This is a genomic window from Actinomadura meridiana (assembly GCF_039537545.1).
Taxonomy (GTDB): domain Bacteria; phylum Actinomycetota; class Actinomycetes; order Streptosporangiales; family Streptosporangiaceae; genus Spirillospora; species Spirillospora meridiana.
Map to the genome: position 1 here is coordinate 285,896 of NZ_BAABAS010000026.1, position 108,330 is coordinate 394,225.

The 108,330-nt window shown below is 70.7% G+C and carries 116 protein-coding genes, 1 tRNA gene and 2 pseudogenes (2 of these 119 only partly in view); 39 read left to right on the top strand and 80 right to left on the bottom strand.

The features are described 5' to 3' along the window. The 3 genes from ABD808_RS33220 to ABD808_RS33225 all read left to right on the top strand — a co-directional run. Positions 1 to 1,641, top strand: the 3' portion of a protein-coding gene (locus tag ABD808_RS33220; protein ID WP_344905576.1) for a hypothetical protein. The gene continues 93 nt to the left of window position 1, outside the view; the window shows 1,641 of its 1,734 coding nt (coding positions 94-1,734); its start codon lies beyond the left edge, outside the window; it ends in the stop codon at positions 1,639 to 1,641. A gap of 31 nt (positions 1,642 to 1,672) precedes the next feature. Next, complete coding sequence (locus ABD808_RS38715) at positions 1,673 to 2,278, top strand: tetratricopeptide repeat protein (protein ID WP_425549009.1); 606 nt, start codon at positions 1,673 to 1,675, stop codon at positions 2,276 to 2,278. A 62-nt stretch (positions 2,279 to 2,340) separates the two neighbouring features. Further along, positions 2,341 to 3,063, top strand: a complete 723-nt coding sequence (locus ABD808_RS33225) for a sensor histidine kinase (RefSeq protein ID WP_344905579.1) — start codon at positions 2,341 to 2,343, stop codon at positions 3,061 to 3,063. Here the strand turns inward: ABD808_RS33225 and ABD808_RS33230 are convergent. Both ABD808_RS33230 and ABD808_RS33235 read right to left on the bottom strand, forming a co-directional pair. Continuing rightward, entirely contained in the window at positions 3,045 to 3,563 is a 519-nt protein-coding gene (locus ABD808_RS33230) for an ATP-binding protein (protein WP_344905582.1), read from the bottom strand. The two genes, ABD808_RS33225 and ABD808_RS33230, sit on opposite strands and share 19 nt — an antisense overlap. Then, positions 3,560 to 3,838 carry a hypothetical protein gene (locus ABD808_RS33235; protein WP_344905585.1) on the bottom strand — a complete coding sequence of 93 codons (279 nt, stop codon included), beginning with the start codon at positions 3,836 to 3,838 and terminating at the stop codon, positions 3,560 to 3,562. The genes ABD808_RS33230 and ABD808_RS33235 overlap by 4 nt, the downstream gene beginning before the upstream one ends. 191 nt (positions 3,839 to 4,029) lie before the next feature. On the opposite strand from ABD808_RS33235, the gene ABD808_RS33240 reads away from it, so the two are divergent. Together ABD808_RS33240 and ABD808_RS33245 are read left to right on the top strand one after the other, a co-directional pair. Continuing rightward, positions 4,030 to 4,878, top strand: coding sequence for a helix-turn-helix domain-containing protein (locus ABD808_RS33240; protein WP_344905587.1), 849 nt, complete (start codon positions 4,030 to 4,032; stop codon positions 4,876 to 4,878). A gap of 23 nt (positions 4,879 to 4,901) precedes the next feature. After that, positions 4,902 to 5,156, top strand: a complete 255-nt coding sequence (locus ABD808_RS33245; protein WP_344905590.1) for a DUF397 domain-containing protein — start codon at positions 4,902 to 4,904, stop codon at positions 5,154 to 5,156. Positions 5,157 to 5,253: 97 nt separating this feature from the next. Here the strand turns inward: ABD808_RS33245 and ABD808_RS33250 are convergent, their stop codons facing one another. Together ABD808_RS33250 and ABD808_RS33255 are read right to left on the bottom strand one after the other, a co-directional pair. After that, positions 5,254 to 5,745, bottom strand: a complete 492-nt coding sequence (locus tag ABD808_RS33250) for a DinB family protein (protein WP_344905593.1) — start codon at positions 5,743 to 5,745, stop codon at positions 5,254 to 5,256. Positions 5,746 to 5,938: 193 nt separating this feature from the next. Further along, positions 5,939 to 6,799 (bottom strand): alpha/beta fold hydrolase, encoded by an 861-nt coding sequence (locus ABD808_RS33255; protein WP_344905596.1) that lies wholly within the window; start codon positions 6,797 to 6,799, stop codon positions 5,939 to 5,941. Between the two features lie 98 nt (positions 6,800 to 6,897). Here ABD808_RS33255 and ABD808_RS33260 point away from each other — a divergent pair, with 98 nt between their 5' ends. Further along, positions 6,898 to 7,485: a TetR-like C-terminal domain-containing protein gene (locus ABD808_RS33260; RefSeq protein WP_344905599.1), complete on the top strand. Its 588-nt coding sequence runs from the start codon at positions 6,898 to 6,900 to the stop codon at positions 7,483 to 7,485. Continuing rightward, entirely contained in the window at positions 7,482 to 9,044 is a 1,563-nt protein-coding gene (locus ABD808_RS33265) for an FAD-dependent monooxygenase (protein WP_344905601.1), read from the top strand. The genes ABD808_RS33260 and ABD808_RS33265 overlap by 4 nt, the downstream gene beginning before the upstream one ends. Before the next feature lie 254 nt (positions 9,045 to 9,298). Here the strand turns inward: ABD808_RS33265 and ABD808_RS33270 are convergent, their stop codons facing one another. Further along, entirely contained in the window at positions 9,299 to 9,802 is a 504-nt protein-coding gene (locus tag ABD808_RS33270) for a DinB family protein (protein ID WP_344905604.1), read from the bottom strand. A 37-nt stretch (positions 9,803 to 9,839) separates the two neighbouring features. On the opposite strand from ABD808_RS33270, the gene ABD808_RS33275 reads away from it, so the two are divergent. Next, positions 9,840 to 10,499 carry a class I SAM-dependent methyltransferase gene (locus ABD808_RS33275; protein WP_344905607.1) on the top strand — a complete coding sequence of 220 codons (660 nt, stop codon included), beginning with the start codon at positions 9,840 to 9,842 and terminating at the stop codon, positions 10,497 to 10,499. On the opposite strand, the gene ABD808_RS33280 is transcribed toward ABD808_RS33275, so the two are convergent. Continuing rightward, complete coding sequence (locus ABD808_RS33280) at positions 10,496 to 10,978, bottom strand: Imm21 family immunity protein (protein ID WP_344905610.1); 483 nt, start codon at positions 10,976 to 10,978, stop codon at positions 10,496 to 10,498. The genes ABD808_RS33275 and ABD808_RS33280 overlap by 4 nt on opposite strands. A gap of 162 nt (positions 10,979 to 11,140) precedes the next feature. On the opposite strand from ABD808_RS33280, the gene ABD808_RS33285 reads away from it, so the two are divergent. The 4 genes from ABD808_RS33285 (at position 11,141) to ABD808_RS33300 (ending at position 13,284) form a co-directional block, all read left to right on the top strand. Further along, positions 11,141 to 11,332, top strand: a complete 192-nt coding sequence (locus ABD808_RS33285; RefSeq protein ID WP_344905612.1) for a DUF1059 domain-containing protein — start codon at positions 11,141 to 11,143, stop codon at positions 11,330 to 11,332. Between the two features lie 70 nt (positions 11,333 to 11,402). Further along, positions 11,403 to 12,221 (top strand): alpha/beta fold hydrolase, encoded by an 819-nt coding sequence (locus tag ABD808_RS33290; protein ID WP_344905615.1) that lies wholly within the window; start codon positions 11,403 to 11,405, stop codon positions 12,219 to 12,221. A 109-nt stretch (positions 12,222 to 12,330) separates the two neighbouring features. After that, complete coding sequence (locus tag ABD808_RS33295; protein ID WP_344905618.1) at positions 12,331 to 13,071, top strand: sporulation protein; 741 nt, start codon at positions 12,331 to 12,333, stop codon at positions 13,069 to 13,071. Between the two features lie 24 nt (positions 13,072 to 13,095). Further along, positions 13,096 to 13,284: a hypothetical protein gene (locus tag ABD808_RS33300; protein WP_344905621.1), complete on the top strand. Its 189-nt coding sequence runs from the start codon at positions 13,096 to 13,098 to the stop codon at positions 13,282 to 13,284. Here the strand turns inward: ABD808_RS33300 and ABD808_RS33305 are convergent. Genes ABD808_RS33305 through ABD808_RS33320 form a run of 4 tightly spaced genes read right to left on the bottom strand, consistent with a single transcriptional unit; the run spans position 13,281 to position 16,405 of the window. Then, complete coding sequence (locus tag ABD808_RS33305; RefSeq protein ID WP_344905624.1) at positions 13,281 to 14,174, bottom strand: RecB family exonuclease; 894 nt, start codon at positions 14,172 to 14,174, stop codon at positions 13,281 to 13,283. The genes ABD808_RS33300 and ABD808_RS33305 overlap by 4 nt on opposite strands. A 2-nt stretch (positions 14,175 to 14,176) precedes the next feature. Next, positions 14,177 to 14,881 (bottom strand): MBL fold metallo-hydrolase, encoded by a 705-nt coding sequence (locus ABD808_RS33310; RefSeq protein WP_344905627.1) that lies wholly within the window; start codon positions 14,879 to 14,881, stop codon positions 14,177 to 14,179. Between the two features lie 46 nt (positions 14,882 to 14,927). After that, on the bottom strand, positions 14,928 to 15,758 hold the full coding sequence (locus tag ABD808_RS33315) for a PHP domain-containing protein (protein WP_344905630.1): 831 nt from the start codon (positions 15,756 to 15,758) through the stop codon (positions 14,928 to 14,930). Further along, on the bottom strand, positions 15,758 to 16,405 hold the full coding sequence (locus ABD808_RS33320; protein ID WP_344905633.1) for a DUF6758 family protein: 648 nt from the start codon (positions 16,403 to 16,405) through the stop codon (positions 15,758 to 15,760). Before ABD808_RS33320 ends, ABD808_RS33315 begins: the two co-directional genes overlap by 1 nt. Positions 16,406 to 16,488: 83 nt before the next feature. Here ABD808_RS33320 and ABD808_RS33325 point away from each other — a divergent pair, with 83 nt between their 5' ends. Further along, positions 16,489 to 16,881 (top strand): NUDIX hydrolase, encoded by a 393-nt coding sequence (locus ABD808_RS33325; RefSeq protein ID WP_344905636.1) that lies wholly within the window; start codon positions 16,489 to 16,491, stop codon positions 16,879 to 16,881. Here the strand turns inward: ABD808_RS33325 and ABD808_RS33330 are convergent. Then, the gene (locus ABD808_RS33330; protein ID WP_344905638.1) at positions 16,876 to 18,150 is read right to left on the bottom strand and encodes a CPBP family intramembrane glutamic endopeptidase; all 1,275 of its coding nucleotides are present in this window, start codon (positions 18,148 to 18,150) and stop codon (positions 16,876 to 16,878) included. The genes ABD808_RS33325 and ABD808_RS33330 overlap by 6 nt on opposite strands. Before the next feature lie 43 nt (positions 18,151 to 18,193). Beyond that, positions 18,194 to 19,135, bottom strand: a complete 942-nt coding sequence (locus ABD808_RS33335) for an HpcH/HpaI aldolase/citrate lyase family protein (protein WP_344905641.1) — start codon at positions 19,133 to 19,135, stop codon at positions 18,194 to 18,196. Positions 19,136 to 19,174: 39 nt separating this feature from the next. Between ABD808_RS33335 and ABD808_RS33340 the strand changes: the two genes are divergently transcribed. After that, on the top strand, positions 19,175 to 19,678 hold the full coding sequence (locus ABD808_RS33340) for a hypothetical protein (protein ID WP_344905643.1): 504 nt from the start codon (positions 19,175 to 19,177) through the stop codon (positions 19,676 to 19,678). Between the two features lie 61 nt (positions 19,679 to 19,739). Here ABD808_RS33340 and ABD808_RS33345 read toward each other — a convergent pair whose 3' ends face one another. Beyond that, complete coding sequence (locus ABD808_RS33345; protein ID WP_344905646.1) at positions 19,740 to 21,560, bottom strand: B12-binding domain-containing radical SAM protein; 1,821 nt, start codon at positions 21,558 to 21,560, stop codon at positions 19,740 to 19,742. A gap of 376 nt (positions 21,561 to 21,936) precedes the next feature. On the opposite strand from ABD808_RS33345, the gene ABD808_RS33350 reads away from it, so the two are divergent. Beyond that, positions 21,937 to 22,031: transfer RNA gene (locus ABD808_RS33350), tRNA-OTHER, on the top strand. A 9-nt stretch (positions 22,032 to 22,040) separates the two neighbouring features. On the opposite strand, the gene ABD808_RS33355 is transcribed toward ABD808_RS33350, so the two are convergent. Continuing rightward, positions 22,041 to 23,390, bottom strand: a complete 1,350-nt coding sequence (locus tag ABD808_RS33355; RefSeq protein ID WP_344905649.1) for a glutamate-cysteine ligase family protein — start codon at positions 23,388 to 23,390, stop codon at positions 22,041 to 22,043. Between the two features lie 118 nt (positions 23,391 to 23,508). Beyond that, entirely contained in the window at positions 23,509 to 24,408 is a 900-nt protein-coding gene (locus ABD808_RS33360) for an RNA polymerase sigma-70 factor (protein WP_344905652.1), read from the bottom strand. A gap of 86 nt (positions 24,409 to 24,494) precedes the next feature. Here ABD808_RS33360 and ABD808_RS33365 point away from each other — a divergent pair, with 86 nt between their 5' ends. Together ABD808_RS33365 and ABD808_RS33370 are read left to right on the top strand one after the other, a co-directional pair. Continuing rightward, on the top strand, positions 24,495 to 25,796 hold the full coding sequence (locus ABD808_RS33365; RefSeq protein ID WP_344905655.1) for a magnesium transporter MgtE N-terminal domain-containing protein: 1,302 nt from the start codon (positions 24,495 to 24,497) through the stop codon (positions 25,794 to 25,796). After that, positions 25,796 to 26,281, top strand: coding sequence for a DUF1003 domain-containing protein (locus tag ABD808_RS33370; protein ID WP_344905658.1), 486 nt, complete (start codon positions 25,796 to 25,798; stop codon positions 26,279 to 26,281). Before ABD808_RS33365 ends, ABD808_RS33370 begins: the two co-directional genes overlap by 1 nt. Here the strand turns inward: ABD808_RS33370 and ABD808_RS33375 are convergent. After that, positions 26,278 to 26,733: a MarR family winged helix-turn-helix transcriptional regulator gene (locus ABD808_RS33375; protein WP_344905660.1), complete on the bottom strand. Its 456-nt coding sequence runs from the start codon at positions 26,731 to 26,733 to the stop codon at positions 26,278 to 26,280. The genes ABD808_RS33370 and ABD808_RS33375 overlap by 4 nt on opposite strands. Positions 26,734 to 26,834: 101 nt before the next feature. On the opposite strand from ABD808_RS33375, the gene ABD808_RS33380 reads away from it, so the two are divergent. After that, positions 26,835 to 27,974 carry an Mrp/NBP35 family ATP-binding protein gene (locus ABD808_RS33380; RefSeq protein WP_344905663.1) on the top strand — a complete coding sequence of 380 codons (1,140 nt, stop codon included), beginning with the start codon at positions 26,835 to 26,837 and terminating at the stop codon, positions 27,972 to 27,974. 202 nt (positions 27,975 to 28,176) lie between these two features. Here ABD808_RS33380 and ABD808_RS33385 read toward each other — a convergent pair whose 3' ends face one another. The 5 genes and pseudogenes from ABD808_RS33385 to sigE form a co-directional block, all read right to left on the bottom strand. Next, positions 28,177 to 28,533 (bottom strand): sec-independent translocase, encoded by a 357-nt coding sequence (locus tag ABD808_RS33385; protein ID WP_344905668.1) that lies wholly within the window; start codon positions 28,531 to 28,533, stop codon positions 28,177 to 28,179. A gap of 107 nt (positions 28,534 to 28,640) precedes the next feature. Next, entirely contained in the window at positions 28,641 to 30,413 is a 1,773-nt protein-coding gene (locus ABD808_RS33390) for a S1C family serine protease (RefSeq protein WP_344905670.1), read from the bottom strand. A gap of 91 nt (positions 30,414 to 30,504) precedes the next feature. Then, the gene (locus ABD808_RS33395) at positions 30,505 to 31,611 is read right to left on the bottom strand and encodes a hypothetical protein (RefSeq protein WP_344905673.1); all 1,107 of its coding nucleotides are present in this window, start codon (positions 31,609 to 31,611) and stop codon (positions 30,505 to 30,507) included. Beyond that, the gene (locus ABD808_RS33400) at positions 31,608 to 32,264 is read right to left on the bottom strand and encodes an anti-sigma factor family protein (protein ID WP_344905676.1); all 657 of its coding nucleotides are present in this window, start codon (positions 32,262 to 32,264) and stop codon (positions 31,608 to 31,610) included. The genes ABD808_RS33395 and ABD808_RS33400 overlap by 4 nt, the downstream gene beginning before the upstream one ends. Before the next feature lie 239 nt (positions 32,265 to 32,503). Continuing rightward, positions 32,504 to 33,115: pseudogene (sigE, locus tag ABD808_RS33405) on the bottom strand (RNA polymerase sigma factor SigE); the annotation flags it as partial. 252 nt (positions 33,116 to 33,367) lie between these two features. Here sigE and ABD808_RS33410 point away from each other — a divergent pair. Then, on the top strand, positions 33,368 to 33,970 hold the full coding sequence (locus ABD808_RS33410; protein WP_344905679.1) for an O-methyltransferase: 603 nt from the start codon (positions 33,368 to 33,370) through the stop codon (positions 33,968 to 33,970). 42 nt (positions 33,971 to 34,012) lie between these two features. On the opposite strand, the gene ABD808_RS33415 is transcribed toward ABD808_RS33410, so the two are convergent. Together ABD808_RS33415 and ABD808_RS33420 are read right to left on the bottom strand one after the other, a co-directional pair. Next, positions 34,013 to 35,518, bottom strand: coding sequence for a leucyl aminopeptidase (locus ABD808_RS33415; RefSeq protein ID WP_344905682.1), 1,506 nt, complete (start codon positions 35,516 to 35,518; stop codon positions 34,013 to 34,015). A gap of 113 nt (positions 35,519 to 35,631) precedes the next feature. Next, on the bottom strand, positions 35,632 to 35,799 hold the full coding sequence (locus tag ABD808_RS33420; RefSeq protein WP_083946426.1) for a DUF3117 domain-containing protein: 168 nt from the start codon (positions 35,797 to 35,799) through the stop codon (positions 35,632 to 35,634). Positions 35,800 to 35,999: 200 nt separating this feature from the next. Between ABD808_RS33420 and ABD808_RS33425 the strand changes: the two genes are divergently transcribed. The 3 genes and pseudogenes from ABD808_RS33425 (at position 36,000) to ABD808_RS33435 (ending at position 39,403) form a co-directional block, all read left to right on the top strand. Next, positions 36,000 to 36,785 (top strand): enoyl-CoA hydratase-related protein, encoded by a 786-nt coding sequence (locus ABD808_RS33425; protein ID WP_344905687.1) that lies wholly within the window; start codon positions 36,000 to 36,002, stop codon positions 36,783 to 36,785. 100 nt (positions 36,786 to 36,885) lie between these two features. Further along, positions 36,886 to 37,398: pseudogene (locus tag ABD808_RS38720) on the top strand (ABC transporter ATP-binding protein); the annotation flags it as partial. A gap of 160 nt (positions 37,399 to 37,558) precedes the next feature. After that, entirely contained in the window at positions 37,559 to 39,403 is a 1,845-nt protein-coding gene (locus tag ABD808_RS33435) for an FtsX-like permease family protein (RefSeq protein WP_344905689.1), read from the top strand. Positions 39,404 to 39,429: 26 nt separating this feature from the next. Here the strand turns inward: ABD808_RS33435 and ABD808_RS33440 are convergent, their stop codons facing one another. The 9 genes from ABD808_RS33440 to ABD808_RS33480 all read right to left on the bottom strand — a co-directional run bounded on the left by ABD808_RS33440 (position 39,430) and on the right by ABD808_RS33480 (position 48,017). Next, positions 39,430 to 40,005 (bottom strand): DNA-3-methyladenine glycosylase I, encoded by a 576-nt coding sequence (locus ABD808_RS33440; RefSeq protein ID WP_344905691.1) that lies wholly within the window; start codon positions 40,003 to 40,005, stop codon positions 39,430 to 39,432. 30 nt (positions 40,006 to 40,035) lie between these two features. Further along, complete coding sequence (locus ABD808_RS33445) at positions 40,036 to 40,464, bottom strand: SRPBCC family protein (RefSeq protein WP_344905694.1); 429 nt, start codon at positions 40,462 to 40,464, stop codon at positions 40,036 to 40,038. Beyond that, complete coding sequence (locus tag ABD808_RS33450) at positions 40,461 to 40,874, bottom strand: hypothetical protein (protein ID WP_344905697.1); 414 nt, start codon at positions 40,872 to 40,874, stop codon at positions 40,461 to 40,463. Before ABD808_RS33450 ends, ABD808_RS33445 begins: the two co-directional genes overlap by 4 nt. Before the next feature lie 184 nt (positions 40,875 to 41,058). Continuing rightward, complete coding sequence (locus tag ABD808_RS33455; RefSeq protein WP_344905699.1) at positions 41,059 to 42,465, bottom strand: alkaline phosphatase PhoX; 1,407 nt, start codon at positions 42,463 to 42,465, stop codon at positions 41,059 to 41,061. A gap of 126 nt (positions 42,466 to 42,591) precedes the next feature. After that, complete coding sequence (gene iolD, locus ABD808_RS33460; protein ID WP_344905702.1) at positions 42,592 to 44,451, bottom strand: 3D-(3,5/4)-trihydroxycyclohexane-1,2-dione acylhydrolase (decyclizing); 1,860 nt, start codon at positions 44,449 to 44,451, stop codon at positions 42,592 to 42,594. Then, positions 44,448 to 45,296, bottom strand: a complete 849-nt coding sequence (gene iolB / locus ABD808_RS33465; protein ID WP_344905705.1) for a 5-deoxy-glucuronate isomerase — start codon at positions 45,294 to 45,296, stop codon at positions 44,448 to 44,450. The genes iolD and iolB overlap by 4 nt, the downstream gene beginning before the upstream one ends. Further along, the gene (iolC, locus tag ABD808_RS33470) at positions 45,293 to 46,279 is read right to left on the bottom strand and encodes a 5-dehydro-2-deoxygluconokinase (RefSeq protein WP_425549004.1); all 987 of its coding nucleotides are present in this window, start codon (positions 46,277 to 46,279) and stop codon (positions 45,293 to 45,295) included. Before iolC ends, iolB begins: the two co-directional genes overlap by 4 nt. Further along, the gene (locus ABD808_RS33475; protein WP_344905711.1) at positions 46,267 to 47,148 is read right to left on the bottom strand and encodes a TIM barrel protein; all 882 of its coding nucleotides are present in this window, start codon (positions 47,146 to 47,148) and stop codon (positions 46,267 to 46,269) included. The genes iolC and ABD808_RS33475 overlap by 13 nt, the downstream gene beginning before the upstream one ends. An 11-nt stretch (positions 47,149 to 47,159) precedes the next feature. Beyond that, complete coding sequence (locus ABD808_RS33480; protein WP_344905714.1) at positions 47,160 to 48,017, bottom strand: inositol monophosphatase family protein; 858 nt, start codon at positions 48,015 to 48,017, stop codon at positions 47,160 to 47,162. A gap of 226 nt (positions 48,018 to 48,243) precedes the next feature. Here ABD808_RS33480 and ABD808_RS33485 point away from each other — a divergent pair, with 226 nt between their 5' ends. Continuing rightward, entirely contained in the window at positions 48,244 to 50,046 is a 1,803-nt protein-coding gene (locus tag ABD808_RS33485) for a thiamine pyrophosphate-requiring protein (RefSeq protein WP_344905717.1), read from the top strand. A 4-nt stretch (positions 50,047 to 50,050) separates the two neighbouring features. Here the strand turns inward: ABD808_RS33485 and ABD808_RS33490 are convergent, their stop codons facing one another. The 11 genes from ABD808_RS33490 to kdpF form a co-directional block, all read right to left on the bottom strand. Further along, positions 50,051 to 50,653, bottom strand: coding sequence for an LOG family protein (locus ABD808_RS33490; protein WP_344905720.1), 603 nt, complete (start codon positions 50,651 to 50,653; stop codon positions 50,051 to 50,053). Positions 50,654 to 50,674: 21 nt separating this feature from the next. Further along, positions 50,675 to 52,333, bottom strand: coding sequence for an ABC transporter permease (locus ABD808_RS33495; protein ID WP_344905723.1), 1,659 nt, complete (start codon positions 52,331 to 52,333; stop codon positions 50,675 to 50,677). Beyond that, positions 52,330 to 53,238 carry an ABC transporter ATP-binding protein gene (locus ABD808_RS33500; RefSeq protein ID WP_344905726.1) on the bottom strand — a complete coding sequence of 303 codons (909 nt, stop codon included), beginning with the start codon at positions 53,236 to 53,238 and terminating at the stop codon, positions 52,330 to 52,332. The genes ABD808_RS33495 and ABD808_RS33500 overlap by 4 nt, the downstream gene beginning before the upstream one ends. Continuing rightward, on the bottom strand, positions 53,235 to 53,915 hold the full coding sequence (locus tag ABD808_RS33505) for a TetR/AcrR family transcriptional regulator (protein ID WP_344905728.1): 681 nt from the start codon (positions 53,913 to 53,915) through the stop codon (positions 53,235 to 53,237). The genes ABD808_RS33500 and ABD808_RS33505 overlap by 4 nt, the downstream gene beginning before the upstream one ends. Positions 53,916 to 53,995: 80 nt before the next feature. Next, on the bottom strand, positions 53,996 to 55,069 hold the full coding sequence (locus ABD808_RS33510; RefSeq protein WP_344905731.1) for a S1C family serine protease: 1,074 nt from the start codon (positions 55,067 to 55,069) through the stop codon (positions 53,996 to 53,998). A gap of 54 nt (positions 55,070 to 55,123) precedes the next feature. Next, on the bottom strand, positions 55,124 to 55,789 hold the full coding sequence (locus ABD808_RS33515; protein ID WP_344905733.1) for a response regulator: 666 nt from the start codon (positions 55,787 to 55,789) through the stop codon (positions 55,124 to 55,126). Further along, the gene (locus ABD808_RS33520) at positions 55,786 to 58,299 is read right to left on the bottom strand and encodes a DUF4118 domain-containing protein (protein WP_344905736.1); all 2,514 of its coding nucleotides are present in this window, start codon (positions 58,297 to 58,299) and stop codon (positions 55,786 to 55,788) included. The genes ABD808_RS33515 and ABD808_RS33520 overlap by 4 nt, the downstream gene beginning before the upstream one ends. Before the next feature lie 13 nt (positions 58,300 to 58,312). Next, complete coding sequence (locus tag ABD808_RS33525; protein ID WP_344905738.1) at positions 58,313 to 59,152, bottom strand: potassium-transporting ATPase subunit C; 840 nt, start codon at positions 59,150 to 59,152, stop codon at positions 58,313 to 58,315. After that, positions 59,152 to 61,203, bottom strand: a complete 2,052-nt coding sequence (gene kdpB / locus ABD808_RS33530; RefSeq protein WP_344905741.1) for a potassium-transporting ATPase subunit KdpB — start codon at positions 61,201 to 61,203, stop codon at positions 59,152 to 59,154. Before kdpB ends, ABD808_RS33525 begins: the two co-directional genes overlap by 1 nt. Then, a complete protein-coding gene (gene kdpA, locus ABD808_RS33535) occupies positions 61,203 to 62,864 on the bottom strand; it encodes a potassium-transporting ATPase subunit KdpA (protein WP_344905744.1) in 1,662 nt (553 codons plus the stop codon). The genes kdpB and kdpA overlap by 1 nt, the downstream gene beginning before the upstream one ends. Next, on the bottom strand, positions 62,864 to 62,953 hold the full coding sequence (gene kdpF, locus ABD808_RS33540) for a K(+)-transporting ATPase subunit F (protein ID WP_344905746.1): 90 nt from the start codon (positions 62,951 to 62,953) through the stop codon (positions 62,864 to 62,866). Before kdpF ends, kdpA begins: the two co-directional genes overlap by 1 nt. A gap of 222 nt (positions 62,954 to 63,175) precedes the next feature. Here kdpF and ABD808_RS33545 point away from each other — a divergent pair, with 222 nt between their 5' ends. From ABD808_RS33545 to ABD808_RS33555, 3 genes are all read left to right on the top strand, one after another. Next, positions 63,176 to 63,574: a helix-turn-helix transcriptional regulator gene (locus tag ABD808_RS33545; RefSeq protein ID WP_344905749.1), complete on the top strand. Its 399-nt coding sequence runs from the start codon at positions 63,176 to 63,178 to the stop codon at positions 63,572 to 63,574. 8 nt (positions 63,575 to 63,582) lie between these two features. Beyond that, positions 63,583 to 64,368: an SIS domain-containing protein gene (locus tag ABD808_RS33550; protein ID WP_344905752.1), complete on the top strand. Its 786-nt coding sequence runs from the start codon at positions 63,583 to 63,585 to the stop codon at positions 64,366 to 64,368. Positions 64,369 to 64,440: 72 nt separating this feature from the next. After that, positions 64,441 to 65,094, top strand: a complete 654-nt coding sequence (locus tag ABD808_RS33555) for a D-sedoheptulose-7-phosphate isomerase (protein WP_344905755.1) — start codon at positions 64,441 to 64,443, stop codon at positions 65,092 to 65,094. A 4-nt stretch (positions 65,095 to 65,098) separates the two neighbouring features. Here ABD808_RS33555 and hypE read toward each other — a convergent pair whose 3' ends face one another. The 15 genes from hypE to ABD808_RS33625 form a co-directional block, all read right to left on the bottom strand. Further along, entirely contained in the window at positions 65,099 to 66,184 is a 1,086-nt protein-coding gene (hypE, locus tag ABD808_RS33560; RefSeq protein WP_344905758.1) for a hydrogenase expression/formation protein HypE, read from the bottom strand. Beyond that, positions 66,181 to 67,308, bottom strand: a complete 1,128-nt coding sequence (gene hypD / locus ABD808_RS33565; protein ID WP_344905761.1) for a hydrogenase formation protein HypD — start codon at positions 67,306 to 67,308, stop codon at positions 66,181 to 66,183. Before hypD ends, hypE begins: the two co-directional genes overlap by 4 nt. Before the next feature lie 18 nt (positions 67,309 to 67,326). Then, the gene (locus ABD808_RS33570; protein WP_344905950.1) at positions 67,327 to 67,599 is read right to left on the bottom strand and encodes a HypC/HybG/HupF family hydrogenase formation chaperone; all 273 of its coding nucleotides are present in this window, start codon (positions 67,597 to 67,599) and stop codon (positions 67,327 to 67,329) included. A gap of 36 nt (positions 67,600 to 67,635) precedes the next feature. After that, positions 67,636 to 67,746 carry a DUF6893 family small protein gene (locus tag ABD808_RS38725; RefSeq protein ID WP_425549005.1) on the bottom strand — a complete coding sequence of 37 codons (111 nt, stop codon included), beginning with the start codon at positions 67,744 to 67,746 and terminating at the stop codon, positions 67,636 to 67,638. Between the two features lie 14 nt (positions 67,747 to 67,760). Next, positions 67,761 to 67,970: a hypothetical protein gene (locus ABD808_RS33575; RefSeq protein WP_344905764.1), complete on the bottom strand. Its 210-nt coding sequence runs from the start codon at positions 67,968 to 67,970 to the stop codon at positions 67,761 to 67,763. Continuing rightward, complete coding sequence (locus ABD808_RS33580; RefSeq protein WP_344905767.1) at positions 67,970 to 68,566, bottom strand: DUF5947 family protein; 597 nt, start codon at positions 68,564 to 68,566, stop codon at positions 67,970 to 67,972. Before ABD808_RS33580 ends, ABD808_RS33575 begins: the two co-directional genes overlap by 1 nt. Beyond that, positions 68,563 to 69,123: a NifU family protein gene (locus ABD808_RS33585; RefSeq protein ID WP_344905770.1), complete on the bottom strand. Its 561-nt coding sequence runs from the start codon at positions 69,121 to 69,123 to the stop codon at positions 68,563 to 68,565. The genes ABD808_RS33580 and ABD808_RS33585 overlap by 4 nt, the downstream gene beginning before the upstream one ends. Continuing rightward, positions 69,116 to 69,310 carry a nickel-dependent hydrogenase large subunit gene (locus tag ABD808_RS33590; RefSeq protein ID WP_344905773.1) on the bottom strand — a complete coding sequence of 65 codons (195 nt, stop codon included), beginning with the start codon at positions 69,308 to 69,310 and terminating at the stop codon, positions 69,116 to 69,118. The genes ABD808_RS33585 and ABD808_RS33590 overlap by 8 nt, the downstream gene beginning before the upstream one ends. Positions 69,311 to 69,353: 43 nt before the next feature. Next, positions 69,354 to 70,562 carry an RNA-guided endonuclease InsQ/TnpB family protein gene (locus ABD808_RS33595; RefSeq protein WP_344905775.1) on the bottom strand — a complete coding sequence of 403 codons (1,209 nt, stop codon included), beginning with the start codon at positions 70,560 to 70,562 and terminating at the stop codon, positions 69,354 to 69,356. 32 nt (positions 70,563 to 70,594) lie between these two features. Beyond that, the gene (locus ABD808_RS33600; RefSeq protein WP_344905778.1) at positions 70,595 to 70,741 is read right to left on the bottom strand and encodes a hypothetical protein; all 147 of its coding nucleotides are present in this window, start codon (positions 70,739 to 70,741) and stop codon (positions 70,595 to 70,597) included. 51 nt (positions 70,742 to 70,792) lie between these two features. Then, positions 70,793 to 71,830, bottom strand: coding sequence for an NADH-quinone oxidoreductase subunit B family protein (locus ABD808_RS33605; RefSeq protein ID WP_344905781.1), 1,038 nt, complete (start codon positions 71,828 to 71,830; stop codon positions 70,793 to 70,795). Between the two features lie 3 nt (positions 71,831 to 71,833). Beyond that, entirely contained in the window at positions 71,834 to 72,262 is a 429-nt protein-coding gene (locus ABD808_RS33610) for a hydrogenase maturation nickel metallochaperone HypA/HybF (protein WP_344905784.1), read from the bottom strand. After that, positions 72,255 to 72,746: a hydrogenase maturation protease gene (locus ABD808_RS33615; RefSeq protein WP_344905786.1), complete on the bottom strand. Its 492-nt coding sequence runs from the start codon at positions 72,744 to 72,746 to the stop codon at positions 72,255 to 72,257. Before ABD808_RS33615 ends, ABD808_RS33610 begins: the two co-directional genes overlap by 8 nt. Next, positions 72,743 to 74,044, bottom strand: a complete 1,302-nt coding sequence (locus ABD808_RS33620; RefSeq protein ID WP_344905788.1) for a hypothetical protein — start codon at positions 74,042 to 74,044, stop codon at positions 72,743 to 72,745. The genes ABD808_RS33615 and ABD808_RS33620 overlap by 4 nt, the downstream gene beginning before the upstream one ends. 127 nt (positions 74,045 to 74,171) lie before the next feature. Beyond that, on the bottom strand, positions 74,172 to 74,756 hold the full coding sequence (locus tag ABD808_RS33625; protein ID WP_344905789.1) for a TetR/AcrR family transcriptional regulator: 585 nt from the start codon (positions 74,754 to 74,756) through the stop codon (positions 74,172 to 74,174). Positions 74,757 to 74,836: 80 nt separating this feature from the next. Here ABD808_RS33625 and ABD808_RS33630 point away from each other — a divergent pair, with 80 nt between their 5' ends. Continuing rightward, a complete protein-coding gene (locus tag ABD808_RS33630) occupies positions 74,837 to 75,787 on the top strand; it encodes an NAD(P)-dependent oxidoreductase (RefSeq protein ID WP_344905791.1) in 951 nt (316 codons plus the stop codon). A 2-nt stretch (positions 75,788 to 75,789) separates the two neighbouring features. Here the strand turns inward: ABD808_RS33630 and ABD808_RS33635 are convergent, their stop codons facing one another. The 3 genes from ABD808_RS33635 to dapE all read right to left on the bottom strand — a co-directional run bounded on the left by ABD808_RS33635 (position 75,790) and on the right by dapE (position 78,993). Continuing rightward, positions 75,790 to 76,920: an enolase C-terminal domain-like protein gene (locus ABD808_RS33635; RefSeq protein WP_344905793.1), complete on the bottom strand. Its 1,131-nt coding sequence runs from the start codon at positions 76,918 to 76,920 to the stop codon at positions 75,790 to 75,792. Positions 76,921 to 76,994: 74 nt separating this feature from the next. Beyond that, positions 76,995 to 77,795 carry an LOG family protein gene (locus ABD808_RS33640; RefSeq protein WP_344905796.1) on the bottom strand — a complete coding sequence of 267 codons (801 nt, stop codon included), beginning with the start codon at positions 77,793 to 77,795 and terminating at the stop codon, positions 76,995 to 76,997. 133 nt (positions 77,796 to 77,928) lie between these two features. After that, positions 77,929 to 78,993, bottom strand: coding sequence for a succinyl-diaminopimelate desuccinylase (gene dapE, locus ABD808_RS33645; protein ID WP_344905799.1), 1,065 nt, complete (start codon positions 78,991 to 78,993; stop codon positions 77,929 to 77,931). A gap of 23 nt (positions 78,994 to 79,016) precedes the next feature. Here dapE and ABD808_RS33650 point away from each other — a divergent pair, with 23 nt between their 5' ends. Further along, positions 79,017 to 79,700: a 4'-phosphopantetheinyl transferase family protein gene (locus ABD808_RS33650; protein WP_344905802.1), complete on the top strand. Its 684-nt coding sequence runs from the start codon at positions 79,017 to 79,019 to the stop codon at positions 79,698 to 79,700. On the opposite strand, the gene ABD808_RS33655 is transcribed toward ABD808_RS33650, so the two are convergent. Beyond that, positions 79,690 to 80,526 carry a 2,3,4,5-tetrahydropyridine-2,6-dicarboxylate N-succinyltransferase gene (locus tag ABD808_RS33655; protein WP_344905805.1) on the bottom strand — a complete coding sequence of 279 codons (837 nt, stop codon included), beginning with the start codon at positions 80,524 to 80,526 and terminating at the stop codon, positions 79,690 to 79,692. The genes ABD808_RS33650 and ABD808_RS33655 overlap by 11 nt on opposite strands. Before the next feature lie 44 nt (positions 80,527 to 80,570). On the opposite strand from ABD808_RS33655, the gene ABD808_RS33660 reads away from it, so the two are divergent. Continuing rightward, a complete protein-coding gene (locus ABD808_RS33660; protein WP_344905808.1) occupies positions 80,571 to 81,485 on the top strand; it encodes a hypothetical protein in 915 nt (304 codons plus the stop codon). 49 nt (positions 81,486 to 81,534) lie between these two features. Here the strand turns inward: ABD808_RS33660 and ABD808_RS33665 are convergent, their stop codons facing one another. Genes ABD808_RS33665 through ABD808_RS33675 form a run of 3 tightly spaced genes read right to left on the bottom strand, consistent with a single transcriptional unit; the run spans position 81,535 to position 82,762 of the window. Next, positions 81,535 to 81,729, bottom strand: coding sequence for a DUF397 domain-containing protein (locus tag ABD808_RS33665; RefSeq protein ID WP_344905810.1), 195 nt, complete (start codon positions 81,727 to 81,729; stop codon positions 81,535 to 81,537). A gap of 2 nt (positions 81,730 to 81,731) precedes the next feature. Continuing rightward, positions 81,732 to 81,905, bottom strand: coding sequence for a DUF397 domain-containing protein (locus ABD808_RS33670; RefSeq protein ID WP_344905953.1), 174 nt, complete (start codon positions 81,903 to 81,905; stop codon positions 81,732 to 81,734). 17 nt (positions 81,906 to 81,922) lie between these two features. Beyond that, the gene (locus ABD808_RS33675) at positions 81,923 to 82,762 is read right to left on the bottom strand and encodes a helix-turn-helix domain-containing protein (protein WP_344905812.1); all 840 of its coding nucleotides are present in this window, start codon (positions 82,760 to 82,762) and stop codon (positions 81,923 to 81,925) included. A 155-nt stretch (positions 82,763 to 82,917) separates the two neighbouring features. Here ABD808_RS33675 and ABD808_RS33680 point away from each other — a divergent pair, with 155 nt between their 5' ends. Further along, positions 82,918 to 83,115, top strand: coding sequence for a hypothetical protein (locus tag ABD808_RS33680; protein ID WP_344905814.1), 198 nt, complete (start codon positions 82,918 to 82,920; stop codon positions 83,113 to 83,115). Positions 83,116 to 83,219: 104 nt separating this feature from the next. Here the strand turns inward: ABD808_RS33680 and ABD808_RS33685 are convergent, their stop codons facing one another. Next, the gene (locus tag ABD808_RS33685) at positions 83,220 to 84,686 is read right to left on the bottom strand and encodes an MFS transporter (protein WP_344905816.1); all 1,467 of its coding nucleotides are present in this window, start codon (positions 84,684 to 84,686) and stop codon (positions 83,220 to 83,222) included. A gap of 162 nt (positions 84,687 to 84,848) precedes the next feature. Between ABD808_RS33685 and sigJ the strand changes: the two genes are divergently transcribed. Further along, positions 84,849 to 85,736: an RNA polymerase sigma factor SigJ gene (gene sigJ, locus ABD808_RS33690; RefSeq protein ID WP_344905818.1), complete on the top strand. Its 888-nt coding sequence runs from the start codon at positions 84,849 to 84,851 to the stop codon at positions 85,734 to 85,736. Here sigJ and ABD808_RS33695 read toward each other — a convergent pair. Genes ABD808_RS33695 through ABD808_RS33710 form a run of 4 tightly spaced genes read right to left on the bottom strand, consistent with a single transcriptional unit; the run spans position 85,688 to position 89,757 of the window. Then, positions 85,688 to 86,425, bottom strand: a complete 738-nt coding sequence (locus ABD808_RS33695; protein WP_344905820.1) for a DUF3800 domain-containing protein — start codon at positions 86,423 to 86,425, stop codon at positions 85,688 to 85,690. The two genes, sigJ and ABD808_RS33695, sit on opposite strands and share 49 nt — an antisense overlap. Before the next feature lie 55 nt (positions 86,426 to 86,480). Then, the gene (locus tag ABD808_RS33700) at positions 86,481 to 87,485 is read right to left on the bottom strand and encodes an ROK family glucokinase (protein WP_344905821.1); all 1,005 of its coding nucleotides are present in this window, start codon (positions 87,483 to 87,485) and stop codon (positions 86,481 to 86,483) included. A gap of 44 nt (positions 87,486 to 87,529) precedes the next feature. Continuing rightward, on the bottom strand, positions 87,530 to 88,864 hold the full coding sequence (locus ABD808_RS33705; protein ID WP_344905823.1) for an ROK family protein: 1,335 nt from the start codon (positions 88,862 to 88,864) through the stop codon (positions 87,530 to 87,532). Then, the gene (locus ABD808_RS33710) at positions 88,864 to 89,757 is read right to left on the bottom strand and encodes a hypothetical protein (RefSeq protein ID WP_344905826.1); all 894 of its coding nucleotides are present in this window, start codon (positions 89,755 to 89,757) and stop codon (positions 88,864 to 88,866) included. Before ABD808_RS33710 ends, ABD808_RS33705 begins: the two co-directional genes overlap by 1 nt. 413 nt (positions 89,758 to 90,170) lie before the next feature. Here ABD808_RS33710 and ABD808_RS33715 point away from each other — a divergent pair, with 413 nt between their 5' ends. From ABD808_RS33715 to ABD808_RS33725, 3 genes are read left to right on the top strand one after another with little or no spacing between them, the layout of a single operon-like run. Further along, the gene (locus ABD808_RS33715; RefSeq protein ID WP_344905828.1) at positions 90,171 to 91,388 is read left to right on the top strand and encodes a glycosyltransferase family 4 protein; all 1,218 of its coding nucleotides are present in this window, start codon (positions 90,171 to 90,173) and stop codon (positions 91,386 to 91,388) included. Continuing rightward, positions 91,367 to 92,662, top strand: a complete 1,296-nt coding sequence (locus tag ABD808_RS33720) for an MFS transporter (protein WP_344905830.1) — start codon at positions 91,367 to 91,369, stop codon at positions 92,660 to 92,662. Before ABD808_RS33715 ends, ABD808_RS33720 begins: the two co-directional genes overlap by 22 nt. A 30-nt stretch (positions 92,663 to 92,692) precedes the next feature. Beyond that, positions 92,693 to 93,067: a VOC family protein gene (locus ABD808_RS33725; protein WP_344905833.1), complete on the top strand. Its 375-nt coding sequence runs from the start codon at positions 92,693 to 92,695 to the stop codon at positions 93,065 to 93,067. Positions 93,068 to 93,143: 76 nt separating this feature from the next. On the opposite strand, the gene ABD808_RS33730 is transcribed toward ABD808_RS33725, so the two are convergent. From ABD808_RS33730 to thyA, 3 genes are read right to left on the bottom strand one after another with little or no spacing between them, the layout of a single operon-like run. Beyond that, positions 93,144 to 93,593, bottom strand: a complete 450-nt coding sequence (locus ABD808_RS33730; RefSeq protein WP_344905836.1) for an HIT family protein — start codon at positions 93,591 to 93,593, stop codon at positions 93,144 to 93,146. Then, positions 93,590 to 94,120 (bottom strand): dihydrofolate reductase, encoded by a 531-nt coding sequence (locus ABD808_RS33735; RefSeq protein WP_344905839.1) that lies wholly within the window; start codon positions 94,118 to 94,120, stop codon positions 93,590 to 93,592. Before ABD808_RS33735 ends, ABD808_RS33730 begins: the two co-directional genes overlap by 4 nt. Continuing rightward, complete coding sequence (gene thyA / locus ABD808_RS33740) at positions 94,117 to 95,013, bottom strand: thymidylate synthase (protein WP_344905842.1); 897 nt, start codon at positions 95,011 to 95,013, stop codon at positions 94,117 to 94,119. Before thyA ends, ABD808_RS33735 begins: the two co-directional genes overlap by 4 nt. 192 nt (positions 95,014 to 95,205) lie before the next feature. On the opposite strand from thyA, the gene ABD808_RS33745 reads away from it, so the two are divergent. Next, the gene (locus ABD808_RS33745; protein ID WP_344905845.1) at positions 95,206 to 96,618 is read left to right on the top strand and encodes an adenylyltransferase/cytidyltransferase family protein; all 1,413 of its coding nucleotides are present in this window, start codon (positions 95,206 to 95,208) and stop codon (positions 96,616 to 96,618) included. Here ABD808_RS33745 and ABD808_RS33750 read toward each other — a convergent pair. Continuing rightward, positions 96,602 to 98,035, bottom strand: coding sequence for a WGR domain-containing protein (locus ABD808_RS33750; RefSeq protein ID WP_344905848.1), 1,434 nt, complete (start codon positions 98,033 to 98,035; stop codon positions 96,602 to 96,604). The genes ABD808_RS33745 and ABD808_RS33750 overlap by 17 nt on opposite strands. Positions 98,036 to 98,078: 43 nt before the next feature. Beyond that, positions 98,079 to 98,273, bottom strand: a complete 195-nt coding sequence (locus ABD808_RS33755; protein ID WP_344905851.1) for a hypothetical protein — start codon at positions 98,271 to 98,273, stop codon at positions 98,079 to 98,081. 146 nt (positions 98,274 to 98,419) lie between these two features. Here ABD808_RS33755 and ABD808_RS33760 point away from each other — a divergent pair, with 146 nt between their 5' ends. Then, positions 98,420 to 98,707: a deaminase gene (locus tag ABD808_RS33760; protein ID WP_344905854.1), complete on the top strand. Its 288-nt coding sequence runs from the start codon at positions 98,420 to 98,422 to the stop codon at positions 98,705 to 98,707. Positions 98,708 to 98,956: 249 nt separating this feature from the next. Then, on the top strand, positions 98,957 to 99,166 hold the full coding sequence (locus ABD808_RS33765; protein ID WP_344905857.1) for a hypothetical protein: 210 nt from the start codon (positions 98,957 to 98,959) through the stop codon (positions 99,164 to 99,166). Between the two features lie 83 nt (positions 99,167 to 99,249). On the opposite strand, the gene ABD808_RS33770 is transcribed toward ABD808_RS33765, so the two are convergent. Beyond that, positions 99,250 to 100,839 (bottom strand): protein kinase domain-containing protein, encoded by a 1,590-nt coding sequence (locus ABD808_RS33770; RefSeq protein ID WP_344905860.1) that lies wholly within the window; start codon positions 100,837 to 100,839, stop codon positions 99,250 to 99,252. Positions 100,840 to 100,850: 11 nt separating this feature from the next. Then, entirely contained in the window at positions 100,851 to 103,976 is a 3,126-nt protein-coding gene (locus ABD808_RS33775) for a type I restriction endonuclease subunit R (RefSeq protein ID WP_344905863.1), read from the bottom strand. 226 nt (positions 103,977 to 104,202) lie between these two features. Between ABD808_RS33775 and ABD808_RS33780 the strand changes: the two genes are divergently transcribed. Then, on the top strand, positions 104,203 to 104,412 hold the full coding sequence (locus ABD808_RS33780) for a hypothetical protein (protein ID WP_344905866.1): 210 nt from the start codon (positions 104,203 to 104,205) through the stop codon (positions 104,410 to 104,412). Further along, positions 104,340 to 106,658, top strand: coding sequence for an ATP-binding protein (locus tag ABD808_RS33785; protein ID WP_344905869.1), 2,319 nt, complete (start codon positions 104,340 to 104,342; stop codon positions 106,656 to 106,658). Before ABD808_RS33780 ends, ABD808_RS33785 begins: the two co-directional genes overlap by 73 nt. A gap of 70 nt (positions 106,659 to 106,728) precedes the next feature. Here the strand turns inward: ABD808_RS33785 and ABD808_RS33790 are convergent, their stop codons facing one another. The 3 genes from ABD808_RS33790 to ABD808_RS33800 all read right to left on the bottom strand — a co-directional run. Then, on the bottom strand, positions 106,729 to 107,562 hold the full coding sequence (locus ABD808_RS33790; protein ID WP_344905871.1) for a phytanoyl-CoA dioxygenase family protein: 834 nt from the start codon (positions 107,560 to 107,562) through the stop codon (positions 106,729 to 106,731). Further along, positions 107,535 to 108,131 carry a DUF6879 family protein gene (locus ABD808_RS33795; RefSeq protein WP_344905873.1) on the bottom strand — a complete coding sequence of 199 codons (597 nt, stop codon included), beginning with the start codon at positions 108,129 to 108,131 and terminating at the stop codon, positions 107,535 to 107,537. The genes ABD808_RS33790 and ABD808_RS33795 overlap by 28 nt, the downstream gene beginning before the upstream one ends. Positions 108,132 to 108,244: 113 nt before the next feature. Beyond that, positions 108,245 to 108,330, bottom strand: the end of a protein-coding gene (locus ABD808_RS33800; protein ID WP_344905876.1) for a hypothetical protein. It continues 109 nt past the right edge of the window; 86 of the gene's 195 nt are visible here — the last part of the coding sequence; the start codon falls outside the window, past its right edge; its stop codon occupies positions 108,245 to 108,247.

Consider the following 108,330-nt stretch of genomic DNA (forward strand, 5'->3'; position numbering starts at 1 on the left):
CCCTACCGCCTAGCAACCTGGCCCACTCACGGCACCGAGACGCAGCCGAACGCGAAGGTGTGGGAGCAGCCAAGCGTCCTGCTGCGCGCGTCCAACGCCCTGGTCCACTTCGCAGGCCGCACGGACGAACAGGAGCGCCTGAAAGAATGGCGGGACGCCCCCGCGCCATTGGCGGTTCGGGTCATGCACGGCCCGGGTGGTCAGGGCAAGACCCGGCTGGCCGGGCATCTGGCCCACGAGTGGGCGGCCGAGGGATGGGTGGTGATCGGCGCCTACCATCACCGCGACCGCCAAGGCCCCGACCTTTTCGCAGCCCCAAACCTGGAAGGCGCGGCTGGTGTGCTGGTGGTCGTGGACTACGCCGAACGGTGGGACACCGCCGACCTGCTGGCCCTGTTGAGCGACACGACCACCGGCGCCGGGGCGAGGCTCTCGGTCCGTGTGCTTCTGCTGTCCAGACCGGCCGGTACCTGGTGGCAGACCTTGAGCCACCGCATCAAACGCGACCTCGACCTGACCGCGACCCGGGTCGAACTGGGCCCGTTGGAGAACGACTCGGCGGTGACCCGGGCCGGCCTGTTCAGCACGGCTCGCGACCGGTTCGCCGACCTCTTGGAAGTACCGTCCGCCAGGGAGATCGCGCCGCCGGAGACACTGACCGACCACGCCGACTTCCGGCTGGTGCTGGCCGTGCACATGGCCGCGTTGGCCGCTGTTCTGGGCCACGGCCGTTCCGAAGGCCCACCCTCTGATCCGGTCGAGGTGTCGGCATACCTACTGGGCCGCGAACGCGCCCACTGGCAGGACCTGCACACCCGCGGCGAGGCCCCGCTGGCGACCACTCCCGACGCAATGGGCCAGGTCGTGTACACGGCCACCCTGACCGGAGCACTCGGCCGCGCCGACGCGACCGAGGCCCTGGAACACGCCGCCGTGGAATCCCGCGAACACCCCGGTCAACTCCTTAAGGACCACGCGGTGTGCTACCCGCCCGCGCCCGTCGACGGAACCGCCCAGCACACCTCCACTGTCTTGGAACCGCTGTACCCGGACCGGCTCGGGGAGGACTACCTCGCCCTGCTCACCGCTGGCCACGCCCACGACTTCCCCTGCGACGAGTGGGCCGACGACGCTCCCGCACGGCTCCTGGCCTCCAGAGACGCACCGCCACCGGCATGGGCGCGACACGTCCTCACCACCCTGATCGAGGCTGCGGCTCGCTGGCCGCACGTGGCCGAGCGGCAGCTCTATCCACTGCTGAGGGCTCGTCCAGCCCTGGCCCTGGAAGCCGGAGGCGTCGCCCTGGCCGCTCTGGCGACCTTGGAGGACGTCGACCCGGCGCTGCTCGAGACCATCGACAGCCTGCTGCCCAAACGGCACATCGACCTGGACATCGCCGCCGCCGCCCTGGCCACCCGGCTCGTCGAGCATCGCCTGGACGCAGCCACCACCCCCGCCGAACGCGCTCGCATCCACGACAGGGCCGCCACGCGCCTGTACTACGCAGGCCAACGCGACCACGCCTTGACCCAAAACCATGAGGCCCTGCTCATCTGGCGGGAGCTGACGGACGAACCGGAGGGCGCGGCCCATCTTCCATACCTGGCCGCCCTCCCTAAGCAACTACGCGAGTCTGCTTAGCGAAGTAGGACGACCCGACGAAGCCATCCCCATCTCCGAACAAGCCCTCGACCTGCGCCGCGACCTCGCCGCCGGCTCCCCCATCGCCTTTCTCTCCCACCTGGCCGTCTCACTGAACAACCACGCGAGCCGACTGGCAGAGCTGGGACGACCCGACGAAGCATTTCCGATCTCCCAACAGGCCGTCGCCGCCTACCGCGACCTGGCGGCGGCCGACCCCGCCGTCCATCTCCCCAACCTGGCCGGCTCACTGAACAACCACGCCAAACGACTGATCCAGTTGAGGCGACTTCCCGAAGCTCTTCCCCTCACTCGACAGGCCCTCGACATCTTCCGCGACCTGGAAGTCGCCAGGCCCACCGCTTACACAGCTGCCTACACGCAGACTGCCGCCACACTGGGATACGGGCTAGTGCAGGCTGGCCTGTGGGAAGACGCGACCGCTGCTCTGGCAGAAGCCTGGACCGTCGGACGGGAACTACCGGAACATAACCGGAACATCCTCGGTCTGATCACGAGAATGCTGCGCCGCTGCCATGCGGAGGACGCTGCCGGGACGGCCTCGGCGTTCCGTGCGGTCACGGGTCTCGACGTCCCGGGCTGGATGAAGGAGCCGCCGTCGGGCCCTCCCGGCTGAGCGGCGGCCGCCCATGACCGGGCGGGGCGGGTCAGGGTCTGGTTGGGAGGGCGGCGCGTGCGGTGGACGCGCGTTCGGCGGCCTCGCGTTCGGCGGTGGAGGCGCAACGCCAGACCATGGTCAACGACATCGCCCACGAGCTGCGAACCCCGCTGAGCAACATCCGGGTGTGGCTGGAGGCGGCCGAGGACGGTGTCGCGATCCCGGACGGCGCGTTCGTGTCGTCCCTGCTGGAGGAGGCCCTACAGCTGCAACACCTCGTCGACGACCTCCAGGATCTCGCGGCTGCGGAGGCCGGGACCCTGCGGCTGCACTTCGAGCCCATGGACGTGCGCGAACTGCTGACCCGTGTGGCGGACGCCCACCGCGCGAAGGCGACCTCGGCGGGCAGCCGCCTGACCGTTTACCTGGACGGCGACCCGCCGCTCACGGCTGACGCCGTCCGGATCCGGCAGGCGGTCGCGAACCTGCTGACCAATGCGATCCGCCACACCCCCAACGGGCACATCACACTCACCGCCCGGGACGACGACGGTTGGACGGTCATCGAAGTGGCCGACACCGGCACGGGCATCCCGCCCGAGGACCTCCCACAGATCTTCGACCGCTTCTGGCGGGCGGACAAGTCCCGCAACCGCCAGACCGGCGGCAGCGGCCTGGGCCTCGCCATCGTCCGCCAACTCGTCCAAGCCCACGGCGGCACCGCCGAGGCCCACAGCCAACTCGGCGAAGGCTCAACCTTCACCCTCCGACTCCCGCGGCAACCTCAACCGGCCCCATCGTGAGCGGACGTGTTGACCGCGAGTGGTAGAGATTCGTGAGTCCCGTCCCGCCGCGCTCGGGTGGGATTGCCACCGGGGCATTTCTCGTAGCCGCCATTGGAGTGATCGGCGGCGGCATGCGGGATCTCGAACCAGACGCGCAGGCGCCCATCGTCGAGTTGCTCGAAGCCCCAGGACTTGGTGAGCATCGCCAGAATCGGCAGGCCACGCCCGTGCACACCGTCCGGGTCATCCCGACGATGCGGGACGGTGCTCCCACCCTCGTCGGTGACCTCGACACGAACAACGGCGGCGTCCACGTATGCGTCCACCTCCACCCGATCCCCATTGCCGTGGACGATCGCATTGGTGAGGGTCTCGGACAGAAGCAGAACGCTGTCCTCGCACGCACTGTGCCTCTCGCCCAGGAGCGGTTTGAGACGGGTCAGCAGCCAGCGACGGCCGTTCGCCACGTTCTGCGGCTTGGACGGGATGACGCACGTCCCCAAGTGATGCCGCTTCATCGGACACCCGCCGTCCACGCCACCCGCGCGGCCGTCTCCGTCGCGTCCCCGGCCATGCTCCACTGCCCACCGAAGGTGTAGAGCCACCGACCCCTGTGATCGACCGCCGCCACCCCGAGCCACCGCGACGGCCACGCCCGCACCCACAGGACGGACTCCCCCGCTCTCGGGTGGACGAGCATGGACGTGCACCGCTGCCGCTCCCCCAGCATGAAACACAGATCAGCCAGGAGACCGAACCGCACCTCGTGCGGCCCCTGATCTGTAGACCCCATCGGTCGCCCCTTCCAGGCACGCGGGCGTCACGAACCGATGACTTTCTTCCGTGATCACCCATCTACCGTGCGTAATCCTCGCTACGGTCAGAGCATGGAGCGGACGACCTGAGTTTGTAAACCCAAAAGAGTGAACTCGCTCAAAGAATCATGGTACGCGCAATGGACATATCTCAACAGGAGGTGCAAAGGTGGCAAGTCGGACGAGCCCCACAGTCCGCAGGAGGCGTCTAGCGTCCGAAATGCGACGACTGCGCAAGGAATCGGGAAAGACCCGAGAAGAGGCAGCCAGGTACGCGGACATCGCCCCCGCCACGGTCAGCCGCATCGAGGCGGCCATGCACGCGCCGAAGGTCGCCGACATCATGGCTCTCTGCAAATTCTACGACCTGGACGACGACCGCGCCGAGGTCCTCATCACCCTCGCCCGTCAGAGCCGCCAACGCGGCTGGTGGCAAAAATACGGCGACGCGATCCCAGCCTGGTTCGAGGTCTACGTCGGTCTCGAAGAAGAGGTCTCCGAGATACGCTCCTACCAATCAGAGGCGATCTTCGGCCTCCTACAGACGGAGGCCTACGCTCGCGCCGTGATCTTTGCGGACGACGATGTTTCGCCCGACAGCGGCGAGCGAACGCTCGAAGTCCGCATGCGACGGCAGAAGGTATTCGAAGGCCCGGACCGCCCAAAGCTGTGGATCATCCAGAACGAAGCAGCTCTACACAGGCAAGTTGGCAGCCAAGCCGTCATGTGTGAGCAGCTCGATCACCTCGTCGTCCTCTCACGCATGCCGGGCGTGACCATCCAGGTGCTTCCGCTGGTCAGCGGCGCGCACCCGTCCATGCACGGCGCCTTCGAGATCCTCGGCTTCCCTGACCGCCGTGACCCGGACGTTGTATACGTTGATTACCGAAACGGCTGCATTTACCTTGAAGAACAGGAAGAGGTCGACGACTACGTTCAGCTCTTCAACCAGCTTCGAGCGAGGGCGCTCGGCCCTGACGAAACACGCGCGTTGATTGCTCAAGTGGCTCGAAAGTAGGTGTGGCACAGGAGGTGGACTCCATGATGGATCTCTCTCAGATCACATGGCGCAAGGCCCGCAGCAGCGCCAACAACGGATCATGCGTGGAGGTCGGTACGTGGCGGAAGAGCAGCCACAGCGCTGATGAAGGCAACTGCGTGGAGGTGGCGGCGGACGAGGCGGTGGTGTTGGCGCGGGACTCCAAGGATCCGGACGGGCCGGTGCTCGGCTTCGGAGCCGAGGCATGGGCGACGTTCCTCACCACCGTGAAGACCGGCCGCCTCGACCGACCCTAGACGGCTTCCTGTCCGGGCAGATGGAGGATCACGCCCTGCCCCAGTCTCGGCTGGACGAGGCCCTGACCACCCTCCCCTAGGTGGTCGCCCCGTGGGGTCAGCGGCCGGTTGTGCCGTCTATCAGTTCGCGGAGGATGTCGGCGTGGCCCGCGTGGCGGCCGGTCTCCTCGATCATGTGGGTGAGGGCCCAGCGGACGCTGGGAGCAGGGCGTCCGGGGCGCGGACGAGGGACGGGTTCGCCGAGGTCGGTGCACCCGTCCAGCACCTTGTTGGCCTGCTCGACCACCGCGCGGTAGCGGGCGACGACGTCGGGCACGGTGTCGTCTGATGCGGCCTGGAACGTCGCCTGCCAGTCGGTGACGTCGTCCCCCAGAAACATCGCGCGTTCGACGAAGGTCAGGTGGTTGATCAGGCCGAGCAGGTTCGTGCCCGACTGCACCGCGGCTGTGCGGACCTGCGGTTCAGGGGCGCCGTCGACCTTCGCGGCAACCGATGCCCTGAGGTAGTCGAGGAATCCGCGCAGGGTCTCGGTCTCGCTGGATCTGGTCCGGGGCGGCGGGGTGTCAGTGCGGCGGGTCGTCCTGGGCATGGTGGTCTCCCTCGTTTGGGAAGGACAGTGTTGCCAGGCCGTACACCACCCGACACGAAATCTTGCGGTTCTGGCAAAGATGGCCTCGCCTGACCCCGTCCCATTTCCCCGGCTTGGCGTGCCTAGAGCTACCGGCCGGGTGTTTCGTAGCTGGGGGACCTGGCCGCACCGGTGGCGCAACGGGTTGTCCTCGCTACTGGGGTCGCTCTTCGGGGAGCCGTGCCTGGGTGAAGGCTCGGATCTGCTCGGCGACCCTGTCGGGGGCGTTCAGGTCGGGCGCGTTGTGGTCCAGCCCATCCAAGATCGCGTGCCGGGCGTCGGGCATCACTCCTGCCAGACGGGATAGCACGCCGGTCAGGTAGGCGGGCGACTTTTCGCCGCCGATCAGCAGCGTCGGGGGGGCGACGCCCGCGTACCTGGTGCCCTCGGAGTCCAGACGGACGATCTCGGCGATCTCGGCTGGGGTCGTCGCCATCAGCGCCCGCGTGTCGGGCCCGTCGGTCCCGCGCAGCAGCAGGAACGCCAGCGCGCGGAACACCAGCATCGGCGCGTCTCCGATGGGGGCCAGGCGGGTGCCCTTGAGGAAGGTCGCCATCGCCGCGACGTGCCTGCCCTCCCGCAGCAGATGGGTGAAGGACGGCAGCCAGCCGGCGGGGAACGACCCCCCGATGCTCACGCCGGGCTCGTACACGACCAGTGCGGCGACCTTTTTCCGCAGCCCGAGGTGCAGAGCGACCAGACCGCCGTAGCTGTGCCCGAAGACCAGGCTTGAGCCGGTGTGCTCCATGACGGCGATGGCGTCGTCGACTTCGGCCTCGACACTGTAGCCAGGGCCCTGCGGTCCGCTGCGGCCACGTCCCCGTCGCTCGATCACGTGCACCGTGTACGTATCCGACAGGCTCCGCGCCAGGGCCCCGTAGTGGTGGGCGCGCCGGTTGTTCCCGGGGATCACCATCAGCCCGGGCCCGCGCCCATGGCTGAGGAAGGCGATCACCGTCCCGTCTCCTGAGGTCACCGCACCGTTCTGCCACTCGATCGCCTGCTTGCCGCCCATTCGCCCTGCCCTTCGTGAAACGAGTCCACCTTGCCGTCCGCGAGCCCGTGCGGCTAAGTTCTGAAGTGTACGGTACCGTCTCGTTCGGTTGGGTGGACATGGTCAGAGGCATTGCGCGTGAGCGGGCGATTCTGACGGCGACGATCGAGTTGCTCGGGGAGATCGGCTACCCGGCGCTGACCATGGACGCGGTGGCCCAGCGGGCGCGCGCCAGCAAGCAGACCATCTACCGCCGATGGTCGGGCAAACCGGCACTCGTCAAGGCCGCACTGGACGCGCACGACGCCGGGTACGTCACCGACATCCCGAACACCGGAACACTGCGAGGCGACCTGCTGGCCGGGCTGACCGTGATGTGCGCACAGGTCGACGACCGGTACGTCACCATGATCACCGGGTTGATCCACGCGATGCGGACCGACGCCGAACTGGCCGCGGCCCTACGGGCACACGTCGCGGACGAGGATCTCGGACCGTTCCAGACGATCGTGGAGAGGGCGAAGGCCCGCGGTGAGGTGGCTGCGGGCACCTCACCCGAGCGCGTGCATCAGGTGGCCGAAGGCCAGATCATCCGCCGCATGTTCCTCGGTGAGCCGCTCGACCACGACTTCCTCGCCGACCTGGTGGACAACCTGCTCACGCCCCTGCTGACCCTGACCTCCCCCACCGACGAAGGACAGCGATGAACGACAGAGCGGATGTGCCGGTGCTGATCGCCGGAGCCGGGCCGACCGGGCTTACGCTGGCCTGCGAGCTGGCCCGCCGGGGGATCGACTGCCGGATCGTCGACCGGGCGGACCAGTTGTTCGCCGGCTCCCGCGCTAAGGGCCTCCAGCCCCGCACCCTGGAGGTGTTCGACGACCTCGGTGTGATCGACTCCGTGCTGGACCAGGGCGCTCCGTTCCCGGCCTTCCGTTTGTACGCGGGCAAGGACGTCCGGTGGACTCGTACGGTCACCGACATGCTCGGCATCGAGCCGGTCCTCCCCGGATCCGGTGTGCCGTACCCCGGCGTGTGGCTGATCCCCCAGTGGCGGACCGACCGCATCCTGCACGATCGGTTCGTCGAACTGGGCGGTCGCGTCGAGTTGGGCACCGAGGTGACCGAGTTCAGCCAGGACGATGACGGGGTGACCGTGACCCTGGTCTCCGGCGGAGCCACCGAACGAGTACGGGCGGGGTATCTGGTCGGCGCGGACGGAGGCCGCAGCCTGGTACGCAAGGCACTCGGGGTGGGCTTCGAGGGTGAGACCTTCGAGACCGAGCGCACCCTGATCGGCGACGTCGGGGCCGAGGGGCTGGAGGGCGACTACTGCCACATCCTGACCAGCGGCGGCGACGCCACCCAGCGGTTCTCCCTGTGGTCGATGCCTGGCACCGACCTCTACCAGTTCGTCGCCGCGGTGGATGCCGACAGCGCGCCGGAACCGACGCTCGAATCGGTGCAGAAGCTGCTGGAGCAACGGTCCGGCCGCACCGACGTCATGCTGTACGACCTGAATTGGATCTCCCTTTACCGGATTAACGTCCGCATGGTGGACCGGTACCGGGACGGCCGGGTGTTCCTGGCCGGCGACGCCGCGCATGTGCATTCCTCCGCGAGCGGGCAGGGCCTGAACACCAGCGTTCAGGACGCTTACAACCTCGGTTGGAAGCTCGCCGCCGCACTGTCCGGCGCTCCAGGGGCTCTGCTCGATACGTACGAGGCCGAGCGGCTGCCGGTCGCCGCGAACGTGCTCGGCGTCTCGACCCGACTGCACCGCAGGAACTTCCGCGCGCCGGCCTCCGACGAGGAGGAGGACGGCGGCCCGGACATCTTCCAACTCCGGCTGAACTATCGTGCGGGCCCGCTGGCAGAGCACGGCCGCGCCACCCCGAGCGGCCTTCGGGCGGGAGACCGCGCGCCGGACGCCCGCTGCCAGGACTCCACCGGCCGTCCCGTACGACTGTTCGACCTGTTCCGCGGCCCGCACTTCACGCTGCTCGTCCTCGGCCCGGGTGACACCGCAACGGGTCCTGGATTCGCTGAGCGATACGGCGCCTCCGTACACGCACACCTGATCAGCCGCCCGGACGGGGCGTCGCGCGGGGACGACATCGTGGACCACGGCGGGCAGGTGGAGCGGCTCTATGGATTCGACCCGACCGCCGAACTGCTCGTCCTGGTCCGCCCGGACGGCTACCTGGGCATCGTCACGGAACGACCCGAGCAGGTACACGACTACCTCCGGCAGGTCCGGGGCTGACGCAGGCGAAAGAAGTCCCGCTGAGGAGCCCTCGAGTGAGACGGCCTGGCGGGACTCGGGGTCCGGTCACGCGCGGATCGGCTCCGCCCGCGCCTCCACCGTCCGCCAGACCTTGAACACCGGTTCGTCGGGCTGAGCACGGCGGCGGGTCGGGGCGGCCAGGAAAGACGTGGGCAGGTCGAGGGGCTGCTCGACCTGCTGGTGGGTGGCGTCATCCGCTCGGGTGGACGGGCCGGGGCCCTGAGCGGGGGTGGCTATTCGCCGGTCGCGCCGTCGATGCGTTCGCGGAGGAGGTCGGCGTGGCCGTTGTGGCGGGCGTATTCCTCGATCATGTGGACGAGGATCCAGCGGAGCGAGAAGTTTTCGCCGCGGTGGCGCATGGTGAGGTCGAGGGAGTCGGCGGCGTCGACGATCTCGCGGGAGCGGGCGCATTCCTCGTGCCAGATCGCGAACGCCTCGTCGGGATCGGCCTCGTCGGCCTCGAACTCGGAGTCGTCGTTGGGGCCCTTGATCCAGTGGGCGGAGATGTCCTCGCCGTTGAACCTGATGCGAAACCAGGACCGTTCGACCTCGGCCATATGCCGGACGAGGCCCAGCAACGACAGGGTCGACGGCGGGACGGCCCTCTCCCTGAGCTGCTCGGTTGTCAGGCCCTCGCATTTCATGGCGAGTGTGTCGCGGTGGTACTGGAGAAAGCTGGCCAGGGTCGCACGTTCGTCGGCCGTGAGAGGAGGGTCGGTTCTTCCTTGATCTGCCATCGGATAATCGTGTCACGGCGGGGTTACCGTGGCGGGCATGGAACGGGACGATGAGGCCGCGGTGCGGGAGCAGATCGCCTACTACCGGGCCAGGGCACCGGAGTACGACCAGGAGTACGTCGCGCGCGACGACATGCGGGCGCTGCGGCCCGTGCTCGATGAGCTTCCAGTTGTCGGTGACGTGCTGGAACTCGCCTGCGGCACCGGGCAGTGGACCGGGCCGCTGGCCGCCCGGGCACGGTCGTTGACGGCCGTCGACGCGGCGCCCGAGACGTTGGCCATCGCGCGGGAGCGGGTGGCGCCCGCGCCGGTCGAGTTCGTGTGCGCCGATCTGTTCTCGTGGCGTCCGGCGCGGCGGTACGACACGGTCTTCTTCGGATTCTGGCTCTCGCATGTGCCGCCGGGCCGCCTGCCCGGCTTCTGGCAGATGGTGGCGGACGCCCTCGCCCCCGGCGGCAAGGCCGTCTTCATGGACAACGGGCCGGGAGAGGCCGCGTCCGAGGAGGTCCTTCCGGACGGGTCCGTGCCCGCCGTCCGGCGTCGGCTTGAAGACGGCAGCGAACACCGCGTGGTGAAGGTGTTCCACGATGCCGAACAGCTCGTCCGGGACCTGGCCGGGTGGGGGTGGACGGGCCAGGTCCGACCGGTCGGCACCAACTTCATCGTGGGCACCGCCCAACCACGTCCAGGGGCCTAGAGCTGGAGTTGGACGAGCACCGTCCACGTTCGTTCGTCTTGGACGAAGGCCGCGCGGACCTGGTAGCGGGCCGGGGCCAGGTCGATGGTGAGGTGGTTGCCGGGTTCGGGCGCTGAGCCGGGCCAGGCGGAGTCGATGAGGACGACCGGGCCGTCCACCTGCCAGGTGAGCGTCTCGTCCCATGGGGCGTCGTGGACGAGCCGTTTCGCGGCCGTCAGGAGGCCCGCCTCGGAGTCGGCCGCCTCCCAGCGGACGAAGAGCCGTTCGTCCGGCAGGAACGTGGTGGTCGCGGGGCCGCTGAGGACGAGGCCGTCCAGGCTCCCGACGGTGACGAGGCCGATCTCGCCCTCGACCGAGCAGGCGCGGCCGTAGTCGCCCGTCGTCTCCACCGCGTCGTCGTCGGTGGCGCCCGTCCAGTGGGCGAGCTGGGACGCGGGCGCGACCAGCAGCGGCCCCCCGCCGGACTCGATCCAGTCCATGGCTCTCCCTCCACCGGCCGCGCCACCCTACGCCCCCACCCGGACATTCCCGCCCATCTTCCTTCTGACCTGGGGCTATGTCACGATGAAAGGGAGATGCGACAGCGGTCGGCGCCGCGGAGTCGCTTCCCCGCGGGCCGACCGGCCAGGAGGGGAGGCATCATGCGGAAGGTGGCCGACTGCCGGGACATGCCCAGCGAATCCGGCTGCACGCTTACGATCAGCGGCGAGGAGGACGAGGTCGTCCGCGCCGCCGCCGAGCACGCGGCATCGGTGCATGAGCACACCGACACCCCGGAGCTGCGGGAGCAGATCCGGGGCATGCTGAAGGACGAACAACCGGTCATGCACTGACCGCCGATGAGTTCGGCCCGGCCCGGAGGTCTCTTCTTCGGACAGGGCCGTTCTCATGCCTGGAGGTTCGATGACCACAATCTCGTCCACGCTGCGGGTTCCCGACGGGGAGCTGTACTTCGAGGTGCGGGGGCAGGGGCGGCTGATCGCGCTCGTCGCCGCCCCCATGGACGCGGCGGAGTTCGCGCCGATGGCCGACCTGCTCTCCTCCGGGTTCACCGTCCTCACGACGGATCCGCGGGGCATCAACCGGAGCCGCCTCGACGACCCCGAGCAGGACTCGACGCCGGTGCTGCGCGCCGACGACGTGGCCCGGCTCATCGAGCACGTGGACGCGGGGCCCGCCGTCGCGCTGGGTTCGAGCGGCGGGGCGTGCACCGTGCTGGCGTTGGCGCAGGACCACCCTGAGCGCGTGGCGGCGGTCCTCGCGCATGAGCCGCCGCTGATCGAGCTGCTGGACGACCGCGACGAGTTCCTCAAGGGGACCGAGGAGATGATCGCCGCCTACCGCGACGGTGACGTGATCGGCGCGTGGCGGAAGTTCATGGCGCAGGCGGGCTTCCAGTTTCCCGAGGGGGCGCTGGAGCAGATGTTCGGCGGGGAGCGTCCCGCCCAGCAGGTCGCCGACGAGCGGCGCTGGTTCGAGCACGAGCTGCGCGAGACCGCGCGGTGGAGGCCCGATGTCGACGCGCTCAAGGCCGGGGACGTGCGCGTCGTCATCGGGATCGGCGCGGAGTCGCGCGGGCAGTTCTGCGACCGGACGTCCAGGGCGCTCGCCGCGGCGCTCGGGGTCGAGCCCGCGATCTTCCCGGGCGGCCATGTCGCCTTTACCGAGGACCCCGTCGCTTTCACCGTCCGATTCGGTGAGGTTATAGATGAAATCAACTGAAATCCACAGAGATTGCCGAAAATGCCGGGTTTGCCGTAGATGACGGGCGGCGCGGGCGGCCAGAGCCTAGTCTGGTCGTCCGCTTGGGACCGTTCCGGAGGTAGCCCACATGGCGTTTCGCACGTTCCTCAGCTCGCTTGGCGTCAACGCGCCCGAGGTGACGGCGGTCCTGGAGTCGGACGAGATCAGGCCCGGCGGCACCCTGCGCGCCCGAGTGATCGTCAAGGGCGGCGGCGCCGACGTCCGGATCGAGCGGATCTCCGTCCAGCTCGTCACCCGGGTGGAGGCTGCGGAGCCCACCGAGAAGAGCTGGGACAACCCGGGAGTCGTCGCCTACCAGGCCATTTCCGCCTTCGACCTGGCCGCCGGTGCGGAGCGGGAGCACGGGCTCGCGATCGAGGTCCCGTGGGAGACGCCGATCACGCACGCGCTGGGACGCCGGATGCGCGGGCCCCGGGCCGCCGTCCGGACCATCCTGGAGATCGACAACGCGGTCGACCGGGGCGACTTCGACGAGATCGCCGTCCACGCGCTGCCCGCCCATGACCTGTTCTTCGACGCCTACGAGACGCTCGGGTTCCGGTTCGACGAGGCCGCGGTCAAGACGGGCCGGGTCACCGGCGGACGGAACCAGACCTCGAAGTTCTGGCAGGAGCTGGAGTTCTTCTTCCCCGCCGACTACCGGCTCGGGCCCCTCGCCCAGTTGGAGACGGTGTTCATCGCCCGGCCCGACTCGCTTGACCTGATCACCGGTCCGCACGGCCCCTACCCGTTCGACTACGCGGGCCTGACGCTCGACCGGTGCGTCGCGTGGCTGGACGACCACTGCCGTACCCGCTGGCAGAACTGACGCCACGGGGGTGGTGCCGCCGTGGTGACGGCGGGGCCGCGGTCCTTCCGGCTGGCGATGAACTCGCTGCCGGAACGGCTGCACGACCACGCCTTCGCCAGGAACACACGGGAGATGTTGGAACGATCCAGGAAGCGGCTCGCGGCGCAGGGATACGACGTGCGCCGGGGGCTTTACGGGCTGCGTGACCCGCGCCGCTGGCCGTCCGCCTAGACGACGTCGACGGGGAGCGCCGCCCACGGGTCCTTGCGTGGAGCGGCCGCCAAGCCCTCCGGGCAGTGGCTGGCGAAATCGCACCACGAGCACAACGTGCCGGGACGGGGCGGGAACGCGTCGTCATGGGCCGCGTGGTCTATCTCGGCCGCGCGGGGTTGCTGCTCGGAGCGGCGCGGGCGCGGCACGCGGGAGCGATACGTCTCGTCGGCCTCGGCGGCCTCGGCCGCGATCGACTCGGCGCGGCGGATGTGGCGGTCCAGGGACTCGTCGGTGTGGTCCCACGCGGCGGCCTCGCCGGACGGCAGATGGTGCAGCTCGACCCGGTGGCACGGGCGGCGCAGCACGCGGGACGCGGCCACCGCGTAGATCGCGAGGGCGAGGGAGCCACGGGCGTCGTCGGACGTCGAGGCGCGCCGACCCGTCTTGTAGTCGACGATGGCGAGTTCGTCGCCCCGGGCGTCCAGCCGGTCGATACGGCCCGACACGGCGATGCGGTCGGTGCGCGTCGCGACCGTGCGTTCGACGCCGAGCGGCTCGTCGTGCGGATCGAGGGTCTCGACGTACCGTTCGGTCATGTCGCGGGCGCGGTCACGCCACTGCGCGGACTGGGCCCCGTCGCGGAAACCGTCCGTCAGCCAGCCACGGTTGAGGAGCCGTCCGGCGGCCTCGGGGGTGCGGTCGTGCACGGGCAGCCGCCACCACGCCGCGAGGGCGTTGTGCACGCTGGAGCCCACACTGTTGTGCGCCCACCGTGGGCCCTTCTGCGGCATCGGACGGTCGAGATACGTCATCCGGTACCGCCGGGGGCAGTCCAGCCAGGCGTTGAGCCGCGACGGCGTGCACGTGTAGAGCCGCCGTGGCATGCCCGCTAAACCGAGCTGCTCCACCCTCAGTCGTCTTCTTGGGCGAGCGCGCCCCACGACTCCCAGCGGGAGTCCTCGTCGCCGACCGTCGTCTCCTCGCCCTGCGCGGGCAGGACCTGGAGGTCCTTCGGCAGCGGGGTCAGCAGCGCGCCGATCGAGTTGAGCTGCTTGCGCAGGTCCTCGTAGACGCCGCCGATGGAGCCGGGACGGCCGCGGTGCAGCGTGTCGCCGGAGAACAGCGTGCCGAGCTGCTCGCTGATCACGCACACGCTGCCGGGGGTGTTGCCCGGCGTGTGCACGATCTCCAACTGGGCGTCGGCGATCTCGAAGATGCCGCCGTCCTCAAGCCAGATGTCGGGTTCGAGGGCCCGGAGCGCCTTGGCGTCGTCCTCGTCGTCCTCCTCCTTGGCGAGACGGCCGAAGTAATCGCGCCACAGCAGCCGGTCGGCGCGGTGCAACGCGATCGGGGCCCAGTTCTCCTCGTCCTCCTCGCCACCGGCGGCGACTTCGAGCACCACGTTCAGATGGTGTTCGTTGCCGTCGGTGAGCAGGACGGCCATGACCTCGCGGTCGCCGACCTCCTTGAGGATGGCCTCGGCGTCGTAGGCCGGGTCGATCACGATGACCTCGTCGTCGTCGCCGACGATGTAGGTGTTGCTCTCGACGTCGTACTCGGTGTCGTCCAGGGTCAGCGTCCCTGACGTCACCACCTGTTCGATGCGCGCGTCCACGCTTCGCACCCTACCGTGATTCGCGCCACTGGACGGCATGCGGTGATCACTTCCCGGAGGCTCCGTCCGCGAGCGCGGCGTAGGCGTCCGGATCGGTGGTCTCCGCGCCGAGCCGATCACCGGTCATCGCGCCGTGATCGTCGCTGGACCCGGTGGCGACGAGGCCCAGCCCGGCGGCCAGGTCGCGCAGGTGGGCGCGGTCCTCGGGCGCGTGGTCAGGGTGATCGACCTCGATCCCGGCGAGCCCGGCGGCGGCGAGGCCCTCGATCACGGCGTCGTCGAACACGTAGCCGCCGCGCCGCGCCCGCGGGTGCGCGAGGACGCACACTCCCCCGGCCGCGCGGACGAGCCGGACGGCGCGTACCGGGTCCAGCGCGTAGCGTTCGACGTAGGCGCGGCCGCCCTGCGCGATCCACTGCGCGGTGAACGCCTCGTCGGTCGTGCCGATCACGCCCGCCTCGACCATGGCGCGGGCGATGTGGGGACGTCCGACCGCCTCGCCCTTGGCCAGCGCGCGGACCATGCCCCAGGTGACGTCCAGGCCGAGGTCGCGGAGCCGGTCCACCATGCCCTGCGCCCTGACCACGCGGTCGTCGCAGATCCGGGCCAGCTCGGCGGACAGGGAGGGGTCCTCCGGGTCGAAGAGGTAGCCGAGCATGTGGAGGCTGCGGCCGTCCTGGGCGCAGGACAGCTCGATGCCGGGGACGAGCGTCAGGCCGTCCGGGAGGGCGGCGGTGGCCTCGTCCCAGCCGGAGACGGTGTCGTGGTCGGTGAGGGCGAGGACGTCCAGGCCCCGGTCCCGGGCCCGCCGGACGACGTCGGCGGGCGGCCGGGTGCCGTCGGAGGCGTCGCTGTGGCTGTGCAGGTCGATACGCATCAGTCGTCGAGCCTGGGGCTCGGGGCTCCGTACGGCAAATCGAGGTCCATTCCTGGTTCGCGGAGGTCGAGAAGGTTCTGGCGTTCCAGCATGAGGACGCCCGCGTCGGCGGGCCACAGCACCGCCCACAGCCAGTCGCCCATGGCCTCGCCGACGTAGACGGCGCGGTCGGGTTCGTCGCCGACCGCCCACATCGGGACCGTCCGGCCGCAGGTCGCCGACGGGCCGCTGACGTCGAGCCTCACGTGCGGGGGGCTGCCCTCGAACACCTCGCCAGGGTCGGCGCCCTCCAGGCCCGCGTAGTACGCGCCGAGCCCGACGCCGGGTTCCTCGGCGATCAGGATCATGTCGGCGGGGCCGCCCAGCAGCCCGGGCCCGGACACGGCGACCGCGGTCGCGCGGGCACCGGTGCGCTCGTCCCCGACCGTGGTGAAACCCGTGACGAGCCAGGCCTGCGGAAGGGGCCAGGGCGTCCAGACGGGGACGCGCGCGTCGAGCAGCACGGCGGTCAGCGCCTCCGGGCCGGGCCGCTTGGACGGCTGTCTCGGCAGGACGGCGCCGTGCACGTCGCATGACCAGTCGCTCGACCACGGGCCCGGCTCGTGCAGCGGGCCCGCGCACCGCGGGCAGGTCGGCTCCGCCCTCATGGTTACCCACCCTGCGCGGCAACATCCGGGCGCGTCAAGGTCGGGACGGTACCCGCGCGGGAAAGGGGGGACAAAATGGGGTCATGCGCGTGCGTTGCGTCGGTGGGATCGTCCGGGACGGGAGCGGACGGCTGCTCCTGGTGAGGCGGGGACGGCCACCCGGCGAGGGCCTGTGGTCCATCCCCGGCGGCCGGGTCGAGCCCGGCGAGCACGACCGGGCCGCCGTCGCGCGGGAGCTGCGCGAGGAGACCGGTCTGGACGTCTCCGTGGCGGACACGGAGGTCGGAACGGTCGACCGGCCGGGCCTCGGCGGCGCCGTCTACGAGATCCACGACTACGCGGCGACCGTGACGGGCGGGACGCTCCGTGCCGGTGACGACGCGGCGGAGGCTCGGTGGGTGTCGCCGGAGGAGCTTCGGGGGCTGCCGCTGACGCCCGGGTTGCTGGACGCGCTCACCTTGTGGGGGCTGCTATGACACGCGCGCCGGATGCTCGGGCGGCGAGACGGGGACGTCGTCCTTGGCGCCGGTGACCGTCTCGACGCGCATCCGCCGCGCCAGCCACGTCACGGCCGCCGCGTACAAGAGCATCGGGACGACGTCGGCCACGACGACCTGCCACGCCACGCCGCCCTGCTCGATGTCCAGTTCACCGACGGCCGCCGGGAGCAGGAACGCCATCAGGTTGTTGAACACGTGCAGCGCGATGCCCGACTCCAGACCGCCCGTCCGGACCGCCAGCCACGCCGCGACCGCCCCGAACGTGAAGATGTCGAGGATGCCCCAGCCGGTGTAGCCGTGCCCGGACGTGAACAGCGCCGATCCGATGACGATGCCGGGCCACGGGGTGCGGAACACGACGCTGAGCGCCTGCCCGATCCGGCGCCGGGAGTTCTCCAGCGTGTGGGCGCCCACGGCCTGGAGCAGCCAGCCGCGGAACATGTACTCCTCGGCGGCCGACTGGACCGGCACCAGAAAGACGATCACGACGGCGGGCAGGAGGAAGTCGCCCCAGCCGACCCAGTGCTCGTCGCCGGTCGACGTGTCGTCCACGAAGGCGCCCGCGATCGCCGACGTCCCGAACGACACGAGGCAGAACAGGAACGCCAGGCCGCAGCAGGCCAGCAGCCAGCGCCAGCGCAGCCGTCCCGCGACCGACGACAGGGTGCCGGGCCGCCGCCGCTGGACGCCCCACGCCGCGAACAGCACGACCGGCAGGAACAGCCCGAGGGCCGCCAGGTTGTACGCCAGGTCGGCCGTCTGGTCGCCGAAGATGGTGTCGGACGTGCCGGAGGTGTCGGTGTGGCCGGTGGCCGCCACCTGGATGATCATCCCGGCGAGCATCAGCGCCAGGGCCAGCACCATGCCCACGCCCGCGATCGCGAGCGTCCCGACCAGCGGCCGCCACCAGCGGTGCGCCTCGGTGCGCGCGAGCCGGTGGAACGGGGCGCCCTTCGGGGCCTCGACCGTCCAGGGCCGCTTCACCGGCGGCGGACCGTACCCGTGGGGCGGGTAACCGGGATAGCCCGGATAGCCCGAGTAGCCGGGCTGACTGGGATAGCCGGGGTAACCGCCGCCGTACGCCTGCCAGTGAGGGCCCGGCCGTTCGGGCGGACCCAGCGGTTGGACGGGCGGCTGGGCAGGCGGCCCGACGGGCGCCCCGGCTGGCGGCACGGTTGGCGGATCGGTGGGCCGCTGAACAGGGTCGAGCGGAGCCCAGCCGTCGTCGTCCCCTGGTTCTGACACGTGCGTCCCCCTCCGAGTTAGGTGGGACGAATCGTATTCAAGGTCAGTTCCCGGGAGGGTCGAAGCGCTTGATCCGCGTCATTCCGGCGGCGCGGCCCTTGGCGGCGACGGCGAGCGCCATCTTGCGGGACGCCTCGTCGATCATCTCGTCGCCGAGCCGGACGGCGCCGCGTCCCTGCACGCTGACGGCGTGGTCGTAGGCGTCCAGGATCAGTTCGGCGTGGTCGTAGTCGTCCTGGGACGGGGCGAACACCGCGTTGCCCGCCTCGACCTGCGACGGGTGCAGCACCCACTTCCCGTCGAACCCGAGGGCGGCGGCGCGGCGGGCGACCCGTGTGAACCCGTCCACGTCCTTGATGTTGAAGTACGGGCCGTCGATGGCCTGGAGGTCGTTGGCGCGGGCGGCCATCAGGATGTGCATGAGGATGTAGTGGTAGGCGTCGCCCTCGGTGTAGCCGGGCGGCTGGTCGCCGACGACGAGCGTCTTCATGTTCAGCGACGCCATCAGGTCGCCCGGCCCGAGGACGAGGCTCTCCAGCCGGGGCGAGGACGCGGCGATCTCGTTGATGTTGACCATGCTGCGGGCGTCCTCGATCTGCGCCTCGATGCCGATGCGTCCGACCGGCAGGCCCGTCGCCCCCTCGATCTGGGTGAGGAGCCGGTCGAGCCACTGGACGTGCGTGGCGTCCCGCACCTTGGGCAGCATGATCGCGTCGAGTTGGGCGCCCGCGCCCTCCACCACGTCGATCACGTCCCGGTAGGCCAGGGGCGTGTCCAGGTCGTTGACGCGGACCACGCGGACCTTGCCGGTCCAGTCGCCCTCGTTGAGCGCGGCGACGACGGACTTGCGGGCCTCCTCCTTGGCGGACGGCGCGACGGCGTCCTCCAGGTCGAGAAGGACCTCGTCGACGGGGAGGCCCTGCGCCTTCTCGACGAAACGGGGGTTGCTGGCAGGGACGGAGAGTGTGGTTCGTCGAGCGCGCATGGACCGGATGCTATCCAGGCGATGTGAGACCCTCGGAAGATGGGTGAGCTGAACGCGGCGCTGGTGGAGGAGGCGGCCAGGAAGTCGGGGCTGCTGTGGCTGGATCTGCCCGACCTGCCGCAGCCGCGAGCCGCCTGGCACGTGTGGCACGAGGGCTCGGCGTACGTCCTGACCGGCGGGGAGGGCGAGCAACCGCTGCCCGGCCTGCCGGACGCCGCGCGGGTGACGGTGATCCTGCGCAGCAAGGACAAGGGCGGGCGGCTCGTGTCGTTCGCCGCCGACGTCGAACCGGTCGAGCCGGGCTCCGAGCTGTGGGACGCCGTGACGCCGCTGCTCGCCAAGGACCGTCTCAACGCCGGTGACCACGAGGCCCAGGTGGAGCGATGGGCGACCGAGTCGTGGATCGTCCGGCTCACCCCGGCCGAGGAGGTCGTGGAGGAGGCGGAGGCGTACGCGACCGTCCGTCCGGTGCCGACGCCCGCGACGACCGCGGGCCCGCCGCCGCGCATGTTCGGCGGCAGGCGCCGCGCCGTCGACCGCTAGCCCGTCAGGCCGGGCCACGACCGTCAGGCCAGGGCACGACCATCAGGCAGGGGCGTGTCCGTCAGGCCGGGGCCGTGGCGTCGTCGTGGGCGCGCAGGCTGGTCGACACGTCGTTGGCGTCCTCGTAGGACGCGAGGTGGGCGGACAGGCCCAGTTCCTCGCGCAGGGCGGTGGTGACCTTAGCCAGCCCGCGCTTGAGGTGGCTCGGGTCGATGGACGGTTCCGGCGGACGGTGAGCGCGCAACTCCCCGGCGGCGGCACGCAGTTGCGGAAGGGTGTAGGCGCCACGGTTGGTCCACCAGGGGATCGTGGAGGTGACCTGGTAGGCCCAGTGGCGGCGGCAGGCCTCTTCGAGAAGGTCGCGGATCGCCTCCACCCGCTTGCGGCTGAGACCGCCGACCGTGTAGCGGAACTGGTCGCGGTTGAGGTTGAGGACCTGGTCGTCGGTGCCGGTGACCTGGAGGCCGCCCAGCAGCCCGGAGGACGCCGCCGACTCGTCCGGAGCGCGGCGGGTGAGCCGGTAGCGGCCCGACTTGATCGTCAGGATGTCGTCGCCGCACTCCTCCAGGAACGACAGCCAGCGCAGCGAACGGTTGATCGGCTCGCCGGGCACGCCGACGATGATGAAGACGTGGACCTGGATGCCCGCCTCGCTCAGGTTGCGCAGGATGCGGCCGTAGTTGGCCGGGTGGTTCCAGGGCTTGGCCTCCTGCTTGAGCACGGCGGGGTCGAGTGACTCCAGGCCGAGCTGTACCCCGCTGCACCCCGCCGCCGCGAGCCGGTGGCAGGTGTCGGGGTTCAGCAGCTGGTCGCTCGCGGTCAGGTAGCACTGCCAGGTGGCGCGGTGCCCGATCCGGGCGAGCTCGCGGCCGATCTTCAGCTGCCGGGGAATGGTGAGGTACTCGTCGACGAAGTCGACGCGATCGACGCCGAGCGCCGCGATGTGCTCGGCCACGCGCCGTTCCGACATCACCCGGGGCTTGTGCAGGAACGTGTCGCTTCCGGCGGCGATGGCGCAGAACCCACAGCGCATCGGGCAGTTGGACATCGTGTACAGGGGCGGGACGAAGTCGGGGCCCCACTGCCGGATCCCCCGGTCGAACCGGGGCGTGGGCAGCGCCTCGTAGTCGCTGGGCTCGGGAGCCAGGGGGTTGAGACGGACGACATCACGGTCACGCCAGACGACTCCCGGGACCAGCGCGGGGGGCGTGCCGTCGGCCAGCGCGACCATCGGCTGGAACCCCTCGGCGTAGACGATGGCGTCCCAGTGGTCGAAGAAGCCCGCGAACTCGGGGTGGTGATAGCCGTCCAGGACGCGCGCCCAGTAGTTTCCGCCCATCACGATCGTGACGCCGGGGATGTGGTCCCTGATGAGTGAGGCCAGCACGCACGCCGACACCAGCTGACGTTCGTCGGCCACGCTGATCCCGACCAGGTCCGGGTCGGCGGCGCGGACGCGGCCCAGCTCGACCTCGGCGAAGTAGTCGTAAAAGACGTGCCGTTCGCGGTCGTCGAGCACGCGGCGCAGCTCGTCGACGCGGCCCTTGAAGACGCGGGAGTCGAACCGCACGTTGTTGCGCTCGACCGCGAACGTCTCGGTGTCGGAGGCGACGCCCGAGGACACGTGCTCGAACAGCCGCCGGGCGTCGTGGCGGCGCAGGATCGGCGCGTTCGGGTCGCGGATGTCGCGCAGGGCGTGCGCGACGGGCTCGCCCCCATGCGCGCGCAACACGTGCTCGACGGCGTCGATGTACCCGTAGTGCTGGACGACATGGTGACCGCGCTCGTGCAGGATGCCCGCGAGATAGGCGATTCCCATCGGCAGGTGCCAGACGCTGGACGCTGGAGGATAGGTCAGATAAATCGACTTCGGCTGGCCCATGGATGATCCTCGGGATGGAGGCGAAGGTGCCCCCGACAGTACCCGATGTATTTTCCGATAAAAAGGACGAACAATGATCATACTGAAGCATCAGGTAAGGGACGCACCTATTGGGAGGCGACCCGGCCGCGGCGAACCTGTCGGCGGCGGAAACGCGCCCACGATTTGATTCGATTCAGAATCTTCCACACGTTCGTTAGAGGATTGTTCGGCTCTCGATACGCTGGTGATCAGCGGCGGGCCGGGAGCGGATCGCCGTTGACCATGGCCGATTTGGAGGCACCTTTCGGTCCCGCTATTACTGCCGTCGACCTCGATCGGGCCTTCACGTGACCACCGCGAACCGCTATGTTCGAGGACAGGAGTGGACGGGGTTGCCGGAGTGGCGAAATTGGTAGACGCGCCCGTTCGTTACGGACGGGTGCCCCCTTGACCGGGGGCGTGAAGGTTCGATTCCTTCCTCCGGCACCATTGTGCCGATCATTCCGTCGGCACCCGATAGGCGTCCACATAACGCATCGGGTCGCACCTGAATTCGTGCTGCCAACGGTGCGCGCACCGTTCGGCGAACGTTTCACCGGTGGCCAGGATCTCGTCCAGCGGATCGAGGTGGCCCGGCACGTCCGGCGGTTCGACACCGTCGTCCACCCGGGCCTGGAGGCCCTGCCGGGCGAGGCGGACCAGTTCGGCGGCCAGATCGCTCACCCGGTCGTCGCCGAGCATCGTCCGCAGACCCTTGTGCGGCAGTTCGGCCGTGGCGGTCTCGTAGTCCTCCGGAGGGCGTCCGCCTAGCAGCTGCCACGCGGCCTCCCGCGACGGGGCGTGGTAGGTGAGCCCCACCCACAGCGCGACGAAGGCCGGGACATACGGGTGGGGAGGGCCGTCGGCGGCTCGCAGCTCCAGGGTGTGGCGGACGCGGATGTGCGTCCAGATCTGCGACAGGTGGTAGTTCCAGTCGTCCAGGGTCGGCGCCGTCCCGTCGTCGAAGCCGTCCCGGATCAGCGAGCCGAACGGCCGGTCGGGCACGCACCGGAACCGGCCCGCCTCGTCGACGCGGTAGACCATCGGCAGCGTCAGCGCCCATTCGACGAGGTCGTCGAGACTGACGTCCGGGCGCAGCGCGGGCCGCAGGACCCCGCAGCGCGCCGGGTCCGTGCGCAGCCAGGCCAGCGACCGGTGCGACAGGACGCCGTCCAGCCGCCTGCCCGCCAGCGGCGAGTTGACGAACAGCGCGGCGACCACCGGTGACGCGACCGCCAGCATCCGCAGCTTCCGCGTGAAGTCGGCCTCGGAGACGAAGTCCAGGTGCACCTGTGTACTGGTCGAGAGCCCGAGGATCTTCGGCCCGTCGCTCCCCGCCTCACCGAGCCCGGTGAAGTACGACCGCATGACGTCGCCCCTGCCGATCGGCACCCAGGAGATCGTGTCCACGCCGTCGAACGGAACGAACCCGCCCGGGACGAGCCCCAGCCCGAAACGGTCGAGAACGCCCGCCAGATCGCGCATGGCGAGCCGCAGCCGATCGACCGCCTCCCCCACGGAGGCGACCGGGTTGGACGAGTACTCCAGCTGGCCCCCGTGCTCCAGGGAGAGGCACGCGCCGTCCGGCAGTTCGACGCCGGTCAGATGGGGCCCTTCGCACAGTGGGCGTCCACCCGTCTCGGCCAGGGCGATCTCCAGGATCGCCTTGACGCCTCTCGGGCCCTCGTAGGGGGCGGCACGGCCCGTCGCCAGGTCCAGGACGGCGCTCTCGACCTCAAGGCCGACCAGCTCCCGCCGACCGGGGGCGAACGCCGAACGCAGCCGCCGACCCGTGATCGTCGCCCCCACCGTTCCCCCTGGTCATCACCCGGCTGTTCTCACCGCGACGCCCGCGCGTCGGTCCGGCGGCGATGAACAGAGTCCAGGAAGACGTTCCCCGGGCGGCCCGCCCAAACCGGCGGGACGATCACATGGTGAGCCGGCGACCGGCCACCACGGCGGCCAGCTTGTCCGGATTGACCACGAAGTGCACCGCCCGCACGCGGCCCGCGCCGTCGACGTCCACGGTGATCGTGGTGAGGGGCCCCTCCGGGCCGTCCACGATGAGCGCGAGGCCGCCGTTGAGGTCGACGTGCCGGGCGCTGAGGTCGGCCGGGTCCATGCCGCCGTAGGGCTTCTCGACGACCGCGGCGAGCCAGCGGGCCACCTTCTCGTCGCCCTCGATGACGCGGCGGGCCGCCCTGACCTTGCCGCCGCCGTCCGTCCACAGCGTCACGTCGGGGGCGAGGACCTCCATCAGCCGGTTGATGTCGCCGCCGAGCACCGCGTCCAGGAACCGCTCGGTCGCGGCGCGCCGCTCCGCGCCCTGCGCCTCGAAGCGCGGACGCCGCGCCTCCACATGCTTGCGGGCGCGGGCGCCGAGCTGCCGCACCGACGCCTCCGACCGGTCCAGCGCCGCCGCGATCTCCGCGTACGGGAAGCCGAACGCCTCCTTCAGGACGAACACGGCACGTTCCAGCGGGCTCAGCGTCTCCAGCACGACGAGCATCGCCATCGACACCGACTCCGACAGTTCGGCGTCCTCGGCGACGTCCGGCGAGGTCAGGATCGGCTCCGGCAACCACGGGCCGACATACGTCTCGCGCCGGGACCGCAGCGTCCGCAGCCGGTCGAGCGCGACGTTCGCGGTGATCCGGACGAGATACGACTTCGGGTCGGCGATCCCCGACCGGTCGACCGCCGACCAGCGCAGCCAGGCGTCCTGGACGGCGTCCTCCGCGTCCGCCGCCGTGCCCAGCATCCGGTACGCGACCGCGAACAGCAGGCCGCGGTGCTCCTCGAACGGGTCCGTCACGGCGTCGCTCACGGGCTCAGCCTCTCACGGGGGTTCGGCGTGTCCGGATGGCCCCCCGTGTCCGGATCACCGGGTCGATCATGGGTAGTGTCCGGTCCATGAGCGGAGCTCCGACACGGGTGTTCATCGCCCGGCTCGCGGGCATCGCGGTGTTCGACCCCGCGGGCGACCAGGTCGGCAGGGTCCGCGATGTCGTGGTCGCCCTGCGCCTGGCGCCGCGGCCGCCGCGGGTGCTCGGGCTGGTCGTGGAGGTCGCGTCCCGCCGCGCCGTGTTCCTGCCGATCACCCGGGTGACGGTGATCGAGGCGGACGCCGTCATCTTCGACGGCCGCCTGAACATGCGCCGGTTCCAGAAACGCGAGTCGGAGACCCTCGTGATCGCCGAGATGCTGGACCGGACGATCCGGCTCGGCGACGGCGAGCCCGTCGCCGTCCTCGACGTGGCGATGGAACCGACCCGCACCCGCGACTGGCTGGTCGGCAAGGTCGCCGTCCGCCGCCGCACCGGGCGTGGATTCCGCAAGCGCGGGGAGAGCCTCGTCGTGGACTGGGACGACGTCGACGGGTTCTCCGCCGTCGAGCACGGGCAGGGCGCGGCGGGCCTGATCGCCGCGTTCGAGCAGATGAAGGCCGCCGACCTCGCCAACATCGTCCACGAACTGCCGGAGAAGCGGCGCGCGGAGGTCGCGGTCGCGCTCGACGACGAGCGGCTCGCCGACATCCTGGAGGAACTGCCCGAGGACGACCAGATCGAGATCCTCGGCAAGCTCGGCGTGGAACGGGCCGCCGACGTGCTGGAGGCCATGGGCCCCGACGACGCCGCCGACCTGCTCGGCGAACTGCCCACCGAGCAGCGCGAACAGCTGCTGATGCTGATGGAGCCGCAGGAGGCGGCGCCAGTGCGGCGGCTGCTGACCTACCCCGACCAGTCCGCGGGCGGCCTGATGACGACCGAACCGGTGATCGTCGCGCCGGACGTCACGGTCGCCGAGGCGCTCGCGCTGATCCGCCGTCCCGACCTGAACCCGGCCCTCGCCGCCCAGGTCTACGTCTGCCGCCCGCCGACCGCCACGCCGACCGGCCGCTACCTCGGCACCGTGCACTTCCAGAAGCTGCTGCGCGAACCGCCGCCAACGCTGGTCAGCGGCATCGTGGACGCCGAACTCGACCCGCTGCGACCCACCATGTCGCTGGAGGCCGTCGCGATGTTCCTGGCCACCTACAACCTCGTCGCGGGCGCCGTCGTCGACGAGAACGGCCACCTGCTGGGCGCCGTGACCATCGACGACGTCCTCGACCACCTGCTCCCCGAGGACTGGCGGGAGGCCGTGATGGACGCCACCGCCGCGGAGACCATGGACCGCGATCCCGAGGAAGAGGCCCTCCGGGGGGACACCTGATGACGACACGCCAGATGGGCGCCCGCCTCGACCAGCCGAGGGAGATCCGCCGGACGCTGCTGCCGCGCGTCCACTACGACCCGGACTCCTTCGGACGGCTGTCGGAGCGGATCGCGCGGTTCCTCGGCACCGCCAGGTTCCTCGTCTACATGACGGTGTTCGTCGCCGTGTGGATCGTGTGGAACCTGCTGGCGCCGGAGTTCCTGAAGTTCGACCCGTACCCGTTCATCTTCCTGACGCTGATGCTGTCGTTGCAGGCGTCCTACGCCGCGCCGCTGATCCTGCTCGCGCAGAACCGGCAGGACGACCGTGACCGCGTCCAGTACGAGCAGGACCGGTCACGCAACGAACGCAACATCGCCGACACCGAGTACCTGACCCGGGAGATCGCCGGGCTGCGGGTGGCGCTGAGCGAGGTCGTCACCCGCGACTTCCTGCGCTCCGAACTCCAGCAGATCATCAAGGAGCTGGACGCCAAGGACTAGACGGCCACCGGCTCGTCGGCGAGCTTGTCCAGCAGCGCGCCGAGCGCGGCCAGGTCGGGCTCGTCCAGCCTGCCGAGGATGTAGTCGCGGACGCCCTGCCGGTAGGTCGGGGTCGCCTCGTCCAGCCGGGCCCGGCCCGCGGTGGTCAGGACGGCGTACAGCCCCCGCGCGTCGTGCGCGCAGGACTGCCGGACGACCAGGCCCTCCCGCTGGAGCCGGTCGACGAGCCTGGTCAGGCCGCTGCGCGACAGCAGGACACGGTCGGCGAGGTCGTTCATCCGCAGTTGCCCACCCGGGGCCTCACCGAGGTGCATGAGCACGTCGTAGGAGCCGAGCGCGAGCCCGTGGCTCGCCAGCAGGTCGGCCCCGAGGCGGCGGGAGATGCGCGCCTCGGCACGGAGCATGGTGCGCCAGACGATCAGCTCGGCCGCCGAGAGGGTACTGGTGGTCACGGACCGATCGTACGGCCCAACCGCCTCTCGCGCGATGAACGTGCCGCAGAGCACGCCACCCTGATTGGCAGGGAACGGCCTCCGGTTCATACCATGGGGGCATGGCCTCCCTGTTGACGACCGAGCAGGTGACCGCGGCTCTGGCCACGGTGATCGATCCTGAGATCCGCAAGCCCATCACCGAGCTCGACATGGTCAAGGACATCGACATCGCCTCGGACGGCACCGTCCGCGTCGGCGTCTACCTGACCGTGGCGGGGTGTCCGATGAAGGACACCATCACCAAGAACGTCCGGGAGGCCGTGTCGAAGCTGGACGGCGCCTCCACCGTCCAGGTCGAACTGGACGTGATGAGCGAGGAGCAGCGCAAGGACCTCCAGACCAAGCTGCGCGGCGGCGAACCGGCCAAGGAGATCCCCTTCGCCAAGCCGAACTCGCTGACCCGCGTGTACGCGGTGGCCAGCGGCAAGGGCGGCGTCGGCAAGTCGTCGGTGACCGTGAACCTCGCCGCCGCGCTCGCCGCGCAGGGCCGCAAGGTCGGCGTCGTGGACGCCGACATCTACGGCCACTCCGTCCCCCGGATGCTTGGCGTGGACGCCTCGCCCACCAAGGTCCAGGACATGATCATGCCGCCGTCCGCGCATGACGTGAAGGTCATCTCCGTCGGCATGTTCACCGCCGGGAACCAGCCCGTCGTGTGGCGCGGCCCGATGCTGCACCGGGCCCTCCAGCAGTTCCTCGCGGACGTCTACTGGGGCGACCTCGACATCCTCCTCATGGACCTCCCGCCCGGCACCGGCGACATCGCGATCTCCGTGGCGCAACTACTGCCGTCCGCCGAGATCCTCGTGGTCACGACCCCACAACAGGCCGCGGCGGAGGTAGCCGAACGGGCCGGAGCCATCTCCGCCCAAACCCACCAGCAGGTCGTCGGTGTGATCGAGAACATGTCGTACCTGACCTGCCCGCACTGCGGCGAACGCCAGCACATCTTCGGCGAGGGCGGCGGCCAGCGCGTCGCGGACGCCCTCACCAAGACCCTCGGCACCCGCGTCCCCGTCCTCGGCCAGGTCCAGATCGACCCGCGCCTCCGCGAGGGCGGCGACACGGGCGTCCCTCTGGTCCTCTCCGACCCCGACGCCGAGGCCGCCAAGGAACTCCGCACCATCGCCGACACCCTCGCCGGCCGATCCCGAGGCCTCGCAGGAATGTCCCTGGGCATAGCCCCCACACCCAAGTAGCCCAGCCACCGTCCTGGTACAGAACCCCCGCCACCGTCACGGGTTGTGCGGCCGGAGGCGCTTCAGCGCCGTAGGTCGCACGACCCGCCGACGCAGGCGACCGCAGCGACGTAAGCGAACCGCGACAGGCCCCAGAACCGCGACAACGGCGTGAGGATCGCCTGCGTCGCGACGGGGGTTCCAGGGGGTCGCCCCCTGGGAGTTACGTGGCTTCGGGGTCGTACGGGGGGCGTTCGCCGTAGGCGAGTTCGGGCTCTCTTGCTGTTTTGGCGTAGGTGGGGTCGTCGTCGAAGAGGCCGGACTTGCCGTTGAGGAAGTCGTCGCCGTCTTCGAAGAGGTGTTTGCGGACGAACGTCTTCGGGTTGAGGTCGGCGATGTCGAAGTCCTTGAACTCCGGGCCGAGGCCTTCCTGAAGGTCGGCCTTGGCCGAGTTCGCCATCTCGCGGAACTGACGCAGCATCCGGCCCGCCTGACCGGCGACCTGGGGCAGCTTGTCACCGAAGATGACCAGGGCGAGCACGACGAGAACCGCCATCTCACCAAGTCCGACGTCGAACACCCGTCCTCCACAAACCGCCGCAGGGGACCGACCCGAACCAGGGCCGGTCCCCACAGCGTATCCTCAGCTCGGATGACGCCGACATGAACATCCTGCCCAGATCGGTGTCATTGCGAGCCCAGTATGACGTCCACCGTGCTCTCCCTGCCGCCGCGACGGTAGGTGACCTTGATGCGGTCGCCGGGGGCGCGGCTGCGAATCTGCGCGATCAGGTCGGTGGCGTCCTCGATCGGACGGCTGTCCACGGCCGTGATCACGTCGCCGGGCTTGAGGCCCGCCTTGTCGGCGGGGCCGCCCTTGGTGACGGGGTCCTGGCCGTTGACGGCCTGCGGCATGATCCGGGCGCCGCCCTCCTGGTAGCGGGGGTCGGGCAGGACGCCGAGCTTGGCCTGCCGCACGCTGCCCGTCCGGATGATCTCCTCGGCGACCCGCTTGCCCTGGTTGATCGGGATCGCGAAGCCGAGGCCGATGCTGCCGCTCTGCTGTTCGCCGCCGAGGCCCTGCCCGCCGAGGGTGGCGATGGCGGTGTTGATGCCGATCACGCGGCCCTTCGCGTCCACCAGCGGTCCGCCCGAGTTGCCGGGGTTGATCGCGGCGTCGGTCTGGATCGCGTTGAGGTAGGACAGGTCGGAGCCGCCGCCCTCGCCCTGCGTGGGCACGGCGCGGTTCAGGGAGCTGACGATGCCGGTGGTGACCGAGCCCTGGAGGCCGAGCGGCGAGCCGATCGCGATCACCGGGTCGCCGACGGCGATCTTGCTGGAGTCGCCGATGGGGAGGGCGGGCAGCGAGTGCTGGCCCTCGGGCTTGAGGACGGCGACGTCCGAGCTGGCGTCGGTGCCCTTGACGGACGCGGGCAGCGTCTTCTTGTCGTTGAAGACGATCTGGATCCGGCCGCCCTGGGCGCCCGCCACGACGTGGTTGTTGGTGATGACGTAGCCGCCGTTGACGATGAAGCCGGTGCCGCCGACCTCGCCCTGCGAGGACTGCACGCGGATCATCACCACGCTGGGCAGCATGCGCTGCGCGACGCCCGCGACGGAGTCCGGCGGGCGGGCCTGGACGTCGGATCCGCTGCTGTCGCTGCCGCCGAGGCTCACCGAGCCGCCGTCGTCGCTGTCGGTCGCGATGACGCCGACTCCGGCGCCGACCGCGCCCGCCACCAGCGCGATGATCAGGGCGACGACCGCGAAGATGCCGAGGCCGGGGCCGCCGCGCGACGAGGACGGGGGCGCCGGGACGGGCGCCCAGTTCGGACCGCCGCCCATGGGCGGCATCCCGAATCCGCCCATCGGGCGGGGGCCGCCGGGTGGCGGCGGACCCATCGGCGCGGGCGGGGGGCCCATCGGCGGGCCGCCCGGGCCGCCCGGGGCGGGCGGCGGGCCCTGGTGGGACTCGTGCGGCCAGCCGCCGCCGTAGGGCTGCCGCGGGTGCGCGGCCCTCGGGTCCTGGTCGTACGGGACGAACCCGGGCCGTCCGCGGTCGGGTTCCGCGATGGGCTTGTCGAGCGGGACGGGCGGCGGCTGCGGCATGTCGTGGGGCGGCGCGTCCTGCACGGGCACCTCGCGGGGCCCCATGTCGGCCTGGACGTCGCGGGGGAGCACGTCCTCGCTGGTGTCCGGGGGGTCGCCGAGGGTGTCGGGCGGGGCGAAGCCGCCCGCGACCAGGCGGTCGCCATGGTCGGTCTCGCGCGCCTCGGACTCGCGCGCCTCGGCTTCGGGCTCGGCGTCAGGCTCGGGCTCCGGTTCGGGCTCGTCCTGCTCCAGGGGGATCTCCTGGTCCGTCACCGTCTCGGGAGGAGCCGCCTCCTGTCGTTCAGGTTCGGAGACGATCTCGTCGTCCTCCGAGGGAGCCCTGAACGGCCCGCGGTTGTCATCGGTCATCCCAGTCTCTCCTACGAGCAGGTCTCGTTATCCATGCTCATCGTGCCCGGCGGAGCATGTGGAGAGCATAAGACCTCCGACGGCTGAATGATCAGTCGAACGGGTTGACGGTGGAGCCGAGACGGCGGGCCCCGCGCGACACCCGCGCCCAGAACGAGGTGGTGTGGCGGGGCAGGCTGGCGGCGGCCGCGTCGGCCGTGCTCAGGGGCGCGTCGGTCAGCACCGTGTAGACGTAGCCGTCGCCCGCGGACACCGCCCAGCGCCGCAGGGACTCGCGGTGGAACACCGTCCGGCCGTGCCGGGAAATCCGCTGCCAGCCGGACATGGCCTGCTCGTCGAGCCTGCCGCGCTGCACGAAGACGGACACGGACGCGAGGCCGTCGGAGTAGCTGAGGTGGACGGCGCCGCCGCCGGAGTCGCGGCGCACGTCGTGGAGGGCGAGGCGCCCCGGCAGGTCGTTCGGGACGGGCCAGCCGTCGTCGCGGAGGTCGGCGATGCCGGCACGATCCAGCCGCTCGCCCCACGCGGCCGCCACGCCCGGGGAACCGGTGGTCTCGGCGGGGCCGGGGAAGCGGGCGGTGCCGCCCCGGGGCCCGCCGAGGCTGTAGGGGGCGGGCCGCTTCGACGGCACCGTGTAGCTGATCTCGTTGAAACCGCTGGCGACGACGGGATGCCCGGTGGCGTCGATCAGCTCGCGGCGCAGCAGCAGGCCGGTGTCGGCGTCGATCCAGAACCGTCCGGCGGGGGTGCCGTTCTCGCGGCGCGCCTCGACGACGTGGGCGCGGCGGGCGCAGACGGTCGCGTCGGCGGCGCGGCCCACCGAGTAGTTGCTGGTCAGCAGGTCGAGGGTCGCGGTGGTGAGGGCGGTGGCGTCCCGCGCGCCGTAGCGGACGCTCTCGCCGGGCCCGACGTCCTCGGGCGCGTACGACACGTCCCCGGGCGCGTGCGACACGACGGCGCTGGACGTGGCGGACCGGGTGCGGCTCCACGTCGTCAGGAAACGCCTGCCCTCGTAGGGGACGCGGCGGGCGGCGTCGGCGGCGGCGCGCAGCAGGCGGACCGCGCCGGGATCGCTGCGGACGCGGCGCGGCTGGGCCGGGTCACCGGCGAGCGCGGCGGCCAGCGCGAGCGCGCCGGCAAGCCCGCACACCAGGACGGATCGGCGCCGTCCCGGCCGGGTCACGGTCTTCGCGATCACGGCCCTGGGGAGACCTGGACCTGGTTGACCGGGTCGGTGAGCGGATCGGTGACGGGGGCGTCGCCGGACGTCAGCGCGTGCTCGACGGCGAACCTGTCGAACGCGGGGCTGACCGGCGGGGCGTTGTCGGCGCCACCGGCGGCGTACGACGCGGCGCCGAGCCCGATGAACAGGGTCGCGGCGCCGACGACGAGGTAACGGCGCCGGGGATGGACGTGCAGCACGGCGGCGCGCCCGGCCGGACGGGAGTCGCGGGGGCGCGCGGCGGACGCCACGGACACCGGACGGCCCACCGGGCGCATCGGCCGCGACGGGCGCGTGGAACCGGCCGCCGGGACATCGGCGAGCGGAACCAGGTCGGGGACGGTGTCGCCGGGGTCGGTGGAGCCCCCGGCGGCGGAGCCAGCGGCGGCGGGCAGGGCGCGCAGTCTGGTCAGGAAGTCGGGGGACGGAAGGTCGTCGGTGGCCTCGGCCGCGTCGCCGCGGGCCTGGTGGTCCGACAGCCCGCGCAGGCGCCCCTTGAGCTTGCGCAGCGAGGCGACCTCGTCCCTGCACTGGTCGCAGCACGCGAGGTGGGCCAGCGCGCGGTCGCGCTCCTCATGGCCCAGCTCACCGTCGACCAGAGCGGTCAGACGCTCCCCCAGACAACTCACGCGGCCTCCGTCTTTCCGTCCTGTCGTCCGCGCGGTCCCGTACCGCGCGGTGAGCACTGCTCTACCCAAGCACTGCCTTACACGCCCTCCGGCTGCGGGCGGGTGCCGCCTGCCGCGTGCAGGCCCCCGTCCACCGCGCCGGTCACCAGGCTCGTCTCGGAGCCCGTCTCACGGCCGTCCGGCGCCGCGACCTCCGCGGCCTCGGCGGCCTGGAAGTCGTTGCGGGTGCCCGGGCGGCGCCGCGTGGGCGCCCGGTGCTCCAGCGCGGCGCGCAGCTGGGCGCGCCCGCGGTGGATGCGACTGCGCACGGTGCCGAGCTTGACACCGAGTGTGGCGGAGATCTCCTCGTAGGACAGGCCCTCGATGTCGCACAGCACCACGGCCGCGCGGTACTCGGGGGCCAGCGCGTCCAGCGCGGCCTGCACGTCGGCGTCGAAGTTGCTGTCGTCGAACGCCTGCGCCGGGGTCGGCTCGCGGCCCTGGAGACGTTCGGCGGCGTCGTCGGCGAGGCCCTCGAACCGGATGCGCTGGCGGCGCCGCGCCATGTCGAGGAACAGGTTCGTGGTGATTCGGTGCAGCCAGCCTTCGAACGTCCCCGGGGTGTAGTTCGACAGGGACCTGAAGACTCGAACGAAGACCTCCTGCGTGAGATCTTCGGCGTCGTGTTGGTTACCGGTCAGCCGGTACGCGAGCCGGTAGACGCGCCCGGAGTGCTCGCGGACGACCTCGTCCCAGGAGGGCGGCGCCCATTCTGCCTCGGGGGCGTTCTCGCGAGTGCCCGCGGCGCTACCCAACCCCTGCCTGGGGCCGACCCCCACAGCGCTTCTGAAACTGAGTGCTGCGACTCCCATGGTGCCGGGCTGTTCCTCTCTCGTGAGCCAAGGTCTCGCCTTGGAACGGCACGGTCTCGCCTGGGCTGGGGCGGTTCTGGACCGACTCGGTTCTCGTTGCTCGAACCCGCGCATGGCGGGTTCCTACACCGATCACAACGCACTGAAACTCCGGTTGGTTCCCCGTCAACGATATGGTCTCTTCCAGCAGGAGCCAGGCGGGGGGCCCGCGAGGAGGCAGCCATCGACGCAGATCAGGCCACTGTGGCCTATGTGGAGGAGTTCCTCCCCGAGGACGAGCCGCTCCAGGACGCCAGGCGTCGCGGGCGCGAGATCGGCGCGACGCCGATCGGTCCCGCGGGCGGCGCGACGCTGCGTTTCGTCGCGACGCTGATCGGCGCGCGGACGGTCGTGGAGGTCGGTTCCGGCTGCGGCGTCTCCGGCATCTACCTGATGCGCGGGATGGCGAAGGACGCGGTGCTGACGACCGTCGACATCGAGCCCGAGCACCAGCGGCTGGCCAAGCAGGCCTACCAGGAGGCGGGCCTCGGCTCCTTCCGCACCCGGATGATCACCGGGCCCGCGCTGGAGGTGCTGCCGCGGCTCACCGACGGCGCCTACGACATGGTGTTCTGCGACGCGCAGAAGCGCGAGTACCCCGAGTATCTGACGGACGCGCTGCGGCTGCTGCGGCCCGGCGGCGTCGTGGCGTTCGACAACGCGCTGTGGGGTGGGCAGGTCGCCCGTCCCGAACGGCGCGGCCCGGAGACCGACGCGATCCGGGAGGTGCACCGGATGGTCCGCGACGACGACCGGCTCGTCCCGCTGCTGGTCCCGGTCGGCGACGGCCTGCTGTGCGCCGTGAAACGCGACTAGCCGAGGTCAGCGCGACCAGCCGCAGGGCGGGCGGTCAGACGATCAGGCGGTCAGCCAGGTCAGGAGCAGGCGGGCGCCGAACCCGGTCGCGCCGCGGGTGAGCTCGGCGTCCTCGGACAGGGCGCGTCCCGGCCCGGCGATGTCCAGGTGCGCCCACGCGCGGTCGCCGACGAACTCGCGCAGGAACAGCGCGGCGGTGATGGAGCCGCCGCCGTAGCCGCCGCGCCCGATGTTGGCGACGTCGGCGACGCCCGAGTCGATCGCGGCGCGGTAGTCGTCGACGAGCGGCAGCCGCCACACCGGTTCGCCCGCCGCGGCGCCCGCCCCGGTGAGGGCCCCGGCGAGGGCGTCGTCGGTGGCGAACAGCGCCGCGTGCCGCAGGCCGAGCGCGACCTTCGCCGCGCCGGTCAGCGTGGCGACGTCGACGATCACGTCGGGGTCGAGTTCGGCGTCGGCGTAGGCGAGGGCGTCGGCGAGGACGAGCCGCCCCTCGGCGTCGGTGTTCAGGACCTCCGAGGTCGTCCCGCCGTGGTGGGCGATGACGTCGCCGGGCCGCATGGCCGACCCGGACGGCATGTTCTCGGCGGCGGCGACCAGCCCGGTGACGCGGGCGCGGACGCCGAGGCCGCGCAGCGCGCTCATGGCGGCGATTACGGCGGCGCCACCCGCCATGTCGGTCTTCATCGTCTTCATGCCGTCGTTCGGCTTGAGCGACAGGCCGCCGCTGTCGAACGTGATGCCCTTCCCGACCAGCACCACATGCCGTTCGGCGGGCTCGTCCGGGACGTAGGACAGCTGGATCAACCGGGGCGGCCGGGACGACCCGCCGCCGACCGCGAGAAGACCGCCGAAGCCCTCGTCGGCCAACTCCTTCTCGCCCCGGACGCGAACGCTGAGGCCGGAGTCGGCGGCCGCGAGCCGGGCCTGCTCGGCGAGCCAGGACGGGTCCTTCTCGCTGGACGGGGTGTTGGCGAGGTCGCGGGCCAGGGCGGTGGCGCGGGCCCGTGTGGTGCCGAGCGCGATGGCGGGCGCGTCCGACTCGGGCCCGGCCTCGGTGAGGACGGCGAGCGTGCCGAGCGCACGTTTCGCGGGCGGGGCCCCGATCTTGAACTCGTAGGACGCGAGCAGCGCGCCCTCGACGAACGCGGCGAGATCACCGGCGGGGACGCCCGCGACGAGGGCCTTCCGTCCCTTGCCCCGGCGGGCCAACGCGGCACCGGCCCTGCGCAGGTCGGCCGGGGCCGCGGCGCCCACCCCGTACAGCAGCAGTTCCCGCATCCGGTCGCCGACCCGGACCTGGGTCGCGACGATTTCGCCCGGCTCGCCCTTGGCCTGGTGCAGCTCCAGCAGCTCGTCCAGCGTGAACGGCAGCGAGGCGGCCACCTCGGCCACGGGCGCGACCGGCCCCGACCTGTCACCTGTGGAGGGCCGACCCCCCGCACCCGCCGGAACGGCCCGGACCGGAACCGCGACGACCTCGGCCCGAAGCTCGGTCGCGGTCTGGGACACGGTGCCGCCGGCCCCGTGGATGCGAGTCTCGATGGGCATGGCGGCGAATCCCCCAGTAGGTTGGGCGGGCGGTCGTTTCTGGTGCGGGAAATGGCAAGGGCCCCGGCGAAGTCGCCGGGACCGTCACCAACAAGCGGGGAACGGCGATGCCGTCAGCCCACGACGCCCTTGAGGGCCTCGCCGAGCTCCTTAGCCTCGTCGGCGGACAGCTCGACCACGAGGCGGCCACCGCCTTCGAGTGGGACCCGCATGACGATTCCGCGTCCCTCCTTGGTCACTTCGAGCGGACCGTCTCCTGTCCGCGGCTTCATCGCCGCCATGCGTATCCCCTTCCTGCGTAGGGCCGCGGCCTTCGCACACCGTTGGCCGCGTGGCCGCGTGTCGCATCCGCGTCTTCAGTAGTGGTCCATTATCTCGTCTTCCGGGCGCGAAGTGGTAACGATCAGCCTCCAGAACGGAAGCCAGGGGCATGAACGGCAGGTGGGAAGATCTTCCGGGGACCCCGATTGGGAGGACAACGATGGCCGAGACCGTGCTGTACGACGTCACCGACGGCGTGGGGACGATCACACTCAACCGTCCGGACGGAATGAACGCGCTGACGGTCGAGATGAAGGAGCTGCTGCGGGCGACGATCGTGCGGGCGGCCACCGATCCGGCGGCCCGCGCGGTGATCCTCACGGGCGCGGGCCGTGCGTTCTGCGCCGGACAGGACCTGCGGGAGCACGCCGACAACCTCGCCGCCGGGCGGGGCCTGGACGGCACCGTCCGCAAGCACTACAACCCGATCGCGCTGGCGATCGCGGGGATGCGCAAGCCGGTGGTGGCGGCGGTGAACGGCGTCGCGGCCGGGGCGGGCGCCTCGCTGGCGTTCGCGTCCGACCTGATCGTCGCGTCCGACAAGGCCCGGTTCGCGACCGCGTTCACCGGCATCGGCCTCGCGCCCGACAGCGGCATGTCCTGGACGTTGCAGCGGCTCGTCGGCCGCGCGAAGGCGGCCGAGCTGCTGCTGCTCGGCGAGGCGGTGAAGGCGGAGGAGGCGCTGAGACTGGGGCTGGTGAACCGGGTGGTCCCGGCGGACGAGCTGGCCCCGGCGGCGGTGGAGCTGGCCGCGCGCCTCGCGGCGGGCCCGACGGTCGCCTACGGCGCGGTGAAGGCGGCGCTCGACTTCGCCGCGTCGCACGGCCTGGCGTCCGCGCTGGAGCGGGAGGCGGAACTCCAGGACGAGTGCGAGAAGACCGACGACCACCACAACGCGACCGAAGCCTTCCTGAACAAGCGGCAGCCCACCTTCGAGGGCCACTAGCCTCGGGCCCTCCACCCGGAGGGTGGTGGGGGCTTCCCCACCAGGCATTCGGGAGCGCGCGTCAGTGTGCGCGGGCGGCGCGCGGAGTTTGCTTGAGGGCATGTCCCACGCAACCGCCGCGCCCCACGCCGGGCAGCTCCACGACCATGTCGCCGTCGCCCGCGACCTGGTCAAGTCCTATGGGGCGGGCCACGGCGCGGTGACCGCGCTGCGGGGCGTCTCGGCGACGTTCCCGCGCGGCAGGTTCACCGCGATCATGGGCCCCTCCGGGTCGGGCAAGTCGACGTTCCTGCACTGCATGGCCGGGTTGGACGCGGTGTCGTCCGGCTCGGTGCTCATCGGCGACGTCGACATCACGAAGCTGTCGCGGACGGCGCTGACCAAACTGCGCCGCGACCGGCTCGGGTTCGTGTTCCAGTCGTTCAACCTGCTGCCGATGCTGACGGCGGAGGAGAACATCCGGCTCACCGGACGGCTCGGGAACCGGCGGGCCGACCAGCGGTGGTTCGACACGATCGTGGACGCCCTCGGCCTGCGGGACCGGCTGCGGCACCGTCCGAGCGAGCTGTCGGGCGGGCAGCAGCAGCGGGTCGCGGTGGCGCGGGCGCTGCTCGGCACCGGCGGCGGTCGCCGGGACCATCGCGTCCCCCGCCACCGCCGCGACGCCCGGCCGTCCGGCGACGCGGTCGAGCGGCACCTGCCCCGCGAAACTGCGCGCCGACCTCGCCCGCGACCTGCGCGGCCAGGACGTCAACGTCCGCACCGCCGCCGGGGTGCGCGAGGCGCAGTCGGCCACCCTCGACTCGGCGGGCGTCTCGATCGGCGGCTCGCTGGGCATGCTCGCGTCCCTCGCCGTGTTCGTCGGCCTGTTCGTCATCGCCAACACGTTCGGCACGCTGGTCCGGCAGCGGACCCGGCGGCTCGCGCTGCTCAGTGCGATCGGCGCCACTCCCCGCCAGATCAGACGGCTGATCCGGCTGGAGGCGCTGGCGCTCGGCCTCGTCGCGTCCGTCGGCGGCGTCCTGCTCGGCTACCCGGTGGCGGGCCTGCTCACCGACCTGTTCGCCAAGGACGGCTTCGACATCTCGGTCGCCGACATGAACGTCGGCTGGATCGCGCTCACCGGGCCGTCCGCCGCCGGGATCCTCGTCACCCAGCTCGCCGCGTGGCGCGCGGCCCGCAGGGCGTCCCGGATCGCGCCGTTGGAGGCCCTGCGGACCGCGAGCACCGACGCGGTCGGACGACGCTGGCCCCGGATCCTCGGCGCCCTCGCGGTGTTCGCCTGCGCGGGGCTGTTCGTCGGCGGGGTGTTCGGGATCAGGTCCGAGGAGCCGCCGGGCGTCGAGCGCACCGCCGGTGTCACCGTGATGACCCTGATGGGGGCCATGACGGCGGTGGCGGGGCTCGCGGTCCTCGCCCCGTTCTTCGTCGGCCCGCTCGGCGGCCTCGTCGGACGGATCGGCACGGCGTTCAGCGGGGAGGCGGGACGGCTCGCCCGCGCCACCATCACCCGCAGCCCCCGCCGGGTGTCGTCGGCCGCGTCGTCCCTCATGCTCGGCGTCGCGCTCGCCTCCGCGACCGCGCTGATCGTGCTGTCGGTGAACGCCCGCTTCGAGACCACGGGCCACCAGGTGATGGTGGCGGAGCACGCGATCGCCACGTCGCAGAAGACGGCGAACGGCCAGGCGCCGCTGCCCGCCGACACCGCCGCGAAGGCGGCGACCGCGCCCGGGGTGTCCCGCGCGATGGCGTTGACCGGCACCTCGGCCGAACTGGTCTCGCCGCCGCCGCGCCGGATCGACGCCGACGAGGCGCCGGAACCGGTGATCCTCGACGTGGCGGGCGTCGATCCGGCGGCGCTGCCGTCCGTCCTCGACCTCGGCGGGAACCTGCGGCCGCTGCGTCCCGGCGAGATCGGCGTCACCTCCACGGTCATGAAGGCGAACAAGCTGCGGAAGGGGCAGCGGGTCGTGGTGCGCGGCACCCGGGGCAAGGTCGCGTTGACGGTCGCGGGCGCCTACCACGACCCGTCCCACCTGTTCGCCGACCAGGCGATGGTGTCCACGGCCACGATGGAGCGCCTGGACCCGGGCGCGGGGACGCGGGCCGTCCTCGTCCGCGGCGGCACCCGGGACGGCATCGCCCACGCGGTCGCGAACGTGCCGGGCGCGCGGGTGCTCGACAAGTCCGGGTACGTCGAGACGGCGAAGAAGTCAATGACCAGCGGCGTTCGGGTCATCTACGGGTTCATCGGGATGGCGCTGGTCCTCGCGCTGTTCGGGATGGCCACCACGGTGTCGATGAGCGTTTCGGAACGGACCAGGGAGTTCGGGCTGCTCGGGGCGGTCGGCGCGACGGCGGCGCAGGTCCGGTCGATCGTGCGTTGGGAGGCCGCCACGGTCGTGCTGCTCGGCACGCTGCTCGGCCTCGGCGCCGCGCTCGGCACGGGCGTCGCACTGCACTTCGGCACGGGCAGCTCGTTCTTCACGCCGAACCCGCCCTGGTGGCTGGTGCCCACCGTCATCGCGGGCGCGGCGGTGGTCACGCTGGCGACGTCCGTCCTTCCGGCCCGGCGCGCCTCCACCGTGCCCGTTCTGGAGGCGGCGAAAGCAGAATGAGCAGGGCCGAATGAGGCCGCTGGGGATCAGCGGTAGGCGCCGCGGCGGTGGCAGCCGGTGAGGTGGTCGTCGACCAGGCCGCAGGCCTGCATGAGGGCGTAGGCGGTGGTGGGGCCGACGAACGTGAAGCCGTGCTTCTTCAGCTCCTTGGCCAGGGCCTTCGACCCGTCGGTGTAGGCGGGCATGTCGGCCATGTCGGCGTGCTCGGGGGCGCCCGGGTCGGCGTACTTCCAGGCGGTCGCCGCGAGGCCGCCGGGCAGGTCGAGGGCGGCGCGGGCGTTGGCGACCGCGGCCTCGATCTTGGCCCGGTTGCGGACGATCGAGGCGTCGCCCATCAGCCGCTCGACGTCGCCGGGGCCGAACGAGGCGACCTTCTCGGGGTCGAACCCGTGGAAGGCGGCACGGAAGGCGTCGCGTTTGCGGAGGATCGTCAGCCACGACAGCCCCGACTGGAACGCCTCCAGGCACAGCTTCTCGTAGAGGCCCTCGTCGTCGCGGACGGGACGCCCCCACTCCTCGTCGTGGTAGGCGACGTAGTCGGGCGCGGACAGGCCCCAGGGGCAACGGGCGAGACCGTCCTCGCCCACGATCACGGTGCTCATCCCGCCTGTTCTACCTCACGCCTCCGACGGTCACGACTCCGACAGCGCGGCGAGGCGGCGCAGGCCGAGCCGCATGAACGCCTTCACGACGGGCCCGGCGACGAGCCATCCGGCGCGGCCGAGCGGCCCGAGCGGCAGGTCGACGCGCTCGGCCCATACGACGCGGCTGCCCGTCCCTTCGGGGACGACCTTGAACCAGGCCTCGCCGCGCACCACGCGGCCGGTGTGCCGGACGGCGACGCGGCGGCCGGGCCGCCAGTCGGTGATCACCATCGTGTCGAGGAACCCGACCGGGCCGACGCCCGTCCGGGCCCGCAGCTCGGCGCCGACCTCGCGGCCACCCTCCGCGCTGGTGAACGGCATCCAGTCGGCGTGGCTGGGCCAGTCGGTCAGGAGGTCGAAGACCCGTTCGGCGGGTGCGGCGGACACCGCCTCGGCGTGGACGGCGACACGGCTCACGGCCGGTCGTCCTTGGTCAGGGGCGGCGGTGCGGCGGGCGGGTTTCCGTTCGGGGGCGGCTCGTCCAGACCGTCCAGGCCGTGGAGGGCGCCGACCGAGCCGGAGCCGTGCCGCAGGTCGTGCAGCTGCTGTTCGAGCACGGCCACGCGGGCGTCGCGCTCCGACAGGGCGTGCGCGACGCGGCGCAGCGCCTCGTCCATCACATGCGGTTGGTAACCCCAGAACGTGCGCGGAAACCGCATGTGGGCGACCTCGGCCCCGGAGAGGGGACGTCCCTCGGCGCCGAGCGGCAGCCGCGGATAGTCGGGATGGGTCTCGGCCAGCTCCCCTCCCCTGCCCATGGCGAGGACGACGACGGCGCCCAGCACGGCCACGCCCGCCAGGACGAGCACGAGCATCACGACGACCACCAGAACGCTCCGATCTGCCTTCGTTCGTCCATGTGAAGGACGATTCCCGGAACCAGATCGTGCCACGCTTCGCGGATCGGCAGGACGCGAGCGAAGACGGACGCCCGGGGAGCGCGAGCGGAGTCGCTCGCCATGGCGTCCGTCTGTGGGCGGCTCCGTCCCGCCTGACTCGGCCCCCGTCGAGTCAGCCGCGCAGGCGGTGCCAGGGGCCGGTGATGGCGAACGTCACGCCCGGGTCCGACTGCCGGTTGGCGAACAGCACGCGGCCGTCGGTGGAGAACGTCACGCCGGTGAACTCGCTGCCGTTGAGGGCGTTGCGGGCCATCGCGAACGGCTTGTTCTTGCGGGTCGTGCCGACGAGGTACTGCTCGCCGTCACCGTCCTCGGCCAGGATCACGCCGCCGCCGTACGGGGAGACGGTGATGTTGTCCGGGCCGTCGAACCGGCCGCCCGGCTTGAAGATGAGCTGGAGTTCGATCTCGTTGCTGCGCGGGTCGTACGTCCAGACCTGGCCGGCGTGGTCGGCGGCGGCGCCGTCCGACTTCTTGGAGAAGCTGCACACGAAGTACGCCTTGCCGTGGCCCCACCAGAGCCCTTCGAGCTTCTGGCTCCGCGTGATGGTGTCGAACTGCTTGCGGACGGACGTCTGCTTCGCCGACGGGTCGGGGACGGCCACCCAGCGGGCGTGCAGCCGGGTCCCGGGCTCGGTGACGAGCGACAGGTCGGGGACGTCCCGGACGTTCAGCGCCTCCAGCCGCCCTCCCTCCAGGTAGGCGTGGTAGTTGCCGCGATGGGCGCGGGGACGGAACCGGTAGAACAGGCCGAACGGCCCGGCCGCGTCCTCCGTCAGGTAGGCGGTGAGGGTGTGCGGGTCGACGGCGACGGCCTCGTGCGAGAAGCGGCCGAGTCCGGTCAGCGGGACCGGCTTGGTGCGCCTGCCGTACGGGTCGACCTCGAAGACCCAACCGTGGGTCTTGGTCTGGGCGCCGAAGCCCTCGGTCTCCTCGCAGGTCAGCCAGGTTCCCCAGGGGGTGCGGCCGCCCGCGCAGTTGGTGGACGTCCCGGCGAGGCTGACGTACTGCGCCACCAGGTCGCCGTCACGGTCCACGAGCAGGTTGGTGGTGCCGCCGTTGGCGGCCGGGTCGTAGGTCAGTTCGGGCGGCGCGACGGCGCGGGTTCCGTTGTTGCTCTGCTCGTGGTTGCGCACCAGGATCGTGGCGCCGCGCTTGCCGTTGGCGCTCTTGGCCGTGGCGGACCAGCCGGGCCAGTCGGGCGCGCCGGAGAAGTCGGGCCAGTGCGGGAAGTGGTCACGGCCACCGTGCGCGGGGAACGTGGCCGTCCCGTCATGGTGGCCGGGGACGACGACGCCGTCGGAGATGGGGTCGCCCTCCACCGACAGCGTCTTGTACGAGAAGCCCTTGGGCAGGTCCAGGACGCCCTTGGGGTCGGGGATCAGCGGGCCGTAGCCGTACGCCTCGCCGGTGTCGGCGCCGGCGGAGGTCTGGAAGATTCCGTCCAGGCTGCCGGCGAGGGCGATGGACATCGCTCCGGCCGCGCCGCCCTTGACGACTCCGCGACGGGTCACGGACATGGGCACTCCTTCACGTGAGGGGATCACGCGGGAGCCTGGTCGCCGCCCTTGAACCGCCGGTGAACGACCACCGGCCGCACGGCAAACCCCCAGGACAATCTTGTTCCGCCCCGTCCAGAGGCCCCTTTAGAGGTGGTGCCGTTGGGTCTTTTTGTCGGCCTCGTATTGGGCGCGGGCCCGGCGGGTGTCGTCGATTTCAGCCGTTTCGGCGACGGGGACGTCCCACCAAGCGCTGCCGTCCGGGACGGGTGCGAGGGGGTCGGTCTCCACGTGCACGACCGTCGTCCGGGGCGAGGCGACGGCCTGGCGGAGCGCATCGCGGAGCGCCTCGGCGTTCTCGGCGCGCAGGACGTCGGCGCCGAGGCTGGCGGCGTTCGCGGCGAGGTCGACGGGGAGCACTTCGCCGTCGAGCCCGGTGGCGGTGCGGGCGCGGTAGCGGGTGCCGAACCGGCGGGCGCCGACCGACTCCGACAGGTTCCCGATGGAGGCGAACCCGTGGTTCTGGACGAGGACGACGACCAGCTTCACCCCTTCGGCGACGGCGGTGACCAGTTCCTGCGCCATCATCAGGTACGAGCCGTCGCCGACCAGGACGAACACCTCGCGGTCCGGGGCGGCCAGCTTCACTCCGAGCCCGCCCGCGATCTCGTAGCCCATGCAGGAGTAGCCGTACTCCACGTGGTAGCCCTTGGGGTCGGACGCGCGCCACAGCTTGTGCAGGTCGCCCGGCAGGGATCCGGCGGCGCAGACGACGACGTCCCGTGGCCCGGACTCCCGGTTGACGACGCCGATGACCTCGGCCTGGGTGAGCGTCGCGCCGCCCTGGCCAGCGCGGACGGTGCGGGCTGCGTCGACCAGAGCGTTCCATTCGGCCGCCAGGGCTCTGGCCTGGGCGCGGTGGGCCCCGGACACGCTGTGGCCGTCAAGGGCCGCGTCGAGCGCCCTGAGGGCCTCCCTGGCGTCGGCGACGACGGCCACGCCGCCGAGCTTGACCGCGTCCGGACGGGCGACGTTGATGTTCACGAACCGGACGTCCGGGTGGGCGAACAGGCTGCGGGACGCCGTCGTGAAGTCGCTGTACCGGGTTCCGATGCCGATGACCACGTCGGCGGTGCGGGCGAGTGTGTTCGCGGCTGTCGTGCCGGTCGCGCCTATGGCGCCGACCGAGCATTCATGGTCCCAGGGCAGGGAGCCCTTGCCCGCCTGGGTCTCGGCCACGGGGATGCCGGTGCGTTCGGCGAACGCGCGCAGCTCGCTGGTGGCCTGGGAGTAGATGACGCCTCCGCCCGCGACGATCAGCGGGCGCTCTGCGGCTCGTATGGCGAGGGCCGCCTCTTGAAGGACGTCTGGTTCGGGGACGGGACGCGGGATTCGCCACACGCGGTGGGCGAACAGTTCGTCCGGCCAGTCGTACGCCTCGGCCTGCACGTCTTGCGGTAGGGCGAGGGTCACCGCCCCGGTTTCGGCGGGGTCGGTCAGTACGCGCATCGCGGCGAGCAATGCGCTCGGTAGCTGTTCGGGGCGGTTGATTCGGTCCCAGTACTTCGAGACCGGCTTGAAGCAGTCGTTGACCGAGACGTCGTAGGAGCGGGTGTCCTCCAACTCCTGCAACACGGGGTTGGCGACGCGGGTGGCGAAGACATCGCCCGGCAGGAGCAGCACGGGGAGCCGGTTGATGGTGGCCAGCGCCGCGCCCGTCACCATGTTCGTCGCGCCTGGCCCGATGGACGTTGTGCAGGCGAACGTGGCCGTCCGATCGCACATCCGGGCGTATCCGGCGGCGGTGTGCACCATGGCCTGCTCGTTGCGCGCCATGAAGTAGGGCAGGTCGTCGGTGTGCTCTAAGAGGGCCTGTCCGATCCCGGCGACGTTGCCATGCCCGAAGATGCCGAGGCAGCCCGCGAAGAACCGGCGCTGGTGCCCGTCCCGCTCGCTGTCCTGCGCCGCCAGGAACCGGACGACGGCCTGCCCGACCGTGAGCCTCATGATCGTCCCTCCGCGGTGGTGAGCGGCAGCCGGGGATCGACCCGCTGTCCCGTCCAGGTGTCGCGGATCCAAGCGTGCGCCGGATCGTCGCAGATCCGCCACGCCCGTTCGGCGGACGGCCCCGCCATCACGTTCAGGTAGTACAGGTCGTGGCCCGGAACCGCCATCGACGGGCCGTGCCAGCCGCTCGGAACCAGGACCGCGTCGCCCGTCCTGACCTCGGCCAGCACGTCCGGGCCTCCGTAAACGCGCTGGTAGCCCATGCCGGTCTCGCCCGCGACCTCGAAGTAGTAGATCTCCTCCAGCACCGACTCGCCGGGACGGTCCTCGTCGTGCTTGTGCGGCGGGAACGACGACCAGCATCCGCCCGGCGTCAGCACCTCGCAGGCGATCAGCTTCTCCGCGAACGGGAACCCGTCTGGCGTCCCGAAGTTGTTCACCTGGCGGCTCGCGGACCCGGCGCCGCGCAGCTCAACGGGCACGTTTCCGGCCGGGCCGTAGCGCGGTTCGAGCCGCGTCCCGCACCGGGCGCTTGCCAGCGCGAACCTGCCCCTCCCCCGCACCACCACACGCGCGTCGCGCGGCACGTACGCGAAGTCGCCGACCCGGCTGAATACGCTGTCGCGGCCCTCCAACTCGAACGTCGTGCCGTCGCATTCGACCGCGCACGAACCGGACAGGGGCAGCACGATCGTCTCGACCTCGCCCGTCGCGAACTCGTGCGCGCCGCCGTCCGGCAACTCCAGGATCCGGAGCGCGGCGTGCCCCCAGCCCGCCGACTCCGGCGTCACGACCAGCGAATACGGGCCCTCTCCTGCGGTTCCGGCGGGCAGATGGAGTTTCACGCGACCTCCACGGTGGCGAGGAGCGCCTCGACCTCGGCGCCGTCCGGCATGGCGTCGGCGCAGGAGAGGCGGGACGCGACGATCGCCCCGGCGGCGTTGGCGAACGCGATGACGCGCGGCAGGTCCCAGCCTGACAGGAGCCCGTGGCAGAGGGCACCGCCGAAGGCGTCGCCCGCGCCCAGCCCGTTGACGACCTCCACCGGAACGGGCGGCGACTCGACGGTCGTGCCGTCCGCCCGGACGGCGAGGACGCCGTCCGGGCCGCGCTTGACGACGGCGAGGCCGATCCCCCGGTCGAGCAGTGCCCGCGCCGCCCGAATCGGGTCGGCCTCACCGACGGCGACCTCGCATTCGGTGGTGTTCCCGACCGCGACCGTGGCGTGGGCGAGCGCCTCCCCCGCCCAGCGCCGGGCCTCGTCCCGCGACTCCCAGAACATGGGCCGGTGGTCCAGGTCGATGACGGTGACGTCGGCGCGACGGCGCTCGGCGAGGGCGGTGAGCGTCGCCGTCCTGGACGGTTCGGCGCACAGCCCGGTCATCGTCGTCCACAGCACGCGGGCGGCGCCGATCGCGGGACGGTCCAGCTCCGCGGCCCTGATCTCCAGGTCGGGCGCCTTCGGATGGCGGTAGAAGTACAGCGGGAAGTCGTCCGGCGGGAACAGCTCGCAGAACGTGACGGGCGTCGGGAGGCCGGGCACGTCGGTGACGAACCGGTCGTCGACGCCGTACCCGGTGAGCGCGCGGTGGACGAACCGTCCGAACGGATCGGCGCCGGTGCGGGTGATCACGGCGGTGCGGCGGCCGTGCCGGGCGGCTGCGACCGCGACGTTGGTGGCGCTGCCGCCGAGGAACCGGCGGAACGTCTCCACCTCGTCCAGCCCGACGCCGGACTGGAGCGGATACAGGTCGACGCCGACGCGCCCCATGGTGATCACGTCGAAGGGCACCGTGCCGTCGAAGGGCGTGGGGTTCACGGGGTGCATCCGGCGAGGAAGTCGACGCAGGCGCGCACGTCGGTTCGCGGGCCCGCGCCGGGGGCGGGCTCGTGGTCGATGACGGTGTCCTGTTCCAGGACGTACCAGCCGTCGTAGCCCGCGTCCTCCAGGGAGCCGATGATGCCCCGTATGTCGATGTCACCGGTGCCGAGCGGCCGGTACACGCCGGTGCGGACGGCGTCGGTGTAGGGTGTCCTGCCGCGCCGGACGTCGTCGGCCAGCGCGGCGTCGACGTCCTTGAGGTGGACGTGCGCGATGCGGTCGGCGGCGCGGGCAGCCAGCTCGCCGGGGTCGACGCCCGCGATGAGCAGGTGGCCGGTGTCCAGGCACAGCGGGATCACCGAGCCGTCCAGGACGCGCTCCACCTCGGCGGACGACTCGATCATCGTCCCGATGTGCGGGTGCAGCACCGCCCGGACCCCGGACTCGGCGGCGAGCCCTGCGACCCGGTCGAGATTGGTGAGCAGCGCGCACCAGCCCGCGGCGTCTAGCGGCGGACGCTCGTCGTAGCCCTCCAGGCCGTGCACGGCGGCCAGTACCAGGGTCAGCGCGTAGTTGGACCGTTCCATGACAAAGCCGGACAGAATCCGTCGTGCCGCGGGCAGCGGATCCCGTCCCGGATCGTGCAGCACGAGCGGCGCGAAACCGCCGACCGGGCGCAGCCCGTGCTCCGCGAGCAGCGCGGCGCGCTCGGCGGCGCGGGCGGGCAGGAAGCCGTCCGGCCCGAACTCGGTGGCGGCCAGCCCGAGGTCGCGCATCTCCGCGAGCACTCGTCCCGGCGCCATCTGGTGCCCCCAACCCGGCACCTCGCACACTCCCCACGAGATCGGCGCCCCCGCCACCCGGTCCTTGATCACCTGCGACCTCCTCAGTCCCGTCGGGCCGCCGCCACGAGGCCCGCCACCTCGGTCATGACCGAGCCCGCCAGATCGAACCCCCCGACGCAGGCCAGATAGCCGGGAGCCTCCCAGTCGTGGCCGCCGGGGCGCCCGCCGAGCGGCAGGTACGTCCCGCCCGCCTGCCGGACGAGCAGCATCGCGGCGGCGATGTCCCAGGCGTTGATGGACGAGTCGTAGGCGACGTCCGTCCAGCCCGCCGCGACGTGCGCGAGGGTGAGCGCGGCGCTGCCCGGCCTGCGGACGGTCGCGAACGAGTCGACCACCAGGCCGTACTGGCGCAGCGTCTCGTCCCGGTCGCCGACGCGCAGGTCGTGCGCGCTCGGATAGGACGTGGCGACCACGGCCGTCGCGTCGCTCGCCGCACCCCGGCTGCGCAGCGGCTCGCCGTTACAGGTCGCGCCGTCCAGGTCGGCGGCGAACATGTCGTCGCGCACGGGGTCGTACACGACGCCCGCGACCAGCTCGTCGCCCGCGACGGCGGCGACCGACACGCAGAAGAACGGCAGGCCGACCGCGAAGTTGGCGGTCCCGTCGATGGGGTCCACGTACCAGCGGACGCCGTCGCCGGAGGCGCCCGAGCCGTCCGGGCCGCCGCGCGTCCCGCCCTCCTCGCCGACGACGACGCTGCCCGGCGTGTGCTCGGCCAGCACCTCCCGGATGGTCTCCTCGGCGGCGCGGTCGTGCTCGGTGACCGGGTCGTGGATGTCCTTCTTGACATCGACCTGCGGACGGGACCGGAACACCTCGCGCAACCGTCCGCCCGCGGTCCGGGCGGCGAGCTGGGCGATCCCGGCGAGGTCCCGCGAGGCGGGCACGTCGACGTTCATGCGTCTCCTTCGGGTGGTGGGGGCGTGTCAGTCGGGCAGGAGGCGGGCGTCAGTCGCGCCGTCGGATTCACGTACGCACACGCTTCGACGGTATCCGAGGCCCGCGCGGCCGAGCGGGCGGGACCCGGCGCGCCGTCTCGCGGACCCGTGTTACAGGGCCTTCGGCTCGGGCAGTGGGTTTCGTGTGCCGGATCCGGTATGGGCGGTCTACGACCGAGGAGAGATGATGGCTCAACTAGTGGCCGACTACGTTCTTCAACGGTTGACCGAGTGGGGCGTGCGGCGCGTCTTCGGCTATCCGGGCGACGGCATCAACGGGATGCTCGGCGCGTTCGACCGGGCCGAGGGGAAACCGGAGTTCGTCCAGACCCGGCACGAGGAGATGGCCGCGTTCATGGCGGTCGGGCACGCCAAGTTCACCGGCGAGGTCGGGTGCTGTGTGGCGACGTCCGGTCCGGGCGCGATCCACCTACTGAACGGGCTGTACGACGCCAAGCTCGACCACCAGCCGGTCGTCGCGATCATCGGGCAGCAGAAGCGGCTCTCGCAGGGCACCCACTACCAGCAGGAGGTCGCGTTGGAGAACCTGTTCTCCGACGTGTCCGAGTACTGCCAGATCTGCATGCACCCCGGGCAGGTCCGGCATGTGATCGACCGGGCGTTCAAGACGGCGCTGACCGCCCGGGGCGTCGCGACGATCATCATTCCGGAGGACGTCCAGGAGGCGGCGGAGATGCCGTCGCCGCCGAAGGAGCACGGCTCGGTGTACTCCAGCGTCGGGTGGAGCAGGCCGCGCGTCCTGCCGAACACCGAGGAGCTGCGCAAGGCCGCCGACATTCTCAACGAGGGGCAGAAGGTCGCGATGCTCGTCGGGCAGGGCGCGGCGGACGCGCGGGCCGAGGTCGTCGAGGCGGCGGAGCTGCTCGGCGCGGGCATCGCCAAGGCGCTGCTCGGCCGGGAGGTCGTGCCCGACACGCTGCCGTTCGTGACCGGCCCGATCGGGCTGCTCGGCTCCAAGGCCAGCGATGAGATGATCATGAACTGCGACACCCTGTTCATGATCGGCACCAGCTTCCCGTACGCCGAGTGGCTGCCGGACGAGGGCAGTTGCCGGGGCGTCGAGATCGACATCGACGGCCGCATGATCGGCATCCGCTACCCGATGGACGCACACGTCGTCGGCGACGCCAAGGAGACGCTCCGGGAGCTGATCCCGCTCCTGCGCCGCAAGGACGACCGGTCGTGGCGCGAGGAGATCGAGGCGAACGTCCGGTCCTGGAACACGGTCATGGACAAGCGCGCCGGGCAGAGCTTCGACGGCAAGATCAACCCGCAGGCCGTGGCGCACGAGCTGTCCCCGCTGCTGCCGGACGGCGCCATCCTCACCGCCGACTCCGGCTCGGCCACCAACTGGTGGGCCCGGCACCTCAGGCTCCGCGACGGCATGCGCGCGTCGCTGTCCGGGACGCTCGCCACCATGGGGCCCGGCGTCCCGTACGCGATCGCCGCGCGGTTCGCCTACCCGGACCGTCCGGTGATCTGCTTCGTCGGGGACGGCGCGTTCCAGATGAACGGCATGAACGAGATGCTCACCGTCAAGCGGTACGCCGACCGCATGGCGGGCTCCCCGCCGCTGGTCTTCTGCGTGTTCAACAACCAGGACCTCAACCAGGTCACCTGGGAGCAGCGCGCGATGGGCGGCGACCCGAAGTACGCGGGCTCGCAGTCCATCCCCGACTTCCCGTACGCCGAGTACGCGGAGATGTGCGGGCTGAAGGGCGTCTACTGCGACGAGCCGGACCGGGTGACCGACGCCTGGCGCGACGCGCTCGCCAGCGACCGTCCGGTCGTGCTGGAGTTCGTCGTCGACGACGAGATCGCCCCGATCCCGCCGCACATCATGTCCGACCAGGCCAAGAAGACCATCAAGGCCGGTCTCAAGGACCCGCAGAAGTTCGGCATGGCCGCCCGCGGCTTCCGCCAGAAGCTCACCGAAATGTACGAGAACATGCCGGGCCGCAAGCACTGACCCCCTACAACTCGGCCTCGGCGTAGTCGTCGGGCGAGGACTCGATGCGGGGTTGGGCGCGTTCCAGGAGGTCGAACGCCTCGGGGACGGAGGTCGCCCAGCCGACGGCGTCCCAGATCTTGGCGCGGGTGAAACCCTGTTCGGTGAGGCCCACCATCAGCTCGCGGAGCGGCTCGTAGACGCCGGTCGGGTCGAGGATCACGATGGGCTTCTCGTGCATGGCGAGGGTGCGGGCCGTCCACACCTCCAGCAGTTCCTCCAGGGTGCCGATGCCGCCGGGCAGGATGAGGAAGGCGTCGCTGCGGCGGTCCATCTCGCCCTTGCGGGCGCGCATGTCGGGGGTGACGACCAGTTCGTCGTTGTCCTCGTCGGAGATCTCGACGCTGACCAGACCCTCCGGGATCACCCCGACGGTGCGGGCGCCGCCCGCCCGCGCGGCGCGGGCGACGGCGCCCATGCACGACACCTGGGCGCCGCCGCTGACGAGGCTGTGCCCGCGCCGGGCGAGTTCGGCTCCCGCCTGCGCGGCGAGATCGACGTACAGACGGTCGATCGTTCCACTGGAGGAGCAGAAGACACAGACGGCGAGTGGTTTCGTGGTGGTCACCAGTCCGATTTTACGGGTTCGTCAGTGCGCGGACAGGTCCCTGCGGCGGAAACCGATCATGCCGAGCGCGGCCAGCGCGGCGGCGACGACGGCCAGCCAGACCAGCGGCATGGCGCTGAAGTTCTGCCCGATCTTCGGGACGTGGGTGAACGGCGAGACGTCCATGGCCCAGTGCCCGAGGTCGAGCATCGGGCCGAACATCGTGATCAGGGTGACGACGCCGACCACCGCCCAGGCGCCGCCCGCGGTGAACCGGGGCGCCAGGCCGAACAGCACGAGCGCGATCGCCGCGACCAGCCACACGGCGGGCAGCTGCGCCATCGCCGCGCCGAGCACGCGGGGCAGCTGGCCGCCGAGGTCACCGGTGTTCAGGCCGTGCGTGAGCCCGGCGGCGGTGCCGGTGACGGCGAGCGCGGCGGCGGGCCCGAGCGCGGCGAACACCATGTGGCTGGACGCCCACCGGAGCCGTCCCGTCGCGGTGGCGAGCAGGGGTTCGGCGCGTTGGCCGCCCTCCTCGGTGCGCAGCCGCAGCGCGGCCGACACCGCGTAGGCCGCGACGATCGGGCCGACGGTGCTCATCACGGAGACGAAGTAGGCGTCGACGATGGCCGACTGCCCACCGAACTTCGTGAAGATCTCCTTCAGGTCGGGGTTGTCCTTCACCATGTCCTCGACGCTCCCGGCGAGCGCGCCGTAGACGACGCCGAGCGCGGCGAACCCGGCGAGCCACCCGTACAGGGCGCGGCTCTGGAGCCGCCAGCCGAGGCCGAACGACCCCGACAGCCACCGGGGAGCCGAGGGCGAGCCGAGCCGCGGGGGCAGGATCCCGGCGCCGACGTCCCGCCGCGAGGACAGCGCCCCGGCGGCGGCCACCAGGACGACGATGAGCGCCGCGACCAGCGCGAACGTCCACCAGCGTGCACCGCCGAAGGCGCGCGCCCGGTTGATCCATCCGAACGGCGACAGCCAGCCCAGCCACGACAGGGAGTTGCCGTCGCCGCCCACATCGGCGGCCATCCGGACCGCGAACGCGACGCCTACGGCTGCGATCGCGATCCCGCGCGCCGCGCCCGCGCCCTCGCTGAGCTGGGCGGTGACGCCCGCGACCGCCGCGAACAGGCATCCTGCGGCGGCGAACTGCGCACCGAGCGCCAGCGCCCCGGAGAACGGGAGGCCCTGCGCCACCAGCCCGGCGACGAGCAACGCGCTGAGCACGAGGTTCGCCGCCGCCGTCACGACGAGCGCGGCGGCGAGGCCCGCGCCGCGCCCGGTGACGGTGGCGCCGAGCAGCTCGCGGCGGCCCGCCTCCTCCTCGGTCCTGGTGTGCCGGACGACCATCAGCGCGCTGATGATGGCGATCATCACCGGGATGAACCCGCAGCGCTGCGCGACGATGCCGCCGAGGCTCGTGTCGTTCAGCGGACCGTACAGCGCGAGGAACGTCGGGGTCGTCCCCGTCGTCCGCGCGTACTCCAGCCGATCGGCGGCCTCCGGGTAGAGGCCCTCGGTGGCCCCGACGAAGCTCATCGGGATGACGGCGAGCAGGAGCACCCAGGTGGGCAGCAGGAACCGGTCGCGGCGCAGTATCAGCCGGACCAGCCCCCCGGTCCCGGTCAGTGCGGTCAGCCTTGTTTTCTGTGGGGGGGCGACCCCCCACACCCCCCGGTTCGCTTCGCTCATCGTGAGGTCTCCTGGAGTTCGTCCTGGTAGTGGCGTAGGAACATCTCCTCCAGCGTGGGCGGGCGGCTGGTCAGGCTGCGGACGCCGACGCCGGTGAGCTGCTTGAGTGCCTCGTCGAGCCGCGGGGTGTCCACCTCGAACTTGATCGTGTTGCCGTCGATCTGGACGTCATGGGCGCCGGGCAGCGGCAGCCCGTCCGGCGGGGACGCCAGCTCGGCGTGGATCGAGGTCCGGGTCAGGTGGCGCAGCTCGTCCAGCGTCCCCGACTCCACGGCGGTGCCGTTCCGGATGATCGTCACCCGGTCGCACAGCGCCTCCACCTCGGACAGGATGTGGCTGGACAGCAGGACGGTCCGTCCGGCCTCGCGCTCCTCGCGGATGCACTCCTGGAACACCTCCTCCATGAGGGGGTCGAGTCCCGAGGTGGGCTCGTCCAGGAGCAGCAGTTCGGCGTCGGACGCGAGCGCGGCGATCAGCCCGACCTTCTGCCGGTTGCCCTTGGAGTAGGCGCGGCCCTTCTTGCGCGGGTCGAGCTCGAAGCGTTCCAGCAGTTCGGCGCGGCGGCGCGGGTCCGTCCCGCCGCGCATCCGGCCGAGCAGGTCGATGACCTCGCCGCCGGACAGGTTCGGCCACAGCGTCACGTCGCCGGGGACGTAGGCGAGGCGGCGGTGCAGCGTGGTCGCGTCCCGCCACGGGTCGCCGCCGAGCAGCCTGGCCGTGCCCGCGTCCTCGCGCAGCAGGCCGAGCAGCACCCTGATGGTCGTCGACTTGCCCGCCCCGTTCGGGCCCAGGAAGCCGTGCACCTCTCCCTGCCGGACGGTCAGGTCGAGACCGTCCAGCGCGCGCGTCCGGCCGAAGGTCTTGACCAGACCGGAGATCTCGACGGGGGGCGTTTTCTCGGTCACCGGTTCTCCTCGTGATTCTGCTTGCTGGGGGGCCGCTCGCCGGGGGCGAGCGGGGCCGTGAGGGCGGCGCGGGCCTGGGCGACCAGCTCCGGGGACAGCAGCCGGTCGTCGTAGAGGTCGATCATCGCGAGCGCCATCGTGCGGTAGCCCTCGGCCGTCAGGATGTCGACGCCCAGCGCCCTGGACACGTGCTCGTGCAGGACGTAGAGGCCGAGGTTCATCGCGGTCATGACGGTCGCGTAGGCGTGCAGGTCGTCGGTGTTGGGTCTCGCCACCCCTGGCTGACCCCCCTCGAGCGTCTCCTCGCTGTACGCCACGACCTCGTCGAACAGGTTCGCCGCCGCCTCGGAGCCGTCGGCCATCGCGCGGCTGAAGTAGCGCTGGATCGGCAGGGCGGTGCGCATGGCGATCTCGAAGAAGCCGGGGCTGGCCATCCCGCCGCGCAGCGACTCGTCCTTGACCTCGCGGATCGCCTTGACGACGTACCTGTCGCACTCCTCGCGCAGGGCCTCCTTGGTGCCGTAGTGGTGCTGGACGAGCGCGGGCGACACCCCGGCGGCCTTGGCGATGCCCCGGATCGTCGCGCCCTTCACGCCGTGTTCGGCGAACTCCAGCAGCGCGGCGTCCCTGATCCGGGCCTTCGCGGTCAGATCCTCGGCCCGTTCCCCGCTCGACATCCCCACCACCTATACATACGTTCAGCAACCTGTACGAATGTACACTGTACCTCTGTACAGCCGGTGGTGTCCACACGGGGTCAGGCGCCGCCGGGAAGTTCTCCGAGGGTCACCTGGACCTGCTTCTTCGAGCCGTCCGGCTTCTGTGCCTCGACCTTCACGGTGTCGCCCGGCTTGAGGCTCGCGAGCACCGACGACAGCGCCGACTGGTCGGGCGTGGCCGTGCCGTTCACCGACAGGATCAGGTCGCCCGCCTGGATCCCCGCCTTCGCGGCGCCGCTGCCCCGCTGGACCTCCACGACCGCGACGGCGGACCGCCGCCCGCTCTCCGGGTCGACGATCGTCCGCACCGTCACGCCGAGCGCCGCCCGCCCGGAGTTGGACACCTTCCCGGACTGGATGAGCTGCGGGACGATCCGCTTGACCGTGTCGCTCGGCGTCGCGAAGCCGATGCCCGCCGCCGGACCGCCGATCGACGGGTCCGAAGCCCCGGCGGTCGGCACGCCGATGACCTGGCCGTTCAGCGTGACCAGGGCGCCGCCGCTGTTGCCGGGATTGATCGCCGCGCTGGTCTGGATGGCGTCGGCGATCGTGGAGCCTGGGAAGTCGCCCTCGCCCTGGCTCGTCACCGTCCGGTGCAGCGCGGAGACGATCCCGTTCGTCACGCTCCCGGCGAGGCCCAGCGGGTTGCCCATCGCCAGGACGATCTGCCCGACTTCGGCCTTGCCCGACTCGCCCCAGGACGCCGGTTTGAGCGAGCCGCCGTTCACCTTGACGACGGCCAGGTCGTCGGCGGCGAACGCGCCCACGAGCGTGGCGTCCAGCGCGGAGCCGCCGCCGGACGACGTCACCTTGATCTTCGTCGCACCGGCGACGACGTGCGCGTTGGTGACGATGTCGCCGTTGCCGTCGTAGACGACGCCCGACCCCTCCCCCTTGTCGGTCTGGATCTTCACGACCGACGGCAGGACGGCGTCCACGACCTTCTCGTACTGCGCCTGAAGCTCCGACGCCGAGCCCTCCACCGGGGCCGACGTCCGCGCCGTCCCCGCCTGGTGCGCGGCGTTGACGCCGTTGTCGTCGCTGCACCCCGCCAACACCAGGGCCCCGGCCGCCACCACCGCGCCCGCCCTGAGTCTCGCGTTCCTGTTCACGCTCCCCACCTCCCGGACGGACTCCTTCCCTCCTCCCGGAGATCAGGCATGGGATCAGGGTTGGAAGCGGTAGCCCATGCCGGGCTCGGTGAGGAGGTGCCGGGGATGCGCGGGGTCGGCTTCGAGCTTGCGACGGAGCTGCGCCATGTACTGGCGCAGGTAGTGCGTCTCGCGCTGGTAGGACGGGCCCCAGACCGTGGTGAGGAGCTGCTGCTGTCCGATGAGCTTGCCGGGGTTGCGGAGCAGGATCTCCAGCAGGTGCCATTCGGTGGGGGTGAGGTGGACGCCGCCGCTCACCGTCTTGCCGACCAGGTCGACGGTGTGGGTGCCGACGTCGACCCGGTGCACCTCGTCGGCCACGGTGACGCGGCGGGTCACCGCGCGGATGCGGGCCACGAGTTCCTCGATGTCGAACGGCTTGGTGACGTAGTCGTCGGCCCCCGCCTCCAGCGCCTCCACCTTGTCCTGGCTGCCCGCCCGTCCGGACAGGACGATGATGGGGACGCGCGTCCAGCCGCGCAGCCCGTGGATGACGTCCACGCCGGGGATGTCGGGCAGCCCGAGGTCGAGAACGACCAGGTCGGGCGGCGCGACCCCGGCCCGGCGCAGGGCCGTGGTGCCGTCGGCGGCGACGTCCACGTCGTAGTCGCGGGCGCGCAGGTTGATGCGCAGGGCGCGCAGGAGCTGCGGCTCGTCGTCGACCACCAGGACCCGGGTCATGACGCCGCCACCGGCAGCGCGACGATCATGGTGAGGCCGCCGCCGGGGGTGTCCTCGGGGAGCAGCTCGCCGCCCATCGCCTCGGTGAGCCCGCGGGCCAGCGCGAGGCCGAGCCCGACGCCGCCGTGGTTGTCGCGGTCACCGAGCCGCTGGAAGGGCAGGAAGATCCGTTCCCGGTCGGCGGCCGGGACGCCGGGGCCCCGGTCGGCGATCCGCAGCTCGACCCGGTCCTGGATGGCCCCGGCGGTGACGAGGACGGGCTCGCCGGGCGGGCCGTGGCGCAGCGCGTTCGAGATCACGTTGACCAGGACCCGTTCCAGCAGCGCCGGGTCGGCGGACACCTCCGGCAGCCGTGGGTCGAGCCGGACGGTCACGGCGTCGCGGGTGTCGCCGATGTCGTCCCTGCCGATGTCGTCCAAGGCGCGGGGGACGGCCTCGTCCAGCGCGATCGGCCGGGCGGCGATGCCGAGGACGCCCGCCTGGAGGCGGCTCATGTCGAGCAGGTTCGCGACGAGCCGGTCGAGCCGGTCGAGGGACTGGCGGGCGGTGTCGAGCAGTTCGGCGCGCTCGTCCGGCGTCCAGGCGACCGAGGTCGTGGCGAGGCTGTCGACGGCGGCCTTCGCCGAGGCCAGCGGGGTGCGCAGGTCGTGGCTGACCGCGTTGAGGAGCGCGGTGCGCATACGGTCGGCCGCCTCCAGCGGCCGGGCCCGCTCCGCCTCGGCCTCCAGCCGCCGCTGCCGCAGCGCGCCCGCCGCCTGCACGGCGAACGCCTCCAGCACGCGCCGGTCGCCCGCCGGGAGCGGACGCCCCCGGACCACGAGGGTGAGCCCGTCCCCGGCGGGGATCTCGGTGTCGCCCTCGCCGGGCGTGGTGCAGGGGCGGCCGCCGACCGTCGCGACGATCCGCCACCCGTCGTCGGGGTCGCGTTCCAGCAGCGTGACCGAGGTCAGGGCGAACGTCTCGCGCATCCGTCCGAGCAGCGTGTCCAGGGCGCGTTCGCCGCGCAGGACGTTCCCGGCGAGCGTGGCGAGCAGCCCGGCCTCGCCGCCGAGCTTCGCGGCCTCCCGCGACCGCCGCGCGGCGGCGTCGACGACCATGCTGACCCCGACCGCGACCAGCACGAACACCGCGAGCGCGATGAGGTTCTCCTGCTCGGCGACCGTGAACCGGTGCAGCGGGGGCGTGAAGAACCAGTTGAGCAGCAGGAACCCGGCGACGGCGGTGACCAGCGCGGGCCACATCCCGCCCACCAGCGCGACGCCGACGACGGCGCCGAGGAAGAACAGGATGTCGGACGGCAGCGACACCGCCGGACGCGCCGACACCAGCCCGACCGTCAGCAGCGGCAGCCCGCCCGCCGCGACCGCGAACCCGGCGGCGCGCCGCCGCGCCGACAGCCCCCGGTCCCGCACCGGGCCCCGGACGCCCCGTCCGACCTGCTCGTGGGTGACCAGGTGGACGTCGATCGTGCCGGACAGCGCGGTCGTGGTCGCGCCGATCCCGGGTCGCAGCACCTGCGCGAACCTGCCCCGGCGCGACACCCCGAGGACGAGCTGGGTCGCGTTGACGGCGCGGGCGAAGTCCAGCAGGGCGTGGGGCACGTCGTCGCCGACGACCTGGTGGAACGTCCCGCCGAGCCCCTCGACGATCTCGCGCTGCCGGGCGAGGTCGCGGGGCCTGGCGGCGCGCAGCGCGTCACCGCGCGTCACGTGTACGGCGAGCAGGTCGGCGCCCCGGGACCGGGCCGCGATCCGGGTGGCGCGGCGCAGCAGCGTCTCGCCCTCGGGGCCGCCGGTGAGCGCCACGACGATCCGTTCCCGCGCCTCCCAGGTGCCGCCGATGCCATGTTCGGCGCGGTACCGGTCGAGCTGTTCGTCGACCTTGCCCGCGACCCACAGCAGCGCCAGCTCCCGCAGCGCCGTGAGGTTCCCGACGCGGAAGTAGTTGGACAGGGCGGCGTCGACCCGTTCGGGCGTGTAGACGTTGCCGTGCGCCATCCGGCGGCGCAGTGCCTCGGGCGCCATGTCGACCAGCTCGACCTGCGCGGCGCCGCGCACGACCTCGTCGGGGACGGTCTCGCGCTGCGGCACGCCCGTGATGTTCTCCACGACGTCGTTGACCGACTCCAGATGCTGGACGTTCACGGTCGAGACGACGTCGATGCCCGCGTCCAGGATCTCCTCGACGTCCCGCCAGCGCTTGGTGTGCCTGCCGCCGGGCGCGTTGGTGTGGGCCAGCTCGTCCACCAGCACCACGTCGGGGCGGCGGCGCAGCACCGCGGGCACGTCGAGTTCGGTCAGGTCGGCGCCGCGATGCGTGCGCGTCACGCGCGGCAGGACCTCAAGGCCGTCGAGGAGGGCGGCGGTGCGGGGGCGGCCGTGCGTCTCGACGAGGCCGACGACCACGTCGGTGCCGCGCTCGGCCCGCCGCCGCGCCTCCGCCAGCATGGCGTAGGTCTTGCCCACTCCCGGGGCGGCGCCCAGGTAGATGCGGAGCTGCCCCCTGGCCATGGCGTCCATCCTCTCAGCCCCGGTAGGGAACGGCCCTGTCCAGGGCGAGGTTCAACCGCAGCACGTTCACGGCGGGCTGGCCCATGAAGCCGAAGGCGCGGCCGGTGGTCTCCTCCCGGACGAGCTTCCGAACCGTGCCGACCGGGACGCCGCGCGCCTCCGCGACCCGCCGCGCCTGGAGGTCGGCGTAGGCGACGGAGATGTGCGGGTCGAGCCCGGAGCCGCTCGCGGTGACCGCGTCGGCCGGGACGGCGGGCTTGGCCGGAGCGTCTCCCCGCACCGGCACGATCCGTCCGGCGCGCGGGTCGTCGCCGGGCGTCGCGCACTGCACCCCGACGCCCTTGTATTCGGCAATGAACGGCACTGCCGGGCAGGGCTGGTTGACGCTGATCACCCTGTCCGGGCGGACAGAGAGAACCGCGCCCACACCGCCGCTGGTGCAGTAGGGCCGCGCGCCGTCCACCCCGTTCAGCTCCCCCACCTCCTTGCTGCGCGTGCAGACGGCGGTGAGCAGGCTCGGCTCTCCGTCCCGGTCGACGACGTCCTCGGGGCCGAGGTTGCTCGCGGACGTCGCGGTCGGGTCGTAGCCGTCCCCGGCGGCGGACGGCCGACTCTGGAAGTACTGCCGGAGCGGCTTTCCGTCCGCGTCGGTGAACGACTGGCCGATGAGGCCGCTGCCGACGTTCCTGCCGTCCACGCTGACGTAGGAGCCGTCCGCGCGGTCCTTCAGGCCGGGCAGTTGCGCGACGGCGAACACGGCCAGCGGGTATAGGACGCCCAGCAGGGCGGTGAAGACGAGCAGCGCGCGGAGCGCGGCGAGATGCCTGTGCAGCCAGGCGGGAAGTGCGTGCATCACTCGATCCCCGGAACGAACTGGACGACAAGGTCAATGATCTTGATCCCGGCGAACGGGGCGACGAGCCCGCCGAGCCCGTAGACCAGCAGGTTGCGGCTCAGCAGCCGGGACGCCGGGCCGGGCCGGTACCGGACGCCGCGCAGCGCCAGCGGGATCAGCGCCACGATGATCAGCGCGTTGAACACGACGGCCGACAGGATCGCCGACTGCGGGCTGGACAGCCGCATCACGTTCAGGGTGTCCAGGCCCGGGAACAGCGCGACGAACAGGGCCGGGATGATGGCGAAGTACTTCGCGACGTCGTTGGCGATGGAGAACGTCGTCAGCGCGCCCCGGGTGATGAGCAACTGCTTGCCGATCTCGACGATCTCGATGAGTTTGGTCGGGTCGGAGTCCAGGTCGACCATGTTCCCGGCCTCCTTGGCGGCGCTGGTGCCGGTGTTCATGGCGACGCCGACGTCGGCCTGCGCGAGGGCGGGCGCGTCGTTGGTGCCGTCCCCGGTCATCGCGACGAGACGGCCGCCCTCCTGCTCGGTCTTGATCAGGGACATCTTGTCCTCGGGCCTGGCCTCGGCGAGGAAGTCGTCGACCCCGGCCTCGTCCGCGATGGCCTTGGCGGTGAGCGGGTTGTCGCCGGTGACCATGACGGTCCTGATGCCCATGGCGCGCATCCGGTCGAACCGCTCCCGCATGCCCGGCTTGACGACGTCCTTCAGGTGGACGACGCCCAGCACGCGGGCCTCGCCGTCCCGGGCCTCGGCGACGACGAGCGGGGTGCCGCCGGACGCCGAGATGCCGTCGACGACCTCGGCGAGCGCCCGGGGCACCTCGCCGCCCTGGTCGCGGACCCAGCCGGTGACCGCGCCGGACGCGCCCTTGCGCAGCCTGCGACCGTCGACGTCGACGCCCGACATCCGGGTCTTGGCCGTGAACGGCACCCATTCCGCGTGGGTCAGCTCCCCCGCGTGGCGGGCGCGCAGCCCGTACGCCCCCTTGGCGTGGACGACGATCGAGCGGCCCTCGGGGGTCTCGTCGGCCAGCGAGGACAGCTGCGCCGCGTCCGCGAGCCTCGCGCCCGTCGTCCCGCCGACCGGGATGAACTCCGACGCCTGCCGGTCGCCGAGGGTGATCGTGCCGGTCTTGTCGAGCAGCAGCGTGTCGACGTCGCCCGCGGCCTCGACGGCGCGTCCGGACATCGCCAGCACGTTGCGCCGGACGAGCCGGTCCATGCCCGCGATGCCGATCGCCGACAGCAGCGCCCCGATCGTCGTCGGGATGAGGCACACCACCAGCGAGACCAGCACGATCCCGGTCACGCCGTGGGAGTCGAGCGCGAACCCGCCGTGCACGCCCGGGTCGTTCGCCACGGAGTAGATCGCCAGCGGCTGCATGCTCGCGATCGCCACCAGGAAGATGATCGTCAGCGCGGCGAGCAGGATGTTCAGCGCGATCTCGTTCGGGGTCTTACGCCGGGACGCGCCCTCCACCAGCGCGATCATCCGGTCCACGAACGACTCGCCGGGACGCTGCGTGATCCGCACGACGATCCGGTCGGACAGCACCCGGGTGCCGCCGGTCACCGCGCTGCGGTCGCCGCCGGACTCGCGGATGACCGGCGCGGACTCGCCGGTGATCGCCGACTCGTCCACGCTGGCGATGCCCTCGATCACGTCCCCGTCGCCCGGGATCAGTTGCCCCGCCTCGACGACGACGGTGTCGCCGCGACGCAGCTCGGCCGCCGACACGACCTCCTCACCGGCACCGGTGAGACGCCGCGCGGTGGTCTCCTGCTTGGCCTTCCTGAGCGTGGCGGCCTGCGCCTTGCCGCGTCCCTCGGCGACGGCCTCCGCCAGGTTCGCGAACAGCACGGTGAGCCACAGCCACACCGTGATCAGCACGGCGAACGCCGACGGGTCCAGGACGGCCATGACGGTCGTCCACACCGCGCCGATCTCGACGACGAGCATCACCGGGTTGCGCCACATGACCCGGGGGTCGAGCTTGCGCAGCGCGACGGGCGCGGAGGCGAGCAGTGTGCGCGTGAGCATCAGTGGATCCCCTCTGCGAGCGGCCCGAGGGCCAGCGCGGGAAAGAACGTGAGGGCGACGAGGATCAACGTCACGCCCGCGACCATGCCGACGAACTGCGGCCGGTGCGTCGGCAACGTGCCCGCCGACGCCGGGACGGGCGTCTGCCGCGCCAGCGACCCGGCGAGCGCCAGCGCCAGCACGATCGGCAGGAAACGGCCGAACGCCATGGCCAGGCCGAGCGCGACGTCGTAGAACGGGGTGGCGACGCTGAGGCCCGCGAACGCCGAGCCGTTGTTGTTGCCCGCCGAGGTGAACGCGTACAGCACCTCCGACAGGCCGTGCGGGCCCGCGTTCAGCATGCTCTCGCGCGGCCCGTCCAGCGCCATCGCGACACCCGTGCCCACCAGGACGATCATGGGCGTGACCAGGAAGTACATCGAGGCCAGCTTGATCTCGCGGGCACCGATCCGCTTGCCGAGGTAGGCGGGCGTCCGGCCGACCATCAGCCCGGCCGCGAACACCGTGACGATCGCCAGGATCAGCATCCCGTAGAGGCCGGAGCCGACGCCGCCGGGCGCGACCTCCCCGACCATCATGTTCAGCATCGTCAGCGCGCCGCCGAGCGCCGTGTAGGAGTCGTGGAACGAGTCGACGGCCCCGGTGGAGGTCAGCGTGGTCGCGGCGGCGAACGTAGCCGAGTTCGCGACGCCGAACCGCGTCTCGGTGCCCTCCGTCGCCGCCGCCACGGACTGGGGGACGGTCCCGTGGTGCGCCAGCTGGGCGGCGTTCAGCGCGACGACGCTGAGCAGCGCCAGCGTGGCCATCACCGCGACGATCGCGACGCCCTGCCGCCGGTCGCCGACCATCCGGCCGAACGTGCGGGGCAGCGAGAACGGGATCAGCAGGATCAGGAGGATCTCGATCCAGTTCGTCCAGCTCGTCGGGTTCTCGAAGGGGTGCGCCGAGTTGGCGTTGGCGAAGCCGCCGCCGTTGGTGCCGAGTTCCTTGATGACCTCCTGGGACGCCATCGGCCCCCCAGTGATCGTCTGCTTTCCGCCGGTGAGCGTGCCGACGGTGTGCGGGTCGGCGAAGTTCTGGACCACACCACCGGCGACCAGCACGATCGCGGCGACCGCCGCGATGGGCAGCAGGACGCGCAGCACGGCCCGGGTGAGGTCCACCCAGAAGTTGCCCAGCTCGCCCGTCCCGCGCCGGGCCAGGCCGCGCACGAACGCCATCGCCACGGCGATGCCGACGGCGGCCGACACGAAGTTCTGCACCGCGAGCCCGGCCATCTGCGCCAGGTGGCCCATGGTGCTCTCGCCGGAGTACGCCTGCCAGTTGGTGTTGGTGACGAAGCTGATCGCGGTGTTCCAGGCGACGTCGGGGTCGACGCCGCCGAACCCGAGGCTGAGCATCAGATGGCTCTGGAGCCGTTGCAGCCCGTAGAGGGCCAGCACGGACACCACCGAGAACGCCAGCACGCTCCGCGCGTAGCCGCCCCAGGACTGCTCGGCGTCCGGGTCGACGCCGACGGCCCGGTAGACCAGCCGCTCGGCCCGCCAGTGTTTGCTGGACGTGAACGTCCGGTACATGTGGTCGCCGAGCGGCACGTGCACGGCGGCGAGCACCAGGATGAGGGATCCGATGAACAGGATCCCGGCCGTCGTCTCCCCCATCAGAACTTCTCCGGACGGATCAGCGCGATGACGAGGAAGACGACCAGTCCGGCGGCGAGCGCGAGCCCGACCGCGTTCTCGGCGCTCACAGCCGTCCCGCCCCCTTCACGACGAGGCCGAGCAGCGCGAAGACCGCGAGCGTCAGCACGATGAACACGAGGTCTGTCATGCAGGCAGCGAACACCCGTTTTGGCTGGATATGGCCGGTCTTGACGCCATTCCTACGCCGATGCCGGTGATCTTCACGCGATCGCTACGGGGCCGCGAAAGTTCTCCGGGCCGGGGCGTTAGATCGGGGGCGTTCGGGTTAGGTGCGTAACGCGAGCGACATCCCGGCTGGAGGCGACGTGTGCGGCAGCGAGATCCGCAGCATGCTCCAGCCGTTCCTGCTGTTGCTGATCTACCAGCGTCCCGGCCACGGCTACGACCTGATCGACCGACTTGCCGCCATGGGCGTCGCGGACGTCGAGCCGGGGCACGCCTACCGAGTGCTGCGCGGCCTGGAGCGGGAGCGGTTGCTGACGTCGAGTTGGGTGCCCTCCGACGCGGGCCCGGCCCGCCGCCGCTACGAGTTGACGCCGCAGGGCCTCGCCGACCTGCGGACGCGGATGTCGAGCCTGGACCGGTTCGGCCGCGTGCTCGACGCCTTCCTCGGCCTGTGGAAAGAGACCTCGTCCCGGGGCGACGCCCTCGCCGTCCCGCGAACGTGAGGGGAACCATGTCGGTTGACCAGTCGGTATCGGCGGTCCGGAGCGCTTTCGCCCGGCGGGTGGCTCCGGGGCGCGCCCTCGGCGACGACGCGCCCGTCATCGCCGCCGCGTGCCGGGACATGGCCGCGCGGTTCCAGCGCGGCGGGCGTCTGTTCGTGTTCGGCAACGGCGGTGCCGCGACCGACGCCCAGCACGTCGCCGTCGAGTTCGTGCATCCGGTCGTCGTCGGGAAGCGGGCCCTTCCCGCGATCTGCCTGACCGACGACGCGGCGGTCCTGTCGGGGATCGCGGGCGCGCACGGCTTCGACGCGGTGTTCGCCCGTCAGCTACACCTCCTCGCCGGACCGGACGACATCGCCCTCGGCATCTCCGCCGACGGCCGCTGCCCGAACGTCCTGGAAGGGCTGCGCACCGCGAACGAGCTGGGGATGTGCACCGTCGCTCTGGTCGGCGGTGACGGGAACGTCGCCGCCGATCACGTCGTGACGGCCAGGTCCGACGATCCGAGCGTCGTGAAAGAGGTGCACGTCACCGCGTATCACGTCCTGTGGGAGCTGGTGCATGTGTTCTTCGAGCAGCCCGGCGCACTCGAATGCCACGACGGCGTCTGCGTGACGTGCTCGGACACCGCGCTCCCGCTCCGCGTCCGGGAGATCATCGGAGACGGACTCGCCATCGTCGACACCAACTCCGGCCCAGAGGAGATCAGCGTCGCCCTGGTGAACGCCCACCCCGGCGACATCGTCCTCGTCCACGCCAAAGAAGCCATCGCATTGGTGGAGGGAGCGTCATGACCGCAGCGGAGCGAGGATCTTGGCGCCTCCTCCTCGGGGTCTGGGGGGCGCCCCCCAGAAAGGCAGGGCCCCATGACCAGTGAGATGGAAGCGCTCTATCCGTTCCTCTATGCGGGTAAGAGCGAGCCCGACGCGGTGTTGGCGGAGGTGCGGCGGTCTACGGAGGAGAAGGCGGCTGAGATCGTCGCGCTGCGGGAATCGTTGGCCGAGTCGCATGCTGAACGGCTCGTCCGGTGTGCGCGGGAGTTGGCGGCGCGGTTCCTGGACGGCGGTCGACTGTTCGCTTTCGGCAACGGGGGCAGCAGCTCGGACGCGCAGCGGGTCGTAGGGCTGCACGCCTGTCCGCCGCCGCCCGCGCGGCCGCTGCCCGCCATGTCGCTGCCCCATGACGTGGCCTCGGTGACGGCGTTGTCGAACGACGTCGGGTTCGAGGTGGTGTTCGCGCGCAAGCTCGCGGCGCTGGGACGGCGTGGCGATATTGCCGTGGGGTTCTCGACGAGCGGTGGGTCCGCCAATTTGTTGCGCGCGTTCGAGGAGGCCGGTCGGCTCGGCATGGTGACGGTCGGGTTCGCGGGCTACGACGGCGGGAAGATGGCGGAGTCGGGCATGGTGGAGCATCTGTTCGTGGTGCCGTCGTCGTCCGTCCACCGGATCCAGGAGGCGCAGACGACGCTCTACCACGTGCTGTGGGAGCTGACGCAGCGCGCGCTCGCCGGGGAGCTGTAGCCGGTCAGCAGATCCGGGGCAGCGGGTCGCCGACGAGCATGTCCACGATCCGGGTGCCACCGAAGGCCGTCTTCAGCAGGACGATCCCGGGTGGGTCGTCCTTGATCCGGCCGACGAGCGCGGCGTCCGCGCCGAGTGGGTGGGCGCGTAGGGCGTCCAGTGCGGTGTCCGCCTGGTCGCCGTCCACGACGGCGACGAACCGCCCCTCGCACGCCACGTAGAGGGGGTCGATGCCGAGCAGCTCGCAGGCGCCGGTGACCATCGGGCGGACGGGCACGGCGGCCTCGTCGACGACGATCCCGAAGCCGGAGGCGTCCGCGATCTCGTTGAGGACGGTCGCGACCCCGCCGCGCGTCGCGTCCCGCAGCACCCGCACGCCGCCGGGCACGGCGTCCAGCAACGCCGAGACCGGTTCGTGGAGCGGCGCGGTGTCGGAGGTGAGGCTGGCCTCGATGTCCAGCTCGCCGCGCGCCAGCATGATCGTGACGCCGTGCTCCCCGATCGGCCCCGAGACGAGGACGGCGTCGCCCGGCCGCACGGTGGCGGTCCCGAGGCTCACGTCCCGCTCCAGGACGCCGATCCCGGCGGTGATGACGTAGCAGCCGTCGCCCTTGCCGCGCTGGACGACCTTCGTGTCGCCCGTGACGATCGCGACGCCCGCCGCCTCGGCCGCCGCCGCCATCGACGCGACGATCCGGCGCAGGTCGTCGACCGGGAGGCCCTCCTCCAGGACGAACCCGGCCGACAGGTACTTCGGCCGGGCGCCGCAGACGGCGAGGTCGTTGACGGTCCCGTTCACCGCCAGGTCACCGATGTCGCCGCCGGGGAAGAACAGCGGGGACACGACGAACGAATCGGTGGTGAACACCGCCCGGCCGCCCGCGACGTCGAGCGTGGCGCCGTCCTCCATGGCCTCCAGCGCCGGGTTGCGGAAGGCGTCGACGAACACGGCCTCGATGAGGGTGTGCGTCGCCTTGCCCCCGGCGCCGTGGGCGAGCGTGACGCGCTCGTCCTTCACCACGGGCCTGCGGCGGCGTGCCCGTTCGATGCGGTCGAGAACCTGCCGTTCCCGGGTGTCCATTTCCGTCATGCGCGGGTCGCCTCCATCACGCGGTCCCGCGTGAACCTGCCGAAGTTGTAGTACGCGGCACAGGCACCTTCGGACGACACCATGCACGTGCCGATCGGTGTCTCCGGGGTGCAGGCCGTGCCGAACACCTTGCATTCCCAGGGTTTGATGACGCCCTTGAGTACCTCCCCGCACTGACACGCCTTCGGGTCGGCCACGCGGACGCCGGGCAGCTCGAAAATGCGTTCCGCGTCGTGCGCGGCGTAGGCGTCCTGGACGCGCAACGCCGAATGGGAGATGAATCCAAGGCCGCGCCATTCGAAGTAGGGGCGCAGTTGCATCGTCCGGCCGATCGCCTGGAGCGCCCTCGGGTTCCCTGCCCACGGCACGACGCGCGTGTACTGGTTCTCGACCTCCGCCCGCCCCTCGGCGAGCTGCCGGAGCAGCATGTGGACCGACTGGAGGATGTCGAGCGGCTCGAACCCGGAGCACACGAGCGGCTTTCCGTAACGCTCGGGGATGAACTCGTACGGGCGGCAGCCGATGACGGTCGACACGTGGCCGGGCCCGAGGAAGCCGTCGAGCCGCAGGTCCGGCGAGTCCAGGATCGCCTTGATCGCCGGGATGATCGTGACGTGGTTGCAGAAGACCGAGAAGTTGGCGACGCCCTCGTCGGCGGCGCGCAGCAGCGTCATCGCCGTGGACGGCGCCGTCGTCTCGAACCCGATCGCCATGAACACGACCCGGCGGTCGGGGTTGGTGCGGGCGATCTTCAGCGCGTCCAGCGGCGAGTACACCATCCGGATGTCGGCGCCCTCGGCCTTGGCGTCGAAGAACGAGCCGTCCCCACCGGGCACCCGCATCATGTCCCCGAAGGACGTCATGATCACGTCGGGGTGGCGGGCTATCGCGATGGCGTCGTCGACCCGTCCCATGGGGATGACGCAGACCGGGCAGCCGGGGCCGTGCACCAGCGTGACGTTCTCCGGAAGGTAGTCCTCCAGCCCGTGCTTGTAGATGGTGTGCGTGTGCCCGCCGCACACCTCCATGAACTTGTACTCGCGGCCCGGCTCGCACAACGCGGCGATCTCCGCCGCCAGGGCGCGGGCCTGGGCCGCGTCGCGGTACTCGTCGACGAACCGCATGCCTGTCCTTCCGTGGGTTCAGGTGATGTCGGAGTCGGCGAGCGCGACCAGCTCGTCGGTGTAGGCCTGGCCGAGCCCGCGCAGCATCTCCAGCGTCGCCGCCGCCTCCGCCTCGTCGATCTTCGACATGGCGAACCCGACGTGCACCAGCACCCAGTCGCCGGTGCCGATCTCGCCCGGCCCGAGCAGGCCGATGTTCACGACCCGCCGGACGCCCACGACCTCGACCGTGGCCAGGTCCGCGCGCTCCGCCGACAGCTCGACGACCTCACCGGGGATGCCGAGGCACATCCGCCGCACCGCCCTTCCCGGTCACATCCGTCCCGGTCACATCCGCTCGATCCTGAGGTACCGGCGCATGGCCGGGGTCTCCTTCCAGACGAGGGTGAGCAGCCCGGCGGCCGTCACACAGCCCACCGCGATCCACATCTTCCGCATGTCGTCTCCCTTCCTTAACCGGGTGGCACGTTGGGCATGATCGGCAGGATCGGGTCGTGCCGCTTCGGGCGGACGCCCGTCGACCGCCGCGAATCCGCCGTGCCGTCCTTGTGGTGGCCCTTCTCCTGCTCGTAGCCGCCCTTGGCGTTGCCCTGGTGCACGCCCTTGACGTGCGAGGGCGTGTCGGGCTTCACGTGCGGCTTCCCTACGCGGATCTCCGCCATCAGTCCTCCTCCGTCTCGGTGAGCCCATCGAAGAACGCCTCGATCTCGGCTCGTACGCGGTGTCCCCCGGTCAGGCCGGTCCACGCCAGCCGGATCGCGCCGACGAGCCGGTAGCAGTCGTCGATCGGGACGAGCCACTGTTCGTCGGCGTCCCCGGTCGTGTTGACCAACAGCGCCTCGGACGCCGGACGCATCGACGCGAGCGTTGCGCAGTCGCGGGTCGCGGCCGTCCAGGCGCCGGGGTCCACGGTCCAGGCGGTGGCGCCCGCCGGGCTCGGGTAGCGGGCCGTCACCGCGCCGTCCGGCTCCACGACGAAGAACGCGAGGCCGACCGGGACGCCGAGGTCGGCCGCGCGGACGCCGTCGAGCCTGATCCGGCGGCCGGGCACGAGCCGGTAGTGGCCCTTTCCTGCGCCGTCCCGCTCGAACAGCAGCGCGCAGGCCCGGCACGCGCACAGCGGTTCACCGCTGCGCTCGTCCAGGATGTGCTTGTGGTCGTCGCCGAGCGGGAGCGCGCACAGCCCGCACGCGTCGGAGACCTCCGGACCCCCGGTGGACGCCCGCTTCACCAGCCGCTCGAAGGCCCCGGCCGTCACCGCGCACCGTCCCGCCGTATGAGGGCCTCAACCGGAACGAACGCGGGCGGGGGCGGCGGTTCGACGAACTCGACGCGCGTCGCGTCCGGCGCGACCGCGAGGACCGCCTCCCGAACGGCCTCCTTCGCCTTCCCCGCGCCGCAGCCGCACCCGCCGGACGCCAGCCGGACCCGCACGGTGTCGCCCTCGATCCCGTCCAGTTCCGCGCCGGGTCCGATGGCCTGGGCGATCCGCCGCTCGACCGGCTCCGGATGGACGCCGTGCAGGACGAGCAGGTGCCCGACCAACTCGTCGTCCAGCAGCGTTTCGGTGAGCCGCCGGTCACCCGCGACGCGGTCCATGACCCGGGCCAGCGCCTCCCCGTACACCTCGGCGAGCAGCGTGACGGCGGACAGGGCCGACTCGGCGATCGCGCCGGGCGTCCGCTCCAGCCCGCCCAGCGACTCGTCGAGCCGGGCCAGCCGGTCGGCGACCTCCCCGGCGGCGAACCGGACGGGCCCGGTGGGCGCGGCGAGTGCGGCGGGAACGGCGGGTGCGGCGGGTGCGGCCTCAGCCATGGGTCGCACCGAACATCGGTGAGTGCATCTTCTTGAGCGTCCGTCCGCCGCCGACGTACATGTGCACACCGCACGGCAGGCACGGGTCGAAGCTGCGGACGGCGCGCATGATGTCGACGCCCTTGAAGTCGTCCGGCCCGTTCTCCTCGAAGATCGGCATGTCCTGGACGGCATCCTCGTACGGCACCTCGAAGTCCTCGAAAAAGACTGCGGGTCCTTGCCCTTCTTGACTATCTCCCTCGACCAAGGTCGGGGATTCCAGCCTTCACAGGCTGGGGTTCCTGCTTCGTTGGCGGGTGCATCCGATTGTTCGGATGTCTGACCTCGCCTCCACAGGCCGTCACCGCTCGACCAGCGGCCAGGATGTTCTTGGCGGCGTTGACGTCCCGATCATGCCGGGTGCCGCAAAACGGGCATCGCCAGGTCCGGGTGCCAAGCGAGAGCCGCGCGAGCAGGTGACCGCACGCCGAACAGGTTTTGGAGCTAGGGAACCAGCGATCGACCACCACGAGGTCCCGCCCCACCCGCGCGCATTTGTACTCCAGTTGGCGGCGGAACTCGCCCCACCCGCAGTCGGAGATCGCCCGCGCCAGGGTGCGGTTGCGGACCATGTTGGCCACCGCGAGGTCTTCGACGACGATTACGTCGTAGTCACGAACCAGCCGTGTCGAGGTCTTATGCAGGAAATCCCGGCGTGCATCGCGCACTTTTGCGTGTGCACGGGCGACCTTGATCCTGGCTTTCCTGCGGTTGCTAGATGTGTGCTGCTTGCGCGCCATCCGCCGCTGGTAGCGGGCCAGATTGGCAGCCTTACGCTGTAGATGCCGGGGATTCGAGATCCGCTCCCCGTCGGACGTCACCGCGAAGTCGGTGATGCCCAGATCGACACCGACCATCGCGCCGGTGGCTGGGGCCCGAACGAGGCCGGCTCCGTCCACAGACAGGGAGACATACCAGCGTTCGTCAGGGTCACGGGAGACGGTAACCGTGGTTGGGTCGAGCGCGGCGGGATCGATTCCGGGCCAAGACCACACCAACTCCAGTGGCATGCTGGTCTTGGCCAAGGTCAGGCGTCCGTCGCGCCAACGGAACCCACTTCGGGTGTACTCAGCGCTTTGGCGGCCGCGCCGGGACTTGTAGCGCGGATAGCGTGTCCGTCCGGCGAAGAAGTTGGCGAAGGCGCGCTGCTGAGTACGTAACACTTGTTGCAGCGGCACCGAGGACACCTCGTTCAGCCATGCGAATTCCTCAGCCTGTTTGAGGTGCGTGAGGAACGCATTCGCCTGCGGCACGTTGGTGGAGACACGATCTTGGTGCCAGCGGCGATGCCGCCAAGCGAGGGTTTGATTCCACACCACACGCACGCATCCGAACGTGCGGCTCAGCATCGCAGCCTGCTCGGGGGTCGGGTACGCCCGACATTTGTACGCTGTCCGCACAACCGCATCTTAGCAGGATGCCTCAGCTCTGCTTAACGATTCGGCCGCCGGTTCGCGAAGTCGATCTTGGTGTAGATGCCGAGGTTGCCGATGATGCGGGTGATCGGGTCCCACGACATCTCGACGAGTTGCCCCGCCTGTTCCCGGGCCTGCTGCCCGGGGCGCACGGACGTTGCCATGTGCGGTCCTCCCCTTGTCTGTCGGCCGTTGTCTGTCCGGCCCCCGTCCGGCTATGGCCGCCAGCGCGGGTCGTAGCCGCTGGTCAGCAGCTCACGGTTGTGGTGCCACTTCGGCTCCTTGTTCACGGTGGCGTTGGTGATGCCGCGCATCCGGCGGATGAAGGCCCCGTACGGCTTGATCAGCGTCGTGGACAGGCTGCCGCCGGGTGGGGCGTCCATGAACGGCATGAACTTGTCGGGGAAGCCGGGCATGGTGCATCCGATGCAGATGCCGCCGACGTTCGGGCAGCCGCCGATGCCGCCCATCCAGCCGCGCTTCGGCACGTTGCAGTTGACGACCGGCCCCCAGCAGCCGACCTTCACCTGGCACTTCGGCGAGTTGTAGTCCCGGGCGAAGTCGGCCTGCTCGTAGTACGCGGCGCGGTCGCAGCCCTCGTGCACCGTCTTCCCGAAGATCCACTGGGGGCGGAGCATGTCGTCCAGCGGCGGTGGCGGCGCGCTGCCCGCGGCGTGCTGGAGCACCCAGGTCAGGGTCTCCATGAAGTTCTCCGGCTGGATCGGGCAGCCCGGGACGTTCACGATCGGCAGGCCGCCCGCCGACCGGAAGTCCCAGCCGAGGTAGTCGGCGAGGCCCATGCAGCCGGTCGGGTTGCCCGCCATCGCGTGGATGCCGCCGTACGTCGCGCACGTCCCGGCGGCGACGACCGCCCACGCACGGGGCGCCAGCCGGTCGAGCCACCAGTTCAGCGTCAGCGGCTCCCCGGTGTCGGGGTCGTTGCCGAACGACGACCAGAACCCGTCCCCGTTGATCTTCTCGTTGGGGACGGAGCCCTCCAGCACGAAGATGAACGGCTCCAGCTCCCCGATGGCCGCCGCGCGGAACGGGGCGAGGAAGTCCTCGCCGCCCTGCGAGGGCGAGAGCACCTTGTTGTGCAGGCGCACCTTCGGCAGGCCCGGGATCAGGCCGCCAACGACGTCCTCGATGGAGGGCTGCGCCGACGCCGTCATCGACACGGTGTCGCCGTCGCAGCTCATGCCCTCCGAGATCCACAGGATGTGGATCTCGTCGATACCGTTCTCGCCGCTCATCGCCTACCTCCTGGTCGTCTGGTCGGGCAGGGTCGTCTCGTCGGGCAGGGTCGTCTCGTCGGACCGGGTCTCCTTGGGCTGGGGCGTCTCGTCGGGCGCGTCCACGGTGATCGACTCCAGGACGACGTTCTCGGATCCGACGCTCTCCACGTCCAGGGAGCCGCAGCGCGGGCAGGCCGCGAGCGCCACGGCGTTGTCGATCGGCGTCTCGGCGTGGCAGCGTCCGCAGCGCGCGGACAGCGGCTCCAGGACGAGTTCGACGTGGGCGCCCTCCGCCACCGTCCCCGTCGCCGCGACCTGCACGCCCTGCTCGATCACCTGCGGGTCGACCGGATGACCGCCGATGCGGACCCGCATGCCGCGCACCGGCCGTCCGGCGGCCCGGCGGACCGCCGCCTCGACGATCGCGTCGCACATCCCCAGCTCATGCATGCGTCTGCTCCTTCTCCGCCGCCTCACGGGCGAGTTCGGTGACCAGCCGGACGGCCTCGTCCACGGCCGCGCGCACCGGTTTCGACAGCTCCATGCCCTCGGCCACGGTGTCGGGACGGCAGCCGACGACGAGGACACGTCCGACATCGCCGCCGAGATGCCGCAGCAGCCGCAGCACGGCCACCGGGTTCATGCCGTGCCCGTCGACGGCGGGGCCTTCGCCCAGATCGGCGCCCGGGTCGGGTTCGATGACGGCGAGGGTGCCGGGCGGGCCGTCGAGCGGCACCGCGTCCACCATGATCAGCGTGCGGTGGCGGCCGTCCAGCAGCTCGTAGGCCAGGTGGACGCCGCGGATGCCGTAGTCGACGACGTCCACGTTCGGGGGCAGTGCCCCGGCGTCGACGCGGCGGACGACCTCCACCCCGAACCCGTCGTCGCCGAGGAACACGTTGCCGATCCCGGCCACCAGCACCCGGCCGCTCACAGCGGCTCCACCTCGTCGGGCGCGAAGTAGCGGTACCGGCCGTACCACTGGTTCAGTTCGGCGGCCGGGTCGTCCTCGACGGTGACCGCGAAGTGCCTGGCGTCGTCCACGTCGGTCATGACGGCCTCGACGCGGGCGGTCCTGCCGTCCAGGAACCGGTCCTGCGGGTCGGTGCCGCGCGCCCGGGGCCGCAACCGGACCCGGCTTCCCTTCGCGACCCGGACGCCCGCCACCTCAACGCCGTTCGGTTCGCTGTCGGGCGGCCGGATGACGCCGTGCAGGCGCGCGAACGACTCCGGCGGGATCGACTCCGTCCGGTCGAGGATCTCGGCGGCACGCGGGTCGGTGCCGCGCGCCTCGCGCTTCTCGGCGTCGGTCAGCGTCAGCGTCCGCAGCGACAGGATCTCGTCGATCTCCGTGGCATCGTGCAGGTCACCGGGGCTTTCGGGGGCGACGCGCGGGTGGTCGTACAGCAGGATCGGCGAGGACAGGACGAGGCGCGGGTCTCCCGGCGCGCCCGCCAGCACGGGGAAGGTGTGGACGTTCTCGCATTCCTTGGCGGCTTGCTCGGCCCACGGCGGCGGGTCGAGGAGGGAGAGGAAGGCGCCGCCGTCCGTCCTGAGCAGGACGTGACATGCGACGAGAGACCGTCGCAGCGCCTCGTCACGGGAGACGTCCGGCGCGGTCGCAGTGTCGATGTTGTCGATGCGCACCCGAATGCGATGAAGCCTGCGCGGGGCGTCGTACGGGGTCGTCAGCACGGTCACGGAGGCGGCCAGCGGCCATCGCCTGCGCACGACCCGTCCTTCGCCGTCGCCGACGAACTCGACGTCCTCGCCTTCCGGGACGCGCAGGTCGAATTTCTGCTCGCCGTCCATCAGGGAGATCGTGAAGTCGAATTCCTGCGGCACCGCCTCGTCGAATGCGAGTTCCAGCCGCTCCCCTACCGACAGCGAATCGACGGGGCGGAAAGAACCGTCCGGGAGCCGTTCTTCCACTGTTTTGCTCTGGCATTGCAGAAACCTGATTCGGCAATGCAGGACGCCGTCCTCAGGGGCCTCGGCGAGGCATTCGGTCTGCTGCCACGGCGCCTCGGCGGAACCGGCCACGCTCGTGTCGTCCAGGCCCTGCTCCGCAGCCCACGCCGGTGGGACGACCACGCCGAACTGCCAGCGCACCCGGTTCTTCCCCGACGACCTCCGGTACGGATAGAGCAGATATCCCTCATACAGGACGGCGTCGGCAACGGCGCGCGCGTACTCGAATCCGTCGGCGGCCGTGACCGGCTCGCTCCCCATTCGGATCCCACCCTCCCGACCGCCGTTGTCCACGCGCAAGACAGCGCTTCAGATATAGCAACGGAGATCGGACCCGGTAAGTGAAGACGTCCAGTAAGTGACCGCGTCCAGTAAGTGACCGGCGCACCTACACGCAGGAATCCAGATAGGGGCCGAGTTCTCGGGACACGGCCCGAAGCGGGCGGACGTTCCGCTCCGCCCTCGCCATCAGGATCGCGCCCTCCAGTGAGCTGATCATCAGCGTGGCGAGCGCGTCGGCCCGTCCGGCCGGAACGCCCATCACGGTCAGCTCCCGCGCGACCGGACGTCGCCACGCCGCGAACGCGGCGGCAGAAGCGGCCCGCGTGGACTCGACGGACTCCGCGCAGTCGACCGTAGCGGCCGCGACTGGACAGCCCTTCGCGAAGCCCTCCGACTGATATTCGTCGATCCACTGACCCACCATCGCGGCGAACAACCTGCCGGGCGTGGGACGGGACATCCCGGATACGAACCGGGCGACGCGCTTGCTCGCATACCGTCCGGCCCACTCCAGAGCCTCGTTGACGAGCTGTTCCTTGCCACCGGGAAAGTAGTGCTGGAGCGACCCGCGCGGCGCGCCCGCGTGCTCGGCGACCTCCCGCAGGCCGGTCGCGTTGACCCCGTCGCGGCGGATCAGCTGCGCGGCGGCGAACACCATCCGCTCACGCGGACCCCGCTCGGACGCACTCATCAACACTCTCCGCCTATTGCTTCTCCCACCTGCACCATTATCATGACCGTTGTCATAACCCGCAAGATCGGATGGCGACGATGCGTGCGGATCTCGGCTTCATCGGCCTCGGCGTCATGGGCGCCCCCATGGCACTCAACCTGGCCCGCGCCGCTCTCCTCTGTGGGGACGACGACCCACACCCCCCGGAACGGCCCAGGTCTGACCTGGTCGTCTGGAACCGCACCACCGCCAAGAGCGAGCCGCTGCGCGCGGCCGGTGCGACGGTGGCGGCGAGCCCCGCCGAGGTCTGCCGCCGGGCGGGCGTCGTGTTCCTGATGCTGGCGGACGGCCCCGCGATCGACTCCGTGCTCGGACGCGGCACACCCGCCTTCGCCGCCAACGTCGCCGGGCGCGTGCTCGTCCACATGGGCACGACGTCGCCGGACTACTCGCACGGCCTCGAAACGGACATCCGCGCCGCCGGGGGCCGGTACGTCGAGGCCCCGGTCTCCGGCTCCCGGGGGCCCGCCGAGCAGGGCGGCCTCGTCGGGCTGCTGGCGGGCGACCCGGCGGCCGTGGACCTCGTCCGCCCGCTGCTCGGCCCGATGTGCGCCGAGTCGTTCACCTGCGGACCCGTCCCGAACGCGCTGCTGATGAAGCTGTCGGTCAACCTGTTCCTGATCACGATGGTGACGGGCTTGGTGGAGTCGTTCCACTTCGCCGCCCGGCACGGCCTGGACGCGCACCGCCTCCGCGACGTGCTCGACGCGGGCCCGATGGCGAGCACCGTGTCACGGGCGAAGGCGGCCAAGCTCGTCGCCCGCGACTTCTCCGTCCAGGCGTCGATCGCGAACGTCCTGGACAACAACCGCCTGGTCGCGGAGGCCGCCCGCGACTCCGGCACCGCGTCCCCGCTCCTGGACGTCTGCCACGCCCTCTACGGCGAGACGCTCGCGCTGGGCCACGGCGAGGCGGACATGGCGGCCGTCCTCCACGCGATCGAGTCACGAACCGGGCACCGCGCCGAGGCGCCCGCGAACCAGCCCTGACGTCAGGACGGCCGCCGACCGTGCACGCGGTACGGTTCGGCGTCGTCCCACCTGACCTCCAGGCCGAGCCCGGCCCGATCACGCGCCGGACACAACGCCCCGTCCACAGGGCTGAGCGTCCCGTCGAAAAGCAGCCGCTCGACACGCACGTGGTCGTGGAAATACTCCAGATGCCGAAGCCGCCGCACCGCGCAGAAGGAATGGGCCGACACGGCGGGCGCGCAGTGGGCCGACAGATCGATCTGTCGTGCCGAAGCCAGCCCGGCGACCTGGGAAAGGCCGGTGATTCCACCGCAACGGGTGACGTCGGCTTGCAGGCAGTCCACGGCGGGGCCGTCGAGCAGGTCGGCGAAGTCCTTCAGGACGAACCCGTACTCGCCCGCCGCGATCTCCAGACGGCCCGGCCCCCGCTCGCGCAGCAGCCGCAGCCCCGCGACGTCGTCGGAACTGACCGGTTCCTCGAACCAGCGGACGTCCCACTCGTCGGCGAACCGCCGCGCCCAGTACAGGGCGTCCTTGCGGGTCAGGGCGCCGTTGGCGTCGACCATCAGCTCCGTTTCCGGCCCGATCGCGTCCCGGACGGCGGTCAGCCGCCGCGCGTCGTCGTCCGGCCGCCGCCCGACCTTCAGCTTGACCCGCGGTATCCCCTGCTCGACCCATTTGCCGAGCTGGCCCGTGAGCCGGTCGAGCGGATAGTTGGTGAACCCGCCACTGCCGTACACAGGCACCCGGTCGTGAAAGGAAGGAAGCACCTGGAACAGGGGCAGCCCGAGCAGGCGCGCCTTGAGGTCCCACAACGCGATGTCGACGACGGACACCGCCATCGCGCCCACCCCGGGACGCCCGGCGTTGCGGATCGCCGCGACCATGCGCTCCCACACGGCCGGAGGCGCGAGCGCGTCACCGCCCCGCACGACCGACGCCAGCACCGACTCCACGAACATGGCGACCGAGACGTCCCCATACGTGTAGCCGATACCGGTGTGCCCGCCACCGTCCGCCTCGACGAGGACGAGGGTCGTGGAGTCCCAGCGGAGGGTGCCGTCCTCCTCGTGCCCGCCGGGGCCGTCGGTGGCGACCCGGAAGGCGTGCACCCGCAGGTCCCGGACCTCGACGCTCTCCCGCTCCGGCACGGCACCCCCTCTACGGCGACTGCTACCGACTACCTCCCAGCGTCGAGACGAAACAGCGCGGAGCGGGACGGACGTCAGTCGCCCGCGGCCTCGGCCGTCTCGGCGGTGGCGCGCGCCTCGATGATCGCCTGCTCGGCGCGGGTGTGGCCGTCGATGATGATCTGGACGACCTCCTCCGGGTCGTCGGTGAGGTGCATCAGGTCGAGATCCTGCGGCGAGATCTTGCCGCTGGTCAACATGGCCTTCTCGATCCAGTCGAGCAGGCCGCCCCAGAACTCCGTGCCGACGAGCACGATCGGGAACCGGGTGATCTTCTTGGTCTGGACGAGGGTGATCGCCTCGAACAGCTCGTCCAGCGTCCCGAACCCGCCGGGCAGCACCACGAACGCCTGGGAGTACTTGACGAACATCGTCTTTCTGACGAAGAAGTAACGGAACTCCAACCCGATGTCGAGGTGGTCGTTGAGCTTCTGCTCGAACGGCAGCTCGATACCGAGACCGACCGACAGCCCGCCATTCCCGTCGCAGCCCTTGTTCGCGGCCTCCATGATGCCGGGGCCGCCGCCGGTGATCACGGCGTAACCGGCGTCGTGCAGCCGGGCGCCGATGTCCACGGCGAGTTCGTACTCGTCGGTGCCCGGCTTGGTGCGGGCGCTCCCGAAGACGCTCACTGCCTTGGGAAGTTCGGCGAGCAGACCGAAGCCCTCGACGAATTCGGCCTGGATGCGCAGCACGCGCCACGGGTCGGCGTGCACCCAGTCGGCCGTGCCTCGGCCGTCGAGCAGGCGCTGGTCGGTGGTGGTCGGGGGGACGGCCCGTCCTCGCAGCATGGCCGGTCCCTGCCGGCGCGAGCGGGAGTTCACTTCCGATGTCATGGATCCACGTTAGTAGGCACCAGGGCCCCCGCACGCCGTGACAACACCAGCCCGACTCGTCCCTCTTCACCGGAAACGGAACCGCACACGGCAACGGCCGCCCCCACATCCGAGAACGGTCATGCGCGTGAGGCTAGCCCGCCGCCTCCAGCCAGGCGCGCATGCGGCGTTCGGAGTCGGCGATGAGGGGGAGTTCGACGTACTCGTCCTTCGTGTGCGCGAGGGTCGGTTCGCCGGGGCCATAGTTGACGGCGGGGACGCCGAGTTCGGCGAAGCGCGCCACGTCCGTCCAGCCGAGCTTGGCGCGGACGTCGGCGCCGCTGGACGCGACGAACGCGGCCGCCGCCGGATGGGTCAGGCCGGGACGGGCCGCCGCCGCGCAGTCCGTGACCGTCACCTGGAATCCGGCGAAGATTCCCCGAACGTACTCCTCGGCTTCCGCGGGAGACTTGTCGGGCGCGAACCGATAATTCACCGTGACGACGCATTCGTCCGGAATGACGTTTCCGGCGACGCCACCGCTGATGAAGACGGCGTTCAGGCCCTCGCGGTATTCGAGACCGTCCACGATCGGATGGGACGGGACGTAGGCGCGCAGAACGTCCAGGATCCGTCCGGCCGAATGGATCGCGTTGGAGCCCATCCACGCCCGCGCGCTGTGCGCCCGCTCCCCCACGGCCGTGACCTCGGCGCGCAGCGTGCCCTGGCAGCCGCCCTCGATCAGCCCGCCGGTCGGCTCCATCAGCACCGCGAAATCGCCCGCGAGCAGGTCGGGACGGGACACCGCCAGCAGCCGCAGCCCGTTCCGCTCGGCCTCGATCTCCTCGCAGTCGTAGAACACGTAGGTGATGTCGCGGGTCGGCCGGGTCACGGTCGCGGCGAGCCGCAGCGCGACCGCGACGCCGCTCTTCATGTCCGTCGTCCCGCACCCGTAGAGCCGGTCGCCCACCACCCGCGAGGGCAGGTTCCCGTTCAGCGGCACCGTGTCGAGATGCCCGGCCAGCACGACCCGTTCGGGCAGGCCGAGGTCAGTGCGGGCGACGACGCTGTTCCCCACGCGCTCCACCGTGAGGTGCGGAAACACCCGCAGCGCCGCCTCGACGGCGTCGGCGAGAGGTTCCTCCGCCCCGCTCACCGACTCGATGTCGACGACGGCCGCCGTCAGGTCCGCGACGTCCGAGAACAGATCCAGGCCCATGCTCAAGTCCTATCATCGCCTTCGTGGACCTGCCTGTATTGGAGTGCGCCGTCCATTGGGCGCGCCCCGCCGACACCCCCGACATGCGCTCGCTGCTCGCCCCTGGGGAACGTGATCGCTACGACCGTTTCATGCGTCCCGCCGACAAGGCCCGTTTTGTTACCGGACGCTTCCTTGCCCGCACCGTCCTCGCCGAGGCCACCGGGCTCGACCCGAAGACGATCCGGTTCACCACCGACTGCCCGCACTGCGGCGGCGCCCACGGCAAACCCCGCCTGTCCGGGACGGAGCTGGACTTCTCGCTCTCCCATTCGGGTGACCGCGTCGTCGTCGCCGTCACCGAGGGCGCCGAGGTCGGGGTGGACGTCGAGGAGGAGGGCGACCGCGACGTCGACCGGCTCGCCGAGATGGTCCTGGCCGGACCCGAACGCGCCGCCCTCGCCGCCACACCCGACCCCAAAAGGGGCTTCCACCGCTACTGGACCCGCAAGGAGGCGCTCCTGAAGGCGACCGGGCACGGGCTGGCCGCCCCCATGACCGACATTCACGTCTCGTCCCCGAACGAGCCCGCCGAGGTCGTGTCCTGGACGGGCGAGGCGGCGGTGTCGCCCGTCCGCCTCGCCGACCTGTCCCCCGGCCCCGGCTACGCCGCCGCGGCCGCCGTGCTCACCGACCGTCCACTCAGGATCGTCGAGTTCACGTGTTGATGCCGTGGTCCCGCAGGATCTCGTTGAGGGACGCCTTGTCGTGACGCTGTCCCTCTTCGAGCCGCTTGAGGATCAGCACCGCCGGAAGCCCGAACGTCCCGCCGGGGAACTCCTTGTAGCGGGTCCCGCCGACGGCGACGCACCAGTCCGGAATGCGGCCCCGGCTGATCTCCTGCCCGGTCTCGACGTCGATGACCGGCATGGACGCCGACAGGTTCGTCCCGGACCCCACCATGGCGCCGCGTCCCACCCGGGCGCCCTCCACGATCATCGAGCGGCTGCCGATCATCGCGTCGTCCTCGATGATCACCGGCTTGGCGTTCGGCGGCTCCAAAACGCCACCAATGCCAACGCCACCCGACAAATGCACGTTCTTACCAATCTGAGCACAAGAACCCACGGTCGCCCAGGTGTCCACCATCGTCCCGGAATCGACGTAAGCGCCGATATTAGTGAACGACGGCATCAGCACCACGCCCGGGGCGAGATGACAGCCCCACCTGGCGATGGCGCCGGGCACGACGCGCACCCCGTCCAGCCGGGTCTTCAGCGGAATGCGGTCGTGGTACTGGAAGTCGCCGACCTGGGAACGCACCATGCCGAGCACCTTGAAGCTCAGCAGGATCGCCCGCTTGGCCCGCTCGTCGACGAGAACCTCGTCGGTGCCGGGGTCAATGTGGGCGACGCGCGCCTCGCCGGTGTCGAGCTGGTCGACGGCGGCGACGATCGCGGTGCGCGCGTCGCCGTCGTCCGGACTGAGGTCGGCGCGCCGCTCCCACAGCTCGTCGATGACGCCGGAGATCGGGCTGGTGAACGTATCGGTCATGGGCCACGAGCTTAGTGGGGGCCATCTCCCGGTACCGTCTTCGCGTGGCTTCTTGGGCGAGGATGAAGGCACGTCCCGAGCAGGGGCGGGACGGCGGAAGGCACCCCGGACGCTGGTGGGCCGCCGGCGTGTCCGTCGTGGTGCTGCTGCTCGGCGTCGGCGCCTACGCGCTGTTCCAACGAGCCCGTCCCTACCTGCACGGAACCGGCTGTGAGGTGAGCACGAGCACCGGCAAGATGCCGCTCGACCTCGAACAGGCCGCCAACGCCGCCACGATCGCCGCTGTCGCGTTCCACCGACGCCTGCCCGACCGCGCCGCCGTGATCGCCTACGCGACCGCGATCCAGGAGTCCCACATCCGCAACCTGCCGGGCGGCGACCGCGACTCCGTGGGCATGTTCCAGCAACGCCCGTCCCAGGGCTGGGGCAAGCCGCAGGAACTTCGCGACCCGGTCAAGTCCACCGAGAAGTTCTTCAAGGCCCTGGTGAAGGTGAAGGGCTACCTCGACCGCGACCTGCACGACGCGGCACAGCGCGTCCAACGCAGCGCGGACGGCACCGCCTACGCCCGCCACGAGGACGACGGCGAACTCCTCGCCACAGCGTTCACCGGCCGCGAACCCGCCGCCGCCCGCTGCTGGTACCCACCCGGCAAGCGCATCACGTCCCGCCGCCCCGACGCCCTCCGCGAATTGCGCCGCGCCTTCGGCACCAAACTCACCATCAGCGGCCCCGCCCCCCTGGGCGAAAAGACCCCCTCCACCCCAGACTCCTGGAACGCGGTAAAAGCCCCCAACCCCCGCACAGGCTGGTCAATAGCCTCCTGGGCCGTAACCCACGCCCAAACCTACGGCCTAACCGAAATCCGCTACGCAGGCCGCCACTGGCAATCCACCGCCGGCCACGACGGCTGGACAGAAGACAAACAAGCCCCCACCACCTCCGTAATCATCAGATAGCCCCAGAGGAACCTGCGCCACCTAGACCGCCTCCGCTGACCTCTGGGTTCTATTCTCCCCGCATCCGACCGATCAACCGACGCGCCTCTTTCAGCGGAATCGCCAGGCGAGGGCCGTCCGGATCCTTGGAGTCCCGGATCAGCAGGCCCCCAGGAATGGAAGTGACTTCCACGCACTCGCCGCCAGTTCCGTCGCTGTGGCTGCTCTTGCGCCACCGAAGAAATGGCAGGTTCCCGTTGTTCATGGCTACTCTTCCCGCACGCGGTTCATAAGGTCTCTCGCCGCCGCCGATGTCAGCTGGAGGTAAGAGCCGCCCGGATCCTTGGAGTCTCGGACCAGCAATGTCCCGGGAGCAGCGGCAACTTCCACGCACTCGCCTCCGGTGCCGCCGCTGTGGCTACTCTTACGCCAACTCAGCATCGACTGGTCCGGTTCTTTCACAGATACTCCTCGCGCGCTCGGCTCATGAACTCGATGGACTCGTTCTGGCTCAGGGCTTCGCTCACCGTCGTGATGAAATGTATCCCCATCTTGAAGGTCTCGTCTCTACTATCAGTGAGGAAGCTGACTGTGCCTGACTCTACGTAAAGGAGATCAGGCTCCTTCGAGAAGCTCAGCAGGATGCTGCTGCCTGCCAGTGCGGTGGGGGTGACACGGTCAAACGGCATGACCAGGATCTGGACATTCGGCCTCCGTGCCATGCTGACGAGATGGTCGATCTGGTCTGCCATGATCTTCGGACCGCCGATCGGCCGCCGCAGCACGGATTCGTCTAGGACGAATATCGCTTGCGGAGGGTGCTCACGGTTGAAGATCTGCTGTCGCTCCATGCGTCCCGCGACGCGAGCGTCGACAATTTCGGCTGGTTCATTCTGGTCCATGACGCCAGCCGCATAGCCCTCAAGCTGGAGAAGGCCTGGGACGAGCTGTGCCGCAACGGCACGGACGCTGATAGCCCGTCGCTCCTGCATGCGGAAGCTGTCGAAACTCGCGTGGAGGACGCGGTTGCGTCCGGCGCGGCGGATGGTTTTGTAGATGCGGTTGAAGTGGCCGTCCTCGCGCTCCCAGCCTTCGGTTTTGAAGTAGGTGTCGAGGTCGAGAGCGGTTTGTGGGGAGACGGGCTTGGTGGCCTTCTCCAGCTGGCATATCCACTGGGGGGTGCAGCCGAGGGCGGTGGCCAGCTGGCCCTGGGACAGGTCGGCGCGCGTGCGTGTTCTGCGTAGTTCCATGCCGAAGTGCACGCGCAGGGCGTCGGGGTCGTGCTGGTCGCTGGACATGGCCGGGGAGCCTCCGTCGCTTGGTTGACGGGCGTCATGGGGGGTGACGGGTCGGTTAACGCAGCTTCGTAGCCGAGAGTAATCGTCAGACAGCACTCTGTCTCGTGAATCGAGAAACGGCTGACGGCGATCGGCTGCGAAGGGGCAGGTCAACGATGAAGAACACGAGAACGGCGGCGATCGAACAGGACTTCCCCGCCTGGATGGTGTGGGTGTCTCAGCGCAACGTCTTCTGGGGCGCCGTCCAGCGGGATCGGCGTTCGGCCGGGCCTCGGACGATCATCGCCGACTCGGAGGACGAGCTGCGCGCGGAACTGGGCGTTCTGCGGGCGGCCACGGAGCAAGGCCGGTGAGTTCGGCTGACGTGCTGCGGGGATCTGCGGTCTGTGGTTGAGCCGGGTTTCTCAGGACGTCTGTCCTGAGAAACCCGGGTGGTCGGTTCTCTCGTCCTTTCTTGTTATTTGGCGGGGACGGGGGTGGGCGCCTCGGCGGGGGTTGTTGTGGTTGCTTCGCCGTGGGTGTTGGCGCTGCGGAGGGCTAGGACGGCGGCGACTGCTAGGAAGATGCTGCATACCAGGAGGGCCCTTGCGAAGCCGGAGGTTAGGGCTTCTGGGGCGGGCTTGCCGTTGGCCAGGAGGGTGTTGGTGTGGGATGTGGCGACTGCGGAGAAGATCGCTAGGCCCAGGGCGCCGCCGATTTGTTGTGAGGCGTTGAAGAGGGCGGCTGCTAGACCGGCCTGGTCTGCGGGAACGTTCGCGTTGGCTGCGGTGGTGATGGAGACGAACGCTACGCCCAGGCCGAATGAGGTGACCATCAGGCCGGGGAGGAGGTCTGTGAGGTAGGTGCCGTCTACGGGGATGCGGGATAGCCAGAAGATGCCTGCGCCGGTTACCAGGAGGCTTGCGACGATCAGTACGCGGGTGCCTAGGCGGGTGAGGAGTTTTGGAGTGATGCCTGCGGCCATTCCGACGCCGAAGCAGAGTGGGAGGTAGGACAGGCCGGTCTTCAGGGGTGAGTAGCCGAGGATGTTGACCATGTAGAGGCTGAGGAAGAAGAACATCGAGATGAGTCCGGCGACGGCTACGAGGTAGGCGACGTCGGTGACGGCCAGGCCCCGGACTTTGAAGATCGACAGTGGGAGTAGGGGGCTGTGGTGGCGTTGCTCGTTGATGGTGAACGCGATCAGGAGGGCGGCGGCGCCTGCGAGGCCGCCGATGGTGCGGGGCGCGTCCCAGCCGACTTCCGGGGCCTTGACCAGGGTGAAGACGAGCAGCAGCATGCCGCTGGTGACGAGGATCGTCCCGCCGATGTCGAAACGGGCGAGGCGGGCGGAGCGGCGGTCGCCGTCCACGAGGGCGAACAGGCCGATGGTGACCACGACGCAGAGGGGGGCGTTGACGAGCATCACCCAGCGCCAGCCGGGGCCATCGGTGAGCAGGCCGCCGAGCAGGACTCCGGCCGCGCTGGCGCCGCCCGCGACGCCGCCCCACGCGCCGAGGGCCTTGGCTCGGTCGCCGCCCTCCTTGAACGTGGTGGTGAGGATCGAGAGGGTTCCGGGCAGCATCAGCGCGGCGCCGATGCCTTGCGCGAGGCGTGCTCCGACCAGCATTCCGGAGTTCACGGCCAGGCCGCCGGTGAGGGACGAGAGTGAGAACAGGATCGTCCCGGTGAGGACGACGCGGCGGCGGCCAAGGAGGTCGGCGAGACGGCCGCCGAGGAGCATGAAGCCGCCGTAGGTGAGCAGGTAGCCGCTCGGCACCCATTGGAGGTCCTGGACGGAGAAGTCCAGGTCCCGCCGGATCGCGGGCAGCGCCACGTTGACGATCGAGGCGTCGATGAAGTCGAGAAAGGCGATCGCGCACAGGAGCGTCAGCGTGAGCTTGCCGCGTCCTGTCGCGAGGAACGATGAGTGGGTGTCCGTCATGGAAGCCTCCGAGTCGGGTTTCGTCGCGTTCCATGAGCGGATTCGTGCGCGGGAATGTGACATGGGCGTCCGGATATGAGGTTCACATCACATTTCGGCCGGGGATGTCACACTTTGGACGGCGTCGCAGCTCTCAGGGGGGAGCGCACAGGAGGTCGAGCCATGCTCGAAGGCACCGCCGAGGACGCCGCGACCCGGGTGTTCGCCGATCACCGGGAGCTGCTGTTCTCGATCGTCTACAACCTGCTCGGGAGCGTCGCCGACACCGAGGACGTCCTCCAGGACACGTGGTTGGCGTGGGCGGCCAGGCATCGCGCCGGTGCCGGGGACGACATCGAGAACCCCCGCGCCTACCTGGTGCGGATCGCGGTGAACGCGGCCTTCGCCCGGCAGGCCGACATCAGCCGACGGCGCGAGACGTATCCGGGGCCGTGGCTGCCGGAGCCGCTGGTGAGCGAGGCGGACGCGGGCGTGGCCGCCGAGCGGACCGACGCGGTCTCGATGGCGTTGCTCGTCGTGTTGGAGACGTTGACCCCGCTGGAACGGGCGGTGTTCGTCCTGCACGAGGTCTTCGGGTACGCGCACACCGAGATCGCGGAGATTCTCGACCGGAGCCCGGCCGCCGTCCGGCAGCTGGCGCATCGGGCGCGTGAGCATGTGCGGGCCCGCCGTCCGCGCCACCGGGCCGACCCGAAGGTGCGCAGGCAGGTGACCGAGCGGTTCCTTCAGGCGGCCCTTGGTGGGGATCTCGGGGCGTTGCTGGAGCTTCTGGCTCCGGACGTGACGTTCTGGCGGGATTCCGGCGAGGCGCGCGGCCCGCTGCGTCCCCTTCATGGGCGCGAGCGGGTGGCCCGTGTGATCGCCGCCCACGGGAAGGACGCCGAGCGGCTCGAAGTCCGCTACCGGACCGTCAACGGCGACCCGTCCGCCGTGCTGTTCGACGCGGACGCGCCGTTCGCGGTGATGGTCCTCGACGTGGACGGTGATCGCGTCACGGGCGTCTACGCCGTCGCCAATCCGGACAAGCTCACCCATGTCGACGACGAGTGATCGTTGGTGGCGGGGCGGGGCGCGGGGACGTGGGGGGTGAGCATCAGGGGGCGGCCGTTGATGTCGCGGCGGCGTAGAAAGGTGTCGTACCAGCTGGAGACCAGTTCTCTGCCGGGGGATCGTAATAGGTGCTGGTAGGACGTCCACGCCACGAGGTCCACGGCTTGCAGGAGTTGCTCGTCCCCCAATTGTTTGAAGATCGGCTCTCTGAGGTTTCGGAGTTCGAGGGCGCGTGATTCTTCACGATGACGGCGGCTTCCCTTGCCGTCGACGAACAGTATGGCCTTGGTTTTCCTGGTCGCGAGGAAATTGTCCAGGTGGGCTAACGTGTCTCGATAGAGAGCGAATCTCTCGCTGGTGAAGGCCTTTTGTTTCTTGTGGGTGTGCCGGTAGACGGTTCCGATGTGTAACTGCGGGCAGTCGCCTAGGACGTTGAGCATCAGTTCGCAGGCGGCGGCCCGGTCTGTGCGGGATCCGTCCAAGGTTTTGACTCCGCTGCCTCTGATGAACTTGCGCGCGTGCAGCGGGTAGTCGACGGGGATTCCGTAGTCGCGGGACAACGGCTCCCGTGCCGCGACGCGCCATGTCCTGTTCACGTGGTCTGCGTTCTGTGCGTCGAACGCGATCCAGGAGTAGGTGAGGATTCCGGCGTTCTCGCTCCCGGATTCGTCGAGGTAGAAGTGGTACATGATGCTCCTTTCTCGCGCGGGTGAGGAGGCCGTGGTTTCGGGAGGTTCTCCGCCTTTACGGGACGGGCGCGACCGGTTTCAGTTCGTCCAGTGCCAGGGCGGCGGCGCCGATCACGCCCGCTTCGGGGCCGAGGGCGGCGGGCACCAGGGGTGGCAGGCGTCGTACGTCGCGTCCGACCACATGCCGCTGGTAGGCGGCCTGCGCGGGGGCCAGGAGCAGCTCGCCGACGTCGACCAGACCGCCGCCGAGGATCACGATCTCGGGTTCGAAGTTGTTGACGATGGACGCGATGCCGAGCCCGAGCCACGTGCCGAGTTCCTCGAACAGCGTGCGGGCGGTCGGGTCACCGTCCTTGGCGGCGCGCGTCACGATCTCGCCGGTGACCTCGCCGCCGACGGCGAGGCGGGCGATGGCGCCGTCCGGGTTGCGCGCGGCGGCCTCGCGGCCCAGACGGCGCAGCGCGGTGCCGGACGCCTCCGTCTCCAGGCAGCCGAAGGCGCCGCAGCCGCACCGGTTGCCGCCGCCCGGGTTGATGATGGTGTGCCCGACCTCGCCGCCGAGCCCGGTCGCGCCCCGGAACAGGTCTCCGTTGACGATGACGCCGCCGCCGATCCCGGTGCCGACGGTCAACACGACGACGTCGCGGTGGCCCACGCCCCGGCCGAAGCGCTTCTCGGCCCAGGCCGCCGCGTTGGCGTCGTTGTCGACCACGACCGGCAGGCCGGTCGCCTCGGCCAGGCGGTCCTTGAGGGCCAGGTCGCGGTAGGCGTTGTTGGGCGCGGACGCGATGTGTCCGGTCGGCCAGGTGACCATTCCGGGCGCGCCGACGCCGATGGTCTCGACGTCCGGATACCGCGCGGTCAGGTCACCCGCCATGGCGGCCAGGACGGCGACGGTCTGCTCGGCGTCCGCGTGGGCGGGGGTGGCAACGTGCCGGGCCTCGACGAGGTCGCCGCGACCGGTGACCACCGCACCGGCGATCTTGGTGCCGCCCACGTCGATGCCGATCGCCGTGCGAAGCGGCCCCGTGTCCGGACCGGACGAGAACGTGCTGCTCATTTACTGAACTCCTTGAAAGAAGCGGGCAGGCGGGTATGGCGGGGTCAGTTCGATCCGTTCTGGCCCTGGACGGTGCGGGCCACCACGTCGCGGATCACGAGCGTCGCGGCGCCGCGCGGTCCGTTCCAGCCGTTCTGGTTGTCCTCGTCGCGCACGGCCACGATCGAGTCGACCGCGTCGGCCACCATCGGGTGACCGGCCACGACCTCGTACATCGCCTCGTGGACGATGTCGTTGATGACGACGTTGCTGTGGCCGTCCTTGACGGACGTCGTGATCACCTGACTGCTGCCGGTGAAGATGACCGTGCCCGGGTCGGTGACGGCGAACAGGTTCACCAGGGCGTGGCCCATCGCCTGCCCGGCCTCCTTGAACCGCGCGACGATCTGCTCGTCCCCGTCACGGGCACGCTGCTGGGCCTCCTCGAACGACATGCGTAGTTCACGTTCGATGTAGGCGGGCCCAACGACGGCTTCCAGACAACCCTTGCCACCGCACCGACACGGGACGGGACGTTGGGCGACAACGGTGTGACCGATCTCGGCGACCCGTCCCCTAGCTCCACGGACGAGTTCCCCTTGGAGGAGCAGCCCGCCGCCGATGCCCTCCTCAGCGATGTACACCACGGCGTAGGACTCGGTCTTGCGGCCTTCCGCGAACCAGCGCTGAGCGACAGCGAGGGCGTTCACGTCGTTGTCGACCACCGTGTGCAGGCGGGTTGCGTCCCGCAGCCGCTGCCGGAGCGGGATCGGGTCGGTCCACTCGCCGCCCCAGCGCAGGTTCGGGGAGAACACGACGGTGCCGGAGCGCCCGTCGATGTGGCCGCCGAGTTCGACGCCCAGCCCGAGCAACGCCTGTGCTTCCTGGTCGGGGTATTCGGCGACGAGGTCGTTCTTCAGCTCGTCCACGAGGACGCGGACGGCGTCCACGACCGCGTCCGGATTGACCGGGTTGCGGCGCGGTGTCGAGGGCAGCGGAACCTTGCGGAGATCGGTCCGGGGCTCGCCGCGCAGGTTGGTCACCAGGCCCTGCACCCGGTCGGGACGGATCTCCACCCCGACGATGTAGTTGCCCTCGCCGTTCACGCGAAGCACGCTCGGCTGCCGCCCCCGGGTGCCTCGGGACGGCTTCTCCTGCGTGACCAGCTTCTTGGCGACGAAGAGCTTGACGATGCCCGCGACGGTGCTCTGCGCCAGCCCGGTGACCTCCTGGAGATCCTTGGCGGCCGGGCCGTCGATCATGACGATCTCCTCGAACAGCCGCTGCTGGTTGCGCTGCGTGATCTCCTTCAGCGGGTTGGGCCGGTCACCGCCGCGCTTGGGCAGCGCCTTCTTCCGAACGGCCAGCGAGACGCCGAGCCGGGTGAGGGGATGGGACATCAGAAACCACTCCTGAACAGGTGGAAGAGGACGTAGGCGAACGGGAGGAGCAGGGCGATGATCGCCGCGGCGGCCACCTCGGTCGCCAGCTGCGCCGTGACCGCGCCGACCCCGGTGCGCAGCCGCCGCGTCAGCATCCTGCGCAGGCGGCCCCGGGCGAGCCGCTGGCAGGCGGGACAGCCAGCCGCGCCGGGCCGATGCAGGACGACGCCGCCGTCGACCTCCACGGCGAGGCCCGTCCCGTCGGGTCGCGGACGCGGAGCGCGGCCCGCCAGCACCGGCGGCGTCTCGCCGGGCGCGCCAGCAGGGGAAACGAGGAAGGCGGTGAGCGCGCCGGTCGCGTCGTCCTCGCTGACCAGGCAGTCGACGTAGGTGCCCTGCGTCAGCCCCCGAGCGTCCTGCGGGAGCATGGCGGCGTCGCGTCCGTCCGCGAGGTTCACCAGGCCCGTCCGGTAGGAACCCGGCGTGGTGATCACAACACCCTGCGAGGTTGTGGGCTGGGCCCTAATGGCCGGACGCCAGACCGAAATCAGACCGTCTTCAAACTGCGTCGTCGAACCCGTGAAGTAGGCCACGAAGTGGAACTCCAACCCGGACGGGAGGGTTTGGGCATCTGGGCCACACGTCCGCACGGCACCCCCGATCTGGAAGGCCCACCAGGTCGCCACCACGTCGCCCTGCCGCCGCGCCTCGACGGCGCAGTACTTCAGCTTGCCGGCGGCGGCCAGCACCTGGAGGTCGTGCACCAGGGCGTCGACCTCGCCGGGCGTCGCCGCCCATCCGTAGGGCGCGGCGGCTCCCAGTACGGCCTCCACCTGCTGCCTTGCCTCGTGTCTCGCCCAGTAGGCACGGTTGTCGCGGACCACAGCCGACCCCCTCGTCAGTCGCTTCATCCGGCTCGCATCTGAGCCCCGCGGATGTCCGCGACCGAGGTCGTCCTCCGGGTGGAGGGCGGTGGGTGCCAACGTGTCCAGCTATCGCATCGTCATTGATTGGCTGTCCGGAGGTAAACGTACAACGCCATGTGTTGCACAACAACCCTTTTTCATCGGACTTCGATGAAAATCAGCCATCGCCATCTGACGAAGGTCGAAGATCAGAGGCGTTCGCCCTGGTCAGCACGCACTTCCCCGTCGAGGCGTCCGGTCGCGGCCTGCCGGAAACATCAAGCACGTGCCGACAGAGTGCGTGCCAACCGTGCACCCTGTCGGCAGGGCGCCTGCCGACAGGGTGCACGGAGGTGGGGGCGGACGCGGGCGGGTGGGCGTGGGTGCATGAGGGGCGCCTGCGAGGGAAACGGGGCTTCATGGAGATACCGCGGACTCTCGTGGTCACCGGGCACTTCCCGCCGGAGCCCGGCGGGGTGCAGACGTTCACGTGGGAGCTGGTGCGGCGGCTGCCCGCCGACCGGCTGCTCGTGGTCGCGCCCGCGTGGGCCGGGGCCGCGGAGTTCGATCGCGGGCTGGACTTTCCCGTCGTCCGGCGGCGCTGTTACCTGCTGTTTCGCGGGCTGCGGCGGCTCGTGGCGCGGTACGGGATCGAGGTCGGCTGGATCACCGCCGCCGCGCCGTTCGCGATGTACGCGCCGTTGGTGCGGGCGGCGGGCGTCCCCCGGCTGATCGGGTCCACGCACGGGCAGGAGGTCGGCTGGTTCCGGGCGGTGCCGACGCGGGCCGCGATGCGCGCCGTGGCCCCGGCCTTCGACGCCTTCACGTTCCTCAGCGCCGGGACGCGCGGCGAGATGGCGGCCGCGCTCGGCGACCGGACGCGGCTCGTCCAGCTCGCCGGGGCCGTCGATCCGCTGCGTTTCCGTCCCGGGCTCGACGGTGGGGCGGTTCGGCGCAGGCATGGGCTCGGCGCCGGTCCGGTGGTTCTCAGTGTTTCGCGGCTGGTGCGGCGTAAGGGGCACGACCGGCTGCTGGACGCCTGGCCGGAGATCGTCCGGCGCAGCCCCAACGCGCGGCTCGTGATCGTCGGGGACGGGCCGACGCGCCGCCACCTCGCCGACCAGGCCGCGCGGACGTCACCCGGCACCGTCACGCTGACCGGGCCCGTCCCCGCCGCCGACCTGCCGCGCTACTACGCCGCCGCCGACGTGTTCGTCCTGCCATGCCGGGACGACCGGCGCGGCCTCCAGGTCGAGGGGCTCGGGCTGTCGGTGCTGGAGGCGTCGGCGGCCGGGCTGCCGGTCGTGGTCGGACGGTCCGGCGGCAGCCCAGAGTCGCTCGTCGACGGACGCACCGGCGTGCTGGTCGACGCGACCCGTCCGGACGGCCTGGCGCGCACCCTGAACGAGCTGCTGGACAACCCGGCCCGCGCCCGTCGGATGGGGAACGAAGGCCGTCGCTGGGTCCGCGAAAAGTGGAGCTGGGATCGGGCGGCGGCCCGGCTCGCGTCGCTCCTGTGCGGCGCCCCCGGCCAACCGCCGTCCCGCCGGGAAGGGCGGCCCCTGGAGGCGATACCGGACGCGATACGGGACGCGGTACGGGAGGCCGGCCCCGCATGGGACTCAAGGACCAGCTGAACCGTCCCGACTTCCGGCGGCTCATGGTGGGACAGACCGTCTCCTCCCTGGGCGACTGGATGGGGACGCTCGCCCTCATGTACTTCGTGCTGGAGCTGAGCGGTTCCACCACGGCGGTCGGCGGCGTGCTGGTGCTGCGCCTGCTCCCCTCGGCGCTCGGCGCGCCGGTCGCGGCCCGGGTCGTCACCCGGTGGCGGCGGCGCAGCGTGATGATGAACGCGGACCTGATCCGGGTCGGGATGGCGGTGGCGCTGCCCGTCCTGCCGTGGCTGTGGTGGGTGTACTTCTGGGCGTTCGCCATCGAGGTCGTCAGCCTGTGCTTCCTGCCCGCCCGGGACGCCGCCATCCCCTTCCTCATCGAGGACCGGGACGAGGGCAAGCACGGCGCCGAGCACGACACGGGCACGCTGGAGGTCGCGAACGGGATCACGATGGCGACGTCCTACGGCATGATCCCGGTCGGCGCCGGGGCGTTCGGGCTGATGCTGTGGGTGTCGAACAACGCGGGCTGGGAGGGCCACTGGCGGTACGTCGTGGTGTTCTGGCTGAACGCGCTGAGCTATCTGCTGTCCTATGTCGCGATCCGGTCCATTTCGGATCTCGGGCCCGCGCCCGGGGAGCAGTGGGCCGCCGAGAAGGAGAAGAAGCAGGGCGGTTTCGTTGACGCGCTCCGGCTCCGCGTGGTGCGCGGCGTGCTGCCCGGAGTCGCGGTCGTCGCGCTGGGGCTGGGCGCGCTGTTCTCTCTTGGCGTCGTTTTCGTTCAGGACGTTCTGGACGCGAGCCCCGTCGACTTCGGCGTCCTGGTGGCGCTGTTCGGCGTCGGCGCGGTGGCCGGGCTGATGATCGTCCGCCGGGGCCGGTGGAACCTGATGACGCAGATCAGGACGGCCACCGCGCTCCAGGGCGCGACGATCGCCATGATGGGCCTGATCGCCTCGGTGACCTGGTCGTTCGTTGGGGCCGTCGTGTTCGGCGGGGCCGCCACCGCCGCGCTCGTCGGCGGCATCACCTACCTTCAGGAGAGCCTGGAGGGCTACCGCCGCAACCTGGCGTTGACGGCGTTCCACGCCGTGCTGCGGTTCGGGTTGGCGCTGGCCGCGCTGCTGTCCGGCGCCGCCGCCGACCTGCTCGACCGGGCGCACGTGAGCCCGCTCGGCGTCGTCCCGACACGCCTCGTGCTGGCCCTGTCCGGGCTGGTCGTCATCGCTGGAACGTTCCTCATCCGGTCACCGCCGGACAGCGGACCCGAGCGCACCGTGACCCGGCCGAAGTGAAATGTCACTCGCTCGGGATAGAAGGGCCTCATGGACTTCAAACTAGAACTGGTGACGGTGCCGGTCTCGGACATCGACCGCGCGAAGGCCTTCTACACCGAGAAGGTCGGCTTCAACGCCGACCACGACCATCGGGTCAACGAACAGCTCCGCTTCGTCCAGCTGACCCCGCCCGGGTCTGCGTGCTCGATCGCCATCGGCACCGGCCTGGAGGACTCCATGGCCCCGGGTTCGCTCCAGGGGCTGCAACTGGTCGTCGCCGACGCCGAGGCCGCCCGCGTCGAGCTGGCCGGACGCGGGGTCGAGGTCAGCGAGGTGCACGACTTCCCGTGGGGACGCTTCGTCTTCTTCAAGGACCCGGACGGCAACGGCTGGAACGTCCAGCAGCTCCCACCCCGCGACTGACCCGGCGGCCGACCCGGCCGCCGATCCCGCGACTGACCTGCGTCACCGCTGGACGAAGGTCACCGCCAGACGAAGGTCACCGCTGGACGGCGGAACTGAACCTCATGCGGACGGGCGAGTCGGCCGCCGTGGCCGGGTCACCTACGAGAAGGTGCACGTGGAGGTGCCGGATCGTGCCTCCGGTCAGCTCGCAGCGGCCGTTGCGGACGCCGAGCCCGTAACCGTCAAGGCCGTATTTCTCGCGCGCGTAGACCAGCGCGTCGAAGAACCCTGCCCGGGCTTCGCCGGAAAGGTCGGCCAGGTCCGTGACGTGCTCGCTCGGGATGAGAAGCAGATGGAGGCTGGTGCCCTGGTAGGGAAAGTCGTTGGGGGCGATCGTCCACGACTCGCTGCGCCAGACGGGTTTGAGCCCGGAGTGCTCGGCGAGGCCGTCCGGGCAGAAGAGGCAGACTCCGCGCCGCTCCAGGTCTTGCATGCGGAGCAGCTGCTCTTCCGTCCGGTGGTTCTCCACGCAGTAGAGGCTCACGCGCCGTCCCGCCGCCGGTACGTGATGATCGTGAAGGGCACGTCGCCGCTCTCCGCGCCCGCGTCCTGCGCGCCTGCGGGGTCCCGCTCGACCTCGGTGAACCCGTCGAGCCATCCGGGGGGCATGCTGACGTCCCCGTCGTAGTCACGGTGGACGCGGGTCAGAACGATCCGATCCGCATACGGGAGAACGGCCTCGTAGACGGCTCGGCCGCCGATGGCGAACACGTCCCCTCCCCCATGGCGACGCGCGACCTCGATCGCCTCGTCCATGGACGACGCCCAGTGCACGTCGTTCGCGGGCACGGCGTCCTGAGCCGACCGGCTCACGACCACCGACGTCCGCCCCGGCAGCGGTTTCCCCAGCCGGTCCAGGATCGACTCGTAGGTGCGCCGCCCCATCAGGACGGTGTGACCCATCGTCAGCCGCTTGAAATGCCGCATGTCGGCGGGGATGTGCCAGGGAAGGGCCCCGCCCGCCCCGATGACGTCGTTCTCCGCCGCCGCGACGACGATCGTGACCGTCATGTGGCCACCGGGATCCGCGGGACGGCCGGATGCGGCTCGTAGTCGGCCAACTGGAAATGGTCGGCGCGGAAGTCGTGGATGTCGCGGACCTTCTTCCCGTCCTCGGTCAACGTCACCGTGGGCAGGCGTCGCGGTTCCCGCTCCGTGAGCGTCCGCACCGCCTCCGACTGGTCCTCGTAGATGTGCGCGTCGGAAATCGTGTGGTAGTAATGCGACGCCTCGATACCGGTGAGATGCTCCAGCATCAGCGCCAGCGCCGCGTACTGCACCATGTTGGACGGGACGCCGACCGGAACGTCCCCCGACCGCTGGAACATGTGCAGATGCAGCCCCCCGCCGAGGACGCGCACATGAACCCAGCCGTGGCAGGGCGCGATCGTCGAACCGCTCACCTTTCCCCGTCCCCGCGTCTGGTACTGCGGGATCCACGGCGAGACGAAATGGGTTCGGATGTCGGGCAGGTCGCTGATCTGCTCCACCAGATGCTTGAACTGGTCGAACCCGCCGCCGTCACCGGTCGGGAAATCGTGGAAGGCCGCGCCGTACGACCCGGGCCCGAGGTCACCGGGCGGCAGCCCGCGCGAGGACGTCTTCTTCTCCGTCGCCCACGGCCCCCACCAGTCGCAGCCGAACTCGGCCAGCTCGTCCAGCGTGCGCGCCCCATTGATGAAGGCGCACAACTCCCCGATCGGCTTCTTCCAGAAACGTCCCATATCTCTGTCGGTAATGAGTGGAAACCCATTAGAAAGATCATAGGAAAGCGTCTGCTGCATCAGCGTCACGGCTTTCGGACCCTGCCGGGTGGGAGCCAGAATGCCGTCATTCGAGATACGGTCCAGCAGGTCCCGATACTGCGAATCGGGAGTCCGCCGCTCCACGGGCTTGTACATCATGGATTCACTCCCGCACTACCACGAACCGACCCCCGCCGAGCCGGACTGACGAGGCTACCAGCCGACCCTCCTCCCACCCCTGCCGACACCCGCGACGTGACACCGCAGGCCAGGTGCCCGGGACAGGCCCCGGTACACGCGCGAAGCGCTACGATGGCACCGGTAGGTGACCTACCGACGTGAGGGACGACATTGTTCTACGAGGGCCTGTTCGACGACGCGTCCAGCTTCGATCAGCGCTTCGTCACCGACGAGACGAGGCTGCGGGAGATCGTCTCGGCGCTCCGGACCCTGGGTCAGAAAATCGTCCTCACCAGCGGCTCGTTCGACATTCTCCACGAAGGCCATTCCCGCTACCTCGAAGCGGCGCGCGGATACGGCAATTTCCTGATCGTCGGCGTCGACAGCGACGCCAAGGTCCAGGCCAGAAAGGGACGCCACCGTCCGGCCGTCCCCGAGATGGAACGCCTGCGCATGGTCACCCACCAGCGCGGGGTCGGCCTGGTCACCCTGAAAAGGGAAAGCGACCCCAAATGGCATCTCATCAAGCTCGTCCGGCCCGACATCCTCGTCGCGACCGCCGAGACCTACACCCAGGACGAGATCGCCGAACTGGAGTCGAAGTACTGTGGCCGCGTCGAGGTCCTCGAACGCATGTCGACCGTGAGCACCTCCGCACGTCTGCGCCGCATCCAGCTCGGCGCCATCGACTCCCCCGCCGCGCGCCCCGCCGAGGCCGGTGACCGCGACAAGCAGGTCCTCCTCTACCTCCCCGTCCTCACCTCGGCGTTCGAGTCGTTCCTGGACCGCCACGGCGACGCCTCCGAGATCCTGATCCTCGGCCGAGGCTTCGCGGAGAACTTCCCGGTGATCCGCAAGGACATCCGCGCCCTGCACCCGGACCGGGCCGCCGACTACCTCCGCCACTCCCACCCCTCGACCGTGATCACCGTGGTCGAGCCCGCCGACCTCCCCGACGCCGTCCACGCGGACGACCTCACCGTCCCGGACGACGCCCTCATGCACGACGTGGTCGACGCCTACGGCCTCGCCACCCGCACGAAGGTCACCTTCGACCCGGTCTTCCTCTTCTGGGACCGCGAATGGAGCCGCGCCCAACGCCCGGCCTCCTACGACGGCACGGTCACCACCGAGGAACTCCCCCGCGAATACACGGCCCTCGCGGAGGCCCTCGCGTCCCGCAGCTCCGACTGGTGGCGACGGGTGGGCGCCCTGGTAGTGGGCGAGAACGGCATCATCGACGAGGCCTGGAACCACCACCTCCCCACCGAATACGCCCCCTACATCGACGGCGACCCCCGCAACAACTTCCAACGCGGCGACCGCCCCGACCTCTCCACCGCCATCCACGCGGAGGCGTCCATCATCAGCCGAGCCGCCCGCAAGGGCGTCTCCCTGGAGGGCGCCGACCTCTACGTGACGACCTTCCCCTGCCCGGCCTGCGCCCGCCTGATAGCCGAGTCCGGCATAGCCCGCTGCTTCTTCACCACCCCGTACTCCCTCCTGGAGGGAGACCAGATCCTCCGCTCAGCCGGAGTCGAACTCATCTGGGTCCTTGGAGAACAAGCTAGAGAAGGCGTTTGATCTCGCCGTAGGCGCGATAGAAGCCGCCGCGCCCGGAGGTGCGGACGCCTTCGACGGCGTAGCGGGCGCCGGGGTGGCGGATCTCCTTGGGGAACTGCACGTTCCAGGCTCGCTCGTACCCCTCGGTGATGACTCGCACGCGGAGCCGGGAGCCGTCCTGGTAGCACTCCAGGACGACGGCGTCGCCGGGCTGGGAGGTGGTCTCGAGAACCGTCACCGGCTCGGTCGTCGGCAGTGACGCCGCGACCTTCACGTCGACGGGCCTGGGGACCGACCCTTGCTGGGCCGCGTGAATGGCCGCTTCGGAGGCGTCGACACAGGCCAGCGAGCCGTCGGTGGTGACGATGTAGACCCGCTCGTTCAGGAACTGCATCGAGTAGGCCGAGCCGTGGCCCGTAGCGAGTTTCCACAGGCGGGTACCGTCCTCGTCGAAACAGTAGACAGAGGAGTGGTTGTCGCCCGCGAACACGTAGCGGCCGTCGGGGGAGGCCGCGCAGGAGAAGACGGCGGCGTCACAGCGGTAGACCGCTTCGACCTCGCCGTTGCCCTTGGCCAGTCGGTAGACGTCGTTGTTGCCGGTCGCGGCGTACACCGAATGGTTCTCCTGCCAGCCGAACAGCACGTTGCCGCCGACCGGTGTCCGCCAGATCGGCCTGCCGTCGGACGCCGCGTAGCAGGCCACGCCGCGTGAATGGCCGTGAAAGACGGTGTCGCCTTCGGCGTCGCACCGCACCATCCAGGCCGAGTCACCGTCGACGTCACGTGACCATTGGTACTCGTCTTCGTGGTCGACGGCGGTGACGCGGCCGTTGCGGTCGGACACACCGAGGATCGCGTCGTCGATGTCCAGCCAGTAGATGTCGACATCGGCGGAGATCTCGTAGGCCACGTGCGGGACCTTGCCGCTCAGGTCGTACACCCTGCCGTCGTCGCAGCCGGCGTAGATCCAGAAGTCGTCGGCGACGATGCACTTCACCCCGTCGGGCAGCCGATACCGGCCGGTCACGGTGCCGTCGGTGGTCACGGTGTACACGTCGCCGTTCTGGTTGCCGACCCAGCACCGGTCCTGGTCGACGAAAATGCCGAACGCGGCGGCGCCGGTGGCGAGCCGCCACAGCACCGGTGCCTGGCGCGCGGTCGACCTGCTGCTCACCATGACACGCCTGCTGACCGGGCGGGCCTGCCGCACGCCCCGCACCGCCGGCGCGTAGCCCTTCCTGGTCTTCTCCGCGATCTTCTTGGCGGCCGCCGCCTCGGCCTTGGCCTCGGTCGCGAAATCGGACGCCTTCGTCTGGCCGGACGCGCCGATCCTTCCGTAGGTAATGGTGACTCGGGTGCCGGAACGGACCACCTCGTAGAACTTGTGAGCGGACGCGTTGTCTTCGGACAGCTCAAGGTACGTGCGGTGCTCCGCCATTCCAGCCTCTCGATCTAATGGTGCGACCCCCTTGGGTCGGGCGTCACCGACAGTACAGATCAGGTCCGACAGCAGCGGACGGACGAACGGCAGGCACGGGTCCCACGGCATCGGCGGACATTCCCGGCCCGGCGGGACGCGACGCGAACGGCAGCAGCCGTTCGTACGCCCCGGCCACGTCGGGCCGGTCCTCGGGTTCCTTGGCCAGCATCGCGCACAGCAGGGTCTGGATCTCCACGGGGACGTCGGGCCGCGCCTCCCGGATCCGGGGGCGGTTCTGAACGCACGTGATGCCACTGGTACGACCGGGACGCGGAAATGGTGCGCGGCTCGCCGTGACGGTCCCGCTGGACCTCGCCGACCTGGCCCACGAAGCGCAGAACCATGTCATCAAGATCGGGCCGACCGAGATCTGGCTCCCCGGCGAATTCGCCCTGGACGCCGCCCATCCACGCGGGGGCGTCCATCATCAGCCGAGCCGCCCGCAAGGGCGTCTCCCTGGAGGGCACCGACCTCTACGTCACAACCTTCCCCTGCCCGGCCTGCGCCCGCCTGATAGCCGAGTCCGGCATAGCCCGCTGCTTCTTCACCGCCCCGTACTCCCTTCTCGAAGGCGACGAAGTCCTCCGCACGGCCGGAGTGGAACTCATCTGGGTCGACATCACCCCCTGACCCACCCACTTTCGGCAACTTTGCCCACTTCTTTGGACAGCCCCATGCGGTGATCATGTGAGGCACCCCCCACCCATCAAGGGAGTGCCCACCATGAGACGACCCTTAGCTCTCGCCTCACTCGCCCTAACCGCAGCCGCCTGGACAACCGTCCTCGCCCCGTCATCCGCGTCCGCGACCGAACTCCCAGGCTGCCCGGAAACCAAACTGTGTGTCTGGACAGAGCCCTCCTTCGAAGGAAAAGTGGCCATGCTCCGACCGGGCGGCGGCTGCGTGAACGCGGAGGACCCGATCCGATCCGCCGCCAACACCTGGGCGGGCGGCGGCCCGGGCATCCCGGTCGTCCTGGCCGTCTACTCCGGCAAGGACTGCACCGGCGACATGCTCGTCAACCTGTCACGCGGCGCCTCAGCCCTCGCCCTCCCCGACGACGGCCAAAGCACCTTCTCAGCCTGGTAAACCCGAAGGACACCCCGACAGGACGTCAAGCACCTGGGGCTTGACGTCCCACCACACCCACCCCACCCCCGATCCACCCACCGCTATCGTCCGGGTCCGTCGAGCAGCCGGGCCAATCGGGCGAGGTAGGTCTCAAGGTCGGCGAGCATCGCTTCGGCGTCGTCCGACCGGTAGCGGCGGATCGCTTTCCGCATCCGCGATTCCGCGTCCACGAGCAGGTCCCGGCGCCTGCTCACCGCGTGGAGGCGCATGAGCGACGCCAGCGCGTCGAGATGGCGGTCGACGGCGTCCCCGTCGGACGGCTCGAACGGCGCCTCGGCGACATCGCGGAACGCCTCGACCGCGCCGCTGACGTCGCCCAGTTTGTCCCGGCACTGCGCCAGGTAGTAGCGGGCGATGTGCACGTCCGGGTCGTTCGGCCCGTACTGGTCGGCGAAATAGTCTCCCACCTCGGAGAACAGGGCGGCGGCCTCGGTGTGACGACCTGCCACGAACTTGGCGGAGGCGAGCTTGAACGACAGCTCGTGCTCGGCGTCGGGGCCCGTGGCGCGTGCACGGGCGTCCTCAAGGAGGTCGAACGCCTCCACGTAGAGATTCTCGTGCAACAGCGTCTCGACCCGTTCCGCGATCTCGTCGATCTCCCGCTCGGAAAGCCCCGGGGCGGCGGACGGCTCGGACGGCGGAGCCGGGACGACCCGCGGGCGGCGCGCACGGGTTCCCAGCGGACGGACGAACGGCAGGCACGGGTCCAGGTCCGCGGCATCGACGGGCATTCCCGGCCCGGCGGGGCGTGAGGCGAACGGCAGCAGCCTTTCGTACACCTCGGCCGCGTCGGGCCGATCCTCGGGTTCCTTGGCGAGCATCGCGCACAGCAAGGACTGGATCTCCTCCGGGGCGTCGGGCCGCGCGTCCCGGATCCGCGGCGGTTCCGAATGCACGTGATGCCATTGGTGCGACCGTGACGCGGACTCGGCGAACGGCGGGCGTCCCGTGAGCACCTCGAACAGGACGCAGGCGAGCGCGTAGACGTCCGACGTCGGCCCGATCGTGTTGCCGAGCGTCTGCTCGGGAGACATGTACGGCGGTGTGCCGACGGTCGTCCCGACCTGGGTGAGCCGTGGGTTGTCACCGGAACCGAGGAGCGAGGCGACACCGAAGTCCAGCACCTTCACGATGCCGCCGGGTGTCAGCATGAGGTTGGACGGTTTGACGTCCCGATGGACGACGTCGTGCCGGTGCACCTCGTCCAGCACGGAGGCGATCTGCGCGCCGATCGCCGCCGCCCGCGCGACGGGCACCGGGTCCGTCTCGTGGTCGGTCTCGTCGATGAGGGTCTGGAGTTCGCGGCCGTGCAGGAGCTGCATGGCGATGAACAGGCGTCCCTCGGACGGGTCGACACCCGCGTCGTACACGGCGGGGATGCCGAGATGCTCGATCGCCGCCGTCGTGCGGACCTCGCGCAGGAACCGCTCGCGGCGTGTCTCCAGTGCTTCGGCCCGCGCCCACGGCTGCGACGGACGTTCGTCGAGCATCATCTTGATGACGACGCGGCGCCCGCCGAGGCGCTCGTCGTAGGCCTCCCAGACCTCGCCCATGCCGCCCGCGCCGATGGGGGCGCGCAGCCGGTACCGGCCTGCGACGACCCGACCGGCCGACTCGTCGGGGTGTCCCATGGGAGGCAACGCTACTCGGGAGAAGACGGGCGAGTCCGGCGAATCTCGGCGGCCCGTTCGGCGGCGGCGCGCCGCTCCGCCTCCCGCCGCACCGGTCTGCGGATCATCCCGTAGGCCTGCTGCTTGGCGACCTGCTTGAACAGCCGGTTGACGTTCTCGTCGTCGAAGTAGCGGACGAGCAGTGCGTCGTTGGACGCGGCCTGGTCGATCATGATGCGGTCGGCGTCCTTGTCGACCTCCCGTTCGAAGACCTCGCGGGAGTTGTTCAGCGCGATCGCGGCGAGCTGCGGGTCCTCGGCGATCGCGACCGCGAACTGACCCACGATGATCTTGTCGGCGGTGGACAGGTCCGCCCCGTACTCGTCGTTGACCTGGTCGATCAGCTCGGCCAGGGTCAGCTCGTCCGGGTCGGTGGACGCGCCGGTCGCCCCGCCGAGCAACCCGGACACCTCCCGGTCGCCGTCGGCTTCGAGTCGCAGTTCGGCCTCGTCCTTCTTCTCGATCCGCAGGTGGCTCGGCTCGATCTCACCGATGTCCACGGCGGCCTCCTGCCCGCGCGGAGGCAGCTTGTTCAGCAGGAACCGGCCGTACTGGTAAAGAAGTTCGAGATCGTCGTCGTTGTAGCCGATCACTTGGGACAGCCATCCGTAGGCGCGGACGAAATCGCCCAGCGCGCCGCGGAACTCCTCGGCCTTGTCGGGCTCCTCGGCGGTGAGCGCGACGAAGCGGTCCACGGCCGGTTCCAGCCACCGGTACAGCTTCCCGTGCGCCTTGATCAGCTCGCGTTCGTCGGTGGCCTTGGCGCGCTCGACGGTCAACGCCTCGAAGAACCGCCGCATCTCGGATTCGACGAGCAGCCGGTAGGCGTGCACCTCCCTCTCCTTGGCGTAGAGGAGGTCGGGGTCGGTCGGCTCGCTGATCGTCGTCTCGTAGAAGGGTTGGAACGCCTCCAGGATGTCCACGGCCTTGTTCGTGAAGTCCATGACGAAGAGGTCTTCCTGGGTCTTACCGGGGTGCGTGCGGTTCAGCCGCGACAGCGTCTGCACGGCGGCGACGTCCGCGAGCGGCTTCGCCACGTACATCGTGGTGAGCAACGGCTGGTCGAATCCCGTCTGGTACTTCTCCGCCACCACGAGGACGCGGTACTCCTGCTTCGGGACGGCCCCGGCGCGCTTGTCGTCAGCCCGTGTGTAGGCGAACTTGCCCGGAAGCTCCCGCTCAGGGAACCCGTTCAGCTTCGCTTCGGTGTATTCGGGGCCGTCGTCCTCCAGCCGCAGCGAGCCGGAGAACGCGACCAGGGTTCCGCAATCGGTGAACCCTCGCTCGTCCACGTACGTCCGGATCGCCTGGTAGAGCTGGAGCGCGTCCGCGCGCAACGGCGTCACCACCATCGCCTTGGCGCGACCACCGATTCGAGGAGCGGTGTGCTCCCTGAAGTGATCCACGATGATCTTCGCGCGGAGCGCACTGTTGGCCTCCGACCAGATCGCCCGCCGGACGACCCTCGCCTTCGCCTTGCGCGGGTCGACCATCCGCTCGGCCTCGTCTGCGGCGGCCTCCGACAACTTGAAGAACATGTCGTAGGTGACGTAGTGCTCCAGCACGTTCAGGATGAAGCCCTCGTCGATCGCCTGCCGCATCGAGTAGACGTGGACGGGCCTGTTCCTGTCGGTCTCGGCGTCGTACCGGCCGAACAGCTCGAGGGTCTTCGCCTTCGGCGTCGCGGTGAACGCGAAGACCGACAGGTTCGGCTGCCGACCGCGCGCGAGGGCCGCCGAGGTGAGCGGGTCGCCGGATTCGTCCACGGTCCGTGCCCCGAGGGCCTTCTTCAGCGCCGCGTTGTCCTCCCCGCCCTGCGAGGAGTGCGCCTCGTCAATAATGATCGCGTACTTGCGCTTCGCCAGGTCACGTACCTTGCCCAGGACGAACGGGAATTTCTGCTGCGTGGTGATGACGATCCGGGCGCGGGCACCGGTGAGCGCCTCAGCGAGCTGCGCGGAGTCCTTCTCGACGCGCTCGACCACGCCTTGGACCTGTTCGAACTGGTAGATGGTGTCCTGGAGCTGCTTGTCGAGGACGAGCCGGTCGGTGAGCACGATGACCTTGTCGAAGACGGGCGCGTTCCGGCGGTCGTGCAGCGTGGACAGCCGGTGCGCCAGCCACGCGATGGTGTTCGACTTCCCCGACCCGGCCGAATGCTCGATCAGGTAGTTCTCCCCCGCGCCCTTCTCCCGTGCGTCGGCGATCAGCTCTCGCACGGCGTGCCATTGGTGGAACCGGGGGAAGATGAGCGGCTGCGTGTGGGCCGCGAAAGGCTTGAAGGACGGCGCCTTTCCCGCTTTGGCGTCCGCGTCCTCGACATGCAGGTACTGCTGGAGCAACTCCAGGAAGTTGTCGCGTTGGAGCACCCGCTCCCACAGGTAGGACGTCCGATAGCCGGACTCGCCGCCGGGCGGGTTGCCCGCCGACCCCGATTGTCCTGGCCCGCTGGAGCCCTGGTTGAACGGGAGGAACCGCGTTCTGCTCCCGTCGAGGCGCGTCGTGAGGAAGACGAGGTCGGTGTCCACGGCGAAATGGACGAGGGTCCGACGCGCGAAGAACGGGGACTTGGGGTCGCGGTCACGGTACTGCGCTCGCGCGTCGGCGACCGTCTGCCCGGTCACCGGGTTCTTCAGCTCGGCGGTTGCCAGTGGGACCCCGTTGACGAAGAACGCCAGGTCGACGGAGTTCGCGGGCTCCTCCGCCGAGTAGTGCAACTGCCGTGTCACCGTCAGCCGGTTCGCGTTGTAGTCGTCGAGAGCCCTGGCAGCCAGGGTGTGCGCGGGCCGGAAGTGGGCGAGCCGGAACCGGATGCCCTTGTCCTTCACGCCCGTCCGCAGCACGTCCAGCGCACCCCGCGCGTCGATCTCCTTGGCGACCAGCCGCGCGAACGGCCGCGCCGGGTCCTCCCCGTAGGCGTCTCGCAGCCGCTCCCACTCCCGCGCCTGCGTCCGCCCGACGAACACCGCCAGCTCAGCGGTGTCGAGCGCCAGCTCACGGTTGTAGTTCACCGGCTCACCGGGCGCCCACCCGTGCGCGAGCAATGCACTCTCGACAGCGTCCTCGAACGTCTTCTCTCCGTACACCTTCACGCCCACCGGCCCAACCCCGTCCCACCGTCCGAGCATCCCGACCCCAAGGATGCTACTCCGGACGTGAGCACTGCGCCACAGCCTTCAAGGTGTTGACTCTGCTAACATCGACCCGCCATCTTCCGCAATGAAATCGCCTCGACCTGTCCTTACCCGGCCCGGGATCGAGCCCTTTTTCAGCGCGCGAGGGCACCGTAACCTGGAAGAGGTCGGCAAAACGACGGGTGATCACATGCCGGACGTCCAGCCTGATGACTCCACCGAAGATACGCATTCGACCATGTCGGGAACCGCCGGTGACGTGGTCCAGGCCCGCGACATCAGCGGCGACATCCATTTCCATTACGGGCGCGGGTCGCATTCGCCGCCGTGGCAACTGCCCCGCGGCGTCGGGGTCTTCGTCAACCGGCTCGACGATCAGGACCGGCTGGACGCGCGCTGATCACCGCACGGGGGGACGGCCAGAACGCTCGCACCATCGCCTACCTGATCGCCGGGACCGCGGGCGTCGGCAAGACGTCACTCGCCCTGCACTGGGCACACCGGATCCGCGACGAATTTCCCGACGGGCAGCTTTACGTCGATCTCAGGGGCTACGATCCTGGCCTTCCGGTAACGCCGGGCCAGGCGTTGGAACGGTTCCTCATCGCGCTCGGCATTCCCACCTCGGCCGTCCCGAACGAGGTGGAGGCGAAATCCAGCCTGTACCGATCGATTCTCGCCGACCGGCAAATGCTGGTCATCCTCGACAATGCGGGAACGACGGCACAGGTGCGGCCGCTCATCCCCGGAACGGGGCGCAGCCTCGCGATCGTGACGAGCCGCGGCAGGCTGTCGGGCCTGCTCGTCCGGGACGGCGCCGAGCGGACGATTCTCGGCACGCTCACCGAGGAGGAGTCCGTCGAGCTGCTGACCAGGACGACGGCGGGCTACCGGTCCGGTGACGATCCCGCGGACATCGCCGAGCTGGCCCGGTTGTGCGCCCATCTCCCGCTGGCGCTTCGCATCGCGGCGGAACGCGCGGCGGCCCGCCCCGGCATGCCACTCGGCGAGCTGATCACGGACCTGCGCGACGAGTCGTCCCTATGGGACGCGCTGTCCACCGGCGACGAGGAAGAGTCGGACGCGGTCAGGACCGTGTTCGCCTGGTCCTACCGCGCGCTGCCGGAAAAGGCGGCACGGCTCTTCTGCCTCCTCGGGCTGCACCCCGGCGGCGACTTCGGCGAGCCGGCCGCGACGGTGCTGGCAGGCCCCGGAGACGAACGGGTGCGCGCGTCCCTCGACGTCCTCGTCGGCGCCTACCTGCTGGAGAACGGCGGATCCGGCCGTTACCGGTTCCATGACCTGCTGCGCGCCTACGCGGTGGACAGGGCCAGGTCCGAGATCACGCAGGAGGAGCAGCTCGAGGCGGTGGGACGGGTGTGCTCCTGGTACCTGCACTGCGCGTATCGCTGCGTGCTGTCGCTCGCCCACGACACGACGCTGCTGTTCGCCGTCGAGCCTCCCCAGGATTTCCCGCCGCCTTTCGAGGGCCGGGAGCAGGCCGCCCGCTGGTACGACGACGAGCGGACGAACCTGGTCGGGGCGGTGCGGGCCGCGACGGAGACCGGCCTGCTGGACCTCGCCTGGAAGCTCGCGGTGATCCTCGAACGGATCTATGCGACCTTCAACCACTACCAGGACTGGTGGGTCACGTCGCTCGCGGGCCTGGAGGCCGCGCGGACGCTGGGTCACCGGGAGGCGGAGGCCGCGCTGTGCGACGGCCTCGGCCGGCTCTGCCGCATGACCTCGCAACTCGACGAGGCCGCCCGCCACCACCGGGCGGCGATCACGATTCACCGCGAGCTGGGCGACCGGCTCAGCGCCGTCAAGGTGCTCAACGGCCTCGGCTGGGTCGGCCTGTTCGCGCACCGGCCGGAGCGGGCGCGCGCCGACCTGGAGGGGGCCCTGTCGATCGTCCGCGATCTGGACGATCCGCACTGGACCGCGACCGTCCTGTTCAGCCTCGGATACGCCTTCCTCCAACTGGATCGTCCGGACGACGCGGCGGACCTGCTCACGGAGTCGCTGGCCACATTCCGCGAACTGGACGACCGGCTGTACGAGTCGATGGTCCTCACCGGGTTCAGCCTGCTGCGGCGCAGGCGCGGCGAATCGGCGGAGGCCCTGTCCGCGGCGGCCGAGGCGGTGTCCATCTCCCGGGAGATGGACAATCCCCTGTGGGAGGGCACGGCGCTGCTCTACCTGGGAAAGGCCGAACTTGCCGCCGGTCTGCCCGAGGAGGCGCTCGTCTCCACCCAGCGCGCCGCCGTGATCTTCCGTCGGGACGGGGACCCGAGCCGGGAGGGCATCGCGCTGGACGGGACGGGCCGCGCCTACCGCGCGCTCGGCAGGCCGTCGGACGCCGCCGATTTCCACCGCCGCGCCGCCGCCGTCCACCAGCAGGTCGGCGACCGGTGGAAGCAGGCCAAGAGTCTCGGTCACCTCGCCGCGGCGCTGGTGGAGGCCGGACCGGCGGGAACCGGCAGCGACGAGGCCGCGCACCACCGGCGGGAGGCGCTGGCGCTGCTCGACGGCTTCGACGACGTCAGGTCCGAGGCGCTGCGGGCCTGGATCGGCGGCGCGAACGCGACGGACGGCGCGGACGCGACGGATCAGGGCCGCGGGTCGTCTCGCAGCAGCGAATAGAGCACCTGGTCGTGCCTGTGGCCTTCCCGCCTTTGGGCGGCGCTCGCCTGGAGCGGACGCAGCCCGACCGTCACCATTGGAACTCGCCGAGCAGCTCGCGGGTCTCGGCGTCACCAGTACGTGCGAGTTCCGCGGTCAGCGGCCGCTCCGCGGGGACGCCGCGCCCGGTGTCGGCCCGCACCCAGGACGGAACGTAGCCGAGGAGCAGCAGCCGGCGGTACCCGGCGTCCACGCTGGACGGAACCGTCCGGTGCCAGAGACCGGCGTGGATGAGAACGGCGTCGCCCGGCTCGAAGTACAGCTCGACCTGACCGGGCTGATCGGTCTGGTCGCCGAGCGGGAGCCGTGTGCCGCCACCTCGGTGCGAGCCGGGGAGCAGGCACAGGGCGCCTTCCCGTTCGGTGACCCGGTCGAGGTAGATGAGGCAGTGGATCTGGTGCGGATAGCTGAAGAGGGCGGGCAGCGGGTCGGGGATCACCGGCAGGTGGGCGTGCCAGGGCACCGCGACACCGGAACGCCCCGCGTGGTTCAGCCGGGCCTCCAGGTCGATCCAGACCTGCGGGCCGAGCAACGTCCTCGCGATGGACAGGGCCGGTTCGAGGCGGAGCAGGAAATGGAACGCCGCGTCCTTGTCGAGCAGCGAGCGGAGGTAGATGCTCTGCCCAGGCAGGCTTTCCGCCTCGGGGCGATCCGCCTCGGCCTCGGCGAGCCCGAGCACGGCCGCGGCCAGGGCTTCGGCCGCCGCCCGGTCCAGCAGCTTCGGGCGGGTGAGGTAGCCGGTCCCCACGAGGGTGTCGAGCTCCTCGGGCGTCGCCGCCGTCGCGACGGTGCGGCGTGGGTAACCGGCGCCCTGGTCGCTGAGCACGAACTCGGTGCTCAGGTGCGTGCCGACGGCCACCCGCATGCCTCCGCCCTCGCACCGGAACCGCTGGACGCCGATGGCGGGTGGGGCACGGCCAGTTCGCCACCGCGGATCATGGCCAGAAGGTCGGCGAGCGGAAAGGATCGGGCGTGGAACTCGCGCCAAGCGGTCCTCGCCTGCTCCAACCTCACCGGATCCTCGTTGCGGTTGGCGTACAGCAGCCGTCCCTCCTCGTCGTAACCGAGGTCGACGACGATCTCTTCGTCAAAGAGCCAGGTGTCGGTGTACACGACGTCGGGAACGTCCTCGCGGAAGATGAACCGGATATCTTCCCCGGCCGCGCCGTTCACCGCGTAGTACCAGTCGATCTCGAACTGGAGATACGGCGTGAGCGTGTGGTCGATGATGTGGACACGGCCCATATAGGCGCCCGCCGCGACGCGTTCGCGGATATTGCCCGCCCATTCTTCGTTGCGGTCGGGCGGGAGCGGTTTCCCCGCCGTGTAGTGCTCGAGGTTCGCGCGCTCCTCGTCCACGGTGTAGACGCCGAGGGTCTCGATCCGGGTGGCGGACGACGCGAACTCCGTGAAGAGTAAGCCGAACTCGTCCATGTTGAGAATAATGAGAGCTCTCCCGCTCTGGCTGGGCCGGCCGCACGCCGGCTTCGTCGATCTCTGAACCGTTTCGCTCTGGTCCATGCGGGTCGGGCGAAGAGGAAACGTGGTCACTCGGCGGCGAGGGCGCGCTCCAGGATGTAGCGCGGGATCTCCACGGCGTTCTCACCCGGCGGCAGGGTGAGCCCCGCCTTCT

What these genes read in the sequence shown, in the direction of transcription:
- ABD808_RS33230 (WP_344905582.1), bottom strand. Translation starts at nt 3,563, where the DNA reads ATGAAGCGGCATCACTTGGGGACGTGCGTCATCCCGTCCAAGCCGCAG.
- ABD808_RS33235 (WP_344905585.1), bottom strand. Translation starts at nt 3,838, where the DNA reads ATGGGGTCTACAGATCAGGGGCCGCACGAGGTGCGGTTCGGTCTCCTG.
- ABD808_RS33245 (WP_344905590.1), top strand. Translation starts at nt 4,902, where the DNA reads ATGATGGATCTCTCTCAGATCACATGGCGCAAGGCCCGCAGCAGCGCC.
- ABD808_RS33250 (WP_344905593.1), bottom strand. Translation starts at nt 5,745, where the DNA reads ATGCCCAGGACGACCCGCCGCACTGACACCCCGCCGCCCCGGACCAGA.
- ABD808_RS33255 (WP_344905596.1), bottom strand. Translation starts at nt 6,799, where the DNA reads ATGGGCGGCAAGCAGGCGATCGAGTGGCAGAACGGTGCGGTGACCTCA.
- ABD808_RS33260 (WP_344905599.1), top strand. Translation starts at nt 6,898, where the DNA reads ATGGTCAGAGGCATTGCGCGTGAGCGGGCGATTCTGACGGCGACGATC.
- ABD808_RS33265 (WP_344905601.1), top strand. Translation starts at nt 7,482, where the DNA reads ATGAACGACAGAGCGGATGTGCCGGTGCTGATCGCCGGAGCCGGGCCG.
- ABD808_RS33270 (WP_344905604.1), bottom strand. Translation starts at nt 9,802, where the DNA reads ATGGCAGATCAAGGAAGAACCGACCCTCCTCTCACGGCCGACGAACGT.
- ABD808_RS33275 (WP_344905607.1), top strand. Translation starts at nt 9,840, where the DNA reads ATGGAACGGGACGATGAGGCCGCGGTGCGGGAGCAGATCGCCTACTAC.
- ABD808_RS33280 (WP_344905610.1), bottom strand. Translation starts at nt 10,978, where the DNA reads ATGGACTGGATCGAGTCCGGCGGGGGGCCGCTGCTGGTCGCGCCCGCG.
- ABD808_RS33285 (WP_344905612.1), top strand. Translation starts at nt 11,141, where the DNA reads ATGCGGAAGGTGGCCGACTGCCGGGACATGCCCAGCGAATCCGGCTGC.
- ABD808_RS33290 (WP_344905615.1), top strand. Translation starts at nt 11,403, where the DNA reads ATGACCACAATCTCGTCCACGCTGCGGGTTCCCGACGGGGAGCTGTAC.
- ABD808_RS33295 (WP_344905618.1), top strand. Translation starts at nt 12,331, where the DNA reads ATGGCGTTTCGCACGTTCCTCAGCTCGCTTGGCGTCAACGCGCCCGAG.
- ABD808_RS33315 (WP_344905630.1), bottom strand. Translation starts at nt 15,758, where the DNA reads ATGCGTATCGACCTGCACAGCCACAGCGACGCCTCCGACGGCACCCGG.
- ABD808_RS33320 (WP_344905633.1), bottom strand. Translation starts at nt 16,405, where the DNA reads ATGAGGGCGGAGCCGACCTGCCCGCGGTGCGCGGGCCCGCTGCACGAG.
- ABD808_RS33325 (WP_344905636.1), top strand. Translation starts at nt 16,489, where the DNA reads ATGCGCGTGCGTTGCGTCGGTGGGATCGTCCGGGACGGGAGCGGACGG.
- ABD808_RS33335 (WP_344905641.1), bottom strand. Translation starts at nt 19,135, where the DNA reads ATGCGCGCTCGACGAACCACACTCTCCGTCCCTGCCAGCAACCCCCGT.
- ABD808_RS33340 (WP_344905643.1), top strand. Translation starts at nt 19,175, where the DNA reads ATGGGTGAGCTGAACGCGGCGCTGGTGGAGGAGGCGGCCAGGAAGTCG.
- ABD808_RS33345 (WP_344905646.1), bottom strand. Translation starts at nt 21,560, where the DNA reads ATGGGCCAGCCGAAGTCGATTTATCTGACCTATCCTCCAGCGTCCAGC.
- ABD808_RS33365 (WP_344905655.1), top strand. Translation starts at nt 24,495, where the DNA reads ATGAGCGGAGCTCCGACACGGGTGTTCATCGCCCGGCTCGCGGGCATC.
- ABD808_RS33370 (WP_344905658.1), top strand. Translation starts at nt 25,796, where the DNA reads ATGACGACACGCCAGATGGGCGCCCGCCTCGACCAGCCGAGGGAGATC.
- ABD808_RS33380 (WP_344905663.1), top strand. Translation starts at nt 26,835, where the DNA reads ATGGCCTCCCTGTTGACGACCGAGCAGGTGACCGCGGCTCTGGCCACG.
- ABD808_RS33390 (WP_344905670.1), bottom strand. Translation starts at nt 30,413, where the DNA reads ATGACCGATGACAACCGCGGGCCGTTCAGGGCTCCCTCGGAGGACGAC.
- ABD808_RS33415 (WP_344905682.1), bottom strand. Translation starts at nt 35,518, where the DNA reads ATGCCCATCGAGACTCGCATCCACGGGGCCGGCGGCACCGTGTCCCAG.
- ABD808_RS33420 (WP_083946426.1), bottom strand. Translation starts at nt 35,799, where the DNA reads ATGGCGGCGATGAAGCCGCGGACAGGAGACGGTCCGCTCGAAGTGACC.
- ABD808_RS33425 (WP_344905687.1), top strand. Translation starts at nt 36,000, where the DNA reads ATGGCCGAGACCGTGCTGTACGACGTCACCGACGGCGTGGGGACGATC.
- ABD808_RS33440 (WP_344905691.1), bottom strand. Translation starts at nt 40,005, where the DNA reads ATGAGCACCGTGATCGTGGGCGAGGACGGTCTCGCCCGTTGCCCCTGG.
- ABD808_RS33455 (WP_344905699.1), bottom strand. Translation starts at nt 42,465, where the DNA reads ATGTCCGTGACCCGTCGCGGAGTCGTCAAGGGCGGCGCGGCCGGAGCG.
- iolD (WP_344905702.1), bottom strand. Translation starts at nt 44,451, where the DNA reads ATGAGGCTCACGGTCGGGCAGGCCGTCGTCCGGTTCCTGGCGGCGCAG.
- iolC (WP_425549004.1), bottom strand. Translation starts at nt 46,279, where the DNA reads ATGCACCCCGTGAACCCCACGCCCTTCGACGGCACGGTGCCCTTCGAC.
- ABD808_RS33480 (WP_344905714.1), bottom strand. Translation starts at nt 48,017, where the DNA reads ATGAACGTCGACGTGCCCGCCTCGCGGGACCTCGCCGGGATCGCCCAG.
- ABD808_RS33485 (WP_344905717.1), top strand. Translation starts at nt 48,244, where the DNA reads ATGGCTCAACTAGTGGCCGACTACGTTCTTCAACGGTTGACCGAGTGG.
- ABD808_RS33495 (WP_344905723.1), bottom strand. Translation starts at nt 52,333, where the DNA reads ATGAGCGAAGCGAACCGGGGGGTGTGGGGGGTCGCCCCCCCACAGAAA.
- ABD808_RS33505 (WP_344905728.1), bottom strand. Translation starts at nt 53,915, where the DNA reads ATGTCGAGCGGGGAACGGGCCGAGGATCTGACCGCGAAGGCCCGGATC.
- ABD808_RS33515 (WP_344905733.1), bottom strand. Translation starts at nt 55,789, where the DNA reads ATGACCCGGGTCCTGGTGGTCGACGACGAGCCGCAGCTCCTGCGCGCC.
- ABD808_RS33520 (WP_344905736.1), bottom strand. Translation starts at nt 58,299, where the DNA reads ATGGCCAGGGGGCAGCTCCGCATCTACCTGGGCGCCGCCCCGGGAGTG.
- ABD808_RS33525 (WP_344905738.1), bottom strand. Translation starts at nt 59,152, where the DNA reads ATGCACGCACTTCCCGCCTGGCTGCACAGGCATCTCGCCGCGCTCCGC.
- kdpB (WP_344905741.1), bottom strand. Translation starts at nt 61,203, where the DNA reads ATGCTCACGCGCACACTGCTCGCCTCCGCGCCCGTCGCGCTGCGCAAG.
- kdpA (WP_344905744.1), bottom strand. Translation starts at nt 62,864, where the DNA reads ATGGGGGAGACGACGGCCGGGATCCTGTTCATCGGATCCCTCATCCTG.
- ABD808_RS33550 (WP_344905752.1), top strand. Translation starts at nt 63,583, where the DNA reads ATGTCGGTTGACCAGTCGGTATCGGCGGTCCGGAGCGCTTTCGCCCGG.
- ABD808_RS33555 (WP_344905755.1), top strand. Translation starts at nt 64,441, where the DNA reads ATGACCAGTGAGATGGAAGCGCTCTATCCGTTCCTCTATGCGGGTAAG.
- hypE (WP_344905758.1), bottom strand. Translation starts at nt 66,184, where the DNA reads ATGACGGAAATGGACACCCGGGAACGGCAGGTTCTCGACCGCATCGAA.
- hypD (WP_344905761.1), bottom strand. Translation starts at nt 67,308, where the DNA reads ATGCGGTTCGTCGACGAGTACCGCGACGCGGCCCAGGCCCGCGCCCTG.
- ABD808_RS33570 (WP_344905950.1), bottom strand. Translation starts at nt 67,599, where the DNA reads ATGTGCCTCGGCATCCCCGGTGAGGTCGTCGAGCTGTCGGCGGAGCGC.
- ABD808_RS38725 (WP_425549005.1), bottom strand. Translation starts at nt 67,746, where the DNA reads ATGCGGAAGATGTGGATCGCGGTGGGCTGTGTGACGGCCGCCGGGCTG.
- ABD808_RS33575 (WP_344905764.1), bottom strand. Translation starts at nt 67,970, where the DNA reads ATGGCGGAGATCCGCGTAGGGAAGCCGCACGTGAAGCCCGACACGCCC.
- ABD808_RS33585 (WP_344905770.1), bottom strand. Translation starts at nt 69,123, where the DNA reads ATGGCTGAGGCCGCACCCGCCGCACCCGCCGTTCCCGCCGCACTCGCC.
- ABD808_RS33600 (WP_344905778.1), bottom strand. Translation starts at nt 70,741, where the DNA reads ATGGCAACGTCCGTGCGCCCCGGGCAGCAGGCCCGGGAACAGGCGGGG.
- ABD808_RS33605 (WP_344905781.1), bottom strand. Translation starts at nt 71,830, where the DNA reads ATGAGCGGCGAGAACGGTATCGACGAGATCCACATCCTGTGGATCTCG.
- ABD808_RS33610 (WP_344905784.1), bottom strand. Translation starts at nt 72,262, where the DNA reads ATGCATGAGCTGGGGATGTGCGACGCGATCGTCGAGGCGGCGGTCCGC.
- ABD808_RS33620 (WP_344905788.1), bottom strand. Translation starts at nt 74,044, where the DNA reads ATGGGGAGCGAGCCGGTCACGGCCGCCGACGGATTCGAGTACGCGCGC.
- ABD808_RS33625 (WP_344905789.1), bottom strand. Translation starts at nt 74,756, where the DNA reads ATGAGTGCGTCCGAGCGGGGTCCGCGTGAGCGGATGGTGTTCGCCGCC.
- ABD808_RS33630 (WP_344905791.1), top strand. Translation starts at nt 74,837, where the DNA reads ATGCGTGCGGATCTCGGCTTCATCGGCCTCGGCGTCATGGGCGCCCCC.
- ABD808_RS33640 (WP_344905796.1), bottom strand. Translation starts at nt 77,795, where the DNA reads ATGACATCGGAAGTGAACTCCCGCTCGCGCCGGCAGGGACCGGCCATG.
- dapE (WP_344905799.1), bottom strand. Translation starts at nt 78,993, where the DNA reads ATGGGCCTGGATCTGTTCTCGGACGTCGCGGACCTGACGGCGGCCGTC.
- ABD808_RS33655 (WP_344905805.1), bottom strand. Translation starts at nt 80,526, where the DNA reads ATGACCGATACGTTCACCAGCCCGATCTCCGGCGTCATCGACGAGCTG.
- ABD808_RS33665 (WP_344905810.1), bottom strand. Translation starts at nt 81,729, where the DNA reads ATGAACAACGGGAACCTGCCATTTCTTCGGTGGCGCAAGAGCAGCCAC.
- ABD808_RS33670 (WP_344905953.1), bottom strand. Translation starts at nt 81,905, where the DNA reads ATGCTGAGTTGGCGTAAGAGTAGCCACAGCGGCGGCACCGGAGGCGAG.
- ABD808_RS33675 (WP_344905812.1), bottom strand. Translation starts at nt 82,762, where the DNA reads ATGTCCAGCGACCAGCACGACCCCGACGCCCTGCGCGTGCACTTCGGC.
- ABD808_RS33680 (WP_344905814.1), top strand. Translation starts at nt 82,918, where the DNA reads ATGAAGAACACGAGAACGGCGGCGATCGAACAGGACTTCCCCGCCTGG.
- ABD808_RS33685 (WP_344905816.1), bottom strand. Translation starts at nt 84,686, where the DNA reads ATGACGGACACCCACTCATCGTTCCTCGCGACAGGACGCGGCAAGCTC.
- sigJ (WP_344905818.1), top strand. Translation starts at nt 84,849, where the DNA reads ATGCTCGAAGGCACCGCCGAGGACGCCGCGACCCGGGTGTTCGCCGAT.
- ABD808_RS33695 (WP_344905820.1), bottom strand. Translation starts at nt 86,425, where the DNA reads ATGTACCACTTCTACCTCGACGAATCCGGGAGCGAGAACGCCGGAATC.
- ABD808_RS33700 (WP_344905821.1), bottom strand. Translation starts at nt 87,485, where the DNA reads ATGAGCAGCACGTTCTCGTCCGGTCCGGACACGGGGCCGCTTCGCACG.
- ABD808_RS33705 (WP_344905823.1), bottom strand. Translation starts at nt 88,864, where the DNA reads ATGTCCCATCCCCTCACCCGGCTCGGCGTCTCGCTGGCCGTTCGGAAG.
- ABD808_RS33710 (WP_344905826.1), bottom strand. Translation starts at nt 89,757, where the DNA reads ATGAAGCGACTGACGAGGGGGTCGGCTGTGGTCCGCGACAACCGTGCC.
- ABD808_RS33715 (WP_344905828.1), top strand. Translation starts at nt 90,171, where the DNA reads ATGGAGATACCGCGGACTCTCGTGGTCACCGGGCACTTCCCGCCGGAG.
- ABD808_RS33720 (WP_344905830.1), top strand. Translation starts at nt 91,367, where the DNA reads ATGGGACTCAAGGACCAGCTGAACCGTCCCGACTTCCGGCGGCTCATG.
- ABD808_RS33725 (WP_344905833.1), top strand. Translation starts at nt 92,693, where the DNA reads ATGGACTTCAAACTAGAACTGGTGACGGTGCCGGTCTCGGACATCGAC.
- ABD808_RS33735 (WP_344905839.1), bottom strand. Translation starts at nt 94,120, where the DNA reads ATGACGGTCACGATCGTCGTCGCGGCGGCGGAGAACGACGTCATCGGG.
- thyA (WP_344905842.1), bottom strand. Translation starts at nt 95,013, where the DNA reads ATGATGTACAAGCCCGTGGAGCGGCGGACTCCCGATTCGCAGTATCGG.
- ABD808_RS33750 (WP_344905848.1), bottom strand. Translation starts at nt 98,035, where the DNA reads ATGGCGGAGCACCGCACGTACCTTGAGCTGTCCGAAGACAACGCGTCC.
- ABD808_RS33760 (WP_344905854.1), top strand. Translation starts at nt 98,420, where the DNA reads ATGTCATCAAGATCGGGCCGACCGAGATCTGGCTCCCCGGCGAATTCG.
- ABD808_RS33765 (WP_344905857.1), top strand. Translation starts at nt 98,957, where the DNA reads ATGCTCCGACCGGGCGGCGGCTGCGTGAACGCGGAGGACCCGATCCGA.
- ABD808_RS33770 (WP_344905860.1), bottom strand. Translation starts at nt 100,839, where the DNA reads ATGGGACACCCCGACGAGTCGGCCGGTCGGGTCGTCGCAGGCCGGTAC.
- ABD808_RS33780 (WP_344905866.1), top strand. Translation starts at nt 104,203, where the DNA reads ATGCCGGACGTCCAGCCTGATGACTCCACCGAAGATACGCATTCGACC.
- ABD808_RS33790 (WP_344905871.1), bottom strand. Translation starts at nt 107,562, where the DNA reads ATGCGGGTGGCCGTCGGCACGCACCTGAGCACCGAGTTCGTGCTCAGC.
- ABD808_RS33795 (WP_344905873.1), bottom strand. Translation starts at nt 108,131, where the DNA reads ATGGACGAGTTCGGCTTACTCTTCACGGAGTTCGCGTCGTCCGCCACC.